104 protein-coding genes (2 of these 104 cut by a window edge) are annotated in these 114,538 nt (G+C 58.5%); 61 read left to right on the plus strand and 43 right to left on the minus strand.

All coding sequences use genetic code 11. The annotated features are described in order from the left end of the window. Both mdlC and FIU93_RS23080 read right to left on the minus strand, forming a co-directional pair. On the minus strand, positions 1-1,447 hold the 5' portion of the coding sequence (mdlC, locus tag FIU93_RS23075; RefSeq protein ID WP_152506897.1) for a benzoylformate decarboxylase. The gene continues 158 nt to the left of window position 1, outside the view; the window shows 1,447 of its 1,605 coding nt (coding positions 1-1,447); it begins with the start codon at positions 1,445-1,447; its stop codon lies beyond the left edge, outside the window. Positions 1,448-1,591: 144 nt separating this feature from the next. Next, complete coding sequence (locus tag FIU93_RS23080) at positions 1,592-2,296, minus strand: metal-dependent hydrolase (RefSeq protein WP_152506898.1); 705 nt, start codon at positions 2,294-2,296, stop codon at positions 1,592-1,594. 235 nt (positions 2,297-2,531) lie between these two features. On the opposite strand from FIU93_RS23080, the gene FIU93_RS23085 reads away from it, so the two are divergent. From FIU93_RS23085 to rpmG, 14 genes are all read left to right on the plus strand, one after another. Beyond that, complete coding sequence (locus tag FIU93_RS23085; protein ID WP_152506899.1) at positions 2,532-4,277, plus strand: autotransporter domain-containing protein; 1,746 nt, start codon at positions 2,532-2,534, stop codon at positions 4,275-4,277. 48 nt (positions 4,278-4,325) lie between these two features. Beyond that, positions 4,326-4,814, plus strand: coding sequence for a Holliday junction resolvase RuvX (gene ruvX, locus FIU93_RS23090; protein WP_023004059.1), 489 nt, complete (start codon positions 4,326-4,328; stop codon positions 4,812-4,814). A gap of 61 nt (positions 4,815-4,875) precedes the next feature. Next, positions 4,876-5,802: an AEC family transporter gene (locus tag FIU93_RS23095; protein ID WP_023004058.1), complete on the plus strand. Its 927-nt coding sequence runs from the start codon at positions 4,876-4,878 to the stop codon at positions 5,800-5,802. Positions 5,803-6,230: 428 nt separating this feature from the next. Continuing rightward, positions 6,231-7,196 carry an aspartate carbamoyltransferase catalytic subunit gene (locus tag FIU93_RS23100; protein ID WP_197923286.1) on the plus strand — a complete coding sequence of 322 codons (966 nt, stop codon included), beginning with the start codon at positions 6,231-6,233 and terminating at the stop codon, positions 7,194-7,196. A gap of 17 nt (positions 7,197-7,213) precedes the next feature. Continuing rightward, positions 7,214-8,515, plus strand: coding sequence for a dihydroorotase (locus FIU93_RS23105; protein WP_031270764.1), 1,302 nt, complete (start codon positions 7,214-7,216; stop codon positions 8,513-8,515). Between the two features lie 92 nt (positions 8,516-8,607). Further along, a complete protein-coding gene (locus FIU93_RS23110) occupies positions 8,608-9,387 on the plus strand; it encodes a DUF3108 domain-containing protein (RefSeq protein ID WP_173017392.1) in 780 nt (259 codons plus the stop codon). Positions 9,388-9,501: 114 nt separating this feature from the next. Further along, positions 9,502-10,167 (plus strand): glycerol-3-phosphate 1-O-acyltransferase PlsY, encoded by a 666-nt coding sequence (gene plsY, locus FIU93_RS23115; protein ID WP_031270763.1) that lies wholly within the window; start codon positions 9,502-9,504, stop codon positions 10,165-10,167. Beyond that, positions 10,164-11,303 (plus strand): DNA-processing protein DprA, encoded by a 1,140-nt coding sequence (dprA, locus tag FIU93_RS23120; RefSeq protein WP_152506901.1) that lies wholly within the window; start codon positions 10,164-10,166, stop codon positions 11,301-11,303. Before plsY ends, dprA begins: the two co-directional genes overlap by 4 nt. A gap of 188 nt (positions 11,304-11,491) precedes the next feature. Beyond that, on the plus strand, positions 11,492-14,170 hold the full coding sequence (gene topA / locus FIU93_RS23125) for a type I DNA topoisomerase (RefSeq protein WP_152506902.1): 2,679 nt from the start codon (positions 11,492-11,494) through the stop codon (positions 14,168-14,170). 62 nt (positions 14,171-14,232) lie between these two features. Continuing rightward, positions 14,233-16,485, plus strand: a complete 2,253-nt coding sequence (rnr, locus tag FIU93_RS23130; protein WP_152507684.1) for a ribonuclease R — start codon at positions 14,233-14,235, stop codon at positions 16,483-16,485. Then, positions 16,482-16,952 (plus strand): DUF983 domain-containing protein, encoded by a 471-nt coding sequence (locus FIU93_RS23135; RefSeq protein WP_173017394.1) that lies wholly within the window; start codon positions 16,482-16,484, stop codon positions 16,950-16,952. The genes rnr and FIU93_RS23135 overlap by 4 nt, the downstream gene beginning before the upstream one ends. Then, positions 16,949-17,695, plus strand: a complete 747-nt coding sequence (locus FIU93_RS23140; protein ID WP_023004049.1) for an NUDIX hydrolase — start codon at positions 16,949-16,951, stop codon at positions 17,693-17,695. Before FIU93_RS23135 ends, FIU93_RS23140 begins: the two co-directional genes overlap by 4 nt. Before the next feature lie 47 nt (positions 17,696-17,742). Next, positions 17,743-18,276, plus strand: a complete 534-nt coding sequence (locus FIU93_RS23145; protein ID WP_286202380.1) for an AAA family ATPase — start codon at positions 17,743-17,745, stop codon at positions 18,274-18,276. 156 nt (positions 18,277-18,432) lie between these two features. Further along, positions 18,433-18,600 carry a 50S ribosomal protein L33 gene (gene rpmG / locus FIU93_RS23150; protein ID WP_023004047.1) on the plus strand — a complete coding sequence of 56 codons (168 nt, stop codon included), beginning with the start codon at positions 18,433-18,435 and terminating at the stop codon, positions 18,598-18,600. 601 nt (positions 18,601-19,201) lie between these two features. On the opposite strand, the gene FIU93_RS23155 is transcribed toward rpmG, so the two are convergent. Next, positions 19,202-19,573: a response regulator gene (locus FIU93_RS23155; RefSeq protein ID WP_006934912.1), complete on the minus strand. Its 372-nt coding sequence runs from the start codon at positions 19,571-19,573 to the stop codon at positions 19,202-19,204. Between the two features lie 137 nt (positions 19,574-19,710). On the opposite strand from FIU93_RS23155, the gene FIU93_RS23160 reads away from it, so the two are divergent. The 3 genes from FIU93_RS23160 to FIU93_RS23170 are packed head-to-tail and all read left to right on the plus strand — an operon-like array spanning position 19,711 to position 22,043. Next, on the plus strand, positions 19,711-20,010 hold the full coding sequence (locus FIU93_RS23160; RefSeq protein WP_023004046.1) for a DUF3572 domain-containing protein: 300 nt from the start codon (positions 19,711-19,713) through the stop codon (positions 20,008-20,010). Continuing rightward, positions 20,003-20,695, plus strand: coding sequence for an HAD family hydrolase (locus FIU93_RS23165; RefSeq protein WP_023004045.1), 693 nt, complete (start codon positions 20,003-20,005; stop codon positions 20,693-20,695). Before FIU93_RS23160 ends, FIU93_RS23165 begins: the two co-directional genes overlap by 8 nt. Positions 20,696-20,729: 34 nt before the next feature. Continuing rightward, positions 20,730-22,043, plus strand: coding sequence for a DNA polymerase IV (locus FIU93_RS23170; RefSeq protein WP_075281596.1), 1,314 nt, complete (start codon positions 20,730-20,732; stop codon positions 22,041-22,043). Between the two features lie 42 nt (positions 22,044-22,085). Here the strand turns inward: FIU93_RS23170 and FIU93_RS23175 are convergent, their stop codons facing one another. Then, the gene (locus FIU93_RS23175; RefSeq protein WP_209010215.1) at positions 22,086-22,958 is read right to left on the minus strand and encodes a cell envelope integrity EipB family protein; all 873 of its coding nucleotides are present in this window, start codon (positions 22,956-22,958) and stop codon (positions 22,086-22,088) included. Between the two features lie 276 nt (positions 22,959-23,234). Between FIU93_RS23175 and FIU93_RS23180 the strand changes: the two genes are divergently transcribed. The 3 genes from FIU93_RS23180 to FIU93_RS23190 all read left to right on the plus strand — a co-directional run bounded on the left by FIU93_RS23180 (position 23,235) and on the right by FIU93_RS23190 (position 25,986). Continuing rightward, positions 23,235-23,702, plus strand: a complete 468-nt coding sequence (locus FIU93_RS23180; protein WP_023004042.1) for a RidA family protein — start codon at positions 23,235-23,237, stop codon at positions 23,700-23,702. A gap of 87 nt (positions 23,703-23,789) precedes the next feature. Next, positions 23,790-24,569: a glycerophosphodiester phosphodiesterase family protein gene (locus FIU93_RS23185; protein ID WP_023004041.1), complete on the plus strand. Its 780-nt coding sequence runs from the start codon at positions 23,790-23,792 to the stop codon at positions 24,567-24,569. A gap of 91 nt (positions 24,570-24,660) precedes the next feature. Further along, the gene (locus tag FIU93_RS23190) at positions 24,661-25,986 is read left to right on the plus strand and encodes a GNAT family N-acetyltransferase (protein ID WP_023004040.1); all 1,326 of its coding nucleotides are present in this window, start codon (positions 24,661-24,663) and stop codon (positions 25,984-25,986) included. 14 nt (positions 25,987-26,000) lie between these two features. Here the strand turns inward: FIU93_RS23190 and FIU93_RS23195 are convergent, their stop codons facing one another. The 3 genes from FIU93_RS23195 to FIU93_RS23205 all read right to left on the minus strand — a co-directional run bounded on the left by FIU93_RS23195 (position 26,001) and on the right by FIU93_RS23205 (position 28,370). After that, positions 26,001-26,855, minus strand: coding sequence for a GNAT family N-acetyltransferase (locus FIU93_RS23195; protein WP_173017395.1), 855 nt, complete (start codon positions 26,853-26,855; stop codon positions 26,001-26,003). A 126-nt stretch (positions 26,856-26,981) separates the two neighbouring features. Beyond that, complete coding sequence (locus FIU93_RS23200) at positions 26,982-27,302, minus strand: antibiotic biosynthesis monooxygenase family protein (protein ID WP_055653719.1); 321 nt, start codon at positions 27,300-27,302, stop codon at positions 26,982-26,984. Between the two features lie 138 nt (positions 27,303-27,440). Continuing rightward, complete coding sequence (locus tag FIU93_RS23205) at positions 27,441-28,370, minus strand: LysR substrate-binding domain-containing protein (RefSeq protein WP_152506904.1); 930 nt, start codon at positions 28,368-28,370, stop codon at positions 27,441-27,443. Positions 28,371-28,492: 122 nt separating this feature from the next. Between FIU93_RS23205 and FIU93_RS23210 the strand changes: the two genes are divergently transcribed. The 3 genes from FIU93_RS23210 to FIU93_RS23220 all read left to right on the plus strand — a co-directional run bounded on the left by FIU93_RS23210 (position 28,493) and on the right by FIU93_RS23220 (position 29,934). Continuing rightward, positions 28,493-28,678, plus strand: a complete 186-nt coding sequence (locus FIU93_RS23210) for a YdcH family protein (protein WP_031270751.1) — start codon at positions 28,493-28,495, stop codon at positions 28,676-28,678. Between the two features lie 32 nt (positions 28,679-28,710). Next, entirely contained in the window at positions 28,711-28,914 is a 204-nt protein-coding gene (locus FIU93_RS23215) for a hypothetical protein (RefSeq protein ID WP_055653717.1), read from the plus strand. A gap of 192 nt (positions 28,915-29,106) precedes the next feature. Then, complete coding sequence (locus FIU93_RS23220; protein WP_152506905.1) at positions 29,107-29,934, plus strand: bifunctional allantoicase/(S)-ureidoglycine aminohydrolase; 828 nt, start codon at positions 29,107-29,109, stop codon at positions 29,932-29,934. A gap of 250 nt (positions 29,935-30,184) precedes the next feature. On the opposite strand, the gene FIU93_RS23225 is transcribed toward FIU93_RS23220, so the two are convergent. The 4 genes from FIU93_RS23225 to FIU93_RS23240 all read right to left on the minus strand — a co-directional run bounded on the left by FIU93_RS23225 (position 30,185) and on the right by FIU93_RS23240 (position 36,954). Beyond that, positions 30,185-33,289, minus strand: a complete 3,105-nt coding sequence (locus FIU93_RS23225) for an efflux RND transporter permease subunit (RefSeq protein ID WP_152506906.1) — start codon at positions 33,287-33,289, stop codon at positions 30,185-30,187. A 33-nt stretch (positions 33,290-33,322) separates the two neighbouring features. After that, positions 33,323-34,417 carry an efflux RND transporter periplasmic adaptor subunit gene (locus tag FIU93_RS23230; RefSeq protein ID WP_152506907.1) on the minus strand — a complete coding sequence of 365 codons (1,095 nt, stop codon included), beginning with the start codon at positions 34,415-34,417 and terminating at the stop codon, positions 33,323-33,325. A gap of 13 nt (positions 34,418-34,430) precedes the next feature. Continuing rightward, a complete protein-coding gene (locus FIU93_RS23235; protein WP_152506908.1) occupies positions 34,431-34,994 on the minus strand; it encodes a TetR/AcrR family transcriptional regulator in 564 nt (187 codons plus the stop codon). A 232-nt stretch (positions 34,995-35,226) separates the two neighbouring features. Then, entirely contained in the window at positions 35,227-36,954 is a 1,728-nt protein-coding gene (locus FIU93_RS23240; protein ID WP_023004030.1) for an EAL domain-containing protein, read from the minus strand. A gap of 77 nt (positions 36,955-37,031) precedes the next feature. Between FIU93_RS23240 and FIU93_RS23245 the strand changes: the two genes are divergently transcribed. Together FIU93_RS23245 and FIU93_RS23250 are read left to right on the plus strand one after the other, a co-directional pair. After that, complete coding sequence (locus FIU93_RS23245) at positions 37,032-37,931, plus strand: sugar kinase (RefSeq protein ID WP_023004029.1); 900 nt, start codon at positions 37,032-37,034, stop codon at positions 37,929-37,931. Positions 37,932-38,108: 177 nt separating this feature from the next. Then, positions 38,109-39,284 (plus strand): hypothetical protein, encoded by a 1,176-nt coding sequence (locus tag FIU93_RS23250; RefSeq protein WP_209010216.1) that lies wholly within the window; start codon positions 38,109-38,111, stop codon positions 39,282-39,284. Between the two features lie 72 nt (positions 39,285-39,356). Here the strand turns inward: FIU93_RS23250 and FIU93_RS23255 are convergent, their stop codons facing one another. The 3 genes from FIU93_RS23255 to FIU93_RS23265 form a co-directional block, all read right to left on the minus strand. Continuing rightward, positions 39,357-41,144: an ABC transporter ATP-binding protein gene (locus FIU93_RS23255; RefSeq protein WP_055653708.1), complete on the minus strand. Its 1,788-nt coding sequence runs from the start codon at positions 41,142-41,144 to the stop codon at positions 39,357-39,359. A gap of 120 nt (positions 41,145-41,264) precedes the next feature. Beyond that, entirely contained in the window at positions 41,265-43,046 is a 1,782-nt protein-coding gene (gene aspS / locus FIU93_RS23260) for an aspartate--tRNA ligase (RefSeq protein WP_152506909.1), read from the minus strand. A gap of 163 nt (positions 43,047-43,209) precedes the next feature. Beyond that, entirely contained in the window at positions 43,210-43,836 is a 627-nt protein-coding gene (locus FIU93_RS23265; protein ID WP_152506910.1) for a ParA family protein, read from the minus strand. Positions 43,837-43,982: 146 nt separating this feature from the next. On the opposite strand from FIU93_RS23265, the gene rnd reads away from it, so the two are divergent. Then, entirely contained in the window at positions 43,983-45,167 is a 1,185-nt protein-coding gene (gene rnd / locus FIU93_RS23270) for a ribonuclease D (RefSeq protein WP_023004024.1), read from the plus strand. A gap of 47 nt (positions 45,168-45,214) precedes the next feature. Here the strand turns inward: rnd and FIU93_RS23275 are convergent, their stop codons facing one another. The 4 genes from FIU93_RS23275 to FIU93_RS23290 all read right to left on the minus strand — a co-directional run bounded on the left by FIU93_RS23275 (position 45,215) and on the right by FIU93_RS23290 (position 50,874). Continuing rightward, the gene (locus FIU93_RS23275) at positions 45,215-46,735 is read right to left on the minus strand and encodes a Ppx/GppA phosphatase family protein (RefSeq protein WP_055653705.1); all 1,521 of its coding nucleotides are present in this window, start codon (positions 46,733-46,735) and stop codon (positions 45,215-45,217) included. A gap of 1 nt (position 46,736) precedes the next feature. After that, positions 46,737-48,959, minus strand: a complete 2,223-nt coding sequence (locus FIU93_RS23280; protein ID WP_031270745.1) for an RNA degradosome polyphosphate kinase — start codon at positions 48,957-48,959, stop codon at positions 46,737-46,739. A 133-nt stretch (positions 48,960-49,092) separates the two neighbouring features. Further along, positions 49,093-49,773: a DnaA/Hda family protein gene (locus FIU93_RS23285; RefSeq protein ID WP_055653703.1), complete on the minus strand. Its 681-nt coding sequence runs from the start codon at positions 49,771-49,773 to the stop codon at positions 49,093-49,095. 3 nt (positions 49,774-49,776) lie between these two features. Then, a complete protein-coding gene (locus FIU93_RS23290) occupies positions 49,777-50,874 on the minus strand; it encodes an AI-2E family transporter (protein ID WP_077290082.1) in 1,098 nt (365 codons plus the stop codon). 428 nt (positions 50,875-51,302) lie between these two features. Between FIU93_RS23290 and purM the strand changes: the two genes are divergently transcribed. Together purM and purN are read left to right on the plus strand one after the other, a co-directional pair. Beyond that, a complete protein-coding gene (purM, locus tag FIU93_RS23295; protein WP_152506911.1) occupies positions 51,303-52,379 on the plus strand; it encodes a phosphoribosylformylglycinamidine cyclo-ligase in 1,077 nt (358 codons plus the stop codon). Further along, positions 52,376-53,023: a phosphoribosylglycinamide formyltransferase gene (gene purN / locus FIU93_RS23300; RefSeq protein ID WP_152506912.1), complete on the plus strand. Its 648-nt coding sequence runs from the start codon at positions 52,376-52,378 to the stop codon at positions 53,021-53,023. Before purM ends, purN begins: the two co-directional genes overlap by 4 nt. Positions 53,024-53,109: 86 nt before the next feature. Here the strand turns inward: purN and FIU93_RS23305 are convergent, their stop codons facing one another. After that, on the minus strand, positions 53,110-54,606 hold the full coding sequence (locus tag FIU93_RS23305; RefSeq protein ID WP_152506913.1) for a phage tail sheath C-terminal domain-containing protein: 1,497 nt from the start codon (positions 54,604-54,606) through the stop codon (positions 53,110-53,112). A gap of 219 nt (positions 54,607-54,825) precedes the next feature. Between FIU93_RS23305 and FIU93_RS23310 the strand changes: the two genes are divergently transcribed. Continuing rightward, positions 54,826-56,442, plus strand: a complete 1,617-nt coding sequence (locus FIU93_RS23310) for a Na/Pi symporter (protein WP_152506914.1) — start codon at positions 54,826-54,828, stop codon at positions 56,440-56,442. Positions 56,443-56,473: 31 nt separating this feature from the next. Here the strand turns inward: FIU93_RS23310 and FIU93_RS23315 are convergent, their stop codons facing one another. Genes FIU93_RS23315 through FIU93_RS23325 form a run of 3 tightly spaced genes read right to left on the minus strand, consistent with a single transcriptional unit; the run spans position 56,474 to position 59,371 of the window. After that, positions 56,474-57,232, minus strand: coding sequence for an ABC transporter ATP-binding protein (locus tag FIU93_RS23315; RefSeq protein ID WP_152506915.1), 759 nt, complete (start codon positions 57,230-57,232; stop codon positions 56,474-56,476). After that, positions 57,226-58,290 carry an iron ABC transporter permease gene (locus tag FIU93_RS23320; RefSeq protein ID WP_152506916.1) on the minus strand — a complete coding sequence of 355 codons (1,065 nt, stop codon included), beginning with the start codon at positions 58,288-58,290 and terminating at the stop codon, positions 57,226-57,228. Before FIU93_RS23320 ends, FIU93_RS23315 begins: the two co-directional genes overlap by 7 nt. Before the next feature lies 1 nt (position 58,291). Then, on the minus strand, positions 58,292-59,371 hold the full coding sequence (locus FIU93_RS23325; RefSeq protein WP_023004013.1) for an ABC transporter substrate-binding protein: 1,080 nt from the start codon (positions 59,369-59,371) through the stop codon (positions 58,292-58,294). A gap of 187 nt (positions 59,372-59,558) precedes the next feature. Between FIU93_RS23325 and FIU93_RS23330 the strand changes: the two genes are divergently transcribed. Both FIU93_RS23330 and FIU93_RS23335 read left to right on the plus strand, forming a co-directional pair. Beyond that, on the plus strand, positions 59,559-60,356 hold the full coding sequence (locus tag FIU93_RS23330) for a class I SAM-dependent methyltransferase (protein ID WP_023004012.1): 798 nt from the start codon (positions 59,559-59,561) through the stop codon (positions 60,354-60,356). Between the two features lie 224 nt (positions 60,357-60,580). Next, positions 60,581-61,618 carry a FecR family protein gene (locus FIU93_RS23335; protein WP_152506917.1) on the plus strand — a complete coding sequence of 346 codons (1,038 nt, stop codon included), beginning with the start codon at positions 60,581-60,583 and terminating at the stop codon, positions 61,616-61,618. Positions 61,619-61,648: 30 nt separating this feature from the next. Here the strand turns inward: FIU93_RS23335 and FIU93_RS23340 are convergent, their stop codons facing one another. After that, complete coding sequence (locus tag FIU93_RS23340; protein ID WP_152506918.1) at positions 61,649-62,386, minus strand: GntR family transcriptional regulator; 738 nt, start codon at positions 62,384-62,386, stop codon at positions 61,649-61,651. A 259-nt stretch (positions 62,387-62,645) separates the two neighbouring features. On the opposite strand from FIU93_RS23340, the gene FIU93_RS23345 reads away from it, so the two are divergent. From FIU93_RS23345 to FIU93_RS23365, 5 genes are all read left to right on the plus strand, one after another. Then, a complete protein-coding gene (locus FIU93_RS23345; RefSeq protein WP_023004009.1) occupies positions 62,646-63,638 on the plus strand; it encodes an ABC transporter ATP-binding protein in 993 nt (330 codons plus the stop codon). A 65-nt stretch (positions 63,639-63,703) separates the two neighbouring features. Beyond that, on the plus strand, positions 63,704-65,014 hold the full coding sequence (locus tag FIU93_RS23350) for an extracellular solute-binding protein (protein WP_023014488.1): 1,311 nt from the start codon (positions 63,704-63,706) through the stop codon (positions 65,012-65,014). A gap of 196 nt (positions 65,015-65,210) precedes the next feature. Further along, on the plus strand, positions 65,211-66,047 hold the full coding sequence (locus FIU93_RS23355) for an ABC transporter permease (RefSeq protein ID WP_031270739.1): 837 nt from the start codon (positions 65,211-65,213) through the stop codon (positions 66,045-66,047). Between the two features lie 2 nt (positions 66,048-66,049). Next, on the plus strand, positions 66,050-66,889 hold the full coding sequence (locus FIU93_RS23360; protein WP_055653687.1) for an ABC transporter permease: 840 nt from the start codon (positions 66,050-66,052) through the stop codon (positions 66,887-66,889). An 8-nt stretch (positions 66,890-66,897) separates the two neighbouring features. Then, positions 66,898-67,560 (plus strand): aspartate/glutamate racemase family protein, encoded by a 663-nt coding sequence (locus tag FIU93_RS23365; RefSeq protein WP_152506919.1) that lies wholly within the window; start codon positions 66,898-66,900, stop codon positions 67,558-67,560. A gap of 15 nt (positions 67,561-67,575) precedes the next feature. Here FIU93_RS23365 and FIU93_RS23370 read toward each other — a convergent pair whose 3' ends face one another. After that, positions 67,576-68,469 (minus strand): LysR family transcriptional regulator, encoded by an 894-nt coding sequence (locus FIU93_RS23370; protein WP_152506920.1) that lies wholly within the window; start codon positions 68,467-68,469, stop codon positions 67,576-67,578. 226 nt (positions 68,470-68,695) lie between these two features. Here FIU93_RS23370 and FIU93_RS23375 point away from each other — a divergent pair, with 226 nt between their 5' ends. The 7 genes from FIU93_RS23375 (at position 68,696) to FIU93_RS23405 (ending at position 76,661) form a co-directional block, all read left to right on the plus strand. Then, the gene (locus tag FIU93_RS23375) at positions 68,696-69,508 is read left to right on the plus strand and encodes an HAD family hydrolase (protein ID WP_152506921.1); all 813 of its coding nucleotides are present in this window, start codon (positions 68,696-68,698) and stop codon (positions 69,506-69,508) included. Further along, a complete protein-coding gene (locus tag FIU93_RS23380; protein WP_023004002.1) occupies positions 69,502-70,428 on the plus strand; it encodes an ABC transporter permease in 927 nt (308 codons plus the stop codon). Before FIU93_RS23375 ends, FIU93_RS23380 begins: the two co-directional genes overlap by 7 nt. A 4-nt stretch (positions 70,429-70,432) precedes the next feature. Next, positions 70,433-71,335 (plus strand): ABC transporter permease, encoded by a 903-nt coding sequence (locus tag FIU93_RS23385; RefSeq protein ID WP_152506922.1) that lies wholly within the window; start codon positions 70,433-70,435, stop codon positions 71,333-71,335. 63 nt (positions 71,336-71,398) lie between these two features. Continuing rightward, on the plus strand, positions 71,399-72,946 hold the full coding sequence (locus FIU93_RS23390) for an ABC transporter substrate-binding protein (RefSeq protein ID WP_152506923.1): 1,548 nt from the start codon (positions 71,399-71,401) through the stop codon (positions 72,944-72,946). Positions 72,947-73,013: 67 nt separating this feature from the next. Then, positions 73,014-73,886, plus strand: coding sequence for a metallophosphoesterase (locus FIU93_RS23395; protein WP_152506924.1), 873 nt, complete (start codon positions 73,014-73,016; stop codon positions 73,884-73,886). Next, entirely contained in the window at positions 73,883-75,565 is a 1,683-nt protein-coding gene (locus FIU93_RS23400) for an ABC transporter ATP-binding protein (RefSeq protein ID WP_152506925.1), read from the plus strand. The genes FIU93_RS23395 and FIU93_RS23400 overlap by 4 nt, the downstream gene beginning before the upstream one ends. 121 nt (positions 75,566-75,686) lie before the next feature. Continuing rightward, on the plus strand, positions 75,687-76,661 hold the full coding sequence (locus FIU93_RS23405; RefSeq protein ID WP_023003997.1) for a DUF808 domain-containing protein: 975 nt from the start codon (positions 75,687-75,689) through the stop codon (positions 76,659-76,661). A gap of 65 nt (positions 76,662-76,726) precedes the next feature. On the opposite strand, the gene FIU93_RS23410 is transcribed toward FIU93_RS23405, so the two are convergent. The 3 genes from FIU93_RS23410 to FIU93_RS23420 all read right to left on the minus strand — a co-directional run bounded on the left by FIU93_RS23410 (position 76,727) and on the right by FIU93_RS23420 (position 78,560). Further along, a complete protein-coding gene (locus tag FIU93_RS23410; protein WP_209010217.1) occupies positions 76,727-76,951 on the minus strand; it encodes a histidine decarboxylase, pyruvoyl type in 225 nt (74 codons plus the stop codon). Positions 76,952-77,098: 147 nt separating this feature from the next. After that, a complete protein-coding gene (locus tag FIU93_RS23415) occupies positions 77,099-77,821 on the minus strand; it encodes a type 1 glutamine amidotransferase (RefSeq protein WP_152506927.1) in 723 nt (240 codons plus the stop codon). A gap of 40 nt (positions 77,822-77,861) precedes the next feature. Continuing rightward, complete coding sequence (locus FIU93_RS23420; RefSeq protein ID WP_152506928.1) at positions 77,862-78,560, minus strand: GNAT family protein; 699 nt, start codon at positions 78,558-78,560, stop codon at positions 77,862-77,864. 236 nt (positions 78,561-78,796) lie between these two features. On the opposite strand from FIU93_RS23420, the gene FIU93_RS23425 reads away from it, so the two are divergent. The 3 genes from FIU93_RS23425 to FIU93_RS23435 all read left to right on the plus strand — a co-directional run bounded on the left by FIU93_RS23425 (position 78,797) and on the right by FIU93_RS23435 (position 82,151). After that, positions 78,797-79,954: an exo-alpha-sialidase gene (locus FIU93_RS23425; RefSeq protein ID WP_152506929.1), complete on the plus strand. Its 1,158-nt coding sequence runs from the start codon at positions 78,797-78,799 to the stop codon at positions 79,952-79,954. Positions 79,955-80,176: 222 nt separating this feature from the next. Beyond that, entirely contained in the window at positions 80,177-81,571 is a 1,395-nt protein-coding gene (locus tag FIU93_RS23430; protein ID WP_152506930.1) for a PLP-dependent aminotransferase family protein, read from the plus strand. Positions 81,572-81,743: 172 nt separating this feature from the next. Then, entirely contained in the window at positions 81,744-82,151 is a 408-nt protein-coding gene (locus tag FIU93_RS23435; RefSeq protein WP_023003992.1) for a DUF983 domain-containing protein, read from the plus strand. A gap of 271 nt (positions 82,152-82,422) precedes the next feature. On the opposite strand, the gene FIU93_RS23440 is transcribed toward FIU93_RS23435, so the two are convergent. The 4 genes from FIU93_RS23440 to ndk all read right to left on the minus strand — a co-directional run bounded on the left by FIU93_RS23440 (position 82,423) and on the right by ndk (position 86,894). After that, a complete protein-coding gene (locus FIU93_RS23440; RefSeq protein WP_152506931.1) occupies positions 82,423-84,522 on the minus strand; it encodes a molybdopterin oxidoreductase family protein in 2,100 nt (699 codons plus the stop codon). A 104-nt stretch (positions 84,523-84,626) separates the two neighbouring features. After that, positions 84,627-85,064 carry an EF-hand domain-containing protein gene (locus tag FIU93_RS23445; protein ID WP_152506932.1) on the minus strand — a complete coding sequence of 146 codons (438 nt, stop codon included), beginning with the start codon at positions 85,062-85,064 and terminating at the stop codon, positions 84,627-84,629. 82 nt (positions 85,065-85,146) lie between these two features. Then, positions 85,147-86,301: a YHYH protein gene (locus tag FIU93_RS23450; RefSeq protein WP_152506933.1), complete on the minus strand. Its 1,155-nt coding sequence runs from the start codon at positions 86,299-86,301 to the stop codon at positions 85,147-85,149. A gap of 170 nt (positions 86,302-86,471) precedes the next feature. Next, positions 86,472-86,894 (minus strand): nucleoside-diphosphate kinase, encoded by a 423-nt coding sequence (gene ndk / locus FIU93_RS23455; protein WP_031270733.1) that lies wholly within the window; start codon positions 86,892-86,894, stop codon positions 86,472-86,474. A gap of 245 nt (positions 86,895-87,139) precedes the next feature. Here ndk and FIU93_RS23460 point away from each other — a divergent pair, with 245 nt between their 5' ends. Continuing rightward, entirely contained in the window at positions 87,140-88,033 is an 894-nt protein-coding gene (locus tag FIU93_RS23460) for a DUF4344 domain-containing metallopeptidase (protein ID WP_152506934.1), read from the plus strand. On the opposite strand, the gene FIU93_RS23465 is transcribed toward FIU93_RS23460, so the two are convergent. Then, complete coding sequence (locus FIU93_RS23465) at positions 88,018-89,046, minus strand: AraC family transcriptional regulator (RefSeq protein WP_152506935.1); 1,029 nt, start codon at positions 89,044-89,046, stop codon at positions 88,018-88,020. The two genes, FIU93_RS23460 and FIU93_RS23465, sit on opposite strands and share 16 nt — an antisense overlap. 138 nt (positions 89,047-89,184) lie before the next feature. Between FIU93_RS23465 and FIU93_RS23470 the strand changes: the two genes are divergently transcribed. The 4 genes from FIU93_RS23470 (at position 89,185) to FIU93_RS23485 (ending at position 94,361) form a co-directional block, all read left to right on the plus strand. Next, positions 89,185-90,261, plus strand: a complete 1,077-nt coding sequence (locus FIU93_RS23470) for an alpha/beta fold hydrolase (RefSeq protein ID WP_152506936.1) — start codon at positions 89,185-89,187, stop codon at positions 90,259-90,261. A 111-nt stretch (positions 90,262-90,372) separates the two neighbouring features. Next, positions 90,373-92,256, plus strand: a complete 1,884-nt coding sequence (locus FIU93_RS23475) for an ABC-F family ATP-binding cassette domain-containing protein (protein WP_152507688.1) — start codon at positions 90,373-90,375, stop codon at positions 92,254-92,256. Then, positions 92,256-92,954, plus strand: coding sequence for an HAD family hydrolase (locus tag FIU93_RS23480; RefSeq protein WP_062489046.1), 699 nt, complete (start codon positions 92,256-92,258; stop codon positions 92,952-92,954). Before FIU93_RS23475 ends, FIU93_RS23480 begins: the two co-directional genes overlap by 1 nt. Before the next feature lie 162 nt (positions 92,955-93,116). Further along, the gene (locus tag FIU93_RS23485; RefSeq protein WP_152506937.1) at positions 93,117-94,361 is read left to right on the plus strand and encodes a hypothetical protein; all 1,245 of its coding nucleotides are present in this window, start codon (positions 93,117-93,119) and stop codon (positions 94,359-94,361) included. A gap of 25 nt (positions 94,362-94,386) precedes the next feature. Here the strand turns inward: FIU93_RS23485 and FIU93_RS23490 are convergent, their stop codons facing one another. From FIU93_RS23490 to FIU93_RS23500, 3 genes are all read right to left on the minus strand, one after another. After that, on the minus strand, positions 94,387-94,779 hold the full coding sequence (locus FIU93_RS23490) for a rhodanese-like domain-containing protein (protein WP_152506938.1): 393 nt from the start codon (positions 94,777-94,779) through the stop codon (positions 94,387-94,389). An 87-nt stretch (positions 94,780-94,866) separates the two neighbouring features. Next, the gene (locus FIU93_RS23495) at positions 94,867-95,319 is read right to left on the minus strand and encodes a DNA polymerase III subunit chi (protein ID WP_023003980.1); all 453 of its coding nucleotides are present in this window, start codon (positions 95,317-95,319) and stop codon (positions 94,867-94,869) included. Positions 95,320-95,835: 516 nt separating this feature from the next. Then, positions 95,836-97,335, minus strand: a complete 1,500-nt coding sequence (locus tag FIU93_RS23500; RefSeq protein ID WP_152506939.1) for a leucyl aminopeptidase — start codon at positions 97,333-97,335, stop codon at positions 95,836-95,838. Positions 97,336-97,572: 237 nt separating this feature from the next. Here FIU93_RS23500 and lptF point away from each other — a divergent pair, with 237 nt between their 5' ends. The 6 genes from lptF to rsmA all read left to right on the plus strand — a co-directional run bounded on the left by lptF (position 97,573) and on the right by rsmA (position 105,189). Further along, positions 97,573-98,760 carry an LPS export ABC transporter permease LptF gene (lptF, locus tag FIU93_RS23505; RefSeq protein WP_023003978.1) on the plus strand — a complete coding sequence of 396 codons (1,188 nt, stop codon included), beginning with the start codon at positions 97,573-97,575 and terminating at the stop codon, positions 98,758-98,760. Further along, a complete protein-coding gene (gene lptG / locus FIU93_RS23510) occupies positions 98,757-99,851 on the plus strand; it encodes an LPS export ABC transporter permease LptG (protein WP_023003977.1) in 1,095 nt (364 codons plus the stop codon). Before lptF ends, lptG begins: the two co-directional genes overlap by 4 nt. A gap of 58 nt (positions 99,852-99,909) precedes the next feature. Next, positions 99,910-102,228 (plus strand): LPS-assembly protein LptD, encoded by a 2,319-nt coding sequence (locus tag FIU93_RS23515; RefSeq protein WP_152506940.1) that lies wholly within the window; start codon positions 99,910-99,912, stop codon positions 102,226-102,228. 148 nt (positions 102,229-102,376) lie between these two features. Next, positions 102,377-103,297 (plus strand): peptidylprolyl isomerase, encoded by a 921-nt coding sequence (locus tag FIU93_RS23520; RefSeq protein ID WP_075281556.1) that lies wholly within the window; start codon positions 102,377-102,379, stop codon positions 103,295-103,297. Positions 103,298-103,303: 6 nt separating this feature from the next. Beyond that, complete coding sequence (gene pdxA / locus FIU93_RS23525; protein ID WP_152506941.1) at positions 103,304-104,323, plus strand: 4-hydroxythreonine-4-phosphate dehydrogenase PdxA; 1,020 nt, start codon at positions 103,304-103,306, stop codon at positions 104,321-104,323. A gap of 14 nt (positions 104,324-104,337) precedes the next feature. After that, a complete protein-coding gene (gene rsmA / locus FIU93_RS23530; RefSeq protein ID WP_152506942.1) occupies positions 104,338-105,189 on the plus strand; it encodes a 16S rRNA (adenine(1518)-N(6)/adenine(1519)-N(6))-dimethyltransferase RsmA in 852 nt (283 codons plus the stop codon). On the opposite strand, the gene FIU93_RS23535 is transcribed toward rsmA, so the two are convergent. Further along, the gene (locus FIU93_RS23535; RefSeq protein ID WP_152506943.1) at positions 105,167-105,454 is read right to left on the minus strand and encodes a hypothetical protein; all 288 of its coding nucleotides are present in this window, start codon (positions 105,452-105,454) and stop codon (positions 105,167-105,169) included. The two genes, rsmA and FIU93_RS23535, sit on opposite strands and share 23 nt — an antisense overlap. Positions 105,455-105,468: 14 nt before the next feature. On the opposite strand from FIU93_RS23535, the gene FIU93_RS23540 reads away from it, so the two are divergent. Then, positions 105,469-106,419 (plus strand): LysR family transcriptional regulator, encoded by a 951-nt coding sequence (locus FIU93_RS23540; RefSeq protein WP_152506944.1) that lies wholly within the window; start codon positions 105,469-105,471, stop codon positions 106,417-106,419. A gap of 44 nt (positions 106,420-106,463) precedes the next feature. On the opposite strand, the gene gmk is transcribed toward FIU93_RS23540, so the two are convergent. The 7 genes from gmk to fabD all read right to left on the minus strand — a co-directional run bounded on the left by gmk (position 106,464) and on the right by fabD (position 112,960). Beyond that, on the minus strand, positions 106,464-107,171 hold the full coding sequence (gene gmk, locus FIU93_RS23545; protein WP_023003971.1) for a guanylate kinase: 708 nt from the start codon (positions 107,169-107,171) through the stop codon (positions 106,464-106,466). Between the two features lie 5 nt (positions 107,172-107,176). After that, positions 107,177-108,070: a YicC/YloC family endoribonuclease gene (locus FIU93_RS23550; RefSeq protein ID WP_152506945.1), complete on the minus strand. Its 894-nt coding sequence runs from the start codon at positions 108,068-108,070 to the stop codon at positions 107,177-107,179. A 54-nt stretch (positions 108,071-108,124) separates the two neighbouring features. After that, a complete protein-coding gene (gene mltG / locus FIU93_RS23555; RefSeq protein WP_023003969.1) occupies positions 108,125-109,255 on the minus strand; it encodes an endolytic transglycosylase MltG in 1,131 nt (376 codons plus the stop codon). A 124-nt stretch (positions 109,256-109,379) separates the two neighbouring features. After that, a complete protein-coding gene (gene fabF / locus FIU93_RS23560) occupies positions 109,380-110,645 on the minus strand; it encodes a beta-ketoacyl-ACP synthase II (RefSeq protein ID WP_031270725.1) in 1,266 nt (421 codons plus the stop codon). Positions 110,646-110,729: 84 nt separating this feature from the next. Next, positions 110,730-110,963 (minus strand): acyl carrier protein, encoded by a 234-nt coding sequence (locus FIU93_RS23565; protein ID WP_006931822.1) that lies wholly within the window; start codon positions 110,961-110,963, stop codon positions 110,730-110,732. Positions 110,964-111,208: 245 nt separating this feature from the next. Beyond that, positions 111,209-111,946: a 3-oxoacyl-[acyl-carrier-protein] reductase gene (gene fabG, locus FIU93_RS23570; RefSeq protein ID WP_031270724.1), complete on the minus strand. Its 738-nt coding sequence runs from the start codon at positions 111,944-111,946 to the stop codon at positions 111,209-111,211. A gap of 69 nt (positions 111,947-112,015) precedes the next feature. After that, entirely contained in the window at positions 112,016-112,960 is a 945-nt protein-coding gene (gene fabD / locus FIU93_RS23575; RefSeq protein WP_152506946.1) for an ACP S-malonyltransferase, read from the minus strand. A gap of 576 nt (positions 112,961-113,536) precedes the next feature. On the opposite strand from fabD, the gene rpsF reads away from it, so the two are divergent. The 3 genes from rpsF to rplI form a co-directional block, all read left to right on the plus strand. Next, positions 113,537-113,983: a 30S ribosomal protein S6 gene (gene rpsF / locus FIU93_RS23580; RefSeq protein ID WP_023003965.1), complete on the plus strand. Its 447-nt coding sequence runs from the start codon at positions 113,537-113,539 to the stop codon at positions 113,981-113,983. A 5-nt stretch (positions 113,984-113,988) separates the two neighbouring features. After that, the gene (rpsR, locus tag FIU93_RS23585) at positions 113,989-114,237 is read left to right on the plus strand and encodes a 30S ribosomal protein S18 (RefSeq protein ID WP_023003964.1); all 249 of its coding nucleotides are present in this window, start codon (positions 113,989-113,991) and stop codon (positions 114,235-114,237) included. Positions 114,238-114,353: 116 nt separating this feature from the next. Further along, positions 114,354-114,538, plus strand: the 5' portion of a protein-coding gene (rplI, locus tag FIU93_RS23590) for a 50S ribosomal protein L9 (protein ID WP_023003963.1). Its footprint extends 400 nt past the window's final position; the window shows 185 of its 585 coding nt (coding positions 1-185); it begins with the start codon at positions 114,354-114,356; the stop codon falls past the right edge of the window.

The raw sequence follows: 114,538 nt of genomic DNA on the forward strand, positions 1-114,538 counted from the left end.
GCCCGGGAAGATCAAGACCCGGAACGTTCGGCGTTTCCTCCAGGATCGCGAATTCCTTCAGGATCGCATATTGACTGTTGCGCATGGCAACGAAGACCACATGCGCCTCCTCCTGCACGCCGGTGTAGATGCTCTGCACCGAATACTGGAACGAGCCGTCGCCGATCACGGCAATTACGGGCCTGTTGCGTCCGCTCGTTTCTTCAGCAATCGCGAGACCGACAGCAGCCGGCATATCCCAGCCGAGACCTCCGGAAGCAAAAGTGTAGAACGTGTCCGGCGTGTCGATCGGAATTTGCCGCTCCAGTTCGATGACGTTGGATGGAGATTCCTCTACCAACACGAAATCTGACGGCGCAGCCTCCCGGATCAAGCTGTAGACTGCATCCGGCGTCAGTGGCAGGGCCGAGTAGTCGGGTACCGGCACCGGATCCTTTTTGTAGGGATTGGGCTTTTCCTCACGTCGATCCAGCTGAGGCAGGATTGCCTGAAGAAAAAGCCTGCTGTCCGAGACGAGGCTGTCGCCAACCGGTGCCTTGGCCGCCATGTCCGGATCGTCGGTAACTTGCAGCAGCTTTGTTCCCGCCGGAAGGTAGTCTCCCGCGACATATGGATAGTAGCGAAAAACCGGCGCTCCAACTGTGATGACGAGGTCGTGCCCCTCGAGCCGCTTGCAGATGGGGCCGATGGCCGAAGGCAATGTGCCGGCGTGGAGCCGATGACTTTCGGGAAATGGCGTGCGCTCCGCAAAAGGCGCCGTCAGAACCGGGGCAGACAGCGCTTCTGCGAACGCGATCCCTTCGTCCCAGGCTTCTGACCGGGCAATGTCGGAGCCGTAGACCAGAACCGGAGTTTTTGCTGCGTTGATACGCTCAGCGAAATCTTTGATTCTTGCCGGGTCGGCGGCCGAGCGCAGAGACACGGACCGGACTTCTGCAGGTCCCTCCATTTCCTTGTCCCAGTCGTCCAGCGGGAGAGACAGAAACACCGGCCCGCTCGGCTGCTGGACGGCTGCTGCGTAGGCGCGCATGAAAGCGGCCGGCACGTCCTGGGCCCTTGCCGGCTCATAACTCCACTTTACCCATGGCTGGGGCAAAAGCGTCGCATTGATGTTGGTAAGAAGCGGCTCGAGCAGCAGCATGTCTCGGGTCTGCTGTCCGGCGGTCAGAATGAGGGGTGTCTTGTTCTGGTAGGCGGTCAGGATGCAGCCCATCGCGTTACCGAGGCCTGCACCTGTATGGACATTCACAATGACAGGTTTGCGCAGTCCCTGCGCCAGGCCGTCAGCGATGCCGACGACGCTGGCTTCCTGCAGAGAAAGAACGTAGCGGAAGTCGTCCGGAAAATTCTTCAGAAAGGTTTCTTCAGTGGACCCGGGATTGCCGACGATAGTTGTCAAACCGAGCTTGCGAAGCAGATCGAAGGTAACGTCTTTTACAGTCGGCATAATATCCTCCGCCTGACGCTGAAACCCAAGCTCCCAGCGTCACAAAACAAGAAAACCACCCTTACTTCTTAAATTTCTCGGAAAAAGACTAAACCTCTACCTCCAAGTGAGACAAGCAAAGATTGCTTCCCTCCACTGAACCCGTCAGACGTCAATCGGTTCACCGGGTTTTGGCTTTGCCACCTTGTCGCGATCGCCGCCCATTGCCTCAAGGAACGTATCCGCCGTCTGGTCGATGATCGGGAACGAGCCGTAGTGGCAGGGAATGATCGTATCGAAGTTGAAGAACCGGGTGCAGGCGAGCGCTGCCGACTTGCCGCCCATCGTGAAGCGATCACCGATTGGAACAAGCCCGATCTTCGGCTGGTAGATCTCGTCGATCAGGGCCATGTCGGAGAAGATGTCGGTATCTCCCAGGTGATAGAGCGTCTTTTCTCCAGGAGCTTCGATGATGACACCATGTGGATTGCCCAGATAGATAGCCTCACCGCCAGCCTGGAAGGACGACGAGTGATCGGCACGTGTCAGCGCGACGCTGAACGGGCCGACGTTCACCTTGCCGCCGGAATTCATGGGGCTGATATTCTCGATCCCCTGCCGGTTGGCCCACATGCAGATTTCGAAATTGGAGGTCAGCTGCGCACCGGTTTTTTTCAGGATGTCGACGGCGTCACCGATGTGATCGTTGTGACCATGGGTCAGGATGACATGCGTTACGCCATCCGCTGCCTGATCGACTGACAGGGTCTCCGGGAAAGACGGATTTCCGGTAAAGAACGGATCGAACAGGATGGATGCGCCTTCAATCTCGATCTTGAAAGCGGAGTGGCCATACCAGGTCAGTTTCATCGCAGTCTCCTAATTCCAGGACAGGTTGCCCGGACCCTATCAGTGACAGACTGCTCGCAACAAGCTGAATGCGTTCAATGTGCTCCGCAGGGCACGGTCCTGTTATCGATAATTTTGACAGTTCACCTGTGCAATTATGGCAACGCCTCGATTATTTCGACAACCAGAGCTAGCTTCCCCTATTCCTTCAACGCAAGATGACGTTGGGGATTCGCGAGACTTTGGAGCTATGCCGATGCGATTGCGTTCGAAACGTGCCTGGCTGGAAGTCATCTGCCCGGCAGTTCTGCTCTTGAGCAGCCTTTCGACATCCGCCCTAGCCGCCAATTGCAAGAACGATGGCGGCCTGCTTTTTCTGGGAACCAACAAGTCTGATAGCCGTTCGATCTGGGTTTCAGGCACGGTAGCCGGCGACTACCGACTGGATGCCGCCCAGGGTAATCAGACCGTCGACACATGGTCCCGCTCCAGCACCGGCCTGCATCTATCCACTTCTCCAGTTGTTTCGAGCGGAAACGGCGGCACGCACAAGCTTTATGGTGTCGACGGCGGGTCCGATTGTCTTATCGACACTCAGAACCAGAAACGCGACTTTCAGCTTCCCGACAACATCAAGCCCCCTAGCCTGGTAAAGCCTCCAATCAGCAGGCTGTTTCCGAATTTCGGACGACCAGTTCCACCGATCGCCGTCGTGCCTCCAAGCGGAGTGATGCCTGGTTTGCCGGGCCCCATTGCGCCGCCTTCAAGCGGGATCACGCCACCAGTTGGAGGATTGCCGCCTGCTGGCTTTAATCTTGGCCGTCCCGGCACGGCTGCACCGCCTATTGGCACCGTGCCTTCTGGTGTGCTGCCGAGTGCACCAGGGGGTGTTACCCCGCCTATTGGAACGCTTCCCCCGTCTGGTGGAGGCACAGGCGCACCGGGCACTGTCACGCCACCAATCGGAACCCTGCCGCCCGGCAGCCGCAATCCAAATCAACCCGCCCTTCCGGCCGGCTTTGTGCCGGTCAGGCGCGCTGATGGTCAGGTCATCAGTTACTGCGTCGATCCACGATCAGCAGAGGAGACACAGACTGCCAATGCACACACGTTCTGCACCCGGGAACAACTGCTGGCCGCCGGCCGTCTGCAGCAGCAGGACGAAGTTCCAATCACTCCGGGCCGGGATCTGATCGAACCGACACTCTGGAATGCCTGGAGCACGGTAACCGGGGTCTACAGCGACGACCGTCGTTTCGGCAGGGACTTTCAGACACTCAGCGGAACCGCGGCATTTGGTGCCGACCGCAAGCTAACCGAAGATATCGTCGGCGGTTTTTCCGTGACCTTTGAAACCACCGACACCGACGGTTTCAATTCCAACCTGACAATCGACACCCAGGGATTTGAGATCGGCCCCTATGTTGCCGCACGAATTTCACAGCACTGGGCCGTTGATGGCTCGCTGAGCTATGGCTTTTCAAACAGTCAGTCGGATATCTCGGTTTTGAGCGGCGAATACAACACCCATGAACTCGGCGCGACTTTCAGTGTTCACGGTCAGTATGCGTTGAGCGAGATCCAGGTACGCCCCAAGGCGACCGTGACCTTCAACCGCGTGTTTTCCGACGGTTACGATCTGAACGGGACGATCCTCAACCGGGCTGTAAGCGTTCCCATCTCGGGCAATGCCGCCTCTCTGGGAACAATTGAACTGACGACCGAATTCAGCCGTCAATTCACCTTGCAGGACGGGCTTCTGATCCAGCCCTATGTGGAAGCAGGCGCGGTATACGAATATTTGCGACCGAACGACGGCAAGATACTCGATGATGAACTCAACTTTGTCACGGCATCGGCCTGGAGCTTTACGCTGCGCGGCGGGGCGACTGCCCTGATTGCGGAGAACGTGACGCTTGATGCAAAGGGAGGCTATCTCAGCCTGGGCCAGAACGGGCTGGACGTTTGGGAAGGGCAACTTCGTGTTGCCATCGGGTTCTGATTGAAAATCGAACTGGTGTTTTCCATGGCTCGCTGGTAAAGCCGCCGAATGGCAAATGACCCCGCACTTTCCCTGGAAGACTTCATGGCCGCCGTGCCCGACCGCACCCGGCTGATCGGCCTGGATCTTGGCACCAAGACCATTGGTCTGGCGCTTTCAGATCTCGGCCGTGGCATCGCCTCTCCCATGGAAACGATCCGGCGCAAGAAGTTCACCCTGGATGCGGAACAACTCCTGGCCATCTGCGCCAAGCAGGGCGTCGGCGGCATGGTGCTCGGTCTGCCGCTCAACATGGATGGCTCCGAAGGCCCCCGCGTCCAGGCGACCCGCGCTTTCGTGAGAAACCTCTCGCAGAAAACGGACCTGCCGATCACCTATTGGGACGAGCGGCTGTCGACGGCGGCCGTGACGCGCACGCTGCTGGAAGCCGATACGAGCCGTGCGAAACGAGCCGACGTGGTCGACAAGATGGCCGCTGCCTACATCCTGCAGGGCTTTCTGGACCGACTCGGCTTTATGGGCTTAGATAACGGCTGATCCCACCGCTGCCGGGTACAGGCCCTTGTTTCAAGGCCTGTCGAACGCGAAAGCCGAACACATGCTGACCACACTTGCCGCCCTGATGCCGGTCATCCTCGTGATTGCCTCCGGCTACCTGATCGCCCGCACCGGACTGATTACCGGCGAGCAATGGCGTGGTGTCGAACGGCTTGCCTATTATGTCCTGTTTCCGGCGGTGTTGTTCCGCACGATCTCGCAAGCGGATTTCGCCAGTTTTCCGACGCTCAACATGGGCGGCGCCCTGCTCGCCTCCATCTTGTCCATGGCGCTGCTTCTGCTTCTGGCACGCACGACCATCGAGCGTGCCTGGGGCATCGCCGCGCCGCGTTTTACCTCCATTTTCCAGGGAACCTTGCGCTGGAACGCCATGATCGCGCTCGCGATTGCCGACAATGTGGTCGGTGAAACAGGGCTGGCCATGCTTGCGGTCGCAATGGTGTTCATGATCCCCTTGCTCAACGTCGCCAGCATCCTGGTGCTGTCGCATTACGCAAGTGGGACGTCACCAAGTGGCGCGAAGATCCTGAAAGACCTGTTCACCAATCCCTTCATCCTCTCGATCGGCGCAGGCGGTATCATGAACGCGGGTGGCATCTCCCTGCCTTTCGTGGTCGACGATACCCTGGAGATTTTCTCCAGGGCCGCGCTCCCCATCGGCATTATCTGCGTCGGAGCCGGGCTGGACCTCGGCTCACTCCGCAGACCGGGACCGGCACTCGCCCTCGGCACCTTTTTGCGTCCGATATTCATGCCGTTGCTTGCCTTTGGCTTTGCCAGTCTTTTCGGCGTTACCGGCCCCGCATTGGTCGTAGTCATCATTGCCAGTTCAGTGCCCTGTGCCAGCAACTCCTACCTGCTCGCCCGTCAGATGGGCGGCGACGCAAAGCTGATGGCCGAGATCATCACGCTTCAGACCCTGGCAGCGACCCTGACGATCCCGCTGGCCCTGCTGCTGGTCACTTGATCGGGCCCTTTGGCAGTAGAAGCTCGCCCAGTTGCGCAAAATCGTGCCCGTCATCAATTCGCTTTAGACCGGCACAGTTGCCAAGCCATGTGCAACGCCTGGCAGAAACTGACAGTTGTCTATAATTTCCAAGAACTTGTCAGCTGTTCCCAACCAGGGTGACTGCAAGCTGCAAGCGGATGGAAGCTGCAGGTTCTTTGCGACTATTGCGGCAGTATTCTCGTTGAGATTCGGTCGTGATCTTGAGTGGAACACAATAGATTCAATCTTTTGGCGGTGCCTGCGCGTGCCGCAGTTGAAACTTCTCCCGTCTATCGCCGCGCACGCAGCCATATTTTGTCCAGCCGATCAAATATTTAGCAGCTATGTGGACAGCGGGCATGATGTGATTTCCTGACTTGTCGAACCGGGCGTTCCTCCTTATAGGAATGGTCTCGATGACCGCGAGCAACACCCATCGAGACAGCCCTTATCCCCATCGTCATTTGCTGGGCATAGAGGGCCTTCACCCCCACGAAATTCTGGGCCTTCTGGACCGGGCGGAAGAAGCCGTAGAGGTTTCCCGCCAGATCAGCAAACGACGGCTGGTCTTGCAGGGACGAACCCAGATCAACCTCTTTTTCGAGAACTCAACCCGCACCCAAAGTTCTTTTGAACTGGCCGGAAAACGGCTCGGGGCGGATGTGATGAACATGGCAGTGTCCCAGTCGTCTGTGAAAAAGGGCGAGACGCTGATCGATACGGCAGCAACGCTGAACGCCATGCACCCCGACCTTCTGGTGGTTCGCCACCACGCGGCCGGTGCGGTGCATCTTCTGGCGCGCAAGGTCGGCTGCTCCGTGGTCAATGCCGGCGACGGCCCGCATGAACACCCGACACAGGCCCTGCTCGACGCCCTTACCATCCGGCGACACAAGGGAAAGATCGCGCGGTTGACCGTGGCCATCTGCGGTGACATCGCCCATTCTCGCGTTGCCCGGTCCAATATCATTCTTTTGAACGCGCTCGGAGCGCGCGTCCGTGTTGTTGCCCCCACTACCCTCCTGCCGTCCGGCATCGCCAAGATGGGCGTCGAGGTCTTCACCAGCATGAAGGAAGGTCTCGAGGGTGCCGACATCGTCATGATGCTGCGCCTGCAGCGCGAGCGCATGAACGGTGCCTTCATTCCATCTGTAAGGGAATATTACCGCTACTACGGACTGGACGCGGAAAAGCTCGCCTATGCCAAGGAAGACGCCCTTGTCATGCATCCGGGGCCGATGAACCGCGGTGTCGAGATCGATGCCTCGATTGCCGATGGCGCCCAAAGCCTTATTCGCGAACAGGTGGAAATGGGCGTTGCCGTGCGCATGGCCGTGCTTGAAGCCCTTGCCGCCAATCTGCCGAACAATTGATCCAGGGGACAAGACACGTGGCTTACGACACACCCAAACCTCTGGTTCTTTCAAACGCCAGAGTGATTGACCCGGCACGCGGCCTGGATGCTCCAGGTTCCGTCATCATCGCGGACGGCACCATTCTCGCCGCCGGGCCGGAAGCTGCCAACCAGGGCTCTCCCTACGGAGCGGAAATTATCGACTGCAAGGGCGCGATCGCCTGTCCGGGCCTGATCGACTTCTGCGTCTCCGTCGGAGAACCGGGTGCAGAGCACCGGGAAACGCTCGCCAGTGCCTCCCAGGCTGCCGCAAGCGGCGGCGTGACGACAATTTGCACCATGCCCGATACGGATCCGGTCATTGATGATCCCGCGCTGGTCGATTTCATCCTGCGCCGGGCGCGTGACACGGCCATCGTCAACGTGTTGCCACTGGCCGCCTTGACCAAGGGCCTCAAGGGCGAGGAGATGGCGGAAATCGGCTTGCTGAAGGAAGCAGGAGCCGTTGCCTTCACCAACGGCCACAAGTCGGTCAAGAATGCCCAGGTCATGCGCCGCATGATGACCTATGCCCGCGATTTCGACGCGCTGGTCATCCACCACACGGAAGACCCGGACCTCGCCGGCGGGGTCATGAACGCAGGCCTGAACGCCAGTTGGAAAGGTCTTTCCGGTGTGCCGCGTGAAGCGGAAATCATCATGCTGGAGCGGGACCTGCGCCTGGTTGCCATGTCCAAGGGCAAGTACCACGCAAACCTCATTTCCACCTCTGACAGCGCAGACGTGGTTCGAGCAGGCAAGGCGAAAGGGCTGGACATCACCGCCGGTGTGTCGATCAATCATCTGACCCACAATGAAAACGACATCGGCGCCTATCGAACGTTCTTCAAGATGTCGCCACCACTGCGCGATGAAGACGACCGGCAAGCGATGATCGCGGCTGTTGCCGACGGCACAATCGACATCATCTGCTCCAATCATGACCCGCAGGACGTGGAAACCAAACGGCATCCGTGGGCGGAAGCAGAAGACGGCGCCATCGGCCTTGAAACCCTTCTGGCGGCGGCCTTGCGGCTTTATCATTCCGAGCAGGTCGACCTTGTCACCCTGCTTGGCGCCATGACCTGTCGCCCGGCGGACCGGCTGGGGCTGGAAACCGGACGCCTTTCCAAGGGAGCTCCGGCGGATGTGACCGTGTTCGATCCCGAGCGTCCCTGGGTCCTGGAAAAAAGTACCATCAAGTCACGTTCGAAGAATTCTCCCTTCGAGGATGCACGGTTCTCGGGGCGGGTGCTGCGCACGGTTGTCGGTGGGAAAACGGTTTTCAGCCACACCTGAACAAGCCCTTGTTTCCGTTCCAACGTTGATCCTGTTCGCGCCACAATTCTCCCTGAATCTGGCGCGAACGGAACTTCCAACGGAACATGCTGATGCGCCTGATCGCCCTTGCCTTTCTGATACCTGCGCTGTTTACCGGCAGCGCTTCGGCGGCTGATCTCTACATTAAGTACAAGCTTTACGCCCTTGGGCTGCCTATCGGCTCCGGCGTCCTGTCACTGGATGTCGACAGCAAGTCCTATTCCGTCAGTGCCAACGGCCAGACCGCCGCCTTCGGACGGCTGGTGTCTGACGGCAAAGGCACAGTTGAAGTCGCGGGAACCGCACAAAAACTCGACCTGGAGCCAGCCCGCTACGCTCTTGACCTCAAGAGTGAAGACGAGACTGGAACCATCACCATGCGAATGCGTAAGGGCAGTATCGACGCTATCGAAGTTCGGCCGCCGCAGGATCGGATGAAGGAACGGGTCAAGGTAACCGCCGAGCATCTTAAGAGTGTTCTCGATCCCCTGACCGCCGCCGTGCTTCCTGCCCCGCAGGGCCTTGCCAAGGAGAGCTGCAACAGGACATTGCGCATCTTCGACGGCAAGGAACGTTACGACGTTCACCTGCAGTACAAATCCCGCAAAGCCACCAGAACGTCTGATGGCCGGTTCAAGGGCGACGTCATAGTCTGCGGTGTCCGGTACGAACCCATTTCCGGCCACCGGCCGAAGCGCAAGTCGATCCAGCAACTCGCGGCAAACAAGTCCATGGAAGTCTGGCTCGCACCGGTTGGTGACAAGCCGTATCTCGTCCCGCTCCGGGCCAGTATTTCCCTTCCGTTCGGGTCGCTGCTGGTGGAAGCGGAAAAATTCAAGCTCTCGGAATAGACCCCGCGCTATTTCCCTGCAAAGACACTCTTTTCTCAGTTGCTGGACTTGATCCGGGCTGCCATGCCGTTACATTGCGATGGCTATTTATTATGCACGTCATTGGAGTATCGCGTGCCAGAACCGATCAGCTGGGCCTTTGCCTGGCCCTACTATCTCGCCGCCCTCGCCTTCGGCTATCTGCTCGGTTCGATTCCCTTCGGCCTGCTGTTCACGCGCATGGCCGGCCTTGGAGACATCCGCCAAATCGGCTCGGGCAATATCGGCACCACCAACGTTCTGCGCACCGGCCGCAAATCTCTGGCAGCTGCCACGTTGCTGGGGGATGGATTGAAGGGCACCGTTGCCGTTCTGATCGTCAATCACTTCTACGGTCAGGAAATGGCTCTTATCGCCGGCCTTGGGGCGTTTCTCGGGCATCTCTTCCCGGTGTGGCTGAAGTTCAAGGGCGGCAAGGGTGTTGCAACCTACCTCGGCATTCTGCTTGGCCTCTATTGGCCGATGTTCCTGCTCGCGGCAGGCATCTGGATCGGCATGGCCTTTCTGTTCCGTTATTCGTCTCTGTCCGCACTGACGGCTACCCTGCTGACCCCGATCGTGCTCTATCTCGTTTTCCATCAGGTCCAGATAGCTCAGATGTTCGTCTTGCTGTCGGTGCTGCTATGGGCCAAGCATCACGAAAACATTGGGCGGCTTCTGCGCGGGGAAGAAAGCAAGATCGGCTCGAAATCCAAACCGGCGGCCAATGCTTCGTCTCCGCCCGGCGATGAAAGCGCGTGAACCGCGTTTCTGAAAATATAACTCCCGGCAACCTCTCCGAGGCGGAACGTCTGGCGTGGCTTCGCCTAATACGATCGGAAAACGTCGGTCCCGTTACATTCGCGGAACTTCTGAAACACGCTGGCTCCGCTCAACGAGCGCTGGAGGTGCTTCCCGATCTTGCAAGGCGCGGTGGCAAGGCAAGCCGGATTTGTCCGCTTGAAGACGCTGAAGCCGAGCTGGACGCTCATGGGCGGATCGGGGCCCGGTTGATTGGCCTGCATGAACCCGACTATCCGCAACATCTTCGACATATCGACGGTCCGCCGCCGCTCCTGTCCGTCAAGGGCGGCACCTCCGCGCTGACCCGGGAACGGATGATTGCGATCGTCGGTGCCCGCAACGCTTCGCTTTCCGGCAGAAAACTTGCGACACGATTTGCGCAGGGGCTTGGGGCAGAAGGCTTTTCAATCGTGTCCGGCCTCGCCCGCGGGATCGATGCTGCCGCCCATGAAGCCTCACTACAAACAGGTACCATCGCCGTGTTTGCGGGAGGCATCAATGTGCTCTACCCGCCGGAACACGACAGGTTGCTTGCTGCCGTTCTCGACACAGGAGGCGCCGTCATCAGCGAGATGCCTCTTGGCTGGAAACCCCGCAGCCGGGATTTTCCCCGGCGCAACCGGCTGATTTCAGGCCTGTCTCTGGGTGTCATCGTAATCGAAGCCGCCAAGGCCTCCGGCTCTCTTCACACCGCTCGTTATGCTCTTGAGCAGAACAGGGACATCTTCGCCGTACCGGGTTCCCCCCTGGATCCGCGTTCGGAAGGTGCCAACGGCTTGATCCGGCAGGGTGCGGCACTTGTCTCGACCGCCGACGATGTGCTGGAAGGCCTTGGTGGCCGACTGGCGCCAACCCTTCCCTTTGGCAGGCAGTTCCGCGAAGAGAGCGAAACCGCCCCTCTTTCCCGCTCTGAACCGGATGGAAAGCTGCGTGACCGCGTCCTTGCGGCGCTTGGTCCAACCCCGGTGGACATGGATGAATTGATACGCTTTGCGGATGGTGATGCGAGGTCGGTTCATGTCGTGCTGCTGGAACTCGAACTTGCCGGGCGCCTCGAAAGACACCGCGGCAACAAAATCTCCGCTTTGATGTAAGGGGCCGTTTTTCCTTGAATCTCAGTGGATAACCCGTATCTGGACCGAACCGCTTGACCCGGAAGGATCAAAGGTCCATTTGACAGGCGGCGCTTGATCCTTGATCGTCTGCGCCACTGAATTAGCACTCAGATCACCTTCTCCACCGGGCGGGGGCTCCGTATCCGGCAAAAATATTTTGGGTAAGAATGAACGTCGTCATTGTCGAATCGCCGGCGAAAGCCAAGACGATCAACAAATATCTCGGTTCCGACTATACGGTGCTGGCTTCCTACGGCCATGTGCGAGATCTGCCGGCCAAGGACGGCTCGGTGCTGCCGGACGACAATTTCGCCATGAGCTGGCAAGTGGATGCGAAGGCGCAGAAACGGCTGAGCGAGATCGCCAATGCGGTCAAGGATGCCGACCGCCTCATTCTCGCGACTGACCCCGACCGCGAAGGGGAAGCAATTTCGTGGCACGTTCTGGAAGTGCTGCAAAAGAAGAAGGTGCTGAAGGACAAGCAGGTCGAGCGCGTGGTCTTCAACGCGATCACCAAGAAGGCGATCCTGGAAGCGATGGACAATCCGCGCCAGCTGGATACGCCGCTGGTCGATGCCTATCTCGCCCGCCGAGCACTGGATTACCTGGTCGGTTTCACCCTGTCTCCGGTTCTGTGGCGCAAGCTGCCCGGTGCCCGTTCCGCCGGGCGCGTGCAGTCTGTCGCATTGCGGCTGATCTGCGACCGGGAAATGGAAATCGAAACCTTCAAGCCGCAGGAATACTGGTCGATCTTCGCCAACATGAAGACACCGACCGGGGACATGTTCCAGGCTGGCGTGACCGGTTTTGACGGCAAGAAAATCGGCCGTCTCGACATCAACAACGAAGCGGAAGCCACCGCGATCAAGACCATGCTGGAAAGCGCCAGCTTCAAGGTCGACAGCGTGGCTTCCAAACCTGCGAAGCGCAATCCGGCGGCGCCGTTCACCACCTCCACCCTGCAGCAGGAAGCCTCACGCAAACTCGGGTTTTCCGCATCGCGCACCATGCAGGTGGCGCAGAAGCTTTATGAGGGCATTTCAATCGGTGGCGAGACTTCCGGTCTCATCACCTACATGCGTACCGACGGCGTTCAGATTGCCGGCGAAGCGATCGCTGCCGCCCGCTCCGTAATCGCCAAGGATTTCGGTGACAATTACGTCCCGGCAAGCCCGCGCGTCTATACCTCCAAGGCAAAGAACGCCCAGGAAGCACACGAAGCGATCCGACCAACGGACCTTTCGCGTCGCCCAAAGGATGTCGCCAGGTTCCTGGATCCGGACCAGGCCAAGCTTTATGAGCTGGTGTGGAAACGGACCATGGCTTCTCAGATGGAGTCGGCTGTTCTGGAACGGACCACCATTGAGATTCTCGCCGACGGTTCCGGTAAACGCGCCAATCTGCGTGCCACTGGCTCCGTCGTCCGCTTCGACGGTTTTCTTGCGCTTTACCAGGAAGGCCGGGACGACGAGGAAGACGAGAACTCCAAGCGTCTGCCGGCGGTCGATGAAGGTGCCGCGCTGACGGCTGCCTCTGTCGACGGGACCGCACAAGCCATCGAAGCCACGCAGCATTTCACGACACCGCCGCCGCGCTACACCGAAGCAAGCCTGGTCAAGAAGATGGAAGAGCTTGGCATCGGCCGGCCGTCCACCTATGCCTCGACGCTTCAGACCCTGCGCGACCGTGACTATGTCGAACTCGACAAGAAGCAGCTTGTTCCGATGGACAAGGGCCGCATTGTTACCGCGTTCCTGGAAAGCTTCTTCCAGCGCTATGTCGAATTCGACTTCACAGCGAGCCTGGAAGAACAGCTCGACAAGATTTCCGCAGGCGAGCTTTCCTGGCTCGACGTGCTACGTGATTTCTGGACCGGGTTTTCCGGCGCGGTCGATGAAATCAAGGACCTGCGCGTTGCCCATGTCATCGACGCGCTGAACGAACTGCTCGGGCCGCATATCTTCCCGCCGAAGGAAGATGGCACCGATCCGCGCAAGTGCCCGTCCTGCGACACAGGTCAGCTATCGCTCAAGGTCAGCCGCTGGGGCGCTTTCATCGGCTGCTCCAACTATCCCGAGTGCGGCTTTACACGGCAGCTCGGCAAGCCGAGCGGTGAAGACGGCGAAGGTGACGACGGCCCGAAGGTTCTCGGCACCGATCCGGAAACCGGCCTCGACGTTTCCCTGCGCAACGGCCGTTTCGGCCCCTATGTTCAGCTGGGCGAGGAAGCCAAGCCGAAACGAGCCTCCCTGCCCCGTGGCTGGTCCGCACCGGATATGGATCTGGAAAAGGCGCTGCAGCTTCTGTCGCTGCCACGCGAGGTGGGGCCACACCCGGAAGACGGCAAGATGATCTCGGCCGGTATCGGTCGCTACGGGCCGTTCGTGCTGCATGAAGGCACCTATGCCAACCTGTCCACGCCAGACGAAGTGTTCTCCGTCGGCATCAACCGTGCTGTTGATGCGCTGGCGCAGAAACGCGCCAAGGGTGGTGGCCGCGGCGGTGCAGCGGCAACGCCGCTGAAGGAGCTTGGCGAGCATCCGTCCGAAGGTGGCCCGATCAATGTCTATGACGGGCGCTATGGGCCTTACGTCAAGCACGGCAAGATCAACGCCACGCTACCGAAGGACACCGACCCCAAGGCCGTGACGATGGAACAGGCGCTGGAGCTGATCGCGGCAAAGGCCTCCAAGGGCGGCACCAAGAAGAAGGCGGCTGCCAAGAAACCTGCTGCGAAGAAAACAGCAACCAAAAAGACGACCACCAAGAAGACGACGGCAAAGTCATCCGCAAAGGCAAAGGTCGATGCGTCGTCCGAAGAGGTGCCCTGGGATGATGCGAGTTGAGCGCAAAACGGATTAACACGCGCAAGCACACCAATCGAAAACACGCCAAGGTTCCGGGTGAAATGCCATCACGCGAGGATATTCTCGCGTTTGTTGCAGATAACCCGGGGCGTGCGGGCAAGCGCGAGATTGCTCGTCATTTCGGTATTATCGGCGGGGCCCGCATCCATCTGAAAAAGATGTTGAAGGACCTGACCGACGACGGCCTGATGGAAAAGCGCAACAAGCGCATGATCCGTCCTGGCGATCTGCCGCCGGTTTTCGTGGCCAATCTCATTGCACGCGACCGGGACGGTGAGCTGATCGCGACCCCTGTCGACTGGGACGACGAGGCTGGCACTCCGCCGAAAATTCTGGTGCTGACCGGCAAGACCAAGGCGACGCAACCCGGCCTGGGTGACCGCGCACTCGTGCGCCTGACCGAAGCTGAGAGCGGCCCCGAAACAGAACATGTCGCTCGCGTCATCCGCGTTTTGGAAAAGCGTCAGGGTGCAATCCTCGGAATTCTGCGGAAGCGTGACGGCACCCGCCCGCCCTATCTCGAACCGATTGACCGCAAGCAGCGGGAACTCGACATCGATCCGCGTGACCTCAAGGACTCAGAGGACGGAGATCTTGTCAGCGTTCAGGTGACGCGCTCCGGCCGCTACGGCCATCCCGTCGCGTCGGTGGTTGAGCGCTTCGGCTCGATGAATTCGGAAAAGGCGGTTTCGGAGATCGCCCTGCAATCGCATGGCATTCCGCATGTCTTTCCGGCAGCTGTAGAAGCGCAGGCCGAGAGCGCAAAGCCGGTGGAGAAACTCGGCAAGCGCGAGGACTGGCGGCAGGTGCCGCTGATCACCATCGACCCGCCCGACGCAAAAGACCACGACGACGCCGTCTACGCCGAAGCGGACGAGGACCCTTCCAACGAAGGCGGCTATATTTGCTATGTGGCGATTGCGGATGTCGCATACTACGTCACCCCCGGCTCTCCGATGGACCGGGAAGCGAACCTGCGCGGCAACTCGGTCTATTTTCCCGACCGGGTGATCCCGATGCTGCCGGAGCGGATTTCCAACCAGCTCTGCTCGCTCCGGGAAAAGGAAGACAAGCCGGCGCTTGGCGTGCGAATGGTGTTCGACAAGACCGGACGCAAGACCGGGCACACCTTTCACAGGGTGCTGATGCGTTCGGCGGCAAAACTCTCCTATCTGCAGGCCCAGAAGGCGATTGACGGTACGACAGACGAGAAGACCGAAACACTGCTGGACGGCGTCCTGAAGCCACTATGGGCCGCTTACGCCGTGCTGAAGAGGGGACGTGAGGCGCGCGAACCGCTGGAACTTGATCTGCCGGAACGCAAGATCAAGCTGAAACCGGATGGAACTGTCGATCATGTCTTTGTTCCGGAGCGTCTGGACGCCCACAAGCTGATCGAAGAATTCATGATCCAGGCGAACGTGGCAGCCGCCGAAACGCTGGAGCAGAAGAAAACGCCCCTGCTCTACCGGATCCACGATGCCTCGACCCCGGAAAAACTGGAAAGCCTGAAAGACTTTCTGTCGACGATCAACATCAAGCTGCCGTCCTCCGGTGGTCTCCGCCCCTCCGCCTTCAACGGCATACTTGCCAAGGTGAAGGACACACCGCAGGCCAATCTCGTCAACGAGGTGGTTTTGCGCAGCCAGGCCCAGGCAGAATACGCCCCGCAGAACATCGGCCATTTCGGCTTGAACCTGCGGCGGTACGCGCATTTCACGTCACCGATCCGCCGGTATGCCGATCTGATCGTGCACCGTGGGCTGATATCCGCGCTCGGGCTTGGCAAGGATGGCTTGCCGGAAGGTATCGAGACGAAACTGGAGGCCATCGGCGCTGAAATCTCGGCCGCTGAACGGCGGGCAATGCTTGCCGAACGCGACACCATCGACCGTCTGATTGCCCTTTGGATGAGCGACCAGATCGGCGCGAGTTTTCAGGGCAGAATTGCAGGGGTGGTCAAGTCCGGCATGTTTGTTCGCCTGTCCGATACAGGTGCCGACGGCTTCGTACCGGCCTCCACAATCGGCCTCGATTATTATCGCTATGACGAAGGGTCGCACGCCCTGATAGGTGACAAAACCGGCGAGACCTACCAACTTGGCGATCAAGTGGAGGTCCGGCTGGTGGAAGCAGCCCCCTTTGCCGGTGCACTGACATTCGAGCTGCTGAGCCACGGCAGCATTGCCGGCAAACGCATCCGGAAAGCCGCGCCGAAGGTGCGGCGTGGACCGCCGAAGGGCGGACGCAGCAAGGCCTCACCGAAGAAACAGGGTCGAAGGAGATCTTCGTGACGGTCCGGTATGAACTGCACGACAAACTGGAATCGCCGGAAACAGCATCCGAAAAACCGCGGCGCAATGTTCTTCAGGCCATGCTGCGCGGTGCCGGCAACCGGTGCATGAACTGCGGAAAAGGCAAGGTGTTCGATGGCTTCCTTCAGCCACACTATGCCTGCTCTGTCTGCGGTGAGGAGTTCCATCACCATCGCGCGGACGACGCCCCGCCCTATTTCACAATCACCATTGTCGGCCACATTATCGTTCCCGGCCTTCTGGCCGTGGAAGTGTTGTGGCATCCCGCGTTGTGGATCCATATGTCGCTCTGGGTGCCGCTGACGCTGATCCTGTCGCTGTCGCTTCTGCGACCGATCAAAGGCGCGCTGATCGGTCTGCAGTGGGCGCTCTACATGCATGGTTTTGACCCGGATGCGGAAGACGACACGCCTCCCATTCCGGTGCCTTCCGAAAGGGTTACATGAGCGGTTCGTTCGAAAAGCAGCTGGCAAAAGACGAAAAAGCCGGAAACTATCCGTATATCCGTCCCAAGGATGCCGCAACGCTGCTCATTCTGGACCGCGACGATCGGGGTTCCGTGAAGCTGCTGATGGGCCGTCGTCACATGCGCCATGCCTTCATGCCGGGAAAATTCGTGTTCCCTGGTGGCAGAGTGGATGTCTCCGATTCCCGTGTGACCGACGTGCTTCCCTATCATCCGGACGTCGAGGCAAAGCTTACGCAGGACCTGAAGAACGCCAAGTCTGCCGCGCGCGTTCGTGCGCTGGCCCTGGCCGCCATTCGGGAAACCTATGAAGAGGCCGGGCTGTTTATCGGGCGTCAGGCACACAACAACCACCTGCACCTTGGTACCGGCTTCGAGGCATTTGCCGAGCGCGGCATACAGCCCGACCTGAGCGGCCTTCGGATGATTGCGAGGGCCATCACCCCACCGCAACGCCCGCGACGCTTCGACACCCGTTTTCTGGCCGTCTGGGCGGACGCCATTGCCGACAGGTTGCCCGATGGAACCGGCCCGTCCGGCGAACTGGAAGATTGTGCCTGGCTGACTTTCGAAGAGGCGAGGCAGAAGGATCTGCCGATGATCACCAACAAGATCCTGACCGACCTGGAAGACAGGCTGGCGAAAGACCCTGAGCTTTCGCCGACGACGCCTGTCCCCTACTATTTCTTTCGCAAGGGCGGTTTCGTGAAGCAGGAGCTCTGAAGTCACCTGTACCTGGCGGATTGCCGGCCGTTGCAACACACAAAGGTGTGTCCAGGCTTGTGCCTTTCCTGATTGCCCTTTCCGGTTTGCCCGGCGTCGGCAAGTCGACGATAGCAAAGGATCTGAGCGGGCGGCTGCCCGCATTTCTTTTGCGTGTGGATGCGGTTGAAGCTGCCCTCAAACGCAGTGTCTTGAACATTCATCCGGCTGAAGACGCGGGTTACCTCGCCCTTGCTGCTATCGCTGCCGGAAACCTGGAACTTGGTCACAACGTCGTTGCCGATACGGTCAACCCGGTTGCCGAATCCAGGCAATTGTGGAGGGAAACCGCTCAATCAACCGGCGCGACACTGCTGAATGTCGAGATTGTCTGCTCGGATGAGCGCGAACACCGCAAGCGCGTTGAAAGCAGGGAAACCGAGATTGACGGACTGCCCCTGCCCCGGTGGCCTGAGGTACGAAGTCATGAATACGAACCGTGGACGGAACCATGTCTCCAGCTGGATAGTTACAGCCTGAGCGTGGGCCAATCGGTTGATACGATAACGAAGGCTTTGACAGCACTGCGGCAGAATGGCTGACATGGTTCGAAAAGGCGGCTGAACCATAGCAAGTGCTTGACTTTCGCGCTGCGATGAGTAGTTTGCGCGCTGATTTCAGACATTGGGGCAGATTCATCGCCAGCCATCTGGCCGCAAGAACTCTTTGCCCGACAACAGAGAACAGGATCCAAGGCCATGGCCAAGGCGACAACAATCAAGATCAAGCTCCTCTCCACGGCTGACACCGGCTTCTTCTATGTCACCAAGAAGAACTCCCGTACGATGACCGAGAAGATGGTCAAAAAGAAATACGACCCGGTTGCCAAGAAGCACGTCGAGTTCAAGGAAACCAAGATCAAGTAAGATCTGGTTCCAGATGATTTTTAAAGAACCCGCCGGAAACGGCGGGTTTTTTCATGCGTGGTCGAATGTGATTTTGAAATTTTGTCGGCGCAGGCCAGCGTCGTGAAACCTGTTTCCACAAATGATTACTGTGCGGACGCAGAGGCACGACGACGCAGCTTCAGCATTGCTGCTGGTGCTGCTTCTTGATTTTCGGTTGAAAGATTAGTGGTCGGCGGGAACACGGCATTCGAGGAGGCCACTCATCGGCCGGTTCCCTGCCGACCTGCCCCACGGACCCAGGAGATGCGGCGGACCTGAGCACTCCGAGGGGAAACTGTATTGCCCGTTTTTACGCTACGGCATTCTTTACCACGTCATTGAGGCGATCAGGAAAAACACTAATCTGCGGTCACACTACCTGAATGTTGCCTGATTGCAATATTTTCCGCAAAATATGCACAGAAACAATGCCGTTTTAGTAAATCCGTAACCTTAATATGAAGAGCGCGTGAACGCGAGGTTTTGCGATTCGCAGGAATTGGTTGCACGCAGCCATGCCAAACAACCGTGAAACCTTGCAGAAATCTTTACCTGCCGCAGCTCTACCGACGGCGGCCCGTTACGCTTCGCCGAGATATGCCCGAACTGTTTCCAGGAATTTCGCTACGGAGATCGGCTTGGATATGTAAGCTTCGCACCCGCCCTGCCGGATACGCTCCTCATCGCCCTTCATGGCGAAAGCGGTCACGGCGATAACCGGGATGGAAGCGATATCCTCGTCTTCCTTGATCCATTTCGTGACTTCCAGCCCCGACACTTCCGGCAGCTGAATATCCATCAGGATCAGATCGGGATGATGCTCACGGGCCAACTGCAAGGCTTCGATGCCGGTCCGGGTCTGCAATGTATTATAGCCGTGCGCTTCGAGCAGATCATGAAACAGCTTCATGTTCAGCTCGTTGTCTTCGACGATCAACACGGATTTTGCCATATGTCCGGCCCTTTACCCGGCCTCTTGCCGGTCCCATTTTATCTTCGCAGCACATTTTAGTCCGCGGTAGAACCCTTCCCCGGTCCGCATTAAATTTCTTCTAACCCGGAATCGTTTCAGAAAGGCAAAAAAACACAATGAAAAATATACAGAGCAAGTCATTGTCCGTTGAAGAAGCACAAGGAATTGCTACTGAAGCTCTTCTCCAACTCAGCCGTGACCCGGAACAGATCGGCAGGTTTCTTGCTTTTTCTGGAATTGGACCGGAAATGATTCGAGAAGCGGCGGGAGAACCGGGGTTTCTTGCCGGTGTGCTCGAGTTCTACATGATGGATGAAGCGCTGCTGCTTGCCTTTTGTGAAAATGCCGGGATACGGCCAACGATGATGGCCGCTGCACGCTACGCAATCGCCGGCGGAGACGAAGACCATGCCTGAACCGACGCAAGTGCTGCCCGAAGTTCTTGCTCAGATCCAGGCACTGCCTTTTTCGAACCGGCCTTTGATCATCTGCGATGTGGATGAAGTGATTTTGCATCTGATCGCTCATCTGGAAGACTATCTTCACGCTCGTGACCTGGCTTTCCTGAAGTACGAGTACAGGCTGACTGGCAATATTGGCCGGCGGGACAACGGTGAACCCCTGTCGTCTGACGACGTTCGCAGACTGCTTCTGGAGTTCTTCGACGAGGTCAGCCATCGTCAGGACATGGTCCCCGGCGCAGGCGATGCGCTCAATGCACTTGCACAGCAATGGGACGTTATCCTGCTGACCAATCTGCCCGGAGGTCACAACAAGCCAGTGCGGGAAAAGCTGCTCACCGGGCTCGGTATCACCTTTCCGTTGCTGACGAATTCCGGTCCCAAAGGTGGTGCGGTTGCAGCTCTGTCTCGTGGACGTCCGGAGCCGGTTGTCTTCATTGACGACAGTCCGACCAACCACACCTCCGTGAACGCGACCCTGCCGTCTGCTGTCCAGATACAGTTCATCGCAGACGCCAGATTTCTGCAGACCACTGAAAAGGCAGGTTACATCGATCTGTTGAGCAGCGATTGGCAGGAGACGGCCGCCTTTATCGGAGCTATTCTGCAGGGCTCGAACCGAAACCAGCAGAGCGGCTGATTGCCCATCCGCACCGCAGCCGATTGCCAACGCCGTGTCCCAACCCGTTCCGCCCTTACGTGCCCTTTGCCGAGACTGCGGCGCCCGCCTCGCCCCGTCGGCAGCCAGGTGCACCCGCTGCGGCAGCCCGAGGCTGGTCAAGCATCCGGAACTCGACACGCTGGCCATTGCCCACATTGATTGCGACGCCTTTTATGCCTCGATCGAAAAACGCGACAATCCGGAGCTGCAGGACCAGCCGGTAATCGTTGGCGGAGGTCAGCGCGGTGTGGTTTCCACATGCTGCTACATCGCCCGCATCTACGGTGTGCGGTCCGCAATGCCCATGTTCAAGGCGCTTGAGGCGTGCCCGCAAGCGATTGTGATCAAGCCTGACATGGCCAAATACGCGAGCGTCGGCAAGGAGATCCGTGAACGCATGCGTGCGCTCACACCCCTGGTGGAGCCTTTGTCCATCGACGAAGCCTTTCTTGATCTGACGGGCACCGAACGCCTTCACAAGAAGTCTCCGGCGGAAACACTCGCCGGCTTCATACGCGACATGGAAGCCGATATCGGCATATCGGCGTCTGTCGGCCTTGCCCCCAACAAGTTTCTGGCAAAACTTGCGTCCGATCTCGAAAAGCCGCGTGGTTTCTCCGTCATCGGCGCAGCGGAAGCGGAAGACGTTCTGGCGGCCATGCCTGTGGGCCGCATCTGGGGTGTCGGCAAGGTGTTCCAGCAGAAACTGGAGAGGGACGGCATTCGGACAATCGGACAGCTGCAGGAAATGGAAGCGACGGATCTCGCCCGCCGATACGGCACCATCGGCCTGCGTCTGGCCCGTCTTTCGCATGGAGACGACAGCCGTGAAGTCACTCCTGAACGGGGTGCAAAAAGCGTTTCCGCGGAAACCACCTTCTTCACCGACATTTCGAGTTTCGACACACTGCGTCCCATTCTCAGAAACCTGGCCGAGAAAGTGTCTGCGAGGCTCAAGAAGGCGGAACTCTCAGGGCGCGGAGTGACCTTGAAACTGAAAACCGCCGACTTCAAGACGATCACCCGCGCCAGGCATTTTTCCGATCCGACCCAATTGGCCGACAAGATCTACGCGGCGGGTGAAAATCTTCTTCAGATCGAAGCCGATGGCCGACGTTTCCGGCTTATCGGCATCGGGGTCAGCGATCTGGAAAATGCGGACCGCGCCGATCCGAGAGACCTGCTCGACCAGTCGGCCGAACGACGGAAGAATGCGGAACTGGCCGTGGATCGGCTTCGGGACAAGTTCGGAACGTCAGCTGTCGAACTCGGCCTCACGCACGCAGCGCGCGCGGCGAAGGAAGCGAAGAAGCAGGGTGACAAGTAGTGCGCCTGTCACCCGATCATTTCAAGAAGCGGTCTTGCCCGGTTACTGCTGCGGGCACTCGGTCTCATCGTAAAGCTCCAGCGATGCCATCTTGCCTTGGATGGTGAAATCGCCGTAGTCGAGCTTCAGGTGTCCGCTGATGCCGTTTTCATACAGCCAGAATGACAGCTGATAGACCGGCAGAAGCTCTCCACTTGCGTCTTCGGCACTTGGGTCGAAGTAGGCGACGGTAACGGGCCAGTAGCCCTTGCCGGACAGCGGTGCATCCACGTGGTCAGCATCGGTTTTTGCGTCGTTGACGGCTTTGGCACCGATCACCGTCGTCGTTGCATAAACCTTTTCTCCGGTTTCGGCGCCGTCATAGATGTCGGCTGCAACAAAATGGACGCCCGCCTCGGCTGACTTCATGATCGTCAGAAGATGCTCCGTCGGAAACAGCACTTCCCGGCCAATCTCCAGCGATTTTTCCGAAGGTTCCTTCAGTTCGACAGTACGTGCTTTCTTTCCGCTCCGTGCGGTTCCACGGGTCGCTTCGACCAGTTTCTGATCGACAAAGGTCTTGGAGAGGAACTGGTAGCTCTCGGCGCGTGGCTCTTCGAAGGAAGTCGTCTGCAGATCAGTGATCTGTGAACCACCGTCGGTATTCTGGAACTCGGTGACAAAGCGGAAGTTGACGCTGTAGCCTTCGCAGGCGCTTCCGGAGAAATCGTAGACCATGCGTCCGTTGAGGCCCGCGATCCCGGCTTGCTCCTCGCTGTCTCCCAGGTTCATGTCGTAAACGGCGCGATGGGGCACGAGTTTAAAGCCGACAGTGCCGCTCGCATCGGCGTCGGTCGCGCCAGACACCGCATAAGCTGCGGCGGCCAAAACGATCGCACCAACGGTCGAGGACACTGACTTCGGAACGCATTGCATCAAAAAAACCTCATTCTCGTCCTGGTGGAAACGCCACCTGGACCGGTTCCACACATTATGCGGCAAACTGCACATTCCGCCACCGCGAATGTGCAGCCATGCCCCAAGCCCCGCTGGCCTGTTATTTCACAAATCGTCCTTCTCAAGTGGTGACCGTGGCAATCGAAACCAAGCTCCTCCACAGTTTCCTTTTACCGTACACACCCCATTTTGACCTTGTCACCTGTGACGAATTACGCCAAGACACGCCGAAAGCTCTCAAACTTGGAGATCCCCATGAGCAGCGCGATCGAAGCCCGGCTGAACGAACTTGGCATCACACTTCCGGAAGCGGCGGCACCCGCGGCCAACTATGTGCCTTTCCTGCAGACCGGCAATCAGCTGTTCGTTTCCGGCCAGTTGCCGATGGCAGGCGGCAAGCTTCAGATCTCCGGCAAGCTGGGTGACGGTCTGGGCATCGACGAAGGCAAGGCCGCTGCCAAGCTGTGCGCCATCAACCTGCTTGCCCAGGCTAAGGCTGCCACCGGAAATCTCGACAAGGTTGCCCGACTGGTGAAGATCGTCGGCTTCGTGAACTCCACGGCCGAATTCGTCGACCAGCCGCAGGTCATCAACGGCGCTTCCGACTTCCTGGTAGAGGCGATGGGCGAAAAGGGCCGCCATGCGCGCTCCGCCGTCAGCGCCGCGTCCCTGCCCTTCGGTGCTGCTGTCGAGATCGAAGCGATTTTCGAAATCGAAGACTGACTGATTGCGGGGAGCCTGGCCTCCCCCACTCTCTTCCCGAAGCCACACCGGCCGGTGAGGCATTTTCCTTCCTGACGAGCCCCCGCCATGACACCGGAACTCGAAGCCATCTTCGCCCGCCCGATCGCCCATCGGGGTTATCACGATGCCGACAACGGCGTCATTGAGAATACGCCTACCGCAATTCAGCATGCGATCGACAAGAATTTCGCGATCGAGGTGGATGTTCAGGAAACGGCAGACGGTGAAGCTCTGGTGTTCCATGACTACACGCTGGAGCGCCTTGCGGAGGGAACCGGCAGGGTTATCGATCTGGCCGCATCCGAGCTCACCAGCATTCACATGAAGACCGGAACAGACAAGCTCTGGCTCCTGAAGGACCTGTTCGATCTTGTCGACGGCCGCGTCCCGCTGGTGGTCGAGATCAAGTCGTTGATGCGCCGTGATGCGCAAATGGACTTTGTCCGGCACGTGACGGACCAGGTGGCGGGCTACAAGGGCCCTGCATGCATCAAGTCATTCGACCCGGACATGTTGTCCATTGCAAAGGCACGCAACGCCTCGGTACTGCGCGGTATCGTTGCCGACGGCGCCGAGCCCGGACCTGACTATGCCCGCTACAGCCGTGTCGACCGGTTCATCCTGCGCCATATCCTGCATGCACCGCGCACGCGCCCGCATTTCATTTCCTACGGTGTCAAGGACCTGCCAAAGGCCGGACCCAGTCTGCTACGCTCTGTGTTCAAGGTGCCACTGATGTCCTGGACGGTGAGAACCACCGAACAACGTGAAAAGGCCGATCGCTACGCAGACCAGATCGTTTTCGAGGGCTTTGATCCGGACAGGAGCGCAGCCCGTTCCCTTTAGAAATAACCATTACACGACATCAACCTCTTGCGCTGCAAAATGCCAGCGCTACATCAAGAGTATGGTTTCAAACTTTGGTTTCTTCTGACGCATGACCTCCTCCCGGTCCACGGACGGCAACTCCCCGGCTACAGATGACGGCGGACAGACAGCGACCTTGCGAATCCTGTCTTCCTTGAAGGATGTCACTGCCTCCAACTGGGATCAGGTGGCCAATCCAGGCTGGCAGCTTTCCGGACGGGGGCTCTTGAAGAAAGACCCGAAATGCGAGGCGCTGGCCGAGCTTTCCGGGGCACTTGGCGGCAGTTCCGAATTTGCCGGTGAGGACATCGATTTCAACCCGTTTCTGTCCCACGCTTTTCTGGAGGCTCTGGAGGCTTCCGGATGTGCAACGGAAGCGACAGGCTGGCTGCCCAGACACATGGTGCTGGAAGATAGCGGCGGCGAGGTCCTCGGTGCCGTGCCGGCTTATCTCAAGAGCCATTCGCAAGGCGAATATGTGTTCGACCACGGTTGGGCCGACGCCTTCTACCGTGCAGGCGGTGACTATTATCCCAAACTTCAGATCAGCGTGCCCTTCACGCCGGCAACCGGACGCCGGTTTCTGACAGGTGCCGGTGTCAACCGTGAAGCGGGCCTGCAAGCGCTTGCCGCCGGTCTGGTACAGGTATGTCAGCGCTCCGGGGCTTCATCCGTGCATGCCACTTTCCTGACCAAACCGGAATGGGACAGTCTGGGTGAACTAGGATATCTGCAACGGACCGATCAGCAGTTTCACTGGGAAAACCACGGTTACGACAATTTCGATGGCTTTCTGGCAGATCTGGCGTCGCGCAAGCGCAAGGCCGTCAAGAAAGAGCGGCGCGAAGCCCTGAGCGCAGAGGGCATTGAGGTGGAATGGGTCACTGGGTCCGATCTGACCGAGGCCCATTGGGACGCCTTCTACAAATTTTACATGGACACGGGTTCACGGAAGTGGGGCCGCCCCTATCTGAACAGAAAATTCTATTCGCTGATCAATGAGAGGCTGGCTGACCGCACCTTGCTGGTTCTTGCCAAACGGCATGGCCAATACATTGCCGGTGCCCTCAACTTCATCGGCTCGCACACCTTGTTCGGGCGCCATTGGGGCTGCACCGAGCACCACCCGTTCCTGCATTTCGAGCTCTGCTACTACCAGGCGATCGACTTTGCCATCGCCAACAAGTTGAAGCGCGTTGAAGCCGGCGCTCAAGGTGCCCACAAGCTGGCGCGCGGCTATCTGCCGACCACAACCTATTCCGCCCACTGGATCGCCCATGAAGGGCTACATCAGGCTGTCGCAGATTTTCTGGAACACGAACGCCTTGCCGTCGAACGCGAGAACGAGGCGCTGGCCGAACACGCACCATTCCGCAAGATCGACCAAGAGACCTGAACCTTGGTGTGCGCTTAGCAATCAAGCCGCATTTCGTATTGTTGTAGCAGCTCTTCCGCACCTGACAGGCGCAGGAATGCGTTGGCGCTTTGCGCAGCGGTGTCGACGTTGACAAACCGTAGTTCGGATCCGCCCAGGGCCTCCATCAGCCCCTGCAACAAGGTTCGGCCAATGCCTTGGCGACGATGGTTCTTGTGAACGGCGATCTGCGCGACCGCGCCATCGGCAAAACTCGCCCCCCACCCCAGAATTTCATCGTCATGGCGAACAGCCAGAAGATGGATATCCGGGCTCAAACCACCAAGCCCGGCAATACTGTTCTGGGGGGTCGGCAAGGTATCGAAATAGGGGCCGGTATCATCGGGAAGATCGTTCAACCCGATCCGCTCGGGCACCCACACTCCGACCTGCGCCTTGAGCGCCTTGCTGTTCACGAGCCGAAAGACACCAAGTGTCCTTTCGCGGCGAAAGCCAAAGGCTTCATAAGCAGCAACCGCCTTTTCGTTTGTCGTGATGACCTCAAGCTGCAGGCCTTTCGCCCCAACCTCAAGCTGCTTTTCGATCACCGCTGCAAGAAGCTTTCTCGACAGGCCTTTGCGACGATGCGCAGGACTGGTCCCGACGGACAACGTATAGGCCCTGTCGCCATAACTGGAGTTCGGTAAGCTCGAAAACCAGAAGGCTGCAATCTCTTCCCCTGCCATCGCAACGAAGGAATGCTCTGCCGAAAACCCGCGCTGGCGCTGAAACTCACGGAAATCCTTCTCGCTCAGATGGAGTGGCGTGACGTAATCCGAGAAAGCAATGTTTAAGGCCTCGCACAGCTGGTCAGCACCAAACGAGCGGCAATCGACAATCTGGTAGGACATGGAAGTTTCCGAAAAATGCGGGAAGTCTCGCAAGGAACCTCCGGTCCCTGTTCCAGGAACCCGGAGCAATGTGCAACGCCGGTCCTTCATGACCGGCGCCATCACGATTTCTGTCATGAAGGTCAGTCAGTCGTAGGCGTCCACGACGTCGTACATTACCGGTTCGAAACTCTTGCACAATGAACTGATACGCCGGTTGCGCTCACGCATTTCCGGTGAACGCAACATGGCCAGGAAATCCTCCCGTCGGCGCCACTGCGAATAATTGGCGATACGGGTTTGAGCATCGTTGACATGCAGCCCGGCACCAATGAAGCCCGGCTGATGGCTAATGAAATTCTCGTAGGCGTCCTTCAGTTCGTCCAGAAGGTCGTAGCATGTGCCCGGTGTCATTTCGAAAGTGGTAATGACGGTCTGGCAATCGCGGTCGCTTGAAATTTCAGGCATGGGCTCTCCTCCTCCGCCGGTACGTCCGAGGCTGGCACGTTTTTAGCGGACCGGCAATATGGGGAGGATTACGTGGCACGGCGGACCATCAATTCTGCTTTACGGCTTTACACTTCCAAATACCTTTGTGAGCCTCTTTCAGGCCGGCTCGACACCCTCAACTTTCATGCTGTTCACCGCCTGGAGCGCAAGGGTCAGCAGGTTTTCGAAATGGGTGGTTCGGGAAGACCCGCATCGCCAGACGAGATGCATCGTCCGGCGCATCGGCAAGCCCTCGATCTTCTTCAACAGAAGATCCGGCTCCTTTCCGAACTCGGACGCAATGTAAGCGGCGGGAAAGAGTGCCAGCCCCATGCCGATCGAAGCCATCTGGCGTAAGGCATCAAGGCTTGTGCCTTCATAGTCCTGCCGAAAGTCCGCACCCGCGGCATGTGCCAACGCCTGAACATCGTTGTGGAGGCGAAACCCCTGACCGAGTGCAAGCAGCTTCTCGCCGCGCAACATATCCACCGGGATCACTTCGACACCAGCCAAGGGGTGCGACTTCGGCACGGCAAGTGAAACGCTTTCCCGGCACAGCACCTGTGCCGTCCACTGATCCGATGACGCAAAATCCGGTGTCAGAATGCAGTCGAGCGCACCGGACATCAGTCCCTCTTCCAGGAGATTGGGCCTGTCTTCGCGGATGTAGAGCTCGAGAAGCGGAAATTCACGTTTCAGGATTGGCAACAGGTAGGGCATGAAATACGGCCCGAATGTGGGCGAGACCCCAAGGCGGATCAGACCGCCGAGATTGGATTGCCCTGCCTGGGCGACAGTCACGATTTCGTCGAGATTTTCTAGGGTACGCCGTGCAAGCGGCAGCAGGCGCTCACCGGAGGCCGTCAGGCTGATCCCCCCACTGCCGCGCTCCAGCAAGGTGCAGCCAAGTTGCTCTTCAAGCAGCTTGAATTGCGCTGAAAGCGTCGGCTGCGAGACGTGGCAGCGAGAGGCAGCCCTGCCGAAGTGCAAGGTTTCTGCAAGTGCAACGAAATACTCCAGCTGCCGTGACGATGGCCGAAACCGCATGTCGCCTCCCTGAATGATAGAAAATTTCTATCAATTCAATTGAAACAATGTATTTCATCTATTCCCTCCTCGTATCCATATCAAGGGTGTCGAAGACACAGCCCACGAAAGAGGAGCAGGCGATGTACAACAGACTGAAGTCGCTGCGCAGCCAGCACAACACCCTGGATTCCCTGATCCGCAGAGAGGAAATGCACCCTTATCCGGATACGCAGCACATACGGTCGTTGAAGAAATTCAAGCTTCGGTTACGGGATGAGATTACCCGGATCGAGACCAATCTGAGCTCCTCTCAGCTGGTCTATTGACCGACAACACAACGCCAATCGGGAGGTTTTGAATGAATCCGTTCCTGCCATTCTTTTCACCCTTTGCGGCCCTGCAGCGCACGCCTTCCAGACAGTCCCGCCTGAAGGATATCGATGCTCGCATGGCCTCGTTCCTGCGCGAGAAACAGACGTCGGGCGCCGCCTGCCCAAAGGTGCTCGACAACGTCAAGACCGCAAGAAGCACAGTCCAGCGCGAGATGGTCTCGGCACGTTAGAACCACGTCCCGAAAAGAGGACGGGTTCCCGGCCCCAACCGGATTTCCGCCATCCGGACCACGCTGACCATCCAGCTGGACATCCCGCCCGCAGGCCTCGCGGGCGGGTTTTCTTTTTCGTTGCCTTGCCGTAAGCCGCGCTTTCTAATTCAGATCGAAACAGTGTTTCGGCAACGGTTCAGGGAAACCCGCATGACCTCATCGCCCTACTACTTTCCAAGCGGCGGTCACCCGCCACAAACCCAGCTGCTGACCGACCGGGCCGTCTTCACGGAGGCTTATGCCGTCATCCCGAAGGGAACGATGCGTGACATCGTCACCAGTTATCTGCCGTTCTGGGAAAAGACCCGGCTTTGGGTGCTGTCACGCCCTCTCTCCGGATTTGCAGAGACCTTCTCCCAATACATCATGGAAGTGCAGCCGGGCGGCGGCAGCAATAACCCTGAGCAGGACGCCGATGCAGAAGCCGTTCTCTTCGTGGTGCAAGGAAAACTGACGCTGACAATCGAGGGGACTGTGCACGTACTGGAAGACGGTGGATACGCCTATCTACCGGCCGGTTGTGCCTGGACGGTCGAAAATTCGGCCGATGCTCCAGTCCGGTTTCACTGGATCCGGAAAGCCTACGAAGCAGTCGAGGGAATGGCTGCCCCGGATGCATTCGTAACGAACGAAAAACAGATCAAGCCGACCGAAATGCCGGGGACGGACGGCAAGTGGGCAACCACCCGTTTCGTCGCTCCGGAAGACCTGCGTCATGACATGCATGTGACCATCGTCACCTTCGAACCGGGTGCCGTTATCCCGTTTGCCGAAACCCATGTGATGGAGCACGGGCTTTACGTGCTGGAGGGCAAAGCCGTCTACAGGCTCAATCAGGACTGGGTCGAGGTTGAAGCCGGTGACTACATGTGGCTGCGCGCCTTCTGCCCGCAAGCCTGTTATGCCGGCGGGCCAGGCAAGTTCCGCTATCTGCTCTACAAGGATGTCAACCGGCACATGAAACTCAGTCGCGGCTGAAAGGCAGACTGAGAAAATGAGTCCGGATACGTCGACAAGATATTGATATCACGAGACTAGATGGCTCTGGAGGCCATAGCGAAAACCGGAACGGCATTTCCGTGTTTCCTGCACTCCCTGGCGTGACGGGTTGGTCCCATGATCAAGCCATGGGGGCCCGGTGTTGGTTGGCGTTGGGATGTCATTTGAGAGAAAGACAAAAGGCGGCTCGAAGGCCGCCTTTCAAGTTTGTGAGTGACCGCGTCTGGGGTTACTTGGCCGGAACAGCATCCGCAGGGACTGACGGCTCCGCCTTCGTCTTGTCCTTCTTCGGCGGGCGAACCCGGAAGAACAGGGCATAGAGCACGGGTGCGGCAATCAGGGTCAGCACGGTGGCAAACGCCAGACCACCCATGATCGTCACTGCCATGCCTCGGAAGAAGGCATCCGACAGAAGCGGTGCCATGCCGAGGATGGTGGTAATCGCCGCCAGCATCACTGGCCGCATACGCGAGACGCTGGCATCGATGATTGCCTGGTATTTGTCCCTGCCCTCGCCAATCAGAAGATCGATCTCTTCCAGAAGCACGATGGCATTCTTGATCAACATGCCGGAAAGCGACAGGAAGCCCAGCAGCGACATGAAGCCGAAGGCCGTGTCCGTGGCCAGCAAGGCAATCGCAACACCATTGATCGACATGGGCACCATCAGCCAGATGATCAGCGGCTGACGCACGGAGCCGAACAGCAGGATCGAGATGATCAGCATGACCAGGAAACCGAGCGGCAGCTGCGCACCCAGAGATTCCTGCGCATCGTTGGTGCTTTCATATTCACCGCCCCACTCCAGCGCATAGCCCGGCGGCAGCTCGATGGCCTCGATTTGCGGACGGACCCTTGCAAGAGCAGCAGTCGCGGTTTCGCCCGCAGTCGTCTCAGCCTTCACCGTAAGCGTACGCACGCGATCACGGCGATGGATGAGCGTATCCTGAGGCTCCATCACGAATTCCCGCACAACCTGCTCGATCGGCACATAGCGGCGTTCATTGCTGCTCAGGACCAGGGAGTCCGACACGCTCTCGTTGACGGAGATGCCGTTCTGCTCGGCCTTGCGGGCGACAATCGGAATGCTCTCGTCGACATCTCGGTAGGAGCCGACACGAATGCCTTCAGTCGAAAATTGCAGGGCGACCGACAGCTCCTCGCGGGTCACGCCGGAAATTCGGGCGCGGTCTTCATCGAAGATCGGCCGCACGACAAGTTCGCGCTGGCGCCAGTTTGTGTTGACGTCTGCAAGCTTGTTGTCAGGCATCGCGAAGATCGCCTGCGCCTCGTTACCGAGCCGCTTGAGCTCATCCGCATCCGGACCGGAGAACCGTGCCTCGATCTTGGCACCGCCACCGGGACCGAACACCAGGCGCTTGGTGATGATCTGAGCAGACGGGAAACGTTCGGCGAACTGCTCCCTCAACTCAAGCGCCAGCATGTCGATCTCTTCACGATCATGCGTCCGGATGATCATGTGGCCATAGGCCGGGTTGGCGTCTTCCGGTGCGTAGGTCAGCATGAAACGCGTTGCACCACCGCCCGCAAAGCTTGTGACGGTTGCGACCCGCTCATCCGTGAGGACGATTTTCTCCATCTCCTTCAGGTCCGCCTCGGTCGACCGGATATCGGTTCCCTGGGGTGACCAGTAGTGGACGTAGAAGATCGGTGTGTTGCTGTCCGGAAAGAAGGCCTGCTTCACGTTGCCGAAGGCCATGACACAGATAACCGTGATCCCGACAAGGGCGGCAACGGTCAGCAGCCGGACATGCAGGGAACCGATCAGAATCCCGCGATAGGCCTTGTAGAGAATGCCCTTGTAAGGGTCATGATCGTCCAGATTGCCGGTGGCGGTTCTGAAGAAGTACTTGCCGAACAGCGGGGTCACAGTGATCGCGAAGACCCACGACAACAGCAGCGATATTCCGATCACGGCAAACAACGAGAACAGAAACTCACCGGTAGCATCCGGCGACAGGCCGATGCCGGAAAATGCCATGATACCGATGACGGTTGCCCCCAGCAGGGGCCACATGGTCTGAGCGACGACGCGGCTGGCCGCCTCGATCGCCTTCTGGCCACGCTGCATGTTGATCATCATGCCTTCCGCAACCACGATGGCGTTGTCCACCAGCATGCCCATGGCAATGATAAGCGCACCGAGCGAGATGCGCTCCATCTCGATGGCGAAGATGCGCATGAACAGAACGGTGGCCATCACGGTCAACAGAAGCACCGTGCCGACCACGATTGCCGCGCGCCACCCCATGAACAGCGCCAGAACACCGATCACGATCACGACGGAGGCCGCAAGGTTCATGATGAAGCCGTTTACGGATTCATCGACCACGATATTCTGCTCGTAGATGGGATGGATCTGCATGCCGACCGGCAATTGCGCTTCGACGGCGGCAAGCTTCTCGATCACCCGTTCGCCGACTTCGACAATATTGGTGCCATCGACCTGAGACACGCCGATCGTCACTGCCGCGTGACCATCATGGCGTATCAACCTGTCCGGCTTCTCCGGCTCGCCCAACTCCAGTGTCGCAATGTCGGACAGGCGGATCATTGCCGTCGACCCTGCCCTGCCGATGACAAGATCCTGAATGCCGCGGAAGTCGTCAAAGGCGGAAGCCGTCATGAGGCGAATGCGTTTGTCACCTGAAACACCCGACCCGTTGGTCTGAATACGGTTTTCCGCATCCAGCACACCGATCACATCGGTGAAGGTGATGCCGAGCCCGGCCATCTTGTCCTGATTGACATTCAGGTAGATGACATCCTGCGGTTCGCCGGCAACTTCCACCTTGCCGACCCCGGGAACAGTCAGGAGTTCGCGTCGGATACGCTTGACCGTGTCGCGAATGTCCCGGTTGGTGTAACCGTCGGCAGTGAAGGCGTAGAAAAGGCCATAAACATCGCCGAAATCGTCATAGACCAGCGGCGTTCCCGCCCCTGTCGGCAGGTTCCGGACTTCGTCATTGACCTTGCGCCTCAATTCGTCCCAGACCTGAGGCAATTCCTCGCCGTCGTAGGTTGGCTTGATTTCGACGCTGATGCGCGACAAGCCGGGCTCCGACACGGATGTGATCAGATCCAGTTGCGGCATCTGCTGGATGGCCGTTTCGAGGTTTTCGGTAATTTCGTTTTCGACTTCAGCCGCAGTTGCGCCTGGATAGCTGGTGATCACCTGAGCCTGCTTGATGGTGAACGCAGGATCTTCCAGCCGCCCCACGGTGGACAGGCCCCAGAGCCCGCCCAGAAGCGACATGATCACGATCATCCAGGTGTTGACCGGCTTTTGAATGGAGTAGCGTGCAATATCCAAGGTTTCTGATCCTCTTGCCTGTCCGGAACCGGATCAGTTCAAACGCCGCACGACCTGGCCGTCGCTGAGATAGGCGACGCCGGCGGAAACGATGTCATCGCCTTTGTCCAGGCCGGAGCGGACCGGAATGAAGTCACCCATGACCGTGCCGATTTCGACCGGGTTCTTGGACACGGCGCCCGTGTCGGCATCGAATTTCCAGACGTAGGCGCTGCCATCACCGTCGACGGCAATTGCGCTTGAGGGCACCAGGAACTGTTCTCCCAGTTCCAGACCTTCCGGCAGAAACTTCACGGTGACAGAAGCCGTCATGCCGGGTGACAGCTGCTCTGCGCCGTCGCGAGGCATGGCAAGGGTGATACGATAGGTTTGCGCCACATCGTCGACCTGGCTGGAATGCTCGCGGTAGGTCAGCGGAAACAGCTTGTCGCCATAGGCCGGGAACCTTGCCTCGATCGAGGCCACTTCAGATTCAGATACCCGTCCGAACAGCGCCTCGGCAACGTTGATGTCCACCTGCACTTCAGACACATCGTGAAGCCGCACAACCGGTGTGCCGACACTGACCGTGGTGAAATTGTCGACCAGTCGTACAGAGACGATCCCGTCGAAAGGTGCTTTCAACGTGGTGTATTCGAGGTTCTGCTTGGCTTCCTTCAACGTCTCAAGCGCAAGGTCGTGCTTGTTCTTTTGCTCGTCGTAGGCGGACTGTGAGATCACGGAGCGTTCGCGCAGGGTTTCCAGCCGGTCGAGTTCCCTCTTTGCCTGCTCGGCATTGATCGTCGCCTCGCGGACGGCACGGTCGTAGTCAGTCGTGTCCAGCGTGGCGATCAGGTCGCCCTCTTTCACGCGCTGGCTTTCCAGAACCGGAAGCGCCACAAGCTTGCCCGGCACCTGAAAGGACAGGTCGACGGTCTTTACCGCCGCAACCCGGCCCGCGAACCGCCGCTCCAGCAGACCTATCTGGTCTGTCACCGTAAAGATCTTCGCAGGTCTCGGCGCGGCGTGAAGCTTTGCTTCTGCTTCGGAAACCGGATCAACTGCGTCTTCCTGGCAGGCCGTGAGCATCCCCGCAGCAAACAGGAGGGCGACCCAACGGCGGATTGGGGCTTTGTGAAGTGCCAGCATTTGGTCTTCCGTTCTAGTCTTGGAGTTGGGTCAGACGCTTGCGCAGTTCCTGAAAAACCAGCGCGCGTTCTTCATCTGTGAAAATCGTGACGCAATGCGCCTCGGAGAAATGCAGACCTTCCAGGCACGCCCAGATTGCCCAGGCTTTGCCGCGGTCGGAAAGTTCGGCTTCGATGGCCGCCTTCATACGGGATTTCACGCCCATGAAAGGTTCACTCAGGTCGGGACGGTCTGCTTTCGTGGCCAGCATGGCCTGCGCAAGATCCCGCTGCTCACTCAGCCAGCCTTCGGTGACTTCGATCATGGCGCTCAAGGTCGGGCATTCGGAAGAAAGGTTCCGCTCCCGCGCAGCGGACACTTCGGTTTCGAACTGGCCCGCAAGGAATTCCACCATGCCTGTAATCAGCGCGTCCTTGGTGGGAAAGTTGTAGAGCACCCCACCCTTCGAAAAGCCGCTTTCCTCGGCCACGGCATCCATGGTGAGGCTTTGCGCTCCCGAGCGTCTCACGACTTCGAGTGCAGCCTTCAGTATTTCCGATTTTGATTCATGCGAGTTGCGTGTCGAACGCGCGGCCATTTCTATACCGTCCAGTCAGTACAGTTTCGCGCTATTTATACCGTCCAGCCGGTACAGACAAGAGGGCACACTGGCATAAGTTCGCCAGCTTTTTCATCCAGCACTCACTCGAAGCGTGTCCGGGTAGCTGGACACCGCAAAGACTGGCACGGGCAAGAGCCTGTGCCAACAGACAGAACCTGATTTTATTGAAATCGATCCGGGTACAAAAGGAGCCAGCCGGGAGCCCGGATCAGGCTGCGGCGTTCTTGCGCATAGCAGCTTCGTTTGCCGCCTGTTCTGCGGCGGCGGCTTCCGCCGCAAGCCGCGAACGCTCATTGGCTTCTTCATCGGTACGTTCTGCAAAGGCGATGAATTCATCGGCCGGCATGGGGGCTGCGAAGAAGTACCCCTGGGCAGCGGTAACGCCAAGCTCAAGCAACCGGTCGATCTGCTCTTCCATCTCGACACCTTCGGCAATGATGCCCATGCCCAGATTGTCGGCCAGTTCGACCATGGAATCGACGATGGTCGTCGAGTTGTCATCCGACCCGATGGTATCGATGAACATCTTGTCGATCTTGATGATGTCGACGCCCAGCTTCTGCAGGTAAGCCATGCCGCCGTGGCCGGTGCCAACGTCGTCCAGCGCCACACGCACACCCAGGGCCTGCAGTTCCGCGATGATCTTGCGGGCGAGTTCCATATCTTCCAGTGGATGGCGTTCGGTCACTTCCACGACGATCTGCTGGAAGGAAATCCGGGACTTTTCGAAGATCGAACGGATGTCGGAAATGATTTCGCGATCCAGGAAGTGTCCCGCGAAAAGGTTGATCGACAGCTTCAGGTCCGGGTTATCGCCATAAAGGTCGCCGATTTCCTCCGACGACACGCGCATCATGTGGCGGGTCATGTCGAAGATATGGCCATTGTTTTCGGCATAAGCCATAAACTGGCCCGGCGAAACGATCATGCCGTTTGGACGGCGCCAGCGCATCAGGATCTCGCAGCCGCGCAACCGGCCACTCTCGATGTCCATGACAGGCTGATAGTAGGGGATGAATTCGCCATTGCGGATCGCGGCGATGAATTCGTCGTCGGCCTCCCGCTCCGGACGCCAGGACAACCAGACGCCGATGGCAACGAACAGAAGTGCAATGCCGGCACAGGCGGCGGCCGCAACGACCTTCAGATCCTGCACGACATTGCCCGCGGCCGAAATCGGCGCGGTGATCGTCGCGACCAGCGGATAAAGCTGCGAGGAGACCTCGACAGACAGGATTTGCGAAGGATCGGTCGCCTCGGAGTTATAGCCGCCGATACTGTACCAGAGCAGATTGTTGCCGAGGCGCAGTTCGGCTCTGCGATAGGAGCGCAGATATTCCGGGCCGGGATCGATGGCAATGACGGCGGGCGTCACTTCCGCGAACAGACGGGTCTGGTCCTTGAGATCCCAGCTGATTACCGCTGCGCGAGCCCCGAGGTAGTTGCGGTCCAGCATGCCGATACCGACCAGCGGACCGTCTTCGCGCATTGGAGGAAGAACGACCTTGCCGGCCAGATCTCGATCCGGAATGATGCACATGCGTTGACCGGCCGCGTCCGCCAGCCCGATGGCGTCGATCATGCCGTGCTCGACGATCTGTTTTTCGTAGATACCTCGGTCTTCGGCGCTACAGGTTTGCACGTCGTCACGGTCCAGTCGCTGCAGCAGGGAGACGGTCGTGGAAATTGCCTCTTCGGCGCGATGGATGGCCACATTTCCCATGGCTTCCATTTCGACGACGGCGCGGCGTTCCGCATATTGGTTGAGGATGACGTTGATCGCAAAAAGCGGAGCAGTCGCCAGCGCAAGGGCGATCAGCACCGTTTTTACAAAACCAACATAGCGGAAAGACAAGTCGCAGGCCTGTTCGTGAATAAACTCTTTCTGACCATGGCTGATCTGGGTAAACAAGGACTGAAGATTCAGCAGTTTCATTCAGATCAAAGCGACCTGCCTCATTGCCGTGTTAGCTGCAGGACAGACGAGAAAAAGCCGGACTTCGGGAGGGTTACATGCAGGCATTGTTTATTGGACAAGCCTATATCGACGTTACGTTTTTGACCGACCAGCTGCCGACGGGCGACGAAAAGACGATTGCCCGGGATTACGCGATCAGTTTCGGCGGCAATGCCGTTACAGCAGCGTTCTGCTGCGCCAAACTGGGTGGCAAGCCGGAACTGTTGTGTTCGCAGGCGGATGACTGGCTGGCGCGGATGTTCCTGGACATGGCCGCGGCCTACGGCATTTCCATTCACGGGCGCAAGGTGCGCGAGAGTTCGCTCTCCTTCATCATGCCGAAGGGAGGCAAGCGTGCCATCGTGCGCTGCCGCGACAACGAATTCCTGCATCCTTTCCCTCCCCTCACGCTTACCGGCATGAAGGCATTGCATCTGGATGGGCACATGCCGGATGCAGCCCTCCACTATGCGACCACATGCAAGAACCTCGGCATTCTGACGTCTCTCGACGGAGGCGCGGTTCGCGAGAACACGGACGAGCTTTTGAACCAGATCGACATTGCGGTTGTTTCCGAACGGTTCTGCCAGCAGCTTGGCATGTCGACCGGCGAGACCCTGGCGTATTTGCGTACCAAGAACTGTCCTGTCGGCGCTGTCACGCTCGGCGACGAAGGCATGGTCTGGTACGAAGCCGGCGGTCCGGACAAGGTTATGCCGGCCCTGAATGTACCCTTGTCGAAAGTGGTCGATTCCAATGGGGCTGGCGATGTTTTTCACGGCGCCTATGTTGCTTCCTACCTGCAATGGCCGGAAAGAAGCTGGGATCAGCACTTCCGCTTTGCGCGTGGTGCCTCGACCCATGCGATCCAGCACCTGGGCAACGAAGCCAGCCTGCCGACACTGGAAGACATCGAACGCGCCAACAGCACCTTCCTGGAAAAGGCAGCTGCCTGACACAATCAGACCCGGTAAAGCACTGGCTACAAGGCCTTCGCGTTTCAACCGGGGAAAGTGTGACGCAGGACATATTTTGTTCGAATAAGCCCGGCTATTGCTTCAACCGGCTTTCGCCTTGCCACACTGTGGAACTTACCCCAGAGTGGGATCACCTCTATTTCGTGGAGATTTTCAATGATGTTTTCCCGTTCGCCCCGGATCGCAGCCGGTCTGACAGCCGCTGTCAGCCTGCTCGCTCTACAAGCCTCTCCGGCTCTTGCCTTCGATCCGTCCGGGAACGAGATTGCCGATGCGTTCCTGTCGCTGCTGGACGCTGAAAAAGGCACTGTCGAGAGCTATGGTTCGGTTGACGAAACAGGTGGCGCCGTCACGCTCAGCGATATCGTCATCAGCAAGGAAGACGAGGAAGGCGCCAGCGTCACCATCGCTTCCACCGTCCTGACAGGCGGCGAAATCCAGGCTGACGGCCGGCTCAAACTAGCAAGTCTCGACATGAGCAACCTTCAGCTCACGGCCGAGGACGGCGGCATGTCGCTGGCAGACCTCAAGGTTACGGAACTTCTCTTGCCCACGCCGGAAGAAGCTGCGTCCGATACGCCGCCGGTCGGGCCCGGCTACAAGACCTTTGAAGCCAACAGCATCCAGATCCGTGATGAAGACAACCAGATTGCCGACATCGTAAAAATCTCCTCTTCGATCGATGCCATGGACGGCGATCTTCCGACGGCCGGCAGTTTCGCCGTGACCGGCGCCACGATTGATGTGAAGGAACTGGAATCGAAGGAAACCAAGTCCCTCACGGATCTCGGTTATGAAACCCTGACTGTTGATGTTGCCGGTTCAGGCAAATGGGATCCGGAAGCAGCCACGCTTGTGGTGCCGGAACTCAAGATCGATGCCAAGGAAGCCGCCAGCCTGTCGCTTTCCTTCTCCATGGGCGGGGTTACCCGGGAAGTGGTCACCCAGCTCAACGAAAAGTCGGAGAAGCCGGAAGAAGCGATGGCGCTTCTGCAGAACGTGACCATCGAAAATGCCAAGATCCGGCTGGATGACGCCTCTTTGACCGGACGCGTTCTGGATCAGGAATCGAAAAAGGCCGGTGTTGACACGCCGACCTATGTAGCTGGCCTCACCGGCACGCTGCCGATGATGCTTGGCATGCTGCAGAACAAGGAACTGGAAGGCAAGGTCGCTCAGGCTGTAACCCAGTTCCTGAACACCCCAGGCTCGCTGGAACTGACGGCGGCACCCGGTGCGCCGGTTCCCCTGTCCCAGATCATGGGAACGGCAATGTTCGCGCCCCAGATGATCCCGCAGATCCTTTCGGTCGGCATCACCGCCAACCAGTAACTCTGCCTTCAAACAGCAAAAAGCCCGGACCTTGTCCGGGCTTTTCTTGTTTGTGCGTTCAAGAATGCAGGTTTACTCGGCTGCCTCGTTCCGGCTCTGGAACTGCAGTTCGCACAGGCGCCGATATATGCCGTCGTGCTCGAACAATTCGTCATGCGTGCCGCTTTCAAGGACGCGGCCCCTGTCCAGAACGAGTATCTTGTGCGCGTGGCGAACCGTGCTGAGCCGGTGGGCGATCACAAGCGTCGTGCGGCCTTCCATCAGTGTTTCGAGCGCGGATTGGATCTTGGCCTCGGATTCTGCGTCGAGAGCGGAGGTCGCCTCGTCCAGCAACAGGATCGGCGCATCAAGCAGCATGGCGCGCGCGATGGCAACCCGCTGACGCTGACCGCCGGACAACCGGCCGCCACCGTCGCCTGCCAATGTGTTGTAGCCTTCGGGCAATTCGAGGATGAAGTCATGGGCGTTTGCCGCCTTTGCCGCCGCCTCGATCTCTTCCTGCGTCGCATCGGGCCTGCCGATTGCGATGTTGTCGCGGATGCTGATGTTGAAGAGGTAGGAGTCCTGACTGACGTAGGCAATGTTACGGCGCAGGGAACCCATCGTCACCGATTTGATCGGCTGGCCGTCAACGCAGATCGTACCTTGCTGCGGATCGTAGAAACGCTCGATCAAGGCAAACACCGTTGATTTCCCGGCGCCGGATGCACCAACCAGTGCCGTTGTCTTGCCGCCCTCAGCCGTCAAGGTCAGCCCGTTCAGGGCAGCACCTTCGCCATAGGAGAACTTGACGTCCTTCAGTTCGATCTGCCCGCTATCAACCTTGAGGTCCGGTGCATTTTCGACCTGCTCCAGATCCGGCTGCTCGTCGATCAATTCGTACATCAGACGAACCCCGACCAGCGCCTTGCTGAGATTGACATTCAGGCGGGCCAGACGGCGCGCCGGATCATACGCAAGCAGCAGGGCGGTGATGAATGCGAAGAACGCACCAGGGTCCTTGCCCAGTTCCACCACCGAATATCCTCCGTAGAAGATAACCAGTGCGATCGCGAACCCGCCGAGGGATTCCATCAGCGGCGAAGTCCGCGCCGTTAGCGCTGCAATCTTGTTGGACTGGCGCTCGACTTCAGAGACGGATGTCGCCATCCGCTGCTGCATCGTCTGCTCCATTCGGAAAGCCTTGACGATGCGAATACCCAGCACGGTTTCCTGCAGGGTCGAGCCGATCTTGGCGTTCGAAACCACCTGCCGCTTGGCGTAGGTCTTCACCCGTTTGACCAGAAAACTGACACCGACAACGATCGGCGGCATGATCACCAGTGCGAGCAGGCTCATCAGGGGATCCTGGACAATCATCACGCCGACGAGACCGATCAGGGTCAGAATATCCCGGCCAAGGCTGAGCACGATCATGTCGATGACCGAACGGGCACTGCCGGCACCCGTGTTCACGCGAATGCCCAGTTCCGGCAGGGACATCCGGTCGTAATAGGCCTGGTCCTGCATGGTCAGCCGCTTGAACAAGCGGTTCTGAAGGTCGGCAACAATCGCGTTGCCTACCCTTGAGAGAACAACCATCTGACCGTAGGTTGAAGCGCCCTTGAGGGTGAAGATGCAGATGACCGCTCCGGCGATGACATAGATCATCGCCTTGTCGCGGTTGATGAACACCTCGTTGATGACATCCTTCATGATCCAGGCACTTGCGGCGGTCGTCGCCGCTACCATGCCCATGAAAACGAAGGCCACCATGTAGCGCGGTATGTAGGCCCGGAGATTTTCGCTCAACAGGCGCTTGATGACTTGGACCGTGCCATCCGGATCGTTCCAGATCTCCCATTTTGCAGGGTTGAGCACTGTAAGCCGCCTTTCCAAAAACTCGCTAAGCTTAGCATGACTGAGGCCGGCTAGGCCGGCCTCAAGCCTCTGTTGCAGAGGGTTATCCCTATTTAACGGTTACCCGCAAGTAGGTTGTTATCAGGCGTCCGGCAAGTTCAGACGCAAATGCAGATCGCGAAGCTGAGCCGATGTCGCTTCGCTCGGTGCGCCCATCATCAGGTCTTCCGCCTTCTGGTTCATCGGGAAGAGCATGACTTCACGGATGTTGGCTTCATCAGCCATCAGCATGACCATGCGGTCGATGCCGGCCGCGCAGCCGCCATGCGGAGGAGCGCCATACTGGAATGCATTGACCATGCCGCCGAAGCGCTTGTCGACTTCCTCAGCCGGATAGCCGGCGATCTCGAAAGCCTTGTACATTACCTCAGGCTTGTGGTTTCGGATCGCGCCTGAAATCAGTTCGTGGCCGTTGCAGGCCAGATCGTATTGGTAACCCAATACTTCCAGAGGATCGCCTTCCAATGCCTCCATTCCGCCCTGAGGCATGGAGAACGGGTTGTGCGAGAAATCAATCTCGCCGGTTTCCTCGTCGCGCTCGTAGATCGGGAAATCCACGATCCAGGCAAATTCGAACCGGTCCTTGTCGGTATGGCCGAGCTCTTCGCCGATGATGACACGGGCCTTGCCTGCGACCGGCTCGAACTGCTTCGGCTTGCCGCCGAGGAAGAAGGCCGCATCACCGACGTCGAGACCCAGCTGGGTGCGGATCGCTTCGGTGCGTTCCGGACCAATGTTCTTGGCCAGCGGACCGGCAGCTTCCATGGAACCGTCTTCAGCCTTGCGCCAGAAGATGTAGCCCATGCCCGGCAGGCCCTGCTCCTGGGCGAACTTGTTCATGCGGTCGCAGAACTTGCGGCTTCCACCCTTCGGTGCCGGGATAGCGCGGATCTCGGTGCCCGGCTGCTCCAGCAGCTTGGCAAAGATTGCAAAACCGGATCCTGCAAAATGCTCGGAGACGATTTCCATCTTGATCGGGTTTCTGAGGTCCGGCTTGTCGGTGCCGTACCAGAGCGCTGAATCCTTGTAGGAAATCTGCGGCCAGTCGCGGTTGACCGGACGGCCGTTGCCGAAACGCTCGAAGCAGCCTGCAATCACCGGCTCGATGGTATCGAACACGTCCTGCTGGGTGACGAAGGACATTTCCATGTCGAGCTGGTAGAAGTCGGTCGGTGAACGATCGGCACGCGGGTCTTCATCGCGGAAACACGGCGCGATCTGGAAGTACTTGTCGAAGCCCGAGACCATCAGCAGCTGTTTGAACTGCTGCGGGGCCTGCGGCAGGGCGTAGAACTTGCCGGGGTGCAGACGAGACGGAACCAGGAAGTCACGCGCGCCCTCAGGGGAAGATGCCGTGATGATCGGCGTCTGGAATTCGTTGAAGCCGATGTTCCACATGCGGTCACGCAGATCGCGCACCACGTTGGAGCGCAGGATCATGTTCTGGTGCAGCTTCTCGCGGCGCAGATCCAGGAAACGGTACTTCAGACGAACTTCTTCCGGATAGTCCAGGTCACCGAAGACCGGCAGCGGCAGTTCCTTCGCCGCACCCAGGATTTCCATCTCGCGGATGAAGACTTCAATGTCACCGGTCGGAAGTTCGGCGTTGATGGTTTCGTCAGTGCGCTTCTTCACGTTGCCGTCGATGCGGATACACCATTCGGAACGCACGGTTTCGGCCAGTTTGAAGGCCGCAGAGTCGGGGTCGACCACGCACTGGGTGACACCGTAGTGATCGCGCAGATCGATGAACAGCACCCCGCCATGATCGCGGACCCTGTGGACCCAGCCGGAAAGACGGATAGTCTGGCCTTCGTCGGACAGACGGAGGTCACCGCATGTGTGACTACGGTAGGGGTGCATTCTAATTCCTCGACATTTTTCTTGGCATAGAAAATCGTTACGGCCCGCTGGAGGCAGGCCGAGTCCGGCTGCACAATCCATGTTGCGGGACGAAAGTCAAGGGAAAGGCTTGCGGTAGGCTTGCCTCTCCCCTTTTGAACGCGAAACGGTTCGGAAATTTCTCTCAGGCGTCGACTGCTTGCAACAGTGGATGCCACTGGCCGCGGATCTCGTGGGAACTAGCATCGGAATAGTCGAATACGCCAGACCCGGCTGCGGCATGGCGGGCATATATCACCCGATCAGAAATCCGGGCAAGCAGCGGATAGCCCTTCTTGGCGAGCAACTGCTCCAGATCGGCAACCTGGTTTGACCGGCGATCGATCCGGTTTGCAACCACGTGAATATCGGCCTTGCCCTTGCGCACGCGCTTGATATCGGAAATGCCGTCGAGAAACTTCAAGGTGGCGTCCCAGTCGAAGGCGGACGCAAGCACCGGAACGATGATTTCGGACGACTCCGCAATCAGGTTCTTGGCCAGCTCCGATCGAAGCCCGCCGGGTCCGTCGATGACAATGGCGTCCAGATGCTTGTCCTTGTCACCGATAGCCTCCTCCTTGCTCCAGTTGAGACCTTCGATCTGCGCCAGGCCCTTTGGGCGGCGCTTGACCCAGGAAAGGCTCGACTTCTGCCGGTCCGCATCGGCAAGGGCAACATCTTCGCCGCGGGCGGCGAGCGCAACGGCAAGATTCGTGGCGAGGGTCGTCTTGCCGCAACCGCCCTTTGAATTCACCACCAGTATCTTGCGCATTTCCACTCCCCTGTGTGTTCTTTTGCGGACGCTCGCTTAAGCTTCAACATAGGCGCACAAAATGCGCCTTTTCAAGAGCTTCGAGCGCGAAAATTACCATTTCGTGGCGACAAAGCGGCAGAACTCGGATATAGCTGTCCGTCACCATGCATGTGATTACAAAAACAAAAGATCTCGCCGCTGCGTGCCAGCGTCTTGCCGCTCATGATTACGTGACTGTCGACACGGAGTTTCTCCGTGAGACAACCTTTTGGCCCAAGCTCTGCGTCATCCAGATGGCAGGGCCTGACATGGCCTTCATCGTCGATGCCCTGTCCGAAGGGCTGGACCTTGAGCCCTTTTTCGAGCTTATGCGCGACGGCAATGTGACAAAAGTTTTTCACGCTGCCCGCCAGGACATCGAAATCATCTATCATCTGGGAGAACTTATCCCGGCCCCGCTGTTCGACACTCAAGTCGCGGCCATGGTTTGCGGCTTTGGTGATTCCATTTCCTACGACCAGCTTGTCTACAAGGTGACCGGAGCCCGGATAGACAAGTCGTCCCGCTTCACCGACTGGGCCCGCAGGCCGCTGACGGCAAAGCAACTGGATTATGCGCTGGCGGACGTCACGCATCTGCGCGACGCCTATCAGTTCCTGAAAGCGAATCTCGCCGAACAGGACCGCAGCCACTGGGTTCAGGACGAAATGCAGGTGCTGACATCCATCAACACCTACCGTACGGATCCCGAACAGGCCTGGAAACGGCTGAAGCTTCGGGTGCGCAAGCCGGTTGAACTGGCCGTAATGATGGAAGTTGCAGCCTGGCGCGAACGGGAAGCGCAATCACGCGACGTTCCGCGCAGCCGCGTCATCAAGGACGATGCCATCTATGAGCTCGCAGCTCAGCAGCCTCAGGACGCAGAATCGCTCGCGCGCCTCAGGACCATTCCGCGCGGTTTCGAGCGTTCAAAGTCCGCAGACGAGATCCTGAAAGCCGTCAGACGGGCCGTTTCGCTTCCCAAGAACGAAATGCCGAAACTGCCGAAAGGTCGACAGGCACCGGATGGTTCAGCGGCCGCTGTCGATCTCTTGAAGGTTCTTCTGAAACTTGTCAGCGAAGCACATGGCGTTGCTGCCAAGGTCATAGCCACGGTGGATGATCTAGAAAAGATTGCCGCGGATGATGCTGCCGATGTGGCAGCCATGAAGGGCTGGCGGCGCGAGCTTTTCGGCGAAACCGCGCTCAAGCTGAAGCGCGGCGAAGTCGCCCTCGCCTTCCAGGATCGTCAGATCGTCGCGATTGATCAGCCGCGGCAGGCGAACGTTGAATCGGAAGCGGCAGAGTAAACTCTGCCGCCTGCCTTCTCAGTCTCGGTTCCGCAGCACCCCAGAAATCAGCCGGCGTTTACAGCAACATCGACATCGATGACCTTGCTGAGCTGGTTCGCGCGCTTGCGCAGGCGTTCACCGTCGAGGTCGGCAAGATCCTTGCCGAGATCCAGTGACAACCCTGTTTCCGATTTGGTGATGCCGACCTTCGGCAACATGCCGGCAATGGAAGCACTCAAAAGAGACGCCACCCGCATGGTCGCGCCAAGAACCTTGGCGCGGATGCGCAGACGGTCGGTAAACAGCTCCCGGATGACCGGCGAAAGATCGCCCTCGCGCAAACCCTGGTGGCGATAGAAAACGGCTGCCGCAAGATAAGCGCGACTGGCATGATCCAGCCCGACGAAAGATGCGTTCGAAATGATATTGAGGCTCTGCTCGCCGCGATAATCGGGATGGGCGCGCCAGCCGATGTCGGAGAGAAGACACGCTGCGTGGCGAAGCCGAGTCTCATTGGCGGTTTCCTCGATGCCAAGTTCCTTGAACAGCTTGTCCGTCCAGACAATCAGCTCTTCCGCGTGCGCAGGTGAGCGCGCGCGCAGCGTGCACAGCTCGCGTGCAGCTTCAATCACCGGGTCATGAGCCTGCATTTCCGAAGGCAGCTTTTCATGGAGCAGGCCTTCACGAACACCGGTTGCGGAAAAGACCAGGCGCTCCGCCTTCATCGACGTCAGCACCTGTTCCAGCACGACTGCACCGATCGGCACCAGAGGACGGCGCTGTTTGGAAACGATCTCCGCCAGTTCCACCCCTTCAAGGTTGGGAATGGCGATACGCTTGCAGAAGGCAATCGCCTCTTCCGCACTGATTTCATAATTGTGCATCACGTGCAGTGGGTAATTGTTCTGCATCAGATGCAGACGGCCCAGCGAACGCCACGTGCCGCCAACGGCATAGAATGTCCGTTCACCGGGTGCCAGGTCAGGCCACTGAAAATCCTTGAGAGCCGCTTCGGTGATCTTCTGCGCCTTGGCGATCTTGCCTTCGGCCTCTTCCGAAAGCCGCAGCCCGCCAAGGGGGAACGTCGCTCCCGTGCCGGGCTTGTTGTCGGCGATTTCCACCAGCTCCAGACTGCCGCCCCCCATGTCGCCGACAATGCCGCGCGGCTGCCAGAACCCGGCAATCACACCAAGAGCTGAATAATAGGCCTCTTCATTGCCGTCGAGGATGCGAACCGGAGCCTCCAGAAACCGTTCGACCTCGCGCACGAAATCAGGCCCGTTTTCCGCATCGCGCGCCGCAGCCGTCGCCACGATGTAGATGTCCTGGCATCCGGTATGCTTGATGAGGGTCTTGAAGCGGGTCAGTTCACCGAGAGCCAGGCTGACGGAATCGTCGGCCAGACGGCCGGTCGCGGCAATGCCCTTGCCAAGCCCTGCCAGCAGCTTTTCGTTGAACAGCATGGTCGGCGTGCGGGCCTTGCGTTCGTAAATCACGAGGCGCACGGAGTTGGAGCCGATGTCCACGACTGCGACAGGTCCGGACCCGTTGAGCCGGCCCCGTGCCGGATGAAACTCAGCAGTCATGCTAACCTCGTTTTTGCCGTTCCAGGAACGGCCTCGGCCGATCGCTCTTCAATGATTTGCCTCTGCCGGAAAGCGAGGGGTTCGTCATGAAATACTGATGCGCATTGAAGGGTTCCTCATTGGCGTTCGGAACGATGCGCTCATGGCTGCCGTCCGACAGAATGCGCCAGCTTTGCTGGTTGTCCTTCAGGTTGGCCACCATGATCTGGTCAAGAACCTGTTCGTGCACTGTCGGTGTCTTGAGCGGTGCCAGAACCTCGACCCGCCGGTCGATGTTACGCGGCATCAGATCAGCTGAGCCGATATAGACGTGTGCCTCGGGAGACGGCAGACCCTGGCCGTTGCCAAAGCAGTAAATGCGAGAATGCTCCAGGAAACGTCCGACAATGGATTTCACCCGAATGTTGTCGGACAGGCCCGGAATACCCGGACGCAGGCAGCAAATGCCGCGAATGATCAGATCGATCTGCACACCTGCCTGGCTTGCGCGATAAAGGGCATCGATGATCGCCGGATCCACGAGGGAATTCATCTTCCACCAGATCTGCGCGGGGCGGCCTGCGCGGGCGTGCTCGATCTCGTTCTCGGTCATTTCCAGCATGCGCTGACGCAGGTTGACCGGAGACACCATGAGGTTGTTCAGTTCCGCCGGTTGAGCGTAACCGGTGATGAAGTTGAACACCCGGGCAGCATCCTCGGCAATGCCGGGATCATCGGTGAAGAAGGAAAGATCCTCATATATCCGCGCCGTGATCGGGTGATAGTTCCCTGTCCCGATGTGGCAATAGGTCTTGAGCTGACCGTGCTCGCGCTTGATGACCATGGAGAGCTTGGAGTGCGTTTTCAGCTCGATGAAGCCGAAGACAACCTGTACCCCTGCCCGCTCCAGATCGCGCGCCCACTTGATATTCGCTTCCTCGTCGAACCTGGCCTTGAGCTCCACCAGTGCGGTAACGGATTTGCCGGCTTCGGCCGCCTCAGCCAAAGCCTTCACGATGGGGCTGTCGTTGGAGGTACGATAGAGCGTCTGCTTGATCGCCACCACATCCGGATCACGCGCAGCCTGCCGCAGATACTGAACCACCACGTCGAAGGATTCATACGGGTGGTGGACGATGATGTCCTTCTGGTGGATCGCCGCAAGGCAGTCGCCGCCATGTTCGCGAATGCGCTCCGGAAAGCGGGCGGTATAGGGCTGGAACTTCAGGTCAGGCCGCTCAAGGTCTACGATCTGGGACAGGTTGTTGAGCGCAAGCAAGCCGTTTGCAAGGAAGATCTCGCTTTGCCCGACATGCAGCGCCTCCCCCACGAACTCACGCAGCGCCGGTGGTGTGGTTTCCTGGATTTCCAGGCGGATCACCGAGCCCCGGCGGCGGCGGCGCAAAGCGCTCTCGAACAGACGAACGAGGTCTTCCGCTTCTTCTTCGATTTCAAGATCGCTGTCACGAATGACGCGGAACGCCCCCTTGCCCCGGATCTCGTAGCCTGGAAACAAGCGCCCGATGAAGAGGCTGACGACTTTCTCGATTGCGATGAACCGGGCAGCGCCATCTTCGCCGTTTGGCAATTGAACGAAGCGATCAACCTGGCTCGGAATTCTGAGCAGAGCAATCATGCCGCGCCCACCGGAAGTTGGCGCCAGTTCAAAGACGATGGAAAAGCCAAGGTTCGGAATGAACGGGAACGGATGCGCCGGATCGATGGCAAGCGGCGTCAGCACCGGGAAGACATAAGCAAGGAAATAGTCTTGCAGCCAGGCCTTGTCCGCCTGGTCAAGCGTGTCGCCCTGCGGGATCTCGATCCCCTTGTCGGCAATTTCGCGGCGCAGCTCCACCCAGATCTTCTGCTGAGACGCCTGGAGATCACGCACTGCTTCGCTGATCTTCTGAAGCTGTTCGGTCGGCGTCAGGCCGTCGTCGGACAGATTTGTAACGTCGGCCCGTTGCTGGCCACGCAGGCCGGCCACGCGCACCATGAAAAATTCGTCGAGATTGTTGGCGGAGATCGACAGGAACCGAACGCGCTCAAGCAGCGGATGGTTCGGGTTCATGGCTTCTTCCAGAACCCGGAGATTGAACTGGAGCCAGGACAGCTCCCGGTTCATGAACCTGGCCGGAGATGTAGCCAGCTCACCTTCCGGTGTCAGTTCCGGCACGGTTCCCTTTGCATCGGAAGCAACGGTGGAGGCAGGCAGAATGTCCGAAAGATCAGGGGCTTCGTTCATGGCATCATCCCTTGTTCCGCGCAGCTTCCGCTTCAATCCGGCAAAACCGGGCACGCCCATTCTGCCTCAACGCCGCCGTGACTAACATGAACTTCTGAGCGGGCAAATGACAGTCCTGTGGCAGCATCGGCGATTATTGGCCTTTATGCACATTTTCCAAGACCCGCCCGGCAAGTGGTTTCGTGATCTTGACCCGCCCGGCAAGAGCCTCCTGATCGATCGCCTCGACGGCGCGCATGGCGACTTCGAGCGAACGTTCCATTCGCACCACAAGATAGTCGACGACACCTTGATCGACCGCAATCTGCCGGTCGGCAAACAACTTCACCAGAACACGGCGAAGGAGATCATCATCCGGCTCCAGAATTTCGACAGGAGTGGCTGCGCGCAGGCGGGACTGCAGATCGGGAAGGGAAATTTTCCAGCTGGCAGGCCAAGTGCGGCTGGTGATGAGCACTGTCTTGCCCGCCTGACGTGCTGCGTTGAGAAGGTGGAACAGGGCCGTGTTGTCGATGCCCAGGTGCGCATCCTCGATCACGGCAGCTGGTGCGGCAACGAGGGTTTCCACGGACTGCGGATCGAGCTTGGAAGCAGCCAGAACGGCAGCGCCGGTCTCATCCTGAAAGGCCTGGACAAGATGGGTTTTTCCCGCGCCGACGGGGCCTGCAAGGACAACGACCGGAGAAGGCCAATCCGGCCAGCGTTCCAGCAATTCGAACGCAGCCCGGTTGGAGCCTCCAACCAGATAGTCGTCACGGCTCAAGGCCGCTTCATGCGGCAATTCCAAAGGCAACTGGCGCGGTGTTTCCACCATTTTCTACTCTGATACCTGTTCTTCTTGCCCCGATACGGGATGATCGGTTCCCTGATAGACCGGGCTTGCGAGATACTGCTTCAGGGCAAAGCGTGCAAGCACGCCGATCATCGCGGCGGCGGGAACCGCGATCAGCATCCCCACAAATCCAAAGAGATATCCAAAGGCAAACAAGGCAAACATAAGCGTAACAGGATGCAGGCCCGTGCTTTCGCCAACAAGTTTGGGCTGCAGGATATTGCCCTCCAGGAACTGACCGACGCCAAAGATCGCGGCAACTGCGATAATCCAGGGCCATTCCGGCCAGAATTGGACAAGCGCAACACCGATGGACAGGACAAGCCCCAACCCGGCACCAACGAAGGGAATGAAACTGACGAGACCAGCCACCATTCCGATCAGGAGACCGAAGTTCAGCCCGATCAGCGCCAGAGAAACAGCGTAAAACGATCCCAGGATAAGACAGACCGACACCTGCCCGCGAACGAAACCGGCAACAGCCTGATCCATTTCCTTTGCAAGGCCGCGGATTTCTGCCAGATGATCACGCGGCAGCCAGCTGTCGATACGCGCGACCATGCGGTCCCAGTCGAGCAAAAGATAGAATGCAACGACCGGCGTAATGACGAAGAGCGACAGGATCGACAGCAACGCCTGACCGCCGCTCCAGAGCGACTGTGCCAGCTTGCCGACGAAAGAAGCCCCCTGCCCGATGAGATTGGACATGGAGGACTGGAGGTCTTCCGCATTGATGCCCGCAACGGACGCCAGATCGGCCGGAAAGTTATCCGACAGCAATGCCTGCAGCTTGCGGATCAGCTCCGGGAACTTTTCCAGGAAAAGGGCAAGCTGATTGCCCAACAGTGGCAGAAGCAGGATGAAGAACATCACGAGGATGAGGACGAAGGCGAACAGGATTGTCAGCGTCGCCCACATCCGCCCCATGCCCAGCTTTTCCAGCCTGTCACAAACCGGATCCAGCAGATAGGCCACCGCCATGCCGGCAACGAAAGGGAGAAGCACGCTGGAGAAGACATACAGAAACAGGCAAAGAACAACGAGGGAAATCAGCCAGAACTGGACCTGACGGCGAAGGGTCATGTATGGCGCTCCTCGGTTGTGCCGGTGCGTAGGAATGGCTTTCTTCCGGACATGGAATTAAACCCCGCCTCCGGTCAAGTCCAGAAGAAGTCGGCTTTTCGCGGCATTGGGCCATCAAGGAGCCACTTCTGCCTCATGAGGCAAAGCCTATGACCACGGTTTCAAACAGGCCAGCAAGACCGATTTCCGGCAAAAGGCTGTCTGCAGCACCCTTGCACTGAAGGTTGATCCGGATGCTCCATGCTCTCTTTTTTCGCCGGCAATGCACTTTGAGCCATTCAAATCGGCCTGGTTTTGAAGAAAAATGCGGAAGTTGGCCTGCCATCTGTTCTTAAGCCCTGCGCAGAACCGCTCGCCTCTTGTGTTCCTTGGCGGCAGACTGTAATCCGCACTGGCACAGCCAACCGCACGCAGTCTCGGAGTGCCCCATGAGCGAATCCTCTGGTCCCAACGGCCTGACCTATGCCGATGCCGGTGTCGATATCGACGCCGGAAACGAACTGGTGAACCGCATCAAGCCGCTGGTCAAGGCAACTTCCCGCCCCGGGGCCGACAGCGATATCGGCGGTTTCGGTGGTCTTTTTGACCTCAAGGGCGCTGGATTTCAGGATCCGATCCTTGTTGCCGCCAATGACGGCGTCGGTACCAAGTTGAAGATTGCGATTGAAACCGGCCAGCACCGCACTGTCGGCATCGACCTTGTTGCGATGTGTGTCAACGATCTGGTGGTCCAGGGCGCTGAACCGCTGTTCTTCCTCGACTATTTCGCGACCGGCGCGCTGGATGTGACCACTGCAACGGATGTGGTTGCCGGCATTGCAGACGGCTGCAAGATGGCAGGCGCCGCGCTGATCGGCGGCGAGACAGCTGAAATGCCGGGCATGTATGTGGAAGGCGACTACGATCTGGCAGGCTTCTCCGTCGGTGCTGTTGAACGCGGCGGGATCCTGCCGCGCCCGGACGTTGCCGCTGGCGACGTACTGCTTGCTCTGGCCTCCTCCGGCGTTCATTCCAACGGCTATTCCATGGTGCGCAAGATCATCGAACTGTCCGGCATGAACTGGTCGGATGCGGCACCGTTTGCAGCCAGCAAGACACTGGGCGAAGCCCTGATGGAACCGACCAGGATTTACGTCAAACCGCTGCTGGCCGCACTGAAGGAAACCTCCGGCATCAAGGCCCTTGCCCACATCACCGGTGGCGGCCTGCCGGAAAACCTGCCGCGCGTCCTGCCGAAGAATTGCTCCGCTCGCATCGATCTTGGCCAGATCAGCGTTCCGCCGGTGTTCGGCTGGCTGGCGAAATCGGGCGGCGTTGCCGAGAAGGAAATGCTGCGCACGTTCAACTGCGGCACCGGGATGGTGATTGTCGTGTCTGCGGACCAGGCCGATGCGGTTGCCGACGTCTTGCGCAATGCCGGTGAAACGGTCAGCAAGATCGGCGTCATCGAAGCTGAAGGCGCTGCACCGGTGCTGTTTGACGGCAGCCTGGACCTTGGCGCATGACCCGCAAGAAGACTGCCATCCTGATCTCAGGACGCGGCTCCAACATGGGCGCGCTGATTTCCGCGGCAATGTCTCCCGACTATCCCGCCGAAATCACGCTTGTCCTGTCCAACCGGCCTGACGCCAAGGGACTGGAACGGGCCGCTGAGCTGGGCATTGCAACGGCAGTTGTCGACCACAAGGACCATGCGGGTGATCGGGAAGCGTTCGAAAAATCGGTAGATACCGTTTTGAAGGACCACAAGATCGACCTGGTCGCCCTTGCCGGTTTCATGCGTATTCTGACGCCCTACCTTGTCAATGCCTGGGCGGGCAGGATGATCAACATCCATCCGGCTCTCCTGCCTTCTTTCAAAGGCCTTGCCACACATGAGCGGGCCTTGCAGGAAGGTGTCAAGTTGCATGGTGCCACCGTGCATTATGTGTCTGCTGAAATGGACGATGGTCCGATCATCATGCAGGGAGCCGTACCGGTTCTGGACAATGACACTCCTGACACGTTGGCTGCCCGTGTGCTGGACGTTGAACACCAGATCTACCCCAAGGCTCTTTCCATGGTTGCCAGCGGCAAGGCCACGGTGTCGGGAGCACGGGTAACCGGCAGCTGCAACAGCAACGAGACGGAAACGCTCATCTGGCCGTAGGCCGGACGGCTTTCCCCGCTTGCAGCAAAACGATCGCAGATTTTTCAGACCGATCCTGACGCGCCAAATGGATCGGTTTCCTCTGGCTAGCCTTTTCGCACCTTCTGCTGGAACGACAGGACAATGAATTCCGCCGGCCGCAAGAGCGAAACCTTCACCACGACGTTCATGCAACCGGCCTGAACATCGGCGCCCGTCATCGTCGTCCCAAGGCCGACTTCGACACCATATGCATCTTCTGACGAAGCGCCCGCGAGAGCCCCTTGTTTCCATAGCCCGTTCAGGAAATTTTCGATCACCGATTTCACCATAAGCCAGGTCGGAGCGGTGTTTGGCGCAAAGACAAAAGGATCCAGCGCCGCCTTGATCGATTGTTCCAGCATGATCGCGGTTCGGCGGATATTCACATAGCGCCATTCCGAGCTGTTACCGTCCAGCGTGCGTGCTCCCCAAACCACATTACCTCGCTCGGGAAACGACCGGATCGCGTTCACGGCTTTTCCGTCCAACGGAGTGTTCAGGTCTTCCTGCTCAGCATCGGAAATGGATACGCAAGGCGACACGACTGAATTAAGGCTGAGATTTGCCGGCGCTTTCCAGACACCTTCCTGGGCGTCTGTCGCTGCATATGCACCTGCCAACGCGCCTGACGGAGGCATGACACTTACTGCTTTTACAGCTTGCGAGAGAAGCTCGTTGTAGCGCTTTGAAAGACCCCGCATGATCTTGTGAGTAGTGCATTTCTCCTCTTCGGAGATGTCGTCGCCCTCCAGTGATTTCACCGCCTTATCGAAAGCGGCTTTCCGGGCCTCATTGGCCTGAATGGCAGTCTCCTGGCCAACATGTTCGAAGAAGGCCTTGCGCGTACCAGCCGAAACATTTTCAAAGGTTATCGACCCCGCACCGAAGTGAGACGTATTCAACCAGGGATAATAGGCAGCAGCAAAGCTCATGTCTTCCGCTGCGAGCAAGGTGCGCAGGCCGCTTTTTCCCGTGATCACGTCATTCTCGTCTAAAGTTCGCTCCCTGTTCCCATCGAACACGTCGACAATGGCGAAACGGTTTTGCAAGTCTGTACAATGGGCAAGGCATCTATTGCTGACCGTCTTGTAATCTTCTGACGACAACAACACCGCGTCGGGTATCACGATGACCGACGGCTCCTGCAGCTTGGCGAGCTCTCGCCAAATAGGCTCACCGAAATCCTCCACGGACTTGGTGAGAACGAACTCTCCCGCGCCGTAACATCCAACCGACAGGATCCAGCAACCACTTCCTCCATTTTCGAAGAAGAGTCCCATGGCCGCATGCAAATTGAAGCGGCTCGCTTCCTCCAGGTCCAGAGCCGGCTTTCCATCCTGCAGGCTGAAGTCGAAACGAAACATGGGCCCCACGCCGAAACGGGCCTCGAATTCCGACATCGTGGAGATCCGCACCGGAATGCCGGTCACATCCTTGCCATCCACAATTGCTGTTTCCGTGTAGCCGACAAAGACCGCAACGCTCGTCGGGACCTGCACGACCGTGTTTGGGAAGGAGTTCAGCTCGGTGACATAAACACCCGGGGCCTCATACTTCTTCATTGCTCTCTTCCTCGTAGCGCGTCATCCGGCAGGAGCTTGATAAGCCTGACAGGTTCAAGCTCCCACAGTCGTGCCGGCGAGCAAAGGACTTTCTGCCTCAAGTTGCAGATGCTCCATGAAGCACCCTTCGCCTCAATCTGACGCTCAAGGATCGCAAATGCGAAGCCGATAGTATCTTGACTGATTGTGGGCACTTAACCTGTCGGATAACGTGCCTGCATGTTTTTGAGTTTCATGTCCGCGCTTGGTGGCGTCGGGTTGTTTCTGATCGGTATGCTGCTACTGACCGACGGGCTGAAAGCCCTGGCGGCACAGCGCATGCGCGACGTGTTGTCCAGGTTTACCTCAACACCCTTGTCGGGCGCCGTGACGGGTGCTCTCACCACCGCAGTCATCCAGTCATCCAGTGCAACCACAGTTGCCGCTGTCGGCTTTGTCGCTTCCGGCCTCCTCACCTTTCCCCAGGCGCTCGGCGTCATCTTCGGTGCCAACGTCGGCACGACCCTGACAGGGTGGCTGGTTGCGGTTCTCGGCTTCAAGCTGGATCTTGGCCAGATCGCCCTGCCCTTCGTGTTTTTTGGCGCGATTGCGCGGCTGGCATTCCGTGGCCGGATCGCACTCGCAGGCCAGGCGCTCGCCGGCTTTTGCCTGATCTTTATCGGCATCGAACACATGAAAGACGGTCTGGACGCCTTCAGCGGCGTGGTAACCCCGACCGACTTTCCGCCGGACACACTCTTCGGCCGGCTGCAGCTGGTGTTGATCGGCATGCTGATCACTGTCGTGACACAGTCCTCCAGCGCAGGCGTTGCAACGGCGCTGGCTGCGCTTGGCGCCGGTGCGATCAACTTTCCGCAAGCAGCGGCGCTGGTAATCGGCATGGACGTCGGAACCACATTTACGGCAGCTTTGGCGACCATCGGCGGTGGTACCATGGCCCGACGTACGGGCTATGCGCATGTGATCTACAACGTCATGACCGGTGTCATGGCGTTTTTCCTTCTAGGGCCGTTTCAGCTTGTGGCCGGCGCGTTGACCGGAAACGGCGACAGCCAGATTGCGCTTGTCGCATTTCACAGTTTCTTCAATGCGCTCGGCGTCGTCTTGGTGCTTCCACTTGCGCGGCCATTCGCCCGGCTGATCGAACATCTCGTTCCCGAAAAAGGCTCCGATCTGACCAGCCGTCTGGATCCGCTCGTGTTGCGGGACCCGCACGCAGCCGCGTCCCTGGCGGGGCAGACCGTCGCACATCTGGAAACCTTGATCATCGAACGCCTGCGCAGTCGGTTGGGCGCAAAGTCATCTGCTTATGAAGAACTGGATCGGGAGGACCTGGCCAAGGCCATCGCAGAAACACGGACATATCTGGACAAGATCATCGTTCCGCCGAACGACCTGGCCTTTCAGGAGGAACTGAAAGGCCTGTTTCACATTCTCGACCATTTGAGCCGCCTTCTCTACCGTTGCGACCAGCGGCAGAGGATCGACGAGCTGTCTTTGGATCACCGGCTCAAGCGCCTGGCGGGCCTGCTTCTCGGCGTCACGGACATTTCCACCAGACAGAAGGACGCCAAGACACAGGAGAAGACGCTGGACCGGTTGCGGCTGCTGATGCGCCGACAACGCCGCCTCAATCGTGACCGGCTGATTGCAATGGCCGCTGCCGATGCAGTCCCGGCGGAAACAGTCTGGCTGAAACTGGATGCCTTGCGCTGGTTGCACAGGGTTTCCTATCACCTGTGGCGGATCCGGTTGCACCAGAATGTGCTTCTGGATGCGAACCGGGATCTCGCCTCGACCGTCGAAGAAGCCCGCATAGACGTCGACCAGGATTAATCGGCGTTGGCCATCGACCGATCACGCGCCGTCAGGCAGCGGACCGGTCGATGATGACGTGATTTTCGCCACGCGAACAGGCCTCCACGCGCGCCTCAACACGGTAGATGTCACGCAGCATCGCTGACGTGATGACATCTTGGGACGGGCCGGCGGCGACGAGACGCCCTTCGGCAATCACCATGGTGTTCCGGCAGAACCGCAGGGCATGATTGAGGTCGTGCAAGGCAATCAGAACCAGTGTGCCCTGGCGGCGTGCCAGATCGCGCATGAAGTTCAGAACCTCGACCTGCCGGTAGAGATCCAGCGCGGAGGTCGGTTCGTCCATCATCAAAACTTCCGGACGGCGTACCAGTGCCTGCGCAATCGAAACCAGCTGACGCTGACCGCCGGAGAGTTCGCCAAGGTTCCGGAATGCCAGGCTATCGATCTGAAGCGCCTTCAGGATCTGGTCGATTTCGACGAGTTCAGAGTCCTTTACACGCCAGCCCTCACCCTGTTTGGCAGCCAGCAGAACGGATTCATAAACCGTCAGGACGGCATTGGCGTGGGTATCCTGGGGCATGTAGCGGATGGCATCCCGGGGTGCTGCCCGGTTGCCGGCCAGCACGACATCGCCAGGGCCTTTCAATAGACCGGAGATGCGCTTGAACAAGGTCGATTTGCCGGCCGCGTTGGGACCGATCACCGCCGTCAGTTCACCGCCGGAGAAGACCGGCGTCGTGACCCCTTCGACCGCAAGAGTGGAGCCATAGCGTGCGCCAACCCCTTTCAGCTGCAACGTTACCATGACTGCCTCCGGTCGGCAAAAATGAGCGCGAAGAAGAACGGAACCCCAACAAGCGCGGTGATGACGCCGATGGGCAGGATCGCCCCCGGAAGAATGATCTTGGAAACGACCGATGTTGCCGACAGCATCAAGGAACCGCACAAGATGGCCGCAGGCAGGAAGAAACGCTGGTCTTCTCCGACCAGCATCCGGGCAATGTGCGGTCCGACAAGCCCGACGAACCCGATCGTCCCGACAAAGGACACGGGGATTGCCGCCAGCAGACTGACGCCGAGCAGCGTTTTCAGCCGAAGCGTCCTGATGTTGACGCCGAAACTCGCCGCCTTGACGTCGCCGAGCCGAAGGGCTGTCAGAGCCCAGGAATGCCGCGCGAAGAACGGCACGCAGACAACAAGAATGATGAAGGTCGCCAGAACCTTGCCCCATGTCGCCTTGGTCAGCGATCCCATGGTCCAGAAGACGACCGCAGCCAGCGCCTGTTCGGAAGCAAGATATTCCAGCAGCGACAACAGAGCGTTGAACGTGAACACCAACGCGATCCCCAGAAGAACGATGGTCTGAACAGTCACGCCCCGTACCGTGGACAGCAGATAGATGAACAGCGAAGCCGCCATGGCCATCAGGAAGGCATTGATCGGGACCATGTATTGCACTGCGGCCGGAAAGATCGCGACGCCGGCGACAAGACCCAGGGCCGCGCCAAAGCTGGCAGCAGCGGAAATGCCTAGCGTGAAGGGGCTGGCCAGCGGATTGGCAAGGATCGTCTGCATCTGCGCACCCGCAAGGGACAGGCAGGCCCCAACGGTGATCGCCATCAGCGCGATCGGCATGCGAATGTCCCAAAGGACGACGCGTGTCTGCAGATCGGCGCCGGACGGATTAACCAGGGCGGAAAGCACTTCCGACAGCGGATAGCGGGCCGGTCCGAGGGCCAGATCCAAAGAAAAGCTGAACGCCAGAGCGACGATCAGCCCGCAAATAACCAGAATGCGCCTGAACGCAAGGGCGCGGTAAAGACCGCGCCCCTCCTCAGCCGGAATGATTTCCGAAACCGCCATCTTATTTACTCGAGTTCAGCGAAACGAAGTAGCCTGGCCGGTAGTCGATCGGCAGGAAGCGGTCGTGCAATTCCTGGAAAGTCGCTTCCGGGTCAAGGTCAGCAAAGAGCTCCGGATGCAGCCATTTGGCGATCTGCTGAACAGCGACGAACTGGTAAGGGCTGTTGTAGAACTGGTGCCAGATGGCATGGACATTGTTGTCCCGGACAGCCTTTACGCCAGTAAAGCCCGGACGTTCCATCAGGCCCGCCAGCTTGTCTGCCGATACTTCCGGATCCGCGCCGGCGCCGACACCAACCCAATTCCCGCCGGGAACATACAGCTCCCAGTTTGCACCGGTCACAATGATCTGGTCCGGATCGGACGCGATGATCTGCTCCGGGTTGACGGTGCCGAAGGTGCCGGGAATGATCTCGGCAGCCATGTTGATGCCACCGGCCATTTCAACCATCTTGCCGAAATTCTCGTTGCCGAACGACATGCAGCAATCATCGGAATAGCCGCCTGCACGCTCCACGAACACAACGGGTTTCGCGAGATCTGACTGTGCCGCCAACTTGTCGGTCACCTTGGCGATCTCGGCTGCCCGGAATTCGATGAATTCCTCGGCCTTGTCTTCCTTGCCGTAGAGCTTGCCGATCAGGCGCATGGACGGCTCGGTGTTTTCCATCGGCTTTTCGCGAAAGTCGACATAGACAACCGGAATGCCGACCTTGCCGAGTTTCTCGATGTAGCCGCCTTCTTCGGTGGCAACCTTGGCGTCGAGGTTCAGGATGATCACGTCCGGCTGGAGTGCAACGGCCTGCTCAACATCGAAAGTGCCGTTCTTCATGCCGCCGAAAGTCGGCAGATCGGCCATTTCCGGGTACTTCTCGAGATACTGATGGTACCCGTCGTTGTCCGCCTTCTCGAAATCGTCTCGCCAGCCGACGACACGTTTGAAGGGGTCTTCACCATCCAGCGCGGCGGTGAAATAGATCTGGCGCCCCTCGCCCAGGATGACCTTTTCCACCGGCACTTCGACCTCGACCTCACGGCCGGTAATATCCGTGACCGTAACCACGTCGCCGGCAAGTGCCATTGCCGGAAGAAAAGTAGCCGTTACCAGCAAAGATGCTGCCAAGCTTCTGATTTTGCTCACATCCGCCTCGATTTTTTATTGAGGTTATAAGTTGAGTTTTAAATTCTTGTTTTTCGTATTTTTCCTGAGTATATGAGTCAAGAATTATCTTTTGGAATGGTTCCAAGCAACCGGAGCAATACGCCTGATGAGCGACGCAGACACACTCTCGAATTTCGATCTGCGTGAAGAAATCAAGGAATACTGGGGCAAGCGGGCCGAGACCTTCGACACCCAGCCGGGCCACGAGATTTTTTCCGACGAAGAGCACACCGCCTGGATAAGGCTGTTCGAAAAGCATCTGGGCCCGGGCGGCTCCAGGCGCGTTCTTGACCTTGCTTCCGGAACCGGCGTTATCTCGCACCTGCTCGACGACCTCGGCTTTGAGGTGACCGGGATGGACTGGGCGGAACCCATGCTTGCCAAGGCCCGAGAAAAGGCGAGGAAACGCGGGCGCACGATCCGCTTTCTGCTTGGAGATGCCGAACGCACGATGGAAGCGTCCGAAAGCTACGATGCCATAACGTGCCGGCACCTTGTCTGGACCCTGGTCGATCCTGCGGCCGCCTTTGCGGAATGGCACCGGGTGCTGAAACCGGGAGGACAGCTGCTCGTCGTCGACGGAGACTTTGTCAATCCTGGCTGGTTCGCAAAGTTGCTCGCAACGTTTTCAAAAACTCGTGCTCGCTTTGGATTGCTCGCGCAACCGGAAGCAAAGCCGGCAGACATGATGGAAACACATCGCAGCATCCTGTCCCGCGTTCATTTCTCGAGGGGAGCAAGGGCAGAAGCAGTCGTGGAACTATTGCGACAGGCCGGTTTCACTCAAATCGTTGTCGATACGGACCTGAAAGCCGTTCACCGGGCACAACGGCGTCACCTGCCTTTCTTCAAGGGTCTGGAAAGGGCAACGCAGCACCGCTACGCAATCTGTGCCAGGAAATGAACCACCCGACCTGGGTTGCCGATTTGAATACCAAACCAACTATTCTTGACATGGTGAAAGAATTATTACCTTCAGTACAGCAGAAGAAATAAAATCAACTCAAAAAATCTAAGTCAAACTATTTAAACTTACAATTGCAAGAATAAATTGAACCTTTATTCTTCACCCTACGTTAAGCCGGTATCGATAAGAGTGCATGACAACACAACTATCGAGTATTGCCGATGCACGCCGGCCACGCTGTTTACTGCCTTCCTTTTAACAGCCTTCCGGCTTTGCGCAGGACGCTGAAAACTCGTGCCGCAGCTGTTCTGCTGGCTCTGCTGCTTATTCCCCTGTCTGCAGGACTGACAAAAGCTTATGCAGCCGAATGGGTGATCACACGGATTTCCGGAACGGTTTATCTGGTCGCACCAGGCATTCAGGCGCACCGGGCCAGCAAGGGGATGGCACTTCACAAGGGCCATACCATTGCGACGCGAAAAGGCGCACGCGCTGTGCTTCAGCGAGGCAACGACAGCATCACGGTCGGCCCGAATACGGAATTTGCACTATCGCAATATCGCAGCAACGACAGCCAGACCACGCTGCTTCAACGCAAGGGAACGATCGATGTCGATGTCGAGACCCGCGGCAGACCGTTTTTCAGGGTTGAAACGCCTTATCTTGCAGCGGTCGTCAAGGGAACCCGCTTTTCGGTAACCGTAACCGGCAACGAAAGTCAGGTTTCGGTTCAGCGCGGCGTCGTTGGTGTTCAGGATCTCGCATCCGGGCAGCAAAGCGACCTGCGTGCAGGCCAAAGCGTCCAAAGCGCTCCGGGGAAGTTCAACGGTCTCAAATCCGTAGGCAAGAGCCGCGCCGCCATCCAGCAAGGTACACCTGGCAAGCCCAGCTTCGGCGATACCCCGGCAAGCCTGTCACCTGCGGGCTCAAAAGCTCAGAACACCACCACCGGCGGGCGTGACAATGCCGCCAGCGGTAACGGCAACGCAAATGCCTCCTCCGGCAACTCGGGTGATCGCGGGCCGAGTGGTAACGCCAATGGCAACTCAGGCGGAAACTCTGGCGGAAACTCTGGTGCAAATTCCAGCGGAAGCTCTGGCGGTAACGCCGGTTCCGGTAACTCCGGTTCCGCAGGCGCATCAAACAGCGGCGGGGCAAGCGCCGGCGCGTCAGCTGGCGGGGCCAGCGCAGGCGCATCCACCGGAAACGGTGGCGCAAACGCAAATGCCGGTGGCGCCGGAGCTTCTGCCGGACGCTAACCTTCTCTAGATTCTTCCGAGTTCCGCTCTTCAGCCGTTGCCGAGCGCTTCTCCCAGAGAGCGGCCGAGGGCTGACTTCTCTCGCAAATCCAGACCGGAATGCAGATCGACGATGTGGCTCTTCTGGATCTTCTCGGCTGCAGCGCCGTCGCGCTTTTCAAAGGCATTCATCAGGGCATGATGAGAGTGGCTTTCACAGGCAGTGTCTGAGCGCTTCCAGTAAAGAGCGATGATCAGCGAAGAGCGCGAGATCAGTGATCGGATCATGCCGGCGAATACCCGATGGTCGGCGATATCCGCAATCTCCGTATGAAAGCTTCCGGACAGGAACAGCGCCTTGCCCATGTCACCGGCATGAAGAGCTGCATGTTCCGCATCCAGATGTGCGTGCAACTGCGCGAGCTGCCTGTCGGTGATGACATCGGCTGCCAGCCTGGCCACGGCAGGCTCGATCAGGGCACGGGCCTGAAACACCTCGTGAGCCTCGCGGATCGACGGCTTTGCGACGAAGGCACCACGGTTCTTTTCCATGGCGACCAGCCCGGAATGGGCGAGTGCCTGCAACGCAGCGCGCACGACGGTACGGCTGACGCCATAAATTTCGCCCACCTCATCCTCAGACAGTTTCAGCCCCGGTGTCAGTTTGTGTTCCAGAATGGCAGTCTGAAGCTTCAGGCAGATTTCAAGGGCCCGGCCCTGAGGTAGGGCGAAGACTTCATGCAGCTTGCTGCGTTGATCAAGATCGGCTGTGGTCACAGGTTTGGTCATTTTTCTTGAAGTGCCCAATGGGGGTTGAGCGGTGCCTTGATCCTACTCCCCGCCATCCGAAGCGGCAATCTAGGATCGTATACAATTTTTGTTCATATCGTATTTAATTTGCCAAAATATTGTGCACTTTTACCGGTGAGAATTTGCTCATTGCTCCGACTTCTCATCAGGATCTCCGGAATTCCGCCAGTTTTTCGCGTTGGCACGGCACTTGCTGTCTCAGGAGCCGAAAACGGTTTTCTGAAGGAGACGTCCGGCCATGGCGAAGTCCCTGGACCTTGAACTGGCAGCCACCACCAAGATCTATGGCGAGACCATTGCGGTCGACGCGATCAATCACAAATTCGCCGCCGGCACCTATTCTTGCCTGCTGGGGCCATCGGGATGCGGCAAGTCTTCAACCCTGCGAATGATCGCCGGCCATGAGAGCGTCTCCACCGGCGACATCGTTCTGGGTGGCACCAACATCACCGATCTTCCACCTGCCCGGCGCGGCACGGCGATGATGTTCCAGAACTATGCGCTGTTTCCGCATCTGTCCGTGGTCGATAACGTCGCCTTTTCCCAGAAGATGAAGGGTGTCGAAAAACCGGTCCGGCTCAAGAAGGCCCGTCAGTTGCTGGAACTGGTGGATATGGCAGCGTATGCGGAACGGCTGCCTTCGCAGCTCTCCGGCGGTCAGCAGCAACGTGTTGCCCTGGCCCGTGCCCTGATCACCGAACCTTCCGTGCTTCTGCTTGACGAACCGCTGTCGGCACTCGATCCGTTCCTGCGTATCAAGATGCGGCTCGAGTTGAAGAAGCTGCAGCGCGAGCTCGGCATTTCCTTCATCCACGTCACGCACAGCCAGGACGAAGCCCTCGCGCTGGCGGACGACATCATCGTCATGAACGGCGGCAAGATCGAGCAGGCAGGTAGCCCGCGCGATGTGTTCAACACGCCAACAACCGAGTTCGTCGCCCGCTTCATCGGCGGCCACAACGTGCTGCAGCAGAAAGGCGCTTCGGTCGCGCTGCGGGCAGACAGGTTGAGGGTGAAAAAGGCGGCCGGAGAGGACGGCGCCGTTCTGACGGCCTTCGTCAAGGACGTCGAATACCTCGGCTCCACCGTCAATCTCGCGCTTGATGCGGGGGGCGCCGGCGATCTGACGGCCGCACTCACCGACGAAGCCTTTTTCCAGGACCCGATCGAAATCGGCGCAACCGTCTTCCTGACATGGAAGCCGGAAGACGCACACCAACTGGCTGCCTGAAGGCTGCCGATCGAAGGCCTTCTCCCGAGGCCGAACAAACTCCAGAGGGGAACAGGAGTAAGAACATGACAGATACAGTGGGAAAAACTGAACAGATGACCAAGAAAGGCGTCAGCCGCCGCAGCATCCTGAAAGGCGGCGCTGCTGCTGCCGGTGCGGCCCTGGGTTCGGGAGCCATCACCGGCTTCCCGACCATCTGGGCACAGAACATCAAGGACGTGACCCTGCGCCAGTTCGGCACCGGCGTGTCCAACCTCAACGAAGTAGCGCAGAAGGTGAAGGAAGATCTCGGCTTCACCCTGGAAATGACCGCTCTGGACAGTGACGCCGTCACCCAGCGCGCGGCGACCCAGCCGGACAGCTTCGACATTGCGGACATCGAATACTGGATCTGCAAGAAGGTCTGGCCGACCGGCAACCTGCAGGCAATGGACACCTCCAAGATCAAGAACTACGACAAGATCGTCGGCATCTTCAAAAGCGGCAAGCTGACGCCGGAATCCGTGATCGCACAGGGCACCGCGCCGCATACGGTCGGCTTTGTCGACGGTCCGGACGGCAAGGCGTTCGCCACCGAAGAAACTGGCTGGATGACACTCATCCCGACCATCTACAACGCCGACACACTCGGCATCCGTCCGGACCTGATCGGCCGCCCGATCGAAAGCTGGACCGAACTGCTGAACCCGGAATTCAAGGGCAAGGCATCGATCCTCGACATCTCTTCCATCGGCATCATGGATGCGGCCATGGTTTGCGAAGCCATGGGCGAAATCCAGTATGGCGACAAGGGCAACATGACCCGCGAAGAGATCGACAAAACCATGGCGATCTTCACCGAAGCCAAGAAAAACGGCCAGTTCCGCGCCTTCTGGAAGACCTTCGACGAAAGCGTCAACCTGATGGCGTCCGGCGAAGTCGTGATCCAGTCCATGTGGTCTCCGGCGATCACTGCCGTGAAGTCCCGCGGCATCGATTGCGTCTATCAGCCGCTCAAGGAAGGTTACCGGTCGTGGGGTGGTGGCATCGGTCTCTCCAAGAGCTTGACCGGCCTCGAACTGGAAGCAGCCTACGAATACATCAACTGGTATCTCGACGGCTGGGTCGGCGGCTTCCTGATGCGCCAGGGCTACTACTCGGCCGTGCCGGAAACCTCCAAGAACCACATGGACGAGAACGAGTGGGGTTACTGGTTCGAAGGCAAGGAAGCCACCGGCGACATCACCAACCCGTTCGGTGACGTTCTGGCGAAAGCCGGCGAAACCCGCGACGGCGGCTCGTTCTACGAGCGCATGGGTGCCGTTGCCTGCTGGAACGCTGTCATGGACGAGAACCAGTACATGGTTCGCAAGTGGAACGAGTTCATCGCCGCCTGAGGCTGAGCCGACACACTGGTGCCCGGGAAACTTTTCCCGGGCACTTCAAGACACCCGGGGCGAGCATGACACCCGCCTTCTCTACTTACCGGACCCGACCTTCATGACGGATCAGACACAGTCCATTTCCAGCGTGGCCCCGGCTGCAAAAGCTCGTGCAAAGGCTCCCTTCAGCCTCAGTCGCCTGCCCGATGCCATGACCGGCTGGCTACTGTCGCTGCCTCTGGCGCTGGTGCTGTTCTTCTTCCTGGTTCTGCCGATTGCCATGATCGTCGTGGTGAGTTTCTGGGGAGCGACGGAATTCTCGATCTACCCGGCCTTCCAGTTCGACAACTACGAATTCCTGCTGACGTCTCCAGTGACCTACCAGGTGTTCTTCAACACGGTGAAATACGCGCTGATCACCTGGGCGATCACACTGGTGATCGGATTTACCGTTGCCTATTTCCTCGCCTTTCACGTGCGCACGCTGACCTGGCAGATCGTTCTGTTTCTGTTGTGCACGATCCCGTTCTGGACATCCAACATCATCCGCATGATTTCCTGGATCCCGTTCCTGGGCCGCAACGGCATCGCCAATTCCACGTTGATCTCGATGGGCGTCATTGACGAGCCTCTGGATTGGCTGCTCTTTTCCGATTTTTCGGTGATCCTGGCCTTTGTCCACCTCTACACACTGTTCATGGTGGTCCCGATCTTCAACACAATGATGCGTATCGATCGCTCGCTGATCGAGGCAGCCTATGACAATGGCGCCACCGGTCTGCAGACACTCACCAACGTCATCATTCCGCTGACCAAACCCGGCATCATGATCGGTTCCATTTTTGTCGTCACGCTGGTGATGGGCGACTTCATTACCGTGCGCTTCATGTCCGGCAGCCAGAAGGCCAATGTCGGCAGGTTGATCTCCAACGACATCGCGCTTTTGCAATATCCCTCTGCCGCGGCAACAGCGGTCATCCTGCTGATCACGGTGCTTCTGGTGATCTCGATCCTGCTGCGCTTCGTCGACATCCGGAAGGAGCTCTGATCATGGAAAAACGTTCGCGCTCCTTCTATGCGCTTGCCGCGTTCTTTGGCCTTTTCCTGGTTTTCCTCTATGGCCCGACAGTCACCATCGCGATCCTGAGTTTTCAGGGACCGCAGGGCGGGCTGACCTTCCCGATGCGCGGCGTCTCGCTGCACTGGTTCCACGACCTGTTCGAACAACAGGCCGTCGGGGATATCTGGGGCAGTTTCTCGCGCTCGCTCGTGCTTGGCCTCATGGTCATGGTGACAACGGTCGTTGTCTCCGTCATGGGCGGCCTTGCCTTCCGCAAGCGGTTTCCCGGGTCCGGTGCGATCTTCTATCTGATCATCACCTCGCTGGTGATCCCGTCGATCCTGGTTTCGCTCGGCGTCGGCCTGATCTTCTCCCAGTCCGGCCTTGCCGTGCATTGGTCGACCTCGGGCTTCGGCGCGCAGCTGACCTGGACCTTGCCCTTCGGCCTATTGATCATGTTCGCGGTTTTCAACCGTTTCGACAAATCCTACGAGGAAGCCGCGCGCGACCAGGGCGCAAGCGCCTGGCAGACTGTCCGTCATGTCGTGCTGCCGATAATCGCGCCGATGCTGATCGGGGTCGCCCTGTTCGGTTTCACCCTGTCCTATGACGAGTTTGCCCGCACGCTTCTGACGGCCGGCAGCTACAACACGCTGCCGCTGGAAATCTACGGCATGACAACAAACGTCACGACGCCGGTGATCTTTGCGCTCGGCACTCTGACAACCGCCTTCTCCTTCGGCATCATCGGCCTGTTCCTGGCCATTGTCGTCATCCTGAACAAACGCAGGTCACGGCACGGCTCGGATGCCGGAAAGGGCATGGTCTAGGGCCTTACATGCGCGACATACACATCCTCGTCATCAATCCGAATTCCACGGCTTCAATGACGCAGAAGATCGCGGCGGCTGCTCGCGCCGCAGCCGGTCCCTTCAGCCGGATTACGGCCATCAATCCACTGGAGGGACCGGCAGCCATTCAGGGACCAGCCGATGGCGAGGCTGCCCTGCCCGGCCTGTTCGATCTCTTCGAGCGCTCGCTGAAGACCGACCCAAGCATCAGCGCGGTCATCATCGCATGCTTCGACGACACCGGCCTTTGGGAACTGAAGGCGAAATCCCGCGTCCCGGTGGTTGGCATCGGCGAGGCGGCCTACCATGTTGCCTCCGTGGCGGCCGAACGGTTTTCGGTGGTTACCACCTTGTCCGTCTCCGTACCGGTGCTGGAAGAGAACCTGCAGCGCACCGGCCTTGCCGCCCGATGTGTCAGGGTGCGTGCATCGGACGTACCGGTTCTCGAACTGGAAAACCCCGAGAGCGATGCCCGGCACAAGATCGAGGCGGAAATCCAGGCCGCTCTGAGACTGGACGGCATCGGCGCAATCGCACTCGGTTGCGCGGGCATGGCGGATCTGGCCGCCGACCTGACGGCGCAATTCAAGTTACCCGTCATTGATGGTGTGGCGTCCGCTGTGCGTCTTGCAGAGGCGATCACCGCCTAGGCGTCCCCTCGCCTGCTAGTGGTCCAGAATGACCTCCGCCTCCGTGCGGAAGCTTTCCACGGCGGAAAAGAAAACGTCGAACAGCATGCTGCGCTCGTCGCCGAGCGAGAAAACCACTTCCTCGTATTGGCGTTGCATGTCCGAGACCGGAACCCGGTGAACGACATCGGTTCGCCCGGTTCCGAACCGCCACATGAAACCGACCCCGAGGCCATTGACCACTGCTTCATAAACCGCGTCACGGGTGTCCAGTGTCAAAAGAGGCGAAGGCTCGAACCCGGCAGAACGAAAGGCCCTGTCGACCACCCGTTGGGTGGAGGATCCCCTTGTCCGGAAAATCAGGGGTTCGGCCATCAGCCGTTCGCAGGTCACGGCCGGCTCCCGGGAAAGCGGGCTGTCGGGATGGACGATGGCAACGACATTCTGCCTTGCAAGCAAGGCGCGCCGGAAACGGCCATCCGCAGGCACATCCGGCAGCACACCGATGTCGACTTCGCGGGTCAGCACTGCCCGCGTGATCCGCTCATGCGAACCTGTTTCCACCGCGATTTCGATGCCTGGATGCCGCTTGAGAAATTGCGCGATCAACGCCATGCCCGGCATCGAATTTCCCAATCCGATTTTCAAACGACCGTTCAGCAAGGTGTTGTGACGGGTCAAAAGCCGTGTTGCTGCGCGTTCGGCTTCTGCCATGCGTTCGGCGACGTCGCATAGCTCGTTGCACAGGGGGGTTGGCGACAAGACACCGTTTTTCCGGTCGAACAGGCGTACACCAAATTCCGCTTCAAGGTCTTTGACATGACGCGCGACGGCCGGCTGCGAAATCTTCAGCGCCCGTGCCGCTGCAGCATATGAGCCTCCGGACGCGACCGCGTTGACCGCCCGAATGCGCGACAGGGAAAGTGTCATTCCAGGTTTTCTCCGATTAGCAAAGCCAAAGGTTTGATCACCTCAAACCATAGGTTCGCTCTGTTACGGCAGCGTCACAGAGTGACGACAATTTGATTGCGATTTCAGCGGGCCACGCCAACGGAGCACGGCCCTTCCTGACCAGAACAATCCGCCTGCCGTACCGGCGGATCCTCAATGTCGATCGGTGGTACCGAAAGGCAACCGGACAGATATGGACGTCGCAATGCGGACTCGCAAAACAACAACAATTCAATGGCTTGGCGCCGCGGAGGTTGACGGTTATGCCGCAATCCTGTGCGATCTGGACGGTTGCCTGATAGCTGCCGGACGAGCATTGCCGGGCGCGGAAGATTTTGTCCGGGCTGCCGGCAAAAGGGTATCGATCGTTTCGAACAACTCGGCCGACACAAGTGTCACGCTATCGGCAAAACTGAACGCAATCGGACTGCCGCTGCCGCAGGAAAGCATCTTTCTTGCAGGTGAGCTGGCTGTGCGCACGATCGCAGCGGAACGTCCGGGCGCGCGCATCCATGTAATAGCCGAACAGCCGCTTCACGCTCTTGCAACAGAGCTCGGCCTTGAGCGTGCGAACGACCGGACCGACGTCGTCCTGCTTGCCCGGGATACAAAGTTCACCCTGACCGGACTGGAAAAGGCCTTGCGACTGCTGGAGCAAGGCGCAGAGCTGGTCGTGACCAATCCGGATCTTTCCCACCCGAATGCGGACGGTCGCCCGGTGCCGGAAACCGGCTCCCTGCTTGCAGCTTTCAAGGCGTGCTGTCCGGAGATCGCGCCAAGGGTTATCGGCAAACCTCAGCCGTTCCTCATCAACGCGGCACTTGAAGCTGCGGGCGTTCCGGCGAGCGAGGCTGTCTTTGTGGGCGACAACGCCGCGACCGACGGTGCGGCGGCAACCCTTGCCGGTCTCGATTTCATTCACCTCGTCGCAACGCCCTCGCCGCTCGCGAACGGCGCTCCGGTGGAAGACACGTTACCGCTCACTCACCCGTCGTCAGTGGAGGCGAGCGCATGTTGACCTACGTTCTGCGAACCCTTTTGCGGATGGCGATCACCCTGTTCCTCATCGTGACGCTCGTCTTCTTCGCCACCAGGCTTTCCGGAAATCCGGTCGACTTCGTTCTCGGCGAAGGCATCACCAAGGAAGACCGGGCCCTCCTGATCGCTTACTACGGTCTGGATTCCTCCATCGGCACCCAATACTGGCGCTATCTCAGCTCGGTGTTTTCGGGCGAGTTCGGACTGTCCTTCCTGGAAAGGCGGCCGGTTTCGGAAATCGTTCTCGAACGTGCCTGGCCATCCTTGAAACTGCTGCTGAGCGCGGTGTGCTTCACGCTGATAGTGTCCATACCGCTCGGTATTCTGGCCGCCATATACCGCACCAGCATCATCGGCAGCGTGGTAATGGTGATCGCCTTTCTCGGATATGCCGTGCCGTCCTTCATCATCGGCATCCTGTTGGTGCTGATCTTTGCCTACACGCTCAACTGGCTGCCCGTCATTGGCGATGGAACGGCGCTGCATTTCATCATGCCGACGCTTGCCATTTCCGGCACGCTGGTTGCTGCGATCACCCGCTTCACTCGCAACGCCATGCTGGACGTGCTCAGCCAGGACTACATGCGCACAGCCCGTGCCAAGGGCCTGCCGGAGTGGATCGTCATTCTGAAGCACGGATTGCGCAACGCGTCGATCACGCTGCTTTCCGTGGTCGGACTACAGATCGCCAGCCTCGCGGCGGCGGGTAGCGTTGTCGTGGAATCGATCTTCGCATGGCCCGGTATCGGCGATCTCCTCGTCCGGTCCGCCATCCTGCGTGACTACCCAGTCCTCCAGTTCGGTGTCCTGTCCGTCGCTGTCGCGGTCATCGTGATCAACGCAGTGGTTGACATCGCCTACGCCTTCGCGGATCCGCGCATCCGCCTTGCCAAGGGATAAGCGCATGACCGACGCAACACCCAACCTGTCTTCGCCGCGTAATACCGGCACAAGAACATACCGTCTGCCGATCTGGTCGGATGCGAACTGGATTGTCCGGATCGCGCTTCTCATCGGCCTGATCCTGATCGTGACGGCACTCGCCGCCCCCTGGGTTGCCCCCTTCGACCCGAATGCCCAAAGTCTCATTTCCCGCCTGCGTCCGCCAATCGGGTTCGAACGCTACAAGGACGGCTTCTATTTCGGCACCGACGAACTCGGCCGGGACATCTTCTCCCGCTGCATCTACGGCCTGCGGCTGACCTTCGCACTCGCCCTTGCTGGAGCCGTTATCGGTCTACTGATCGGCGGTACATTGGGTCTGATGGCCGGCATCATCGGCGGTGTTTTCGAAGAGGTCATCATGGGCCTGGTCGACGCGCAGATCGCCATACCCTTCACCCTGATCGCCCTTCTCATTCTGGCAGTCATGGGCTCATCCCTGGACGTGATGATCCTCGTGCTCGGTGTCTACGGCTGGGAGCAATACACGCGGATCGTGCGTGGTGAAGTGAAGAAGCTTATCCAGATGCCCTTTGTCGAAGCGGCACGTGCAGCAGGTGCTACGCCGCTCCGGATTGCGGTGAGGCACATCCTGCCCAATGTCGTCTCGCCGATCGTCGTCCAGTTCACACTGAACTTTTCCAACATCGTCATCCTGGAATCGACCCTGTCTTTCCTCGGTCTCGGCGTTCAACCGCCAACCGCAACGCTCGGATCGATGGTCGGCATCGGCCGCGACTACCTGCCGACGGCCCCCTGGATCGTTCTCGCCCCCGCGATGGTGATCCTGCTCCTTACATTCGCAGTCCAGATCCTTGGCGACTGGCTGCGCGACAAGGCGGATGTCCGTCTCAGGTCCCGCTGACCGAACCCAACCACAGAAGCCGGAACGGCCAACGCTCCACCCTAGCAGCCTTGGAGGCTCGATATGACCAAACTACTGGCAACCACCGCTCTTGCTTCGCTCATGGCGACAAGTGCCTTCGCAACAGAACTCACCGTTGGTGCAGCCAACGTGTCCAGCTACCTCGATCCGGGTCGCGATCACTCTAATGTCGGCTCACAGTTCTACTACAACGCCTTCGATACGCTGATCGCAAAGAACCACGACACCACCGACACTGAATGGCAGCCGGGCCTTGCGACAGAATGGAAACTTGTCGAACCGACGATCATGGAACTGAAACTGCGTGAAGGCGTAAAGTTCCACAATGGTGCCGAAATGACCGCCGACGACGTCGTGTTCTCGCTGAACCGGATGTATCAGGCTGACTTCCCACCCTATCAGGTGCGTGCCCGGGACCGTCTTGAAAACTTCGAGAAGGCCGAGAAGGTCGATGATCTCACCGTGCGCATCCATGCAAAGCGCCCGGAGCCTCTTTGGGAAACACTGCTGAACCTGCAGCAGGTCATGATCATTCCGGAAGCTTACACCAAGAGCCTTGCAGGCGACCCGGACAAGCTTGAGCATGACGACTTTGAAGCCTTTTCCCTGAAGCCGGTCGGCACAGGCCCATACAAGGTTGCCGAATTCGTGCCGGGCGAAACAGTGGTCTGGGAACGTTTTGACGACTTCTGGGGCGAAAAGGCACCGCTCGACAAGGTCACTGTCCGGCATATGCCGGAGACTGCTTCACGCATCACGGCCCTGAAAACAGGTGAAGCCGACATCGTCACCAACATCGCACCTGACCAGCTTCAGCTGATCGAGAACGATCCGGACATGAAGGCCGCCGGCAGCGCCACTGCCCTCTTCCACGTCATGATCATGAATGTGAACCATCCGAAACTGAAGGATGCCCGCATCCGTCAGGCCCTGTCGCTCGCCATCGACCGTGACACGCTGAACGAAGCCCTGTGGGGTGGCAAGGCCGTGGTTCCGTCCACGCACACGCTTGCGGAATTCGGCGAATTGTACCAGCCGGAGCTGACCACCTTCGAATACAATCCGGAGAAAGCCAGGGAACTGCTCAAGGAAGCAGGCTACGACGGCTTCGAAATCACCTACGACACCGCTCCCGGTTACTACACCAACGGCCTTCTGGCGGCCCAGGCCATCATGGAGATGTGGGCGGAAGTCGGTATCAAGGGCAAGGTCAACGTCCAGGACAAATGGAGCGGCAACTCCCCTGACATGATGACCCGCAACTGGTCCAACCCGATGTATTTCGCCGACCCGTTCGGCAGCTTCGGCGTCATGTGGGCTCCGAATGGTCCGTCTGAATCCGAAGGCCGTTTCAACACGGACGAAGACTACGCCAAGAGCTGGGAGCAGTTCCGCTTTAACGGTGATGTCGAGTTGCGTCGCGCAGCCTATGCGGAGCTGATGGAGCGCATCAAGCAGGATCCGCCGGTGCTGCCGCTGTATCGCCCATATGAAAGCTGGGCGATGAAGACCAACGTCAACTGGGCTCCCAAGCCGGGTCACATTCCCTACGTGCTCGACTTCCGCGCCGGCTCCATTTCGTTCAACTAAGCAAAAAAGCGCCGCCGGTACACCGGCGGCGCTCTCCCTACCCTTTGATCAATTCAGGAAATTCAACGTGTCCGTACGCATTGCTGTTGTCGCCGACATCCACCACGGCAAACCTTCCGCGACCAAGCGCGGTGACACTGCCCTCGACCTGATGGCCGAGTTTGCCCGTTTCGCCAACGATGCTGCCCCCGATTTCGTCGTCGATCTGGGCGATCGGATTTCCGATATGGACCGCGACACGGACCTTCAGCTGGAACGCGAAGTCGCCGACGCCTTCAAGGCCGTCAATGCTCCGGTCCACCACATCAACGGCAATCACGACCGCGATCACCTGGATGTTTCGGACAACGAGGAAATCCTCGGTCAGTCCCTCGCCAACGCGACCTTTGATGCAGGTGACTGGAAAATTGCGCTGTGGCGCGCAGACAGCAAGATCCATCGGACGCCGGAGCATTCCGGGTTCATTCTCCATGAGGCCGATCTCTTGTGGCTGTCACGCGTTGCACAGAACACGGACAAGCCTCTTCTGGTGCTCAGCCACGTTCCCGTTTCCGGTCATGGCCAGATCGGTAACTACTACTTCGAACGCAATCCCTCAGCTTCGACCTACCCGATGGCAGAACGTGCCCGCGCGGCACTGGCGCAGTCCCGGCAGCCGGTGGTCTGTCTGTCCGGCCACGTTCACTGGAACACAATCACCACGGTGGACGGCATTACCCATCTGACACAGCAGTCGCTCACCGAAAGCTTCACCACCAGGGGCGAACCTGCAGGTGCCTTCGGTTTGCTTGAGCTTGGCGAAACCGTCTCCTGGCAGGTGCAGGGCCTCGACCCGATTGCCCATTCGTTCAAGCCTCATGCCGACCGCTGGACACCGCCGCTACCGGACTTCAACCAGCACCCGGAATTTGCAGCAAGACGCCGCGGAGACCTCAAATGACCAAGCCGGTACTGGACGTTCAGGACCTCAGGATTTCTTTCGGTACTCATGAAGCCGTGAAGGGAATTTCCTTTGCAATTCATGCGCGCGAGACACTTGCGCTGGTCGGAGAGTCCGGTTCCGGCAAATCGGCCACGGCACTTTCCATCCTGCGGCTGATCGAACGAGAAGGTGGAACGATTGGCGGGGGCAGCATCCGCCTGAACGATGGTGATGGCTCCCATGACTTGCGAAGCCTGTCGGATGCACAGCTGACAGCTCTGCGCGGCAATGCCATTTCCATGGTCTTTCAGGAGCCGATGACCTCACTCAACCCGGTTCTGAAAATCGGCGACCAGGTTGGCGAGGTCTTCATCCGCCACCGGAAGTTCGACAGGCGCAAGGCAATGCAAGCCGCGGAAGAAGCCCTCGATCAGGTGCGCATTCCGGATCCGGCGCGGCGGCTGCAGCAATATCCGCACGAACTTTCCGGCGGCCTGCGTCAACGGGTGATGATTGCAATGGCGCTCGCCTGCAGGCCCAAACTGCTGATCTGCGATGAACCGACAACGGCTCTGGATGTCACCACCCAGGCAGAGATCCTGACACTGATCCGGAACCTTCAGGCCGAAATCGGCATGGGCGTTTTGTTCATCACACATGACATGGGCGTTGTTGCCGAAATTGCCGACCGGGTCGTCGTGCTTCGCAACGGTGAAAAGATGGAAGAAGCCAGCGTTCACGATCTTTTCGAAAGGCCGAAGGCTGCCTACACAAAGGCGCTGATGGCGGCAACGCCGAAACCGGGTTCCGGAACCAGCACGCAGCAGGCCGGGACCGAGACAGTGCTGGATGTTGAGCAACTGTCGACACGATTTGCCGGCAAATCCGGCCTGTTTTCCAGGAAATCCGACGGCGTTCTGGCCGTGAACCGCGTTTCGCTGAAGGTTGCGCGTGGCGAGACGCTTGGTCTGGTTGGCGAATCCGGTTGCGGCAAGTCGACCCTGGCTCGATCCATTCTGCACCTGATCGAACCTGAAAGCGGATCTGTCCGGCTTGACGGTCATGTTCTGAACAGCTCCTCCCGGCAGGCGCTCCGCGAAACGCGGAAGGACATGCAGATGGTGTTTCAGGACCCTTATGCGAGCCTCAATCCGCGGCTTCCGGTACATGAGCTGATCACGGAGCCGGCACGGATCCACGGCCTTGTCTCGCGCAAGGACCAGAAGGAACTCGCAGCGGATCTGGTTGAAAGGGTTGGATTGGAGCGCGATGCCATCAATCGCTTCGTGCACCAATTCTCCGGCGGACAACGTCAGCGTCTGTGCATTGCGCGTGCCTTGTCGGTGGAACCGAAACTCATTATTGCGGACGAAGCGGTTTCCGCGCTGGATGTTTCCATTGCCCGGCAGATCACTGATCTGATGCTGGAACTGCAACGCACGGAAGGTCTGTCGTTCCTGTTCATCTCACACGATATCGGCGTGGTGGAGCGGGTCAGTCACCGCATTGCCGTGATGTACAAGGGCGAGATTGTCGAAACCGGTCCAACCGAACAGATTCTGAAAAACCCCCAGCACCCGTACACACGCCGCCTGTTGTCTGCTGTTCCAAACCCGATGCCGAAGCAACGCCGCAAGTCTGCGGAGGCCTTCACGGCATTTCCGCAGGAAAGCACGACACTGGCGGCGATGGCGTAACCAACTTCAGGCCAATTCGTTCCGGTGCAATCTGTTTCAGGAATATGGGGTCTCTTTACTGGCCCCTCACCCGGCAACACGCTATATCCTTGCCCCGGACGGACACAGACCTGGAGCTGCCATGAGCGGATTGCTTGCCCTACTCGATGACGTTGCCGCAATCGCCAAGATTGCCGCGGCCTCCGCGGATGACGTGATCGGCCAGGCGGCCAAGGCGGGCGCGAAAGCGGCCGGAGCCGTAATCGACGACGCAGCCGTCACTCCGAAATATGTCGCCGGATTTTCCCCTGCACGCGAAATTCCGATCGTCTGGCGGATCGCGAAGGGATCAATCAAGAACAAGCTGATCTTCCTGCTTCCTGCCGGCCTCGTACTCAATGAGTTTTTACCAGGTATCATCACACCGTTGCTGATGCTGGGTGGCGCCTACCTGTGTTTTGAGGGGGCGGAAAAGATCTATCACATCTTCAAGCCACATCATCATGACGCCGACGAGCCGGAAGGCTTCGTTGCCGACCCGTTGCATCTGGAAGAACAGAAGGTTTCCGGCGCCATCAAGACCGACTTCATCCTGTCGGCGGAAATCATGACGATCGCCCTCGCCGAGATTCCTGAAAGCACCATCTGGATGGAAGCTGCTACGCTTGCAGTGGTCGCAATCGGCATCACCGTTCTCGTTTATGGCTCCGTTGCCTTGCTGGTAAAGGCGGACGACTTCGGCCTGATGCTGACGCGCAGAGGCCGCCTGTCGCTGACCCGCGCCATCGGCCACGGCATTGTGAAAGCCATGCCCGGCTTCATGAAACTGCTGATGACAGTTGGCACCGCCGCCATGCTTTGGGTCGGTGGCTCCATCGTGCTGCATGGTATGGACGTTCTGGGCTTCGGGCAGATCTACGGCATCATCCACGACATTGCCCACAACGTCGCTCATTCGGTACAGGTCGCTCAAGGCTTCCTCACATGGGTGGTAACGGCAAGCCTGGACGGTCTATTCGGCCTTGCACTCGGCATGCTGCTGATCCCGGTGACCAGCAAGGTGATCCTGCCGGTCTGGCGGCTCGTCAGAGGCAAGTCAGCCGCGAAGAGCCACTGACCTTCGAGCGGTCGGCCCGGAAAAAACAAAGGCAATCGACAGGAGACAGTCGATTGCCTTTTTCGTCAGAGAGCAAAGCGCAGGATTTTCTGTACGCCGTCGAGACCGGGACATGTCAGCCCGACAGCCTGCTCCCAGTCGCTCAATGTCAGTTCATAAAACGTATTGAAGCTTGAGGGGCCTTCTGGTTGAGCAAACGTGGTGTAACGCGCAACCGTAAGTGCCGTACCGACAAAGCCAGACTTCATGATGACATAGGCACAGGCCATGTAGGTGCGGTCATAGGGCACCGACGGGTCCTTGTCGCAGTCAACGATCCGCCACGCCCCTAAACACCTGCAAGCGCGAGAAGTTCAAATTAGCGTTTAGATCCAAATAAAGTTCTACCTTCGCAAATTCGAGCATTGCGATTGAACGGGCATGGTTGGCTCTGCAGATCAGGCTTCGGCGTTACCGGGCAAAAGCATCCCGATTTCTTCGCCCGACAGGAACATTGCAAAGAGATCTGCCGCCTTGTTCGCATCAAGAGGCATGGTCTCGATCCGTTTCGGCAGATCAGCGCGCTGCGTGTCGTTCAAAACATATCCGCGCAGCTTCACAATGCCCGCAAGATAGTCCGGATCTATTTCCGGATGCGGCTGACATGTCAGGATCCGGCCAGGCAGATGAAGCCCGGCAATCGGGCAACCTGAACTGCTTGCAACAACTTCAAGCCCCTTGGGCGCCATTGTGACCTGGTCCTGATGCCAGGCATTGAGCACCAGTTTTTCGTGACCGAAACCGCGATAGGTTTCCGGGCCTGCGGTAAATCCCCTGGGCGACCTCTCCACCTTACCACCAAGGGCCTGAGCAATGATCTGGTGACCGAAGCAAACACCGATCAGAGGGCGCTCGCTCTGGTGGATAGCGCGGATAAGATCCTCAAGCTGCGGAATCCAGTCGTGGTCTTCGTAGGCTCCGTGGCGGGACCCGGTTATCAACCAGGAATCCGCTGCTTCCGGCCCATCGGGGAACTGGCCCGCCTCGACATCATAGGTCGTGAAGGAAAACCCGCGACCGGCCAGCAACTGCCGGAAGCATGCATCGTAGTCGCCCAATTCCTGTGCCAGTTCGTCGGGGGCATGCCCGGGCTGCAAGATGCCGATATGTCTGGAGTTCATCGATAGGTCTCGTCTGGCGAATCCGGCTGGCGCCGATCGCTCATGATTGACCGCTCTTTGCAGCATCCGCAAGACACGCGCCAAGTTTGCGCTTCTGCTCTCCGGATGGCTCGAAATTCTCCGCGGCCAACCAGGCTTCATAGCCCTTTTTCAGCGCCGGCCATTCCTTGTCGATCATGGAGAACCACGCCGTATCGCGATTGAGACCCTTGACGACAAGATGCTGCCGGAAGACGCCCTCCTCGCTGAAACCGAAACGCAAGGCGGCCTGCCTGGACGGAATGTTGTCGTTGTTGCACTTCCATTCGAAGCGCCGGTAACCGAGATCATCGAACACATATTTCATGAACAGATAGAGGGCTTCGGTCGCCCCACGTCTGCGCGAGATCAGAGGCCCCCAATAGATATTTCCAATTTCGATGACACCGTTGGCCTCGTCGATCCGCATAAGCGTCTGCCGTCCGGCAACTTTGCCGGTTTCCTTGTCCACGATTGCAAAAAAGAGCGGATCCTTGCTGGCTGCAGCCTTTTCCACCCACCCGCGGAAATCAGTCTCCGTCTCCGGCGGATACTCAGGCAGCCAGCGGAATTTCTGATCGCCGTCCGGCACATCGGAAGCTTCGAATAGCCCGGACGTATGATGTACCGGGTCAAGCGGCTCCAGAACAACGTAACGGCCCTCAATCGGCTTGTGCTCCGGCCGGGGACGCGCGGTCCAATGGCTAAGGTTTTCAGGCATGATCATCTCCGGAAAGGGCATGGCTTGCTTGCATGTGCCGGCAGTTTGCTACCGGCACGCTCCCACTGTCTACCGCTTCACTGGTACCGCGAGAAGATCCAGTTCCTCGAGACCAACAGAACCAGTTAGGCGTCTCTTTTCCTTTAGGCCACATCACGCCGTAAAGGAGCAACGAAGCCCATCTGCAACCAACAAAACTCGTGTTAAGCTCCACCGGTTTCTGGAGGAGGCAAACCATGACTTCGGGTGTAACGGTGCTTGTCGGGACCACCAAGGGAGCGTTCCTGCTGAACGGTGGAAGTGACCGTGGAGGCTGGAAGGTAAAGGGACCTTTCTGCGATGGCTGGCCGATCAATCACGTGATCGGCGATCCGGAAAGCGGTACGATCTGGGCCGGCGGCGGCGGCGAATGGTCCGGCGCGGGCGTCTGGCGTTCTGTCGACGGCGGCGAGACATGGGAGGTCACCCGACTGACCAAAGGGACGCTCGACGACTGGGCAGCCAATGATCCCGAGACGGCCAAGTTTTTGAATTGGACACCTCAGGACCTGCCTTTTGCGGACGACTTTTCGCAAATCTGGTCGCTCGGGTATGCCCACGGCACGCTCTACGCCGGCACCAAGCCCGCAAGATTTCTCGCCAGCCGGGATGGCGGCAAGAGCTTCGCGCATCTGGAAGGGCTTGCCAATCATCCGTCCGCAGACAGCTGGAACCCGGGTGCGGCCGGCCTTGTGCTGCACACGATCGTTTCCGACCCGGACAATCCGAAAAAGCTCTGGATAGGCATTTCAGCCGCAGGCGTTTTCGCCAGCGAAGATGGCGGCATGACCTGGGAGCGACGCAACCGGCTGTCCAACGCGGCCGCCTGTGAGGGACATGATCACCCTGCCTCCCCGCGCGACGGCGAGACCGGCCATTGCGTTCACAACATGATGCGTGCACCTGGCGACAATGACCTGCTTTATCAGCAGAACCACCACGGCGTCTGGCGATCCGCAGACGGCGGGCTCAACTGGGACAACATCACCGACGGCCTGCCCTCCACCTTCGGCTTCCCGATCCGCGTTCATCCGCGAGATCCTGACACCATCTGGACTCTCCCACTTAACGGAGACACCGAAGGCCGGTTTCCACCCGGTGCGGCAGCAGCCGTCTGGAAGTCCGATGACGGTGGCCGAACCTGGCGGGACAAGCGCGAGGGCCTTCCGCAGGAAGCCTGCTTCTTCACGGTTCTGCGTCAGGCGATGGGCGGCGACACACGAGACCCCGCCGGGCTCTACTTCGGCACAAACTCAGGCTCGGTTTTCGCCAGCCTGGATGAAGGTGAGACCTGGCAGGAAATTGCCCGCCATTTGCCGACAGTGCTGGCCGTTGAGGTTTTGGACCGAGGATAAAACCAGCTGACATCGAGAAGGCCTTGCTGCCAGCTCGCTGCCACGCGTTCGTCACGACCACATCTTCCTGGACACAAAGACCGTTCAGCACGCGCGCTGTTCGCCAGCCGTCCATTGTTCGCAAGCTCCACTGGGTGCCCCACCCTGAAGCGAATGATTGGTGACATCCCGGCACGACCTCTGTATACAGTCAATATCCAGTCAATTTGAAAGCAATTCTTCATGACCGAATGGTGTCCTGACCTTTCCGCCAGCAGTGCTCCGCGCTATGCCGCGATCGCGGACGCCATTGAAGAAGATATTCGCACCGGACGCCTTTCGCCTGGAGACCGGCTTCCTGCGCAGCGCCAGTTGGCAGCCCGGCTCGGGCTTGACTTCACCACCGTTGCACGCGGTTACACCGAAGCCCGCAGGCGTGGCGCTATCTCCTCCATGGTTGGCAGCGGCACATTCGTCACCGGCCCCGACAGCGTGCTGGGCGGCGGCGTTGCAACACGTGATGCCAAGCGGCTGTCACCTCCGGACTTTTCCATGAACCTGCCGCCGGAAGTCAGTGACCCCGGCCTGATTGCCCGTATGAAAGAGGGGCTCGCGGCGCTTTCGGCCGACCTCATTCCGCTGCTTCGATACCAGACAATTTCTGAAAAGGACCCGGACCGCCAGGCTGCAGCACGCTGGCTTGCCGGGGTTGGCCTCAAACCCGACCCGGAAGATATTCTGTTTGCTCCCGGCGCTCAGGCAGCCCTTGCCGGCATTCTTGCAACGCTTTGCGAGCCGGGTGACCGGATCGCATGCGAAGCCGTCACCTATCCCGGGATCCGCTCCATCTGCGGACAACTCAGACTGGAGCTTTGTGGCTTGTCGAGTGACGAAGAAGGCATTGATCCGGAGGCCTTTCGCAAAGCCTGTCTCGACGGTCGCCTGAAGGCACTCTATCTCAATCCTACTCTTCACAACCCAACCACTCGCACCCTCTCCGAGCAGCGGCGCCGCGACCTTGCGGCCGTCGCGCAACGCAACGGCGTGCCGATCCTGGAGGATGATCCCTACGGCCAGCTCAGCCGCAAGCAGGTCCAGTCGATAGCCGCTCTTGCTCCGGATATCACCTGGTACATCGGCTCTCTTTCGAAAAGCGTTGGAGCCGGTCTCCGGCTCGCCCACGTCCTTGCCCCGGACCGGAGCGCTGCATGGCAGTTCGCTCGTTCACAGCGCACGTCCAGCGTCATGATTTCACCGCTCACGACAGCCCTGGCCACGCGCTGGATCGAAGATGGCACTGCCAGAGCCCTGCTTCGGCACATCCGAAGCGAAAGCGCGGCCCGGCAGGAACTGGCCGCCCGCTATCTGAAAAGCCAGAAGTTTGAAGCCGACCCTGACGGATTTCATATCTGGCTTGCCTTGCCGGAAGGCTGGTCTCGTCCGGCCTTTGTCAGCCAGATGAGGAACCAGGCTGTTGGCGTTGTGGAAAGCGACGCCTTCACGATTGCCGGAAAGGCGGATGAATCCGTGCGGCTCTGTCTGGGCGGACCACATGATCGCGCTCAGATCGATAGCGCGTTCAGGGTCATTTCCGAGGCATTGGCGTCAACGCCGGACAAGACCTCCACCTACTTCTGAACGAAAAGGCAAAGACTGCACACAACCCTCTGCCAATCTGCCGCAGGCGATCGGCTTGCTACGCAAGCAATTTGCTTTATCTTTGACTGCAAACATATCCATTCATTCAAATATTGACTGGATTAACGTCTCCGGCTCGAACCGGAAGACCTCTCGCAGGAAAAGGTGTTCCATGACCACTCCACAAAGCTGGCCGCAAATTCCGCCGATCCGCACCGGCATCAAGGGCCGCTGCCCGCGTTGCGGCGAAGGTTCCATCTTCGACGGCTTCCTGAAGCTGAAGCCGAAATGCGACCACTGCGGACTTGATTACAGCTTTGCCGACCCTGCGGACGGGCCCGCGTTTTTCGTGATCTGCTTCGGCTGCATTCCCGCAGTCGCCTTTGCGATCTGGCTCGAAATCGCGTTTACAGCCCCTTACTGGGTGCATTTGGTGACGACCCTGCCGCTGATCCTGGTGACCTGCATTCCTATGCTTCGACCGCTCAAGGGCTGGCTGGTCTCAAGCCAGTATTTCTACAAGGCGGAAGAAGGCAAGCTGGCCACACCCGTTTCCCAATCCTCGGAAAGCCAGGTCTGACGTTCGGAAGCCCCAAGCCGGACCGACGACCAGACTTTCCCGAGGCAGGCGGTGACATCGGACGGGCGATGCACCGCCTTTTCTTTTCTTAAATTGAGAGGCTATGGAGCAAGTGGCCGATCCTTCGAGACGGTGCTTCGCACCTCCTCAGAATGAGGATGCGTGTGCTGCTCTGCTTGCGTCTGAATGCACGTCCGCCTCATCCTGAGGAGCGAGTTCGCTCGCATCTCGAAGGATGGGCCGCAATTACCTAACAAACCGGCAGTCAGCGTCAGACGGCCCTCACCCACACGGCCGTGTCGTGAAACGCCGCGCCACCATAGGGCGCCACCGGGTCGGCGCCGGTGAGCGTGTTGATGCCGCGGCCATCCTCGAAAGCATCGTTCGGCCAGATCCCTTCCGAAATCACGGTTCCGGGCGCGACGGTCGCAACATATCGCGCATGCAAAGTCACGACACCGCGCCGGTTGCCCATCTTCACCTTGGCACCGTCTTCGATGCCGAAACGCTCTGCCTCTTCCGGACGCAACCAGACCTCCGGTCGGCCTTCCTTCTTCTTCGAGCTGTCGGTCTCGTTGAACGTGGAATTCAGGAAAGAGCGGGCTGGCGATGTCACCAAGCGGAACGGATGCTGCTCGTCTGCAAGTTCGATGCTGTCCCATTGGTCCGGCAACTCCGGCATCGTCTGCCAGGGACCGAAGATTGTGCCGTCTTCCGGCTTGTTGGGAGCAGAGGAACGACCCCAGTCAGCCTTGAAGTGGAACTTGCCGTCTGCGTGACCGAAACCGTTGAGATAATGCGCCGTTTCGAAATCAGGCTGCAGATCGATCCACTTTCCCGCTTCCAGGTCTGCGAGCGTTCCATAGTTGGAATTGCGCAACAGCCAGTCGATATGGTCGCGTGCGCTCATATCGAATCCGGGGTGAGGTTTTGAGTCAACGCGCCTGGCGATCTCGTTGATAACAAATATATTTTCCCTAGGACCTTCCGGCGGCTCAACAGCTTTGGGACCCAGCATCAGATACTGGTGTCCGCCGCCTTTATAAAGGTCGTCATGTTCCAGAAACTGGGTTGCCGGCAGCACGATGTCTGCCATCTGCGCGGTCTCTGTCATGAAATGCTCATGGACGACGGTGAAGAGGTCCTCGCGCGCAAACCCCTGCTTTATCAGGTCCTGCTCCGGTGCCACGGAAACCGGGTTGGTATTTTGAATCAGCATCGCCTTCACCGGCGGACCACCAAGCAACGCCGCTTCGTCGCCCGTGAGAATACGGCCGACAAGGCTCTGGTCGAGGGCACGCACAGCCAGGTCCTTCAGCGAGCCGGCTTCGATCATTTCCTTGTTGAGCTGATAGATCGCGCCGTTGTTGTGGAAGGCGCCGCCGCCCTCTTCCTTCCAGCAGCCGGTGACAGCGGCAATGGAACTGGCAGCATGCATGCCGACTGCACCATTGCGCGACCGGGTGAAGCCGTAGCCGAGCCGGAAATAGGTCTTCTTGACCGAACCGATCAGCTGCGCCAGCTCCTCGATCCTTGAGACGTCCAGCCCCGTGATCGAAGCAGCCCACTCCGGTGTCTTCGTTTTCAGATGCGCTTCCAGCTCGGCTGGACAATCCGTGTAGGTTTCCAGGTAATCCCGGTCGGCATGGCCGTCGCGGAAGAGCACATGCATGACAGCGCAGGCAAGCGCGGCATCCGTGCCGGGTTTCAGGATGATGCCGATGTCCGCCTGCTTCATCGTCTCGGTCTCATAGACGTCAACAACAATGATGCGTGCGCCGCGTTTCTTGCGGGCGGCAATGGCATGGGTCATCACGTTGACCTGGGTCGCGACCGGATTTGTACCCCAGATGACGATCTGGTCGGAAACCGCCATTTCACGCGGATCAGGCCCTGCCAACTTGCCGGTGCCGGCGACATAGCCTGTCCAGGCCATGTTGGTGCAGAAACTGTCGAACTGACGCGAGTAGCCCTTGGTATGACGCAGCCGGTGGATACTGTCCCGCTGCACCATCCCCATCGTACCGGCATAGTGATAGGGCCAGACGCTTTCGGCCCCGAATTCGGTTTCCGCAGCCAGGAACTTTTCAGCAATCAGATCCAGCGCCGCATCCCAAGAGATTTCCTCGAAACGGCCTTCACCTTTCTTGCCGGTGCGCCGAAGCGGCTTCAACAGCCGGTCCGGGTGGTAAAGCCGTTCGGGATAACGCGCGACCTTGGCGCAGATAACGCCTGCGGTATAGGTGTTGTCCTTGGCACCATTCAGCCGGCGTACGTCGCCATGCGGATAAAAATGCACCTCCAGCGCGCAGGTCGACGGACAATCGTGCGGACAGGCGGAAAAAGTGCTCTTGGGCGGCTGCTGGGTCATGATGCCTTACTGAATTCCTCGAACATGAGCCCGGCAAGGTTCCCCCAGCGCGGCCACCTGTCAAGTCGGATGGCCGCTTTTACCCATTATCCGGGTGGTTCGTTTCACCCGCGTGGACCGAAATCCGCAACTGTTACGACCCCGTCGCCGTTGCGGTCGATCATTTCGATCCAGGAGGATGCGTTGTCGAGAAACTCGGCTTCAGAAACCTTGCCGTCGCCGTCGATATCATTGACTTCAAGGCGCATGCCGTTTGCCGGGTTTCTTGCACCTTTCCCCATTCCTTTGGGCTCATTCTCTGCCTGATCCTGGGCTCTTGCCTCATCGAAGAGGACATATTCCTCTGCATCCAGAAAACCATCGTCGTTGGCGTCGAAACTGGCAAAGACATTGCCGCGCCGTTCCCGCGCTTCTTCAGCGGTCACTGCACCGTCACCATTCAGATCCCAGTTTTCGATGAAATGCGCCCCAGGCCCTTCTGCGGCAATACATGAGCCCACGGTTGCCAGAATGAGTGCGGCTCCGAGCGTGATCGATTTCATGTGATTTCCTTTCTTTCCAAGTTTCGAATTTTTGAATGTTTCATTTCCAAAAAAGTGCGTGGATGTCACGCACTTTTTCCGTTCAGCTGCCGCTGCAGGGAGATCTCCCCCCACGCCCGGCTTCCGGCCTTGCACCGGGTGGAGGACCTCCGTTGCGCGAGCCAAAGCCTGGTCCATGGCCAGATCCAAGGCCCGGGGGCGGTGGGCGACCTCCATGCAGAAAACGTGGCGGGTGTCCGCCCTGTGCCTGAACAAGCACGACGGCAGCCTCGCTGTTGTCCGACAACGCCGCAAAATCGACCGTGGGAAGATCGCTCTCGTTCTGGATCTCGCCTCTCATGCCAGCTCGTTTCAAGCGCATGAAGCTGCTGTCGGGATTGCCCATCCAACAGCGCGGAATGAAAGGAAATGCATCCGTCAGCACATAGTGATACGTGCCGTTCGGATATTCCGGCGTAACCGCAAAACGCCCGTTGCACTGGTCAAGATCGCCGGCGCCGGCAACATAGGCCCAATCCTGTGTGAACTTGCCGTTGTAGCGCCCGCCCGGCCCGCCCGGCCCGCCCGGCCGATTGCCTTTCTTCACCCTGTAGCTGCTGTTCAGCTTCTTGAGACCCGAATTCCGCTTGGGGTCGGAATAGCCGTAAGGGCCGTAGATGGGAAAGCCGTCCGCGGCAAATCCCAACAAGGCAGGCACTAACTTACCATCCTTGGAGGCCATGACGCCGGTCGGAATGCCATGATAATGGTAGGTGCCATCCGGTTGGACATGGGCGTTGTACCGATCAAGACCCAGCTTGCAAGCACCGCCCAGCGCCTCGTAGTTCCATCCCGAGCGCCGGTCGTTTTGCCAGAACTCCGCCGTGCCAGGGTCCATGACCACACCGTTCACCGCAATGCCAAAAACCGCCCCCTGCGCCCTGGTTGCGCTGGAGTTCTTGTGCGGCACCAGAGGGACTTTCAGATTGTAGTTCTTTTTCGAAATGGAATGCGGGTTCCCGCGGTTGGGAAATTTTCCGGGCGGTTTCACCGGATAGCCGTCGGCATGAATATGACGATAGTTGCTGTCGACTGAAATGTCTGCCGACGCTTCGGCCTTCGGCAGCAAGAGGTTCCAGATTTCCTCCATAACATGCGTCTGCTCGATGGCTTGTTCACCTTCCAGTGGCGCCATGCTGTCATGCGCGGCAGCCGGTACTGCAATCAGCACTCCGGCCAGCGCTATCGATATGCGCATCGCTCTCTCCCGATCTCTTCGCCCACAAATTGAGTATGGGGCCTTTGGAAGCAGAACGCTGTCAGACAATCGCATCAAAGTGTAACGCGATGTAACGGCTGAGAGGTGGCACAAACAGAAAAAGCCGGCCCCGACGGGACCGGCTTTTCAGTCAACTCATTGCCCGCAGGTTAGCCGACGAGTTCAACACCGGAGAACCAGAACGCGATTTCTTCAGCAGCGGTTTCAGCTGCATCGGAACCGTGTACGGAGTTTTCGCCGATGGACAGGGCATAGGACTTGCGGATCGTGCCTTCTGCAGCGTCAGCCGGGTTGGTTGCACCCATGACTTCACGGTTCTTGGCAATGGCATTTTCGCCTTCCAGAACCTGAACGACGGTCGGGCCAGAAGACATGAATTCAGTCAGTTCGCCGAAGAACGGACGTTCCTTGTGAACCGCATAGAAAGCTTCAGCTTCGCGCAGGGACATCCAAACGCGCTTGGAAGCAACGACGCGCAGGCCGGCTTCTTCAAGCTTGGCGGTGATGGCACCGGTCAGGTTGCGCTTGGTGGCGTCCGGCTTGATCATGGAAAACGTGCGTTCAATCGCCATGGTTTCATCTTTCTCGTTTCAGCAGCGGGCCGGCGGAGTGCCGGTTCCGGATTTTTAAAAATTTCGCGGCCTTAATAACGGGGTGCCGTCACGCCCGCAAGGGGGCCGGGTCATGACATTTTGATGTCGGTAACCGGTTTGTGGCTCAATATGGTGCTGGCCAACATACGAACGGCTGCCTAGTCTGCGCGCAAATGCAAAGGTCGAGCGGACGGTTTGCGGCGCTCCTCTTCGGGAATGACACCATGGTCGAACTCTTCGCCCTCCTGCCGACGCTGCTTTATGCGGCCGTCGCATCGCTCTGGCTCAGCCTTGCCGCACCCTCGGTGGCGGCCAATACACATGGGACCGAAAGCCCGCAAACTTTCCCCACTTTGGCAGGGCAACTTGCCGCCCTTTCGCCCGAACAGCTGGAAGAGCTCTTCGTTTTCGTTGCGGGCAACACGCTGTTCACGCTCTACCACGAGAGCGGACATATGCTTGTCTCGGAACTGGAACTTCCCGTTCTGGCCCAGGAAGAAGATGCCGTCGACAATCTGGCCACCGTTTCCATGCTCGGCGCGGACACCGACGACATGGATCTTTATCTCACACAGGCGATGATCGGTTGGTTCCTGATTGCCGAGGAAGACTACGACGACCTGGTTTTCTACGACGAGCACGATCTGGACCAGCAACGCGGCTACAAGATGCTGTGCCTGATGGTAGGGGCCGACGAAGACGCCTTTCTGGATCTTGCCAGAGACCTGGAGTTGCCGGAGGAGCGGATTGAAAGCTGCGCCTTCGACTATGAACAGGCCTCGGCTTCGTGGGAAATCGTGACCGATCCTTATCTGAGGGACAGCGATACGCCCGGTGGCAAGATCAAGGTCGTCCATGATCCGGCAACAAGAGACCTGGAAGCCATGGCCGTTTTCCTGAAGGAAAGCGGACTGGTGGAGATGGTCGCCAAGGAATTCGACACTTTCTACGAGCTGCCGAAGACAGTCACCTTCCGCTCAACCGCCTGCGGCGAGAAAAACGCCTTCTGGGATCCGCAGACGCGGGAAGTGATCCTCTGCCATGAACTTCTCGCCGGTCTGGCCGAGATCTATCTGAGTGTTCCGGAAGAAAATGAAAAAGCTCAGAGCGAGGACTGAGCATTCTTGCGATAAGCGCCTGGCGCTTCGCCATATGCCTTCTGGAATTCTCTGTAGAAGTTCGAACGGGTCAAAAATCCGGCCCGCTCCTGTATCCGGCCGACAGGCTCATCCGTCGTAACCAGCAGTCGTTCCGCTTCCGCGAGGCGGACCAGATTGACGAACTGGCTGACATTGACGCCTTCAACTGCGTTGACGGCTCTGGATAGATCCCGATCAGGAACCCCGACCCGCCGGGCCAGCCGCGTAAGTGTGAGCGATGGATCCCGGAAGAACTCCTGGTCCACCAGAACCTTTCGGGCAGAATCGACAATCTCTGCCCGCTGCGCGTCATTTCCAACGCTCTCTTCAACCTTTGCCCGTGACTGCCCGAAGCGGGCACCCAGAACACCAAAGGCTGCTCCGACTGCAAGGACCAGAAAGAACAGGCTTGCCAGCGAAATCGCAAGCGCGGCGGCAACCTCGCTTTGCTGCGCGAACAGGTAAGCGACAAAGGCGTCGATCAGCAGTGTTGCCAGCATGATCAATATGGAAAAGCTGAGCAGATTGCGAAGCAGACCACTCTTGTTCGTCGGAGCCTGGCAAAACACATCCGGCCCCAGGCACCAGAGCCTTGCAAGCGCAAGCGCATAGACCGCGTAGCTTGCGCCGATTAACCCATCAACGTAACCGGCAACCGGCACAGGCAAATGCATTGCAACTGTCACGATGGCAGCCGCACCAAAATTCAACACCACGAGTTGCCGGGTTCTTTCACCCGAAACGGTCAGCGAGACGAAAGCCAGATAAACGGACGGCGCTATCCACACCGGCAACACCCTTTGCACGGTCAGGAGTTCGACAACCCCGAAGGCGAAGCGCGCGCCCACGAGGGCAGCTTCCAGCGTCAGCAGACCGAAGAGCCAAACGAACAGCCCTCTCGCGACAGACGGCAACGAGCGCCAGTTCAGTGCAGCGATGCCGAGTGACAGGAAGACAGCTGCAAGCAGAAAGGAGACGGGAATGCTGATCATGACCGGTATGCGCAAAGAGGCAGGTTGAACGTGCTGTCCTTTATCACGATTGAGGACAGGACCGGCAGCCTGCAGCAATTGTCAACAGATCCGCCACCGGACATTTGAAGGGCATCGCAACTCTCAGATGGATTTCCCATGTCTCCTCACCTCGCCCGACGGTACTCTTACACGCGCACATTCCTGAGTGCTGCAATCCTTGTTGCAGGCCTCATCGAACCGGTCCTGTCACAGGCACAGGACACCTCAGCCCACCCCTATGGTCCTGGTGTAACCAGTCTGACGATCGGGGACGATCGGCAGGATCGCCCTCTGGCCGGAGATCTCTGGTATCCGACACAGACACCTGGGCTCTTCAGCCAGGCAGACAAGAGCAAGGTCTGGCAGATGGCTGCTGCCGATCCAGACGGCAAACCAGCGGAAGGACGTTTCCCGCTGCTTGTCCTTTCACACGGAATGTATGGCAACACGTTCAATCAGGCCTGGCTGGGCTCGGAGTTGTCGCGGCGCGGTTACCTGGTCGCCATGATCAATCATCCGGGAACCAGTACATTCCTGCGTGATCCGGATCAGGCACGTGAACTCTGGGATCGACCGGTGGATCTATCGAGGGTGATCACTTTCCTGCTGGAAGACGAGGCAACTTCAAAGCGGATCGACCCGGACCGCATCTACGCGGCGGGACATTCTCTTGGCGGGTACACCGTGATGCTGTTGGCAGGTGCCAAGTTTGACACTGAACGGCAAACGGTAATCTGCACTGGCGAGAACCAGCCAGTGGTGTGCGGAGTTTTCGCAGGATGGTCCGTTGCCGAGACCGCCGCCGACAGGAAACAGATGTCCGTTTCGCGCAAGGATAGCCGTGTCCGGAAGGTCATCAGCATGGACCTCGGTGGCACGCCCCTGTTTTCAGAAGAAAGTCTTCACGCAATAGACATTCCGGTCCTGGTACTGGGTTCGGAACGTGCGGATATGCTGAACCAGGAAGTCGAATCCCGCGCTCTTGCGGCCGCCTTGCCTGCAAACATGGTGCACCATCTTGAACTGGAAGATGCCGGGCATTTCGACTTCATGGGCGTGTGCAAACCGGAGGCCTTCGAAATCCTGAAGGAAGATGAGCCCGGCGATGAAATTGTTTGTGTCAAAGGTTCCCGGGAGCGCGAGCATCAACACAGGCGGATAGTCGCCGAGATCCTCGATTTTCTGGAACCTTGACCTTCAAACCGGCGGGCCAACGGTGCAGCGATGCCACAGCCCGCCACCGGATCGCCCGAAGAACAGCTTTCCACTTGCATCCGCATGGGCGCTCCGCCAAACATCCGCCTCATGTTGCAGATTACGGACCTTACTTATCGGATCGGAGACCGCCTCCTGATCGACAGAGCCAGCGTTACGCTTCCCGGCAAGGCCAAGACAGGTCTTGTCGGTCGAAACGGTGCGGGCAAATCAACGCTGTTCAAGATCATCACCGGGGATCTTTCCACCGAGACAGGCTCAGTGCAGATCCCGAAGCGCGCGCGCATCGGTCAGGTCGCACAGGAAGCACCGGGGACGGAAGAAACCCTGATGGAAGTGGTGCTGGCCGCAGACAAGGAACGCAGCCAGCTGCTGGCAGAAGCCGAAACACAGACAGACCCGGCCCGGATTGCCGAAATCCATACCCGGCTCGCCGACATTGGCGCCCACACGGCTGAAGCCAGGGCAGGCTCGATCCTGTCCGGCCTTGGCTTTGATGCCGCCGCGCAGCAAAGGCCGTGTTCGTCGTTTTCAGGCGGATGGCGTATGCGCGTTGCCCTGGCTGCGGTTCTTTTTTCCGAACCCGACCTTCTTCTGCTCGACGAACCGACGAACTATCTCGATCTTGAAGGCACGATGTGGCTGGAAAACTATGTTGCCCGCTACCCGCATCAGGTGCTTCTGATCTCCCACGACAGAGACCTTCTGAACAAGGCTGTCGACAGCATCGTCCATCTCGACCGGGGTAAGATGACCTTCTACTCCGGTGGCTATGACAGTTTCGACAGGCAACGTCGCGAAGCGATGATCCTTGCCGAAAAGGCAAAGGAAAAGCAGGACGCCCAGCGCAAGCACATGCAAGCGTTTGTCGACCGGTTCCGCTACAAGGCCAGCAAGGCCCGGCAGGCGCAGTCACGCCTGAAAATGCTTGAAAAGATGCAGCCGATTGCCGCCCTCACGGATGAGAGCAGCAAGCCGATCCATTTCCCCGATCCGGACAGCCAGCTGGCACCGCCCATCCTGAAACTCGAAGGCGTGGCGACCGGCTATGGCGATACCAGGATCCTGTCGCGGCTGACGCTGAATATCGACACCGACGACCGGATTGCGCTGCTGGGCGCCAACGGCAACGGCAAGTCGACATTCGCCAAGCTGATCTCCGGACGCCTTGGCGCCATGGATGGTGAGATCACCAAGGCGTCGAAACTGAAAATCGCCTTCTTCGCGCAGCACCAGCTTGACGAACTCAAGCCTGCTGAAAGCGCCGTTGCGCATGTGCGTGCCCTCATGCTGGATGCGCCGGAGGCAAGGGTTCGGGCTCGCGTTGCACGCATGGGGCTTCCGACCGACCGGATGGACACGCCCGCGAAAGACCTGTCTGGTGGTGAAAAAGCCCGCCTGCTCCTGGGGCTGGCGACATTTGACGGTCCGCATCTGCTGATCCTCGATGAACCGACCAACCACCTCGACATCGACAGCCGGGAAGCGCTCGTGATGGCGCTGAACGACTTTCAGGGAGCCGTCGTGCTGATCAGCCACGACAGGCATCTCGTCGAGGCTTGCGCCGACCGGCTATGGCTGGTGGCAGACGGCAAGGTGGAACCCTATGACGGCGATATGGAAGACTATCGCCGACTGATCCTGCAAGGTCCCGAGGCGGTTCAGAAAGCCCGTGACAAGGCCGCCGCAGAAGCCGACAAGGCAAATGCACAAGAAAAACGCCGCGATGCTGCCGTTAAACGCGAACTTCTGAAACCGTTGAAACAGAAAATCGATGCCGCTGAAAAGGAAATGAAGCGCCTGCAGGAAAAGATCATCAAGCTGGACGAAGCCCTTGCCGATCCGGAATTCTTCACGAGGGAACCCGAACGGGCAGCGAAATTCGCCAAGGAACGGGCCTTCTGCGAAAAGAAGCTGATCAATACCGAAGAGGAATGGCTGGAGCTTTCCGCCGAATTCGAGGAGGCTTCCTGATGGCCAAGATCACGACACTCGGCTTCGATGCAGACGATACGCTCTGGCACAACGAACGGGTGTTCAGGCTGACGGAAGAACGGTTCGCCTCATTGCTCGGCGACTACACCGACAAGGATCACCTGGCCGAGCGGCTGCTGGCCGCGGAAAAACGAAATGTCCTGCATTACGGCTACGGCGTTAAGGGCTTTACCCTTTCCATGATCGAGACAGCGATCGAGGTCACCGACAGGCAGGTGCCTGCCGATGTCATCGCCGAAATATTGGAAGCCGGGCGCGAGATGATGTCCCATCCCGTCGAGCCTCTCCCTTACGTCGAAGAAACGCTGAAAAAGGTGAAGACGTCTTTCAAGCTGGTCCTGATCACCAAGGGGGACCTGTTCGACCAGGAGCGCAAGGTGACAGCCTCCGGCCTCGATGTCTATTTCGACGCAATCGAGATTGTCTCGGAAAAGACCGACGAGACATACCGCTCACTGTTTTCGCGCCACGGCAGCGGCCCGGGTGAAGCGCTCATGATCGGCAATTCACTGAAATCGGACATCCTGCCGGCACTGGATGCCGGAGCATACGGTGCTCACGTGCCCTATGACCTGACCTGGGCATTGGAAGAGGCGGACGAGCCACGTGGCCATGACCGGTTTTACCGACTGGACCACATTGGCAAGGTTCCGCAGCTGCTCGCTCGCCTGAGTTGAATAGCGGTGTTACGGCCGGAAAATTCCTGTCGGAAGTGAAACCAATTAAAGTCTGACGGGTTGTCGTAAGTGAACATTCAGACACTGCGGGCACGTTTGCGGAGTTACCGCGGGCGTTTTCGCAAAGCTCGATTTTTCGCACGCTTCAGACCAGGATACGTAATGCCTCTCTCCAGAACCGTCACCCTATTCCTCGGCGCAACAGCGCTCGTCGTTGCCCCTTCCCTGTCGCCGGATGTGCCTTCACTTTCCTTCCATGTGGACAAGGCCTTCGCCAAGAATGGCAATGGAAACGGCAATGGCGGCGGTGGCGGCGGGAACGGAAATTCCGGCGGCAATGGTGGCGGAAACAAGGGAAATTCCGGCAACAAGGGCAATAGCGGCAACTCCAACCGCGGTGGGAACTCCGCTTCCAACGGCAACGGCAACAAGGGCCTTGGGATCTTCAACCGCGGCAATGGTTCCAAGCAGGCCAAGTCGAATAACGGCAACGGAAATGGAAAAGGCCTCGGTGGCTTTCTGAATTCCGTATTCGGAACCGAAAATTCAAAGAACTCCGGCAAGCGTCAGACCGCCTCCAGAGGCAACAGCGGCACCGCGAGCCACCGGCTTCCAAAGGCTGAACGCGCGACACTGGCAAGCATTGCCGTGACCCCGCAGGCAAGCCCTTCAGGCAAACCGAAGAACTTCAATGCAAAGCTTGGTCGGTTGAATTCCCTCAATCGCAATTACCACGCCTATATCAATTCCAACGACCCGCATCTGGCGGCCATCCAGGCCTACATAAATGACAGCCTTGCCTTCGAGCGGCTTTCCGCAGATCTGCAAGGCCTCGAACAGGACCTCCTGACCGCACGTACGCTGTTCGACGGGTTGCTTCAGGACGTGGACAGCTATGACGGCTTCGCCTACGAAGGCCTGACCTCGCAACAGCTCGAAGACCGGCTTGCCGAACTTGAAAGCCTTGATACGGCTGAATTGTCAGATGACGAGCTGACCGCTCTCGAAACTGAAAGACTAGCGCTTGAAACTGCTCTTCAGAGCGACGCCTATTCGGATTTCAAAACGGCTGCAACCAACTACGAAACGGAAAAGACCGGCCTGGATGGGCTGGCCGCTGATGTTTCTGACGAAGCGTTGGAAGAAGCACTTCTGGCGATGGCAAACGAGAACCGCGTCCGGGAATATGGCGACGACTACGTCGATGAGGAAATGCTCGACTGGGCCAAGCAGGTTCTCGGGGTTGGCGATTACGACGGCAAGATCGATGAAATCCGCGAAGCAACCGAGACCCCGGACGACGGCACGGACCCGATTGATCCCGAAGAAACCGCCGTCAACGACGATGGTACGGACGGTTCGGACGCCGATCCGGATGAACTGCGCCTGATCTCGACGTCCAACTAGCACCAATACGGCGGGGCGGTCTGTTTCAGTCCTTTTGCTCGACAGGACCGCCCTTCTCGACCCAGTCTGCGAACCCGTCTGTCAGATGGGCAGCTTCAAAGCCCATATCCTGAAGCGTCGCGACAGTGAGTGCAGAGCGCCACCCTGCGGCGCAATGGAAGATGAAGCGTTTTTCCTGCGAGAAGACCTCCTTGTGATAGGGGCTCTCCGGATCCACCCAGAACTCGATCATGCCGCGTGGGCAATGAATGCTGCCCGGAATGAACCCGAGCTTCTGACGTTCACGCACGTCTCGCAGGTCTACGAACACCACATCCGGGTCTCCTACCAGGGCGATGGCAGCGTCGGTGTCGACTTCCTCAATCCGCGCCTTGGCTTTGGCGACCATGTCGGCCGATGAGATCTTCAGCTTCTTCATAAGGCTTTCCTCCAATATCGGCATCGCGCACCGATGCGCGTCTCACTTGTTAAAAGATTGCTCGCCCAACTCAGGGTCTGTGACGGCCTAAGCCTTGCGTTCCCAACCGCCGGCTTCGGTCTGTTGCCAGTAAGCGATTTCAAACCCTTCCGCCTTGGCTTCCTTCCAGCGATTGCGCGCTTCCTGAACAGCCTCGGTATCGTTGCCATCAAACATGTAGATCGCCCGCTTGTAGGCGCTCAGCGGTGGCGGCGCTGCCCTGTCCACCAGGAAGCGCACGTCCGCTTCGTTCGGATTATCCTGCTCGGACGTGAGATATATCGGCTGATGTTCGGCGTAACCGTCTGCCTTGGTGCCATGTGGCAGAAAACCGTCGTCGGTAAAGGTCCACAAATGGGCATCAAGGGCGCTGCATCGCTCCTCGGTTCCCGTTTGTACGACAACTTTCCAATCCCGCTCCAGGCACTTTTGCAGAAGCTGCGGCAAAGCCATCTCCAGTGGCTTGTGCAAAAGGTGATAGAATACAACTTCAACGCTCATGCCGGACCCTGTCTAGACACATCCTTGTACCTTCGCTTTCCGTTTTCCACCGCCATGCCGGAATGTGGTGCAGGCCTGCAACACTCGCCTGTTCAAATTCCCCCGACGGCAAACATGACATGGACAGGCCATAAGACTCGTATCATTAACCCTTCGAAAATGTCGATTGGCTAGGGTTCGTCCCCGGGGACGATCCAATGATCATTTGATTTGGCCATGGATCAAAAAATTTGGCCGGTGAGCGGTTTTCCCGAGCCGGCGCAAAAGGGGATTTGGTGAATGCTTGCGCGTGTCGTTGTGTTTTTCGCATTGGTTGCTGTCGTTGCAGGCGCGACACTTGGCATGGGTCTTCTGGTTGAACCGGCAACGGCCTGCCAGACCTACAAGACCTGCTGATCCAGGGTCGACAGCCAGATACGAAAAACCCGCCTTCCCGGCGGGTTTTTCTTTGCCCAGCGGCATTCCAGTCCTGGCGCCCTCCACCAGTAGAAAATGCGAAGGGCGCCAAGATGGACCTCAGCCTTCGTAGTGATCCGCGACAAGCTGGTTGAGCAGACGCACGCCATAGCCCGAGGCCCAGCTCTGGCAGATATCGTCCTTCGGAGCGCCGAATGCGGTTCCGGCGATGTCCAGATGCGCCCAGGGCACGTCATTCGTGAAACGCTGCAGGAACTGGGCAGCGGTGATGGACCCCGCCCAGCGGCCACCGGTGTTCTTGACGTCTGCATTGGGCGTATCGATGATCTTGTCGTATTCCTTCGACAGCGGCAGGCGCCAAAGCGGCTCACCGCTCGACTTGGCAGATGACAACAACTTGTCTGCCAGACCGTCGTTGTTGGAAAAGAGACCGGCATTCAGATTGCCGAGAGCGACAAGCACGGCACCGGTGAGCGTTGCCAGATCGATCATGATCGCCGGTTTGTATTTTTCCTGCGTATACCAAAGCGCGTCGGCAAGAACCAAACGACCTTCCGCATCGGTATTCAGGATCTCGATCGTGGTTCCGGACATGGCGGTGACGATGTCACCTGGTCGTTGCGCGTTACCGTCCGGCATGTTTTCGACGAGGCCGATGACACCGATCACGTTTGCCTTGGCCTTGCGCCCCGCGATCGCATGCATGGCGCCGATGACTGCGGCAGCTCCGCCCATGTCGCCTTTCATATCTTCCATGCCCGCGGCCGGTTTGATGGAGATGCCGCCAGTGTCGAACACAACGCCCTTACCGACGAACGCAACCGGGGCGTCACCCTTCTTGCCTCCGTTCCAGCGCATCACGGCCAGCTGCGGTGGGCGGGTCGAGCCTTGGGACACGCCAAGCAAAGCAGCCATCTTAAGCTTCTTCATTTCCTTTTCGCCGAGAACCTCGACTTCGATACCAAGGGCCGTCAGTTCCTTGGCCTTCTCGGCAAACTCCACCGGACCCAGCACATTCGCCGGTTCGTTCACAAGGTCACGGGCCAGAATAACGCCGTCGGCAATAGCTTCAGCAGAAGACCAGGCCTTTTTTGATGCCTTGGGATCGGCAACGGCCAAGGTCACCTTCATGTTCTTGGGTTTGTCATCGTCTTTCTTGGCAGTCTTGTAGGTGTCAAAGGCATAGGCCCGCAGCTTCACGCCCATTGCGAACTCTGCTGCCAATACACCGGACGGATCTGCATCGCCCGGGACATCCAGAAGCACCGTTGCTGCGTCTGCCTTGGTCTTCTGCAATTCTGCAAACACCGCGCCGCCAAAAGCCCGCCAATCGTCGCCAGTCAACTCGCCGGCATCGCCAACGCCGAATACGATCAGCCGGTCGAGACCCGATCCGGCAGGAGCGACCAGATCAAGACTTGCCTTCTTCTTCCCAGTGAAACCTGCGATACCGGCCGAACGTTGCAAGCCGCCCTCGAGACCCGAGACAACTTCTGCGGCAACTGGCCCGAGGCTAAGGTCGCTACCGGCCAGGATTACGGCCACCCCACCCTTCGGCGTTTCGGCCTTGGAGAAGTTCAGTTTTGCAAGCTTGGTCATGCTTCGGTCCCGTTGGTTTTTCTGGTTGGAGCGGTTGGGCAGTGGAAAGAAAAGGCGCCCTATCCCGTAGATTGTGATTTTCCTGTCAAATCATGGGGTTTCAACAGCTTTTCGGCAAGGGCGACAAAAATTAATGTATATTTACCATTCTTATTCATGAGCCATTCACCACATTCCGTGTTATTCGGTCTCAGGCCGATTATCGTCATTTTTGCAGGGACATGTACCGGCACCGTTATGAAAACGCTTGAACGTTACATCATCCGCCGGACTGTTTACGCTTTCACCCTCACGATTGCAGCGATGACGGGTGTGGTTTGGGCAACCCAGGCCTTGCGCCAACTGGACCTGGTGACCTCAAAGGGTCAGACCATCGTCCAGTTCATTGGCATAACCATGCTTGCCCTGCCTTTCCTGATCGTCATCGTGGCTCCGTTCGCCCTGATGATCGCGCTGATACTGGTTCTAAACTCCTTGTCGGGCGACAGTGAGCTGATCGTGATCGATGCCAGTGGCGGCTCCAGGTTCCTTGTCTTGAAACCGGTCATGCTCTTTGCCTTCGTAGTCATGTTGCTGACCGCGAGCATGTCACTTTATGTGGCTCCCACCGGATTGGCTCAGCTGCGCACCGAGATTACCCGCGTGCGCGCAGACCTTGTTGCCAACATCGTCAAACCGGGCCGCTTCATCACCGTCGAGGACGGATTGACGTTCCATATCCGCAACCGTTCAGGCAAGGGCACTCTTGACGGTCTTTTGATGCACGACACCCGTGACCCGGAGACGGCCTTTACCTATCAGGCAGACACCGGGCTGATCGTCGAAGCTGCCGATCGCACGCTTCTTGTCATGCAGAACGGAACAATTCAGAGACGTCCAAAACAGCAGGGCGATATTTCGATCGTTCGCTTCCAGTCCTATGCATTCGATTTGTCGAACCTTATTCCCGAAGCTGGCGAGCCGGTGTTCAAAGCCAGTGAGCGGACCACCCTTAACCTGATGTCACCAGGCAGGAACGACGAATATGCGCTGAAGAATCCGGACAAGTTGGCGCAGGAGCTCCACGAACGCTTCAGCCAGCCGCTTTACTGCCTTTCCTTCGGCCTGATCGTGTTCGCGTTTCTCGGCAAGGCCAGAACGACACGCCAGGGGCGCGGGTTCGCCGTGCTCGGGGCAATCTGTTCCTGTGTCCTGTTGCGGACCACGGGCTTCGGCGTAACCGCCATTTCCGGTGGTTCCACCGCGCTTCTCAGCCTGCTTTACATTGTTCCCGTTGCGGGCGCGGTGTTCGCCCTCGTCTCCATCTTCCGCGAACAAGGCGGGTCGCAGCCACGCTGGCTGGTCGATCTGCAACATTCTGTTCAGGACAGGATTGATGCACTGAGTGATCGCTTGAACGGTCGCAAGCCGGGAGGCGTTGCATGATCCTTGGACGGACCCTGTCGCTGTATTTTTCAGGGCGTTTCCTGAAGGCTATCCTCGGTCTCTTCCTGTTTGCCGCTGTCCTGATCTATCTGTTCGACGTCCTGGAACTGGTTAGACGCGGTGGTGACCGCGAAGGATTTTCCGTCCTGCGCGTTGCCATGATCTCGGCCTTGCGGGTGCCTCTGCTGCTGGAACAGGTTATTCCCTTCACCGTCCTGTTCGGTGCAATTGCTGCCTTCGTGACGCTGAGCCGAGGCCTGGAACTGGTCGTGGCACGGGCTTCCGGCATCTCGGTCTGGCAGTTTTCTCTTCCCGCCATCCTTGTCGGGATCGTTCTCGGTATCCTGTCCATCACTGTCTACAATCCTGCGGCTGTCTGGTTTCAGCAGAAATCGGACGAAGCAGCTGCCGGTTTGTTCGGCTCGGAACAAAGTTTCCTTCTGCAGTCCTCGAACGACGTCTGGGTTCGGCAGGACGGCCTGGACGGAGAATCGGTGTTGCTTGCCAAGCAATTGCTGGAAGGCGGCACGCTGCTGCAAGGCGTCACCATTTTCACGTTCGACAAGGACGGTACCTTCCGCGAGCGGATTGAAGCTGACGAAGCGCGGCTCGGAGACCAGATCTGGTACCTGGACAATGCCATCGTCTACACGACCGAACAGGATCCACAGCCTTACGGGCAATATCAGATCAGCACATTCCTGACTGCGACTGAAGTTCGTGAAAGCATCGGATCCCCCGAATCGATTTCGTTCTGGAATTTGCCTCGTTTCATCGAACTGGCCAGAAACGCTGGGTTACCTGCCTATCGCTACAATTTGCAGTATCAGACTCTCCTCGCCCGCCCGCTTCTTTTGGTCGCTATGATTTTGATCGCAGCGGCGGTTTCCCTTAAAGTTTCGAGGTTTGGCGGTTTGGGAAGTATGATTCTGGGTGGAATCCTTTCCGGGTTCGTGCTTTACGTTCTAACCGAACTTGCCAAGGACTTCGGGGGTGCGGGTATTGTCCCTCCCTTGGTGGCGGCCTGGGCGCCGGGAATATTTGGAGTACTCATGGGTTTGACAATTCTCTTGAATCAGGAAGACGGGTAAAGCGATGACTTTTCCGGTTTTTCTGACAACAGAGACTTGGGCCAAAAAAGGCAGACTGTTGGCTGCGGCGAGCTTGTGCGCCATTGCAGCAACCCTTTGCCATGGGTACGGATCACCCGCCGCGGCACAGGACCTGACAGCAGGTCTGGCCGGTCAAGTCGATCCCGATGCCGAACTCCTGCTTGAATCAAGTGAGATCACCTACGATTTCGACCGCGATCTCATCCTCGCGACCGGAGATGTGCAGGTCTATTACGACGGCAGCACCGTGCAGGCGCATCAGGTTGTCTTCGACCGCAAGAGCCAGCAGCTCAAGGCGTCGGGCAATGTGATCTTCATCGAATCCAACGGCAATGTCGTGCGCACGGAAGAAATGGTCCTGTCCGAGGACTTTTCAGAAGGCTTCGCACGTGCCCTTCAGATCGACACGACGCGGCGCACACGCTTCCTGGCTGAGCAAGCCCGGCGCGAAGGCAACAACATCACGACCATCGATAACGGCGTCTATACGGTCTACACCAAACCGACCAACCCGCCGGACAAGCCGCCGCTCTGGCGCGTGCGGGCCGAGAAGATCATCCACAATCAGCAGGAAAAGATCATCCGGTTCGAGAACGCAGCGTTCGAGGTCTACGGTCAGCCGATTGCCTACCTGCCCTATCTGTCGATGCCGGATCCGTCCGTCACCCGAAAGTCCGGTTTCCTGATGCCCAGCGGCATTGTTAACGACAAGCTCGGTTACGGCGTGACTGTACCATATTTTTGGGCGCTGAGCCCCTACTACGATGCCACGACCATCCTAACACCACTTACCAAACAGGGACTTTTCGGGGAGGTTCAGTACCGTCAAAGTTTTGTAGCCGGACAGGTAAGCCTTTCAGCAGCAGGTCTCTTCCAGGCGCAACCAGGAAACTTTTCCACTGACCGAGCTGATGACCGTTTGCGCGGTGCGGTCAATTCCACTGCCTCGTTCAATATCGCAAAAGATTGGACGCTGGGCTGGGACCTGACCTACAAGAGTGATCGCCAGTTCTTCAGCGATTACTCCTTCACCAGTTTTGGTGGCAGTGATAGCTCCACGATCTACCTGGAAGGCAAGACCGACCGTAACGCGCTGTCTGTCAAAGCCTATGCGTATCAGATCTCCCAGGAGGACTATACGGATAGCCAGTTCAACGCCAATGGCTTCTCTCCGGTCGGCAGCTCCCTGCAGGACAAGCAGCCGCTCGTTCTGCCCGTGATCGACTATGACTATGTGTTCGCGGATCCGATCCTCGCCGGTGAGTTGGCACTGACTGCCAACTTCACCTCGCTGACACGCGATGAAACGGATGCTTTCTCCATTGATGGCGGCACAACCGCGAAATTTCGTGGTATCGACGGCACCTTCTCGCGCGTGTCCGTGAAGGGGAACTGGCGCCGCACATTCATCGATCCGCTTGGACAGTCGTTCACGCCGTTTGCCTATATGCGCGGTGACCTGTTCTTTCTTGCCTCACCAGATTCTGACGTGACCGCTCTCACAGGAGAAAGTTTCGTCGGCCGTGCGATGCCTGCTATCGGCCTGGAATACCGCTATCCGTTCATTGCAACCTTCAACGGCGGCAACCAGATCCTGGAGCCCGTCGCCCAGGTTGTGGCCCGCCCGAACGAGCAGCGGATCGGCGAACTGCCGAACGACGACGCGCAAAGCATCGTCTTTGATACGACGACCCTGTTCGACTACGACAAGTTCTCGGGCTTTGACCGCGCCGAAGGCGGCACACGTCTTAACGTCGGCCTGAACTACAAGCTGCAACTGGATAGCGGCTACTATGTCAGCGGCCTGTTCGGTCGGTCCTATCAGCTTGCCGGCGACAACTCTTATGCCATTCCGGACATACTCGGTGCGACGCAGGATTCCGGTCTGGAAACTTCCTTGTCCGATTACGTCGGCAGCCTCTATCTGGACACGCAATACGGTGTGAAGGTCGGCGCCCAGGCCCGGCTCGACAAGGAAGATTTCACCGTTAACCGGATACAGGCACAGGCCAGCGGTATCTACGGCCCGGTCGTGTCTTCCCTTGCCTATGCGTTCCTGAACGCGCAGCCGGATGTCGGGATCGATGATCCGCGAGAGGAACTGCTAGGCTCCGCGAGCCTTCGCCTTGAGGAAAACTGGCGCATTTTCGGCTCCATGCGATACGATCTGCAAAACAGCAACATCGTGCAGGACGGTCTCGGGATCGGTTATGACGACGAAGGTTTTTCGCTGTCCGTCACCTATGCTGAAGACCGCAGCCGCAACGATGGCGATGACGTCAACCGGACGCTTTATTTCCGCATCGGGTTGAGGACCATCGGCACGACACAGGTTTCAAGCGGCGCTCTCAACTAGGCCATCTGACTGACCGTAGGTCATCATGCCGCCATGAAAAAAGGCATGATGCGTGGAACCTTTGAAATTTCGGGCATGATATGCGAAACATCATGTCATAAAACAACGAACTTCGGTTTGGCCTCAAGCCAGCACGGATGGTTATTCAATGCGACTTCGTATCGTTCCGGTATTCTTTGGACTAGCTTTGATCCTGGCAGCGCCGCTGGCAACGCCTTCCCATGCAGCGATCAAGATCATTGTCAACGATGTGCCGATTACCGACTACGACATCAGCCAACGCGCCCGGCTGATTACAATGACCCAGCGCAAGTCCGCATCCATCGCCAAAAAGCAGGCGGAAGAGGAACTGGTCGACGACCAGGTCAAACTTGCCGAAGCCGAACGTGTCGGCGTTGACGTCAGCCAGTCGGAAGTCGACAACGCTTTCAACAACATTGCCCGTAATGTGAAGATGTCTCCGGCCCAGCTTTCCAAGGCGCTTCGCAGTGGCGGTGTTCAGCCGGATACCTTGAAGGAGCGCCTCAAGGCGCAGCTTGCCTGGAACCAGGTGTTGCGGTCCCGTTTCAGTGGCCGGATCGAAGTGGATGAGTCCGACGTGATCGCGGCCTTGAAGAAGACCGACGAGGAAGATCGTCAGAAGTCCGTGGAATATGACCTCAAAAGGGTCATTGTCGTGGTACCGAAGAACTCCTCCGGTGGTTTCAAGTCCAAGCGCAAGAACGAGAGCAACCAGATCCGGGCTGCTTTCAACGGCTGCGATGAATCCGGGGCCATTCTCGGCAAATACAGCGAAGTGGTTGTGCAGCCTATCGGACGCCGGCTCGAAACCGAGCTTCCGGAAAACATGCGCGCCGAAATCGAAAAAATGACGCCGGGCAAGTTGACGAAACCGTCCACCACGCCCGTCGGTTACGAAATGATCGCGGTTTGCGGAAAACGCGAAATCGCTTCGGACATAGCCGTTCGCACGGAACTTGAAAACGAGCTGCGACAGAAGGAAGGCGAAAGCCAGTCCCGTCGGTATCTCCTGGAAATCCGCCGTCGTTCCACCATCATTTATCGCTGATCCTACATGCGCTCCAACCAGAAGCCGATCGCCGTCAGTATGGGAGAACCTGCCGGGATCGGCCCGGACCTGGCTCTGATTGCATGGGCTAATCGCAAAGCTCTCGGATTGCCGCCATTCTACATTCGCGGTGACGAAGCCCTGCTGCACGAACGTGCACAGAAAATGGGCCTGAACGCGCGGCTCAGGCTGGTGGCGCAGGACGAAGCCGTTGCGACTTTCACCAAAGCTTTGCCCGTTGTACAGACCGGTCCTGCCCTACCCGACCAGCCGGGTGTGGAAGCACCTGAAACGGCAGCTTCTGTTGTTGCTGCTATTGAAGGATGTGTCGACGATATAAAGTCCGGCCATGCCTGCGCCCTCGTGACCAGTCCGATCAACAAGGCTGCGCTTTACCGAACAGGCTTCGCCTTCCCTGGCCATACGGAATATCTGGGCTCCCTTGCAGAGATGCACTGGCCCGGAGAACCGGCAAAACCCGTGATGATGATTGCCGGACCGGAGTTGATGGTGGTTCCGGTCACCATTCACATTCCAATTCGCGATGTTCCGGCATCTCTCACGACTGAACTTATCGTTGAGACTGCGGAAATTACCGCACGCGACCTCAAGACCAGGTTTGGCTACACGTCGCCACGATTGGCGATTTGCGGGCTGAACCCTCATGCGGGTGAAAACGGCTCGATGGGAACAGAAGACCGCGACATTATAGAGCCAGCCATTTCTCGCCTGCGAGCGATGGGTATCGAGGCGACAGGTCCACATCCAGCCGACACTCTGTTTCACCCGCCCGCACGGCAGCATTATGACTGCGTGCTTGGCATGTACCACGACCAGGTGTTGATACCGGCGAAGACCATCGGTTTCGATGAGAGCGTCAATGTCACGCTGGGTCTGCCTTTCGTGCGCACCTCTCCCGACCATGGCACGGCATACAACCTGGCTGGAACCGGCACCGCCCGGGTCGACAGTTTCGCTGCGTCCTTGCGCATGGCGGATGTGCTTGCCAACCCCGAGCGGTTCTAGGGCGACAGCGATCAATGGCTCAGATAGACGACCTGCCCCCGTTGCGCGACGTCATCGCCGCTCATGGTCTCAATGCGAAAAAGTCGCTGGGACAGAACTTCCTTCTCGATCTCAATCTCACCTCTCGCATCGCCCGATCTGCCGGCAGTCTTGAAGATTGCACCGTTCTGGAAGTCGGCCCTGGTCCCGGTGGGTTGACCCGTGCCCTGCTGGCCGCAGGAGCAAAGCGGGTGATCGCGATTGAAAAGGACAGCCGCTGCCTGCCGGCTCTTGCCGAAATCTCGGCACACTATCCGGGGCGCCTGGAAGTCATCGAAGGCGATGCCCTTGAAATCGATCCGGTCGCCCTGACTGGAGGAGACAAGGTCCGCATTGCCGCGAACCTGCCTTACAACGTCGGCACCCAGCTGCTTATCAATTGGATTACGACACCGCAGTGGCCGCCATTCTGGTCGTCGCTGACGCTGATGTTCCAGAAGGAAGTCGGTGAGCGGATCAGCGCGCCCCCCGCGTCCAAGGCCTATGGCAGGCTGGCAGTTCTGGCAGGCTGGCGCTGCAAGGGCGGGATCCTGTTCGACATCAGCCCAAAGGCGTTCACGCCGCCCCCGAAAGTGACGTCGGCTGTGGTTCATCTGACGCCAAATCCTTCGCCCCTACCCTGCGACCTGAAAGCCCTTGAAAAGATTACCGCTGCGGCCTTTGGCCAGAGACGCAAGATGCTGCGTGCCAGCCTCAAGTCACTGACACCGGACGCAGAAGACCTCGTCACAAAGGCCGGGTTGAAGCCGACGGCCCGTGCCGAAGAAATCGACATCGCCGGGTTCGTTGAACTTGCCAACACGTTCAGGGCCGCTCAGGCAGTTTGACGACTGGCAGGATGCTGGAAAGTTCCGGTTTACGGCACTTGCCCGCCTGAATAGCTTTCAGGTTGTCCGGGTTATCCAACCCGAGATCCCGCATCATCCAATCCGGCATTTGGTTTCTTCGGTCAGCCTTGTCTGGACCGGTGTACCAAACGTTTCGTTTTCTTGAAAACAGGACCCTTAAAAAGCTGACCATTGTCTCATCTCCCGTTGATGACGGGCAGAAGATGTCAGAACCTTTTCTGAATGTAATTGAATGATTCTGCATGATATCATTCAAAAATGAATGAAACCGATTTTGACTGGGATGCCGTACGCGTCTTTCTTGCTGTTGCCGAGAATCAGAGCCTCAGCAAGGCCGCCCAGGTTCTTTGCCTGTCCCAACCAACCGTCGGCCGCCATATTGCGCGGTTAGAAGAACAGTTGGACGTACAATTGTTCGATCGACGCCAGACCGGCTACGAACTGACGGGCGGCGGGCGGCGTTTGATCAAGATTGCCAGATCCATGGCACGCGGAGCGGCGGACTTCAGGCGCGCGGTTGATCTGGAAAAGGTCGGTTCAAAAGAGCAGGTCTGCAGGATCACGCTCGGTGAATGGGGGCAGCATTATCTGACACGGCACGTCGAGCAGATAACCGATGGTCTTGACGGTGTCCGGATAGAACTTTTCGCGGACGATGCCTTCTGGGATCTCAGCCGGAACTCCGCCGACATCGCCATCGGGAACAGACAGCCTAAACATCCGCACCTGATTGTCCAGAAACTGGGTGAGATCCGGTTTCACGTCTACGCCTCAAAAGACTACTGCCGAAAGCGACCGGACGCAGTTGACCCTTCGACCTGGCAGGAACAGATCTGGGCGGGATATTGCGGCAGCCGGGCACGGCTCAAGTCCTCGCAGTTGCTCAACGCCATTCTGCTGGGCAAGACATGCCGCTACGCCGTCAACAATTCCGTATCGCTCTGCAATATTCTGAACGCCGGGCACGCCATGGGCGTTCTACCAGACTGGATCGCGGAAACGGAGGGGCTGACACGCCTGACGACTACCCCACTCGCTCAGGGAGAGTCATGGATGAGCTTTCACGAAAGACTGCGTTTCCACCCGATGCTGTCGGAGGTCAAGGATCGCGTCGCCAAGCTCTTTCGGCAGAGGTTTTCAGAAACAGCCTCTCGAGCAGAGCAAAGGGATACAGCTCATGTCGCAGGTGCAGGTTCTTCGTCTTCCTAGCTTCTATTGACGCTGAATGGCCAGTCCAAACAGCGCTTGAGACGTCAGGATTTTTCGGCCAGCTCGTTTTCCAGATCATCGACCATGCCCTGAATGAGCGGACCGATTTTCGGTGAGCGGAACTGCTTCAGTCTTTCTGCTTTCAGGATTGCACGAACGTTTTCGTAAGCGCGTTCCAGGTCGTCATTCACCACAACATAATCGTATTTCGACCAGTGGCGCATTTCACCAACCGCAGTCTTCATCCGCTTGAGGATAACAGTGTCCTCATCTTCAGCACGCCGCTTCAGCCGTGATTTCATCTCCGCGATGGACGGCGGCAGAATAAAGATGGAAACGACATCGTCACGCATCTTTTCATAGAGCTGGAAGGTTCCCTGAATATCGATGTCGAACAGGATGTCCTTGCCATTTTCAATAGCATTTTCGACCGGTCCACGCGGTGTGGCGTAGTAGTTGCCATGCACCTCGGCCCATTCCAGCAGCTCATCGTGCTCGCGCATCTGCTCGAACCTGCCGGCATCAATGAAGTGGTAGTGCACACCGTCAACTTCGCTGGACCTGCGTGGCCGCGTGGTCACGGAGATCGACAGGGCAAGATTGTCTTCGTTCTGCAGCAGGAGGCGCGCGATCGTCGACTTTCCGGCTCCGGACGGTGACGACAGCACCAGCATCAGGCCACGGCGCTGCTGCTCGGCCTGCTCCGCACTGACAGTGGTTCCCGTTGAGGTACCGGCAGGTGCGTCGGTCATGTGGCTCACTCCAGATTCTGTATCTGCTCACGCATTTGATCGATAACGGACTTCAGGTCCAGCCCAATGGCTGTCAGGTCCACGTCGTTGGACTTTGAACACAAAGTGTTGGCTTCCCGGTTAAATTCCTGAGCCAGGAAATCCAGGCGCCTTCCGATTGCTCCACCGGTGTCCATCAATTCACGCACGGCTGCCACATGGGCATGCAGGCGATCCAGCTCCTCACGGATGTCAGCCTTGGTTGCCAGAAAGACAGCTTCCTGATGCACGCGCTGCGGATCCAGTTGACCGTCCGAAGCATCCATCAGCTCTGCGAGCTGTCGCTTCAGCCGTGCCTTTATGGCGTCCGGTTTGCGCGCAGGCAGATCCTCGGCGGCCTGGGTCAGTTCGGCGATCCTGTCGATCTGATCTCGGACCACCTTGCCAATTGCCTGCCCCTCGCTGTGGCGCATGTCGACAAGGTCAATCAGCGCAGCATCCAGGGTCGTCAGTAGAGTGTTGTGAAGCGCTGCCTGAACCGCTTCGTCTTCTTCGGGCTCCTTGAGCTCAAAGACGCCTTTTTGCGCCAGAATGGCGTCGAGCGACGGCGGAGCTAGATCAGGTACCCGGTTCTTGAGGAGATCGATTGTCGCAAGGACAGCTTCAAGAGCCGATTCATTGACCTGGAGCTGCTGTTCGGACTGGTCTCTCTGCATGGACAGCCCGACGGAAACATTTCCGCGCCGAAGAAGCTTGCCGCAACGCTCGCGGATCTTCGGTTCGAGCGTCTCCAAACCCGTCGGGATGCGGATACGAAGGTCAAGGGACTTGCCGTTGACAGATCTCAGTTCCCAGGTCCAGCGAACCGGTCCGGATTCTCCAAGGGCCCGTGCAAAGCCCGTCATGCTGGCAAGTGCCATGTGCCCCCCTTTGCGAATGTGCCGCCACCGGCCCGCCGCAAAGGCGGGCTCCGGTCAATTGGATGTGGCTGGCTGCGTTTCCTGGTTCTGCTCCGCCTGACGACGGTCTCTTTCCACCTGACGCCACTTGCGGACGTTTGCCTGGTGCTGCTCGTAGGTCTCGGCAAAGATGTGGCCACCGGTTCCGTCGGCCACGAAATAGAGATCCTGCGTGCGGGAAGGATTGGCGACCGCTTCCATGGCCGCGCGGCCCGGATTACCGATCGGTCCTGGCGGCAAGCCGTCGATCTGGTAGGTGTTGTACTTGTTGTCCGCCTTCAGCTCGGATTGCTTGATTGCCGAGCGGTCCTTGAGCCACGCTTCACCGCCATAAAGACCGTAAAGGATCGTAGGGTCGGACTGCAGGCGCATGTTCTTGTTGAGACGGTTCACGAAAACACCGGCGACGCGCGGTCGCTCGTCTGCCAGGGCTGTTTCCTTTTCCACGATCGACGCGAGAATGACCAGGTCTTCCGGCGTTTCGACCGGCAGGCCTTCCGTCCGGCGTCCCCAGATTTCGCTCAGCAGCTTGGACTGCGCCGCTTTCATCTGGTTGAGAACTTCCTGGCGCGAGGCACCGCGTGCAAAGGTATAGGTTTCGGGGAGCAGTGCACCTTCTTCCGGAACCTCGGTAATCTCGCCTACAAGCACAGGGTGCTCGCGCACGCGCTCGATGATCTGGGCGGTGGTCCAGCCTTCCGGGATCGTTACCGAATGGGTGACGGCATTGCCTTCCACCAGATCGGTCATGATCTCCTGCATCGAGACGCCGGGCGCAAAAGCGTATTCACCGGCTTTCAGTTTGGTGGCGTTCTTGTAGAAGCGGATGCCCAGGTTGAAGATCCACTCGTCCAGCAGATTGTCGCTGATGACGCCCTGCCCTGAGAGCCTGTCGGTAATACCCGAAAGCCCGGCACCTGAAGAAATCACCACGGTGGCGTCCTTCTGCAGCGGGCCCTTTTCCTCGAATTTCTGTTTGCCGAAATAAAGCGCGCCCCCGAACGCGGCAAGTCCGAACACGGTCAACGTGATGACCATGTTGATCAGAATGACGAAGGGGTTGCGTACGTGCCTGGAGCGTTGCGGAGGCGCAGGCGCCGGTTCCGGCTGCAAGGCTTCACGCGGGCTTTTGGGCTTAATGCGCATATTGGGTCGCACCTCCAAGATTGAGCCCCCAAATCCCTGACTTAGGCTCAAACGGACCAGTTGTCACAATCAAAGTTTCAGGCCGGCCCGAGAGAATCGGACCGGCCTGAAGAACTTGAATGGGTTATGCGGCAACTTTGCGGAAGACAAGCGAGGCATTTGTGCCGCCGAAGCCGAACGAGTTCGAAAGGGCGACATTGATATCCAGCTTCTTCGGCTTGTGCGGCACCAAGTCGATAACCGTCTCGACAGACGGGTTATCGAGGTTGATCGTCGGCGGAGCCATACCGTCACGCATGGCCAGAACCGAGAAAATGGCCTCGACCGCACCAGCAGCACCGAGAAGGTGACCGATGGAAGACTTGGTCGACGACATTGTCAGATCGGCGGCATGTTCTCCCGCAAGCCGGGTGACAGCGCCAAGTTCGATCTCGTCGCCAAGCGGCGTCGAGGTTCCATGAGCATTCACATAGTCGATGTCGGCCGGCGTGACCTGGGCGCGCTTCAGCGCAGCTTCCATGCAACGGTAGGCACCATCGCCATCGGAGGACGGAGCGGTGATATGATAAGCATCGCCGGACAAGCCGTAACCGATGATCTCACCGTAGATCTTTGCGCCGCGGCGAACTGCATGTTCGTATTCTTCCAGCACGACGACACCGGCACCTTCGCCCATCACAAAGCCGTCGCGGGCGACGTCGTAAGGGCGGGAACCTTTTTCGGGAGTGTCGTTGAAAGCCGTGGAAAGCGCACGGCAGGCAGCAAAGCCCGCGAGTGCAAGACGGCAGACCGGAGATTCCGTACCGCCGGCAACCATGACATCCGCATCACCGAAGGCAATCAACCGCGATGCATCGCCAATGGCGTGCGCGCCGGTCGAACACGCGGTCACGACAGCGTGGTTCGGGCCCTTCAGGCTGTGACGGATCGAGACATACCCGCCGGCAAGGTTGATCAGACGGCCGGGAATGAAAAACGGAGAAATGCGGCGCGGGCCTTTTTCGGCTAGCAGATTGGCGCCCTGCTCGATGCCCTGAAGACCACCGATGCCGGAGCCGATCAAAACGCCAGAGCGCACCTGTTGTTCGTAAGTCTCGGCCTTGTAGCCGGAATCGGCCATCGCCTGATCGGCGGCTGCCATCGCGTAGACGATGAAATCATCGACCTTGCGCTGTTCCTTGACGTCCATCCAGTCATCCGGATTGAACGCGCCTTCAACGGACGAGTCACGCGGGATCTGACATGCGATCTGGCAAGCCAGATCGTCAACTTTGAAATTCGTGACCTTGTTGGCCCCGCTCTGTCCTTCAAGGATCTTTTTCCAAGTGACATCGACACCACAGCCAAGCGGCGTCACCATGCCCAACCCAGTTACGACAACTCGCCTCATACACCCGCACTTACGTTGGAAGGGCCAGGCGGGGTTTCGCCCCGCCGGCCCGATCTTCAAACATTCACAAGAAAGGGGTTACCCTTACTTGTTGGCTTCCAGGAATTTGACAGCATCGCCAACGGTCAGGATGGTTTCTGCTGCGGTGTCCGGGATTTCTACGCCGAATTCTTCTTCGAACGCCATGACCAGCTCGACCGTGTCAAGGCTGTCTGCGCCCAGGTCGTCGATGAAGCTTGCACCTTCAACAACTTTGTCAGCATCTACGCCGAGGTGCTCAACGACGATTTTCTTTACCCGATCCGCGATATCGCTCATCTTTCACTTCCTTAGTTTTCATCTATTCGTCACTCGCGAAACTGCCCCCATCCGGTTTGCAAACAAGCGGTGGCGCGAACTCGCGGTCTTTAAGATGTCGCCGCACACCAGGCCAGTTTTTTTGGCCAACTGTGCAATTCGAAACAATCGGCGGGTTGGTAACACACTTTGTTGACCTTTACCAGCCGATCCAGACCGCTTGTGAGCGGCCCGGATTCTTTTTGCCTGCTCGGCAAAAATTCCTTTTAAATCATAGCCATGCCGCCATTAACGTGCAGGGTCTGCCCGGTCACGTAAGCGGCTTCATCGCTGGCCAGGTAGACGGCGGCTGCGGCAATCTCTGCGGAAGTGCCCAAACGCCCTGCAGGCACGCTCGTCAAAATCGATTCTTTTTGCTTGTCGTTCAGCGCATCGGTCATTGCCGTTTCGATGAAACCGGGCGCAATCGTATTGACCGTGATGTTGCGGCTGGCGACTTCCCGGGCAAGCGACTTGTACATGCCGATCATGCCGGCCTTGGCTGCCGCATAGTTGACCTGACCGGGGTTTCCGGTCACGCCGACGACGGACGTGATGCCGACGATGCGGCCGGACCGACGCTTCATCATGCCCTTGATTGCGGCGCGGCACAGACGGAAGCCGGACGACAGGTTCACTTCCAGAACCTGATCCCACTCTTCATCCTTCATGCGCATGAAGATGTTGTCGCGCGTGATCCCGGCATTGTTCACCAGGATGTCGACAGAGCCCATTTTCTCTTCAGCCGCCGGCAACAAGGCATCAACAGCCGCGCGGTCGGACAGATTGGCCGGCGTCACATAGGCGCGTTCGCCGAGATCAGCAGCAAGCGCTTCCAGCTTTTCAGCCCGCGTGCCGGACAAGGAGACGGTTGCGCCCTGTGCATGGAGCGACCGGGCGATTGCTTCGCCGATCCCACCGGTGGCACCGGTGACAAGCGCGTTTTTCCCTTCCAAGCTGAACATTCGGGATCCTTCCATTGTTCCTGTTTGGGTCCGCGGCGGACCAAATCGTCGCCTCGGCCGATATAAGCCTTATCCGGAGATCTTTTCCATAAGGGCGTCGATGTCTTCCGGAGAATTGACCGCCATGCCGGTGGCTTCCTTGGCGATCCGCTTGACCATGCCGGTCAGCACCTTGCCTGTGCCAACCTCGATAAAGGTGTCGACACCGTTGTCGGCAAGCCAGGTGATGCTTTCGCGCCAACGCACGGTACCGGTCACCTGCTGAACAAGACGATCACGAATTTCATTTGCGTCAGTGATCGGGCGCGCAAGCACGTTTGCGACCAGCGGCACGACAGGAGAGCGAATTTCGGCATTCGCCAGAGCTTCGGCCATCTTGTCGGCAGCCGGGCCCATCAGGGAACAATGGAACGGTGCGCTGACCGGCAGCATCACCGCACGGCGCGCGCCCCTGGCCTTGGCAATCTCGACGGCGCGCTCGACGGCGGCCAGATGCCCGGAAACAACCACCTGCCCCGGCGCGTTGTCGTTCGCGGCCTGGCAGACTTCGCCCTGTGCGGCAGCCTCGGCCACTTCTGCGGCAACATCAAACTCCAGCCCGAGCAACGCAGCCATTGCGCCCTGACCGGCAGGAACCGCATCCTGCATGGCATCTCCGCGCACGCGCAGGAGCTTTGCAGCGGTCGCAATATCCAGGCTGCCGGCAGCAGCCAGCGCGGAATATTCACCAAGCGAATGTCCTGCGACAAAGGAAACACTGCCGGCAAGGTCGAGACCGCGGGCTTCCAGAACGCGCATGGTCGCAAGGCTGACCGCCATAAGTGCAGGCTGAGCATTTGCTGTCAGCGTCAGCGTTTCATCCGGACCAGCCCACATGACATCGGACAGCTTCTGGCCAAGCGCCTCGTCGACTTCGTCGAAAACGGCTTTTGCTTCCGGGAACGCATCGGCAAGGGCTTTGCCCATTCCAACGCCCTGACTGCCCTGGCCGGGAAATGTGAATGCAATGGTCATCTGGAAACGCCTCCGTGACTCGTGAGCGGACCTTAGTTGTTCTTATAGCGAAAGGTCGACGGCTTATTAGAAAGCGGAGAAGACAGCCCGTGCAGGCTGAAATCGAACTTGGCGCGAGGCTATGATACGGTCTTGACCAAACTGTCAAGGCCCACAGGGCAATCATTTCCGCTTTTCGGGCGGTTTTGCCGGTTTTCCTTTGTCCTGATTATCCCTGAAATGCCCGGCAACCCGATGGGCGTTGTCTTGCGCGCGAAACCGGTCCTCCCCTTACCTGCTTCGGGAACTCGATATATATAGACAGTCAGGCAATCTTCCAAATCGGCAGCGTTCGTATCGTCTTCCGATTTTCGATCCTTTCGGGCGTATGCTGCTTGCAATTTCCGCAAAACAGAGTATAGAGCGCGCTTCATCCGGGGTTTGGCCGGGGGCTGAACGGAAGGGCATGACGCCAGGATCCTTGATCGGATCCGACTTCCCGTGTTCCCGCTCTCGTTAGAATTCTCGTGCCTTTCCGGGGCTACGAGGAGGCTCTGCGCCGATCCCGCGTTGTCAACACGAAGAAAGGCTATTTCCATGCCTCTTTACGAGCACGTATTCCTGGCTCGCCAGGACGTTTCGGCCCAGCAGGTCGAACAACTCGTCGAACAGTACAAGGGCCTCATCGAAGGCGCTGGCGGTACTATCGGCAAGGTGGAAAACTGGGGTCTGCGTTCCCTCGCATACCGCATCAAGAAGAACCGCAAGGCTCACTACACCCTCATGAACATCAACGCTCCGCACGCCGCGGTTGCCGAGATGGAACGTCAGATGGGTCTGAGCGAAGACGTTCTGCGTTTCATGACCTTCAAGGTTGATGAACTCGACGAAGAGCCGTCTGCAATGATGCAGAAGCGCGACCGTGACGACCGCCGTGGTGGCGATCGTGGTGGCCGCTTTGGTGGTGGCGATCGCGGCGGTGACCGCGGTGGACGCGGTGGCGACCGCGGTGAGCGCGCTCCGCGCCGCGCAGAAGGGGAGTAAGATTGATGGTTGATATTGCACAGCTCCCGAGCCGCCGTCCGTTCTTCCGTCGCCGGAAGACCTGCCCGTTCTCCGGCACCAACGCGCCGAAGATCGATTACAAGGACATCCGTCTGCTGCAGCGCTACATTTCCGAGCGCGGCAAGATTGTTCCGAGCCGCATCACCGCGGTTTCCGCGAAGAAGCAGCGTGAACTGGCCCGTGCGATCAAGCGCGCCCGCCTGCTCGGCCTGCTGCCGTTCGTGATCAGCTAAGCGTTTCTCGAAAATCTTGAGACGTTTCTTTCGGGGCTTCCCGGAAGACCCGAATTGGGGCCGCGGGCAAACGGCCTCTAACCATCCTCAACGGGTGGGACAGTAGGAGAAATGACATGCAAGTTATCCTTCTTGAGCGTATCGCCAAGCTCGGCCAGATGGGCGACACCGTTCGCGTACGCGACGGCTATGCCCGTAACTTCCTGCTGCCGCAGGGCAAGGCACTGCGCGCCAACAAGTCGAACCTCGAGCGTTTTGAGCGTGAGCGCGTTCAGCTCGAAGCTCGTAACCTTGAGCGCAA

It is taken from the genome of Labrenzia sp. THAF35, from assembly GCF_009363595.1.
Classification (GTDB): domain Bacteria; phylum Pseudomonadota; class Alphaproteobacteria; order Rhizobiales; family Stappiaceae; genus Roseibium; species Roseibium algicola.

What these genes read in the sequence shown, in the direction of transcription:
- FIU93_RS23080 (WP_152506898.1), bottom strand. Translation starts at nt 2,296, where the DNA reads ATGAAACTGACCTGGTATGGCCACTCCGCTTTCAAGATCGAGATTGAA.
- FIU93_RS23085 (WP_152506899.1), top strand. Translation starts at nt 2,532, where the DNA reads ATGCGATTGCGTTCGAAACGTGCCTGGCTGGAAGTCATCTGCCCGGCA.
- ruvX (WP_023004059.1), top strand. Translation starts at nt 4,326, where the DNA reads ATGGCAAATGACCCCGCACTTTCCCTGGAAGACTTCATGGCCGCCGTG.
- FIU93_RS23095 (WP_023004058.1), top strand. Translation starts at nt 4,876, where the DNA reads ATGCTGACCACACTTGCCGCCCTGATGCCGGTCATCCTCGTGATTGCC.
- FIU93_RS23100 (WP_197923286.1), top strand. Translation starts at nt 6,231, where the DNA reads ATGGTCTCGATGACCGCGAGCAACACCCATCGAGACAGCCCTTATCCC.
- FIU93_RS23110 (WP_173017392.1), top strand. Translation starts at nt 8,608, where the DNA reads ATGCGCCTGATCGCCCTTGCCTTTCTGATACCTGCGCTGTTTACCGGC.
- topA (WP_152506902.1), top strand. Translation starts at nt 11,492, where the DNA reads ATGAACGTCGTCATTGTCGAATCGCCGGCGAAAGCCAAGACGATCAAC.
- rnr (WP_152507684.1), top strand. Translation starts at nt 14,233, where the DNA reads ATGCCATCACGCGAGGATATTCTCGCGTTTGTTGCAGATAACCCGGGG.
- FIU93_RS23140 (WP_023004049.1), top strand. Translation starts at nt 16,949, where the DNA reads ATGAGCGGTTCGTTCGAAAAGCAGCTGGCAAAAGACGAAAAAGCCGGA.
- rpmG (WP_023004047.1), top strand. Translation starts at nt 18,433, where the DNA reads ATGGCCAAGGCGACAACAATCAAGATCAAGCTCCTCTCCACGGCTGAC.
- FIU93_RS23155 (WP_006934912.1), bottom strand. Translation starts at nt 19,573, where the DNA reads ATGGCAAAATCCGTGTTGATCGTCGAAGACAACGAGCTGAACATGAAG.
- FIU93_RS23160 (WP_023004046.1), top strand. Translation starts at nt 19,711, where the DNA reads ATGAAAAATATACAGAGCAAGTCATTGTCCGTTGAAGAAGCACAAGGA.
- FIU93_RS23165 (WP_023004045.1), top strand. Translation starts at nt 20,003, where the DNA reads ATGCCTGAACCGACGCAAGTGCTGCCCGAAGTTCTTGCTCAGATCCAG.
- FIU93_RS23175 (WP_209010215.1), bottom strand. Translation starts at nt 22,958, where the DNA reads ATGCAATGCGTTCCGAAGTCAGTGTCCTCGACCGTTGGTGCGATCGTT.
- FIU93_RS23180 (WP_023004042.1), top strand. Translation starts at nt 23,235, where the DNA reads ATGAGCAGCGCGATCGAAGCCCGGCTGAACGAACTTGGCATCACACTT.
- FIU93_RS23185 (WP_023004041.1), top strand. Translation starts at nt 23,790, where the DNA reads ATGACACCGGAACTCGAAGCCATCTTCGCCCGCCCGATCGCCCATCGG.
- FIU93_RS23190 (WP_023004040.1), top strand. Translation starts at nt 24,661, where the DNA reads ATGACCTCCTCCCGGTCCACGGACGGCAACTCCCCGGCTACAGATGAC.
- FIU93_RS23195 (WP_173017395.1), bottom strand. Translation starts at nt 26,855, where the DNA reads ATGTCCTACCAGATTGTCGATTGCCGCTCGTTTGGTGCTGACCAGCTG.
- FIU93_RS23200 (WP_055653719.1), bottom strand. Translation starts at nt 27,302, where the DNA reads ATGCCTGAAATTTCAAGCGACCGCGATTGCCAGACCGTCATTACCACT.
- FIU93_RS23205 (WP_152506904.1), bottom strand. Translation starts at nt 28,370, where the DNA reads ATGCGGTTTCGGCCATCGTCACGGCAGCTGGAGTATTTCGTTGCACTT.
- FIU93_RS23210 (WP_031270751.1), top strand. Translation starts at nt 28,493, where the DNA reads ATGTACAACAGACTGAAGTCGCTGCGCAGCCAGCACAACACCCTGGAT.
- FIU93_RS23215 (WP_055653717.1), top strand. Translation starts at nt 28,711, where the DNA reads ATGAATCCGTTCCTGCCATTCTTTTCACCCTTTGCGGCCCTGCAGCGC.
- FIU93_RS23220 (WP_152506905.1), top strand. Translation starts at nt 29,107, where the DNA reads ATGACCTCATCGCCCTACTACTTTCCAAGCGGCGGTCACCCGCCACAA.
- FIU93_RS23230 (WP_152506907.1), bottom strand. Translation starts at nt 34,417, where the DNA reads ATGCTGGCACTTCACAAAGCCCCAATCCGCCGTTGGGTCGCCCTCCTG.
- FIU93_RS23235 (WP_152506908.1), bottom strand. Translation starts at nt 34,994, where the DNA reads ATGGCCGCGCGTTCGACACGCAACTCGCATGAATCAAAATCGGAAATA.
- FIU93_RS23240 (WP_023004030.1), bottom strand. Translation starts at nt 36,954, where the DNA reads ATGAAACTGCTGAATCTTCAGTCCTTGTTTACCCAGATCAGCCATGGT.
- FIU93_RS23245 (WP_023004029.1), top strand. Translation starts at nt 37,032, where the DNA reads ATGCAGGCATTGTTTATTGGACAAGCCTATATCGACGTTACGTTTTTG.
- FIU93_RS23250 (WP_209010216.1), top strand. Translation starts at nt 38,109, where the DNA reads ATGATGTTTTCCCGTTCGCCCCGGATCGCAGCCGGTCTGACAGCCGCT.
- aspS (WP_152506909.1), bottom strand. Translation starts at nt 43,046, where the DNA reads ATGCACCCCTACCGTAGTCACACATGCGGTGACCTCCGTCTGTCCGAC.
- FIU93_RS23265 (WP_152506910.1), bottom strand. Translation starts at nt 43,836, where the DNA reads ATGCGCAAGATACTGGTGGTGAATTCAAAGGGCGGTTGCGGCAAGACG.
- rnd (WP_023004024.1), top strand. Translation starts at nt 43,983, where the DNA reads ATGCATGTGATTACAAAAACAAAAGATCTCGCCGCTGCGTGCCAGCGT.
- FIU93_RS23275 (WP_055653705.1), bottom strand. Translation starts at nt 46,735, where the DNA reads ATGACTGCTGAGTTTCATCCGGCACGGGGCCGGCTCAACGGGTCCGGA.
- FIU93_RS23280 (WP_031270745.1), bottom strand. Translation starts at nt 48,959, where the DNA reads ATGAACGAAGCCCCTGATCTTTCGGACATTCTGCCTGCCTCCACCGTT.
- FIU93_RS23285 (WP_055653703.1), bottom strand. Translation starts at nt 49,773, where the DNA reads ATGGTGGAAACACCGCGCCAGTTGCCTTTGGAATTGCCGCATGAAGCG.
- FIU93_RS23290 (WP_077290082.1), bottom strand. Translation starts at nt 50,874, where the DNA reads ATGACCCTTCGCCGTCAGGTCCAGTTCTGGCTGATTTCCCTCGTTGTT.
- purM (WP_152506911.1), top strand. Translation starts at nt 51,303, where the DNA reads ATGAGCGAATCCTCTGGTCCCAACGGCCTGACCTATGCCGATGCCGGT.
- purN (WP_152506912.1), top strand. Translation starts at nt 52,376, where the DNA reads ATGACCCGCAAGAAGACTGCCATCCTGATCTCAGGACGCGGCTCCAAC.
- FIU93_RS23305 (WP_152506913.1), bottom strand. Translation starts at nt 54,606, where the DNA reads ATGAAGAAGTATGAGGCCCCGGGTGTTTATGTCACCGAGCTGAACTCC.
- FIU93_RS23310 (WP_152506914.1), top strand. Translation starts at nt 54,826, where the DNA reads ATGTTTTTGAGTTTCATGTCCGCGCTTGGTGGCGTCGGGTTGTTTCTG.
- FIU93_RS23315 (WP_152506915.1), bottom strand. Translation starts at nt 57,232, where the DNA reads ATGGTAACGTTGCAGCTGAAAGGGGTTGGCGCACGCTATGGCTCCACT.
- FIU93_RS23320 (WP_152506916.1), bottom strand. Translation starts at nt 58,290, where the DNA reads ATGGCGGTTTCGGAAATCATTCCGGCTGAGGAGGGGCGCGGTCTTTAC.
- FIU93_RS23325 (WP_023004013.1), bottom strand. Translation starts at nt 59,371, where the DNA reads ATGGCACTTGCCGGCGACGTGGTTACGGTCACGGATATTACCGGCCGT.
- FIU93_RS23330 (WP_023004012.1), top strand. Translation starts at nt 59,559, where the DNA reads ATGAGCGACGCAGACACACTCTCGAATTTCGATCTGCGTGAAGAAATC.
- FIU93_RS23335 (WP_152506917.1), top strand. Translation starts at nt 60,581, where the DNA reads ATGCACGCCGGCCACGCTGTTTACTGCCTTCCTTTTAACAGCCTTCCG.
- FIU93_RS23340 (WP_152506918.1), bottom strand. Translation starts at nt 62,386, where the DNA reads ATGACCAAACCTGTGACCACAGCCGATCTTGATCAACGCAGCAAGCTG.
- FIU93_RS23345 (WP_023004009.1), top strand. Translation starts at nt 62,646, where the DNA reads ATGGCGAAGTCCCTGGACCTTGAACTGGCAGCCACCACCAAGATCTAT.
- FIU93_RS23350 (WP_023014488.1), top strand. Translation starts at nt 63,704, where the DNA reads ATGACAGATACAGTGGGAAAAACTGAACAGATGACCAAGAAAGGCGTC.
- FIU93_RS23355 (WP_031270739.1), top strand. Translation starts at nt 65,211, where the DNA reads ATGACCGGCTGGCTACTGTCGCTGCCTCTGGCGCTGGTGCTGTTCTTC.
- FIU93_RS23360 (WP_055653687.1), top strand. Translation starts at nt 66,050, where the DNA reads ATGGAAAAACGTTCGCGCTCCTTCTATGCGCTTGCCGCGTTCTTTGGC.
- FIU93_RS23365 (WP_152506919.1), top strand. Translation starts at nt 66,898, where the DNA reads ATGCGCGACATACACATCCTCGTCATCAATCCGAATTCCACGGCTTCA.
- FIU93_RS23370 (WP_152506920.1), bottom strand. Translation starts at nt 68,469, where the DNA reads ATGACACTTTCCCTGTCGCGCATTCGGGCGGTCAACGCGGTCGCGTCC.
- FIU93_RS23375 (WP_152506921.1), top strand. Translation starts at nt 68,696, where the DNA reads ATGCGGACTCGCAAAACAACAACAATTCAATGGCTTGGCGCCGCGGAG.
- FIU93_RS23380 (WP_023004002.1), top strand. Translation starts at nt 69,502, where the DNA reads ATGTTGACCTACGTTCTGCGAACCCTTTTGCGGATGGCGATCACCCTG.
- FIU93_RS23385 (WP_152506922.1), top strand. Translation starts at nt 70,433, where the DNA reads ATGACCGACGCAACACCCAACCTGTCTTCGCCGCGTAATACCGGCACA.
- FIU93_RS23390 (WP_152506923.1), top strand. Translation starts at nt 71,399, where the DNA reads ATGACCAAACTACTGGCAACCACCGCTCTTGCTTCGCTCATGGCGACA.
- FIU93_RS23400 (WP_152506925.1), top strand. Translation starts at nt 73,883, where the DNA reads ATGACCAAGCCGGTACTGGACGTTCAGGACCTCAGGATTTCTTTCGGT.
- FIU93_RS23405 (WP_023003997.1), top strand. Translation starts at nt 75,687, where the DNA reads ATGAGCGGATTGCTTGCCCTACTCGATGACGTTGCCGCAATCGCCAAG.
- FIU93_RS23415 (WP_152506927.1), bottom strand. Translation starts at nt 77,821, where the DNA reads ATGAACTCCAGACATATCGGCATCTTGCAGCCCGGGCATGCCCCCGAC.
- FIU93_RS23420 (WP_152506928.1), bottom strand. Translation starts at nt 78,560, where the DNA reads ATGCCTGAAAACCTTAGCCATTGGACCGCGCGTCCCCGGCCGGAGCAC.
- FIU93_RS23425 (WP_152506929.1), top strand. Translation starts at nt 78,797, where the DNA reads ATGACTTCGGGTGTAACGGTGCTTGTCGGGACCACCAAGGGAGCGTTC.
- FIU93_RS23430 (WP_152506930.1), top strand. Translation starts at nt 80,177, where the DNA reads ATGACCGAATGGTGTCCTGACCTTTCCGCCAGCAGTGCTCCGCGCTAT.
- FIU93_RS23435 (WP_023003992.1), top strand. Translation starts at nt 81,744, where the DNA reads ATGACCACTCCACAAAGCTGGCCGCAAATTCCGCCGATCCGCACCGGC.
- FIU93_RS23440 (WP_152506931.1), bottom strand. Translation starts at nt 84,522, where the DNA reads ATGACCCAGCAGCCGCCCAAGAGCACTTTTTCCGCCTGTCCGCACGAT.
- FIU93_RS23445 (WP_152506932.1), bottom strand. Translation starts at nt 85,064, where the DNA reads ATGAAATCGATCACGCTCGGAGCCGCACTCATTCTGGCAACCGTGGGC.
- FIU93_RS23450 (WP_152506933.1), bottom strand. Translation starts at nt 86,301, where the DNA reads ATGCGCATATCGATAGCGCTGGCCGGAGTGCTGATTGCAGTACCGGCT.
- ndk (WP_031270733.1), bottom strand. Translation starts at nt 86,894, where the DNA reads ATGGCGATTGAACGCACGTTTTCCATGATCAAGCCGGACGCCACCAAG.
- FIU93_RS23460 (WP_152506934.1), top strand. Translation starts at nt 87,140, where the DNA reads ATGGTCGAACTCTTCGCCCTCCTGCCGACGCTGCTTTATGCGGCCGTC.
- FIU93_RS23465 (WP_152506935.1), bottom strand. Translation starts at nt 89,046, where the DNA reads ATGATCAGCATTCCCGTCTCCTTTCTGCTTGCAGCTGTCTTCCTGTCA.
- FIU93_RS23470 (WP_152506936.1), top strand. Translation starts at nt 89,185, where the DNA reads ATGTCTCCTCACCTCGCCCGACGGTACTCTTACACGCGCACATTCCTG.
- FIU93_RS23475 (WP_152507688.1), top strand. Translation starts at nt 90,373, where the DNA reads ATGTTGCAGATTACGGACCTTACTTATCGGATCGGAGACCGCCTCCTG.
- FIU93_RS23480 (WP_062489046.1), top strand. Translation starts at nt 92,256, where the DNA reads ATGGCCAAGATCACGACACTCGGCTTCGATGCAGACGATACGCTCTGG.
- FIU93_RS23485 (WP_152506937.1), top strand. Translation starts at nt 93,117, where the DNA reads ATGCCTCTCTCCAGAACCGTCACCCTATTCCTCGGCGCAACAGCGCTC.
- FIU93_RS23490 (WP_152506938.1), bottom strand. Translation starts at nt 94,779, where the DNA reads ATGAAGAAGCTGAAGATCTCATCGGCCGACATGGTCGCCAAAGCCAAG.
- FIU93_RS23495 (WP_023003980.1), bottom strand. Translation starts at nt 95,319, where the DNA reads ATGAGCGTTGAAGTTGTATTCTATCACCTTTTGCACAAGCCACTGGAG.
- FIU93_RS23500 (WP_152506939.1), bottom strand. Translation starts at nt 97,335, where the DNA reads ATGACCAAGCTTGCAAAACTGAACTTCTCCAAGGCCGAAACGCCGAAG.
- lptF (WP_023003978.1), top strand. Translation starts at nt 97,573, where the DNA reads ATGAAAACGCTTGAACGTTACATCATCCGCCGGACTGTTTACGCTTTC.
- lptG (WP_023003977.1), top strand. Translation starts at nt 98,757, where the DNA reads ATGATCCTTGGACGGACCCTGTCGCTGTATTTTTCAGGGCGTTTCCTG.
- FIU93_RS23520 (WP_075281556.1), top strand. Translation starts at nt 102,377, where the DNA reads ATGCGACTTCGTATCGTTCCGGTATTCTTTGGACTAGCTTTGATCCTG.
- pdxA (WP_152506941.1), top strand. Translation starts at nt 103,304, where the DNA reads ATGCGCTCCAACCAGAAGCCGATCGCCGTCAGTATGGGAGAACCTGCC.
- rsmA (WP_152506942.1), top strand. Translation starts at nt 104,338, where the DNA reads ATGGCTCAGATAGACGACCTGCCCCCGTTGCGCGACGTCATCGCCGCT.
- FIU93_RS23535 (WP_152506943.1), bottom strand. Translation starts at nt 105,454, where the DNA reads ATGCAGAATCATTCAATTACATTCAGAAAAGGTTCTGACATCTTCTGC.
- FIU93_RS23540 (WP_152506944.1), top strand. Translation starts at nt 105,469, where the DNA reads ATGAATGAAACCGATTTTGACTGGGATGCCGTACGCGTCTTTCTTGCT.
- gmk (WP_023003971.1), bottom strand. Translation starts at nt 107,171, where the DNA reads ATGACCGACGCACCTGCCGGTACCTCAACGGGAACCACTGTCAGTGCG.
- FIU93_RS23550 (WP_152506945.1), bottom strand. Translation starts at nt 108,070, where the DNA reads ATGGCACTTGCCAGCATGACGGGCTTTGCACGGGCCCTTGGAGAATCC.
- mltG (WP_023003969.1), bottom strand. Translation starts at nt 109,255, where the DNA reads ATGCGCATTAAGCCCAAAAGCCCGCGTGAAGCCTTGCAGCCGGAACCG.
- fabF (WP_031270725.1), bottom strand. Translation starts at nt 110,645, where the DNA reads ATGAGGCGAGTTGTCGTAACTGGGTTGGGCATGGTGACGCCGCTTGGC.
- FIU93_RS23565 (WP_006931822.1), bottom strand. Translation starts at nt 110,963, where the DNA reads ATGAGCGATATCGCGGATCGGGTAAAGAAAATCGTCGTTGAGCACCTC.
- fabG (WP_031270724.1), bottom strand. Translation starts at nt 111,946, where the DNA reads ATGTTCAGCTTGGAAGGGAAAAACGCGCTTGTCACCGGTGCCACCGGT.
- fabD (WP_152506946.1), bottom strand. Translation starts at nt 112,960, where the DNA reads ATGACCATTGCATTCACATTTCCCGGCCAGGGCAGTCAGGGCGTTGGA.
- rpsF (WP_023003965.1), top strand. Translation starts at nt 113,537, where the DNA reads ATGCCTCTTTACGAGCACGTATTCCTGGCTCGCCAGGACGTTTCGGCC.
- rpsR (WP_023003964.1), top strand. Translation starts at nt 113,989, where the DNA reads ATGGTTGATATTGCACAGCTCCCGAGCCGCCGTCCGTTCTTCCGTCGC.